The 114,413-nt window shown below is 68.5% G+C and carries 102 protein-coding genes, 3 tRNA genes and 1 pseudogene (2 of these 106 running past the window's edge); 58 read left to right on the forward strand and 48 right to left on the reverse strand.

Annotation, left to right across the window (positions count from 1 at the left end; genetic code table 11):
• From AC4PMY_RS09740 to AC4PMY_RS09750, 3 genes are all read right to left on the reverse strand, one after another.
• Window positions 1-107 carry the 5' end (the start) of a hypothetical protein gene (locus AC4PMY_RS09740; RefSeq protein WP_157583290.1) on the reverse strand. It extends 316 nt beyond the left edge of the window, so 107 of the gene's 423 nt are visible here — the first part of the coding sequence; its start codon is at window positions 105-107; the stop codon falls past the left edge of the window.
• A complete protein-coding gene (locus AC4PMY_RS09745; protein ID WP_491622585.1) occupies window positions 104-1,180 on the reverse strand; it encodes an ABC transporter permease in 1,077 nt (358 codons plus the stop codon). Before AC4PMY_RS09745 ends, AC4PMY_RS09740 begins: the two co-directional genes overlap by 4 nt.
• 206 nt (window positions 1,181-1,386) lie before the next feature.
• A tRNA-Leu gene (locus tag AC4PMY_RS09750) sits at window positions 1,387-1,473 on the reverse strand.
• A 238-nt stretch (window positions 1,474-1,711) separates the two neighbouring features.
• Here AC4PMY_RS09750 and AC4PMY_RS09755 point away from each other — a divergent pair.
• The 7 genes from AC4PMY_RS09755 (at window position 1,712) to pknB (ending at window position 10,641) form a co-directional block, all read left to right on the forward strand.
• Window positions 1,712-2,458 carry an FHA domain-containing protein gene (locus AC4PMY_RS09755; protein WP_064294018.1) on the forward strand — a complete coding sequence of 249 codons (747 nt, stop codon included), beginning with the start codon at window positions 1,712-1,714 and terminating at the stop codon, window positions 2,456-2,458.
• Complete coding sequence (locus AC4PMY_RS09760; RefSeq protein WP_064294019.1) at window positions 2,455-2,991, forward strand: FHA domain-containing protein FhaB/FipA; 537 nt, start codon at window positions 2,455-2,457, stop codon at window positions 2,989-2,991. Before AC4PMY_RS09755 ends, AC4PMY_RS09760 begins: the two co-directional genes overlap by 4 nt.
• 4 nt (window positions 2,992-2,995) lie before the next feature.
• Window positions 2,996-4,240 carry a Stp1/IreP family PP2C-type Ser/Thr phosphatase gene (locus tag AC4PMY_RS09765; protein WP_064294020.1) on the forward strand — a complete coding sequence of 415 codons (1,245 nt, stop codon included), beginning with the start codon at window positions 2,996-2,998 and terminating at the stop codon, window positions 4,238-4,240.
• The gene (locus AC4PMY_RS09770; protein ID WP_064294021.1) at window positions 4,230-5,627 is read left to right on the forward strand and encodes an FtsW/RodA/SpoVE family cell cycle protein; all 1,398 of its coding nucleotides are present in this window, start codon (window positions 4,230-4,232) and stop codon (window positions 5,625-5,627) included. The genes AC4PMY_RS09765 and AC4PMY_RS09770 overlap by 11 nt, the downstream gene beginning before the upstream one ends.
• Window positions 5,624-7,099, forward strand: coding sequence for a peptidoglycan D,D-transpeptidase FtsI family protein (locus AC4PMY_RS09775; RefSeq protein WP_491622586.1), 1,476 nt, complete (start codon window positions 5,624-5,626; stop codon window positions 7,097-7,099). The genes AC4PMY_RS09770 and AC4PMY_RS09775 overlap by 4 nt, the downstream gene beginning before the upstream one ends.
• A complete protein-coding gene (locus AC4PMY_RS09780; protein ID WP_491622587.1) occupies window positions 7,096-8,847 on the forward strand; it encodes a protein kinase domain-containing protein in 1,752 nt (583 codons plus the stop codon). The genes AC4PMY_RS09775 and AC4PMY_RS09780 overlap by 4 nt, the downstream gene beginning before the upstream one ends.
• A gap of 102 nt (window positions 8,848-8,949) precedes the next feature.
• A complete protein-coding gene (gene pknB, locus AC4PMY_RS09785; protein ID WP_064294024.1) occupies window positions 8,950-10,641 on the forward strand; it encodes a Stk1 family PASTA domain-containing Ser/Thr kinase in 1,692 nt (563 codons plus the stop codon).
• Window positions 10,642-10,689: 48 nt separating this feature from the next.
• Here the strand turns inward: pknB and AC4PMY_RS09790 are convergent, their stop codons facing one another.
• The 3 genes from AC4PMY_RS09790 to AC4PMY_RS09800 are packed head-to-tail and all read right to left on the reverse strand — an operon-like array spanning window position 10,690 to window position 12,292.
• Window positions 10,690-11,325 carry an anthranilate synthase component II gene (locus tag AC4PMY_RS09790; RefSeq protein ID WP_491622588.1) on the reverse strand — a complete coding sequence of 212 codons (636 nt, stop codon included), beginning with the start codon at window positions 11,323-11,325 and terminating at the stop codon, window positions 10,690-10,692.
• Window positions 11,322-11,483 (reverse strand): hypothetical protein, encoded by a 162-nt coding sequence (locus tag AC4PMY_RS09795; protein WP_162852296.1) that lies wholly within the window; start codon window positions 11,481-11,483, stop codon window positions 11,322-11,324. The genes AC4PMY_RS09790 and AC4PMY_RS09795 overlap by 4 nt, the downstream gene beginning before the upstream one ends.
• 2 nt (window positions 11,484-11,485) lie before the next feature.
• Window positions 11,486-12,292 (reverse strand): class E sortase, encoded by an 807-nt coding sequence (locus AC4PMY_RS09800; protein WP_139382341.1) that lies wholly within the window; start codon window positions 12,290-12,292, stop codon window positions 11,486-11,488.
• A gap of 77 nt (window positions 12,293-12,369) precedes the next feature.
• Between AC4PMY_RS09800 and AC4PMY_RS09805 the strand changes: the two genes are divergently transcribed.
• A complete protein-coding gene (locus AC4PMY_RS09805; RefSeq protein ID WP_064294026.1) occupies window positions 12,370-12,615 on the forward strand; it encodes a cell division protein CrgA in 246 nt (81 codons plus the stop codon).
• Window positions 12,616-12,995: 380 nt separating this feature from the next.
• On the opposite strand, the gene AC4PMY_RS09810 is transcribed toward AC4PMY_RS09805, so the two are convergent.
• Window positions 12,996-13,688 (reverse strand): rhomboid family intramembrane serine protease, encoded by a 693-nt coding sequence (locus tag AC4PMY_RS09810; protein WP_254773628.1) that lies wholly within the window; start codon window positions 13,686-13,688, stop codon window positions 12,996-12,998.
• 165 nt (window positions 13,689-13,853) lie between these two features.
• Entirely contained in the window at window positions 13,854-14,411 is a 558-nt protein-coding gene (locus AC4PMY_RS09815) for a peptidylprolyl isomerase (RefSeq protein ID WP_064294028.1), read from the reverse strand.
• Window positions 14,412-14,515: 104 nt separating this feature from the next.
• On the opposite strand from AC4PMY_RS09815, the gene AC4PMY_RS09820 reads away from it, so the two are divergent.
• Window positions 14,516-15,040, forward strand: a complete 525-nt coding sequence (locus tag AC4PMY_RS09820; RefSeq protein ID WP_064294029.1) for a hypothetical protein — start codon at window positions 14,516-14,518, stop codon at window positions 15,038-15,040.
• Window positions 15,041-15,110: 70 nt separating this feature from the next.
• Here AC4PMY_RS09820 and AC4PMY_RS09825 read toward each other — a convergent pair whose 3' ends face one another.
• The 11 genes from AC4PMY_RS09825 to dnaA form a co-directional block, all read right to left on the reverse strand.
• Window positions 15,111-15,533: an NUDIX hydrolase gene (locus tag AC4PMY_RS09825; RefSeq protein WP_071261998.1), complete on the reverse strand. Its 423-nt coding sequence runs from the start codon at window positions 15,531-15,533 to the stop codon at window positions 15,111-15,113.
• Window positions 15,534-15,607: 74 nt separating this feature from the next.
• Window positions 15,608-15,680: transfer RNA gene (locus tag AC4PMY_RS09830), tRNA-Ala, on the reverse strand.
• Between the two features lie 55 nt (window positions 15,681-15,735).
• Window positions 15,736-15,809 (reverse strand) — tRNA-Ile (locus tag AC4PMY_RS09835).
• Window positions 15,810-15,896: 87 nt separating this feature from the next.
• Window positions 15,897-16,304, reverse strand: a complete 408-nt coding sequence (locus AC4PMY_RS09840) for a DUF3566 domain-containing protein (RefSeq protein WP_056010202.1) — start codon at window positions 16,302-16,304, stop codon at window positions 15,897-15,899.
• On the reverse strand, window positions 16,294-18,918 hold the full coding sequence (gene gyrA, locus AC4PMY_RS09845; protein ID WP_064294033.1) for a DNA gyrase subunit A: 2,625 nt from the start codon (window positions 18,916-18,918) through the stop codon (window positions 16,294-16,296). The genes AC4PMY_RS09840 and gyrA overlap by 11 nt, the downstream gene beginning before the upstream one ends.
• Window positions 18,919-19,025: 107 nt before the next feature.
• Entirely contained in the window at window positions 19,026-21,035 is a 2,010-nt protein-coding gene (gyrB, locus tag AC4PMY_RS09850; RefSeq protein ID WP_064294034.1) for a DNA topoisomerase (ATP-hydrolyzing) subunit B, read from the reverse strand.
• 123 nt (window positions 21,036-21,158) lie between these two features.
• Window positions 21,159-21,683 carry a DciA family protein gene (locus AC4PMY_RS09855; protein ID WP_064294035.1) on the reverse strand — a complete coding sequence of 175 codons (525 nt, stop codon included), beginning with the start codon at window positions 21,681-21,683 and terminating at the stop codon, window positions 21,159-21,161.
• Window positions 21,676-22,905: a DNA replication/repair protein RecF gene (gene recF, locus AC4PMY_RS09860; RefSeq protein ID WP_491622589.1), complete on the reverse strand. Its 1,230-nt coding sequence runs from the start codon at window positions 22,903-22,905 to the stop codon at window positions 21,676-21,678. Before recF ends, AC4PMY_RS09855 begins: the two co-directional genes overlap by 8 nt.
• 160 nt (window positions 22,906-23,065) lie before the next feature.
• A complete protein-coding gene (gnd, locus tag AC4PMY_RS09865; RefSeq protein ID WP_064294036.1) occupies window positions 23,066-23,956 on the reverse strand; it encodes a phosphogluconate dehydrogenase (NAD(+)-dependent, decarboxylating) in 891 nt (296 codons plus the stop codon).
• Between the two features lie 17 nt (window positions 23,957-23,973).
• Entirely contained in the window at window positions 23,974-25,125 is a 1,152-nt protein-coding gene (dnaN, locus tag AC4PMY_RS09870; RefSeq protein WP_064294037.1) for a DNA polymerase III subunit beta, read from the reverse strand.
• Window positions 25,126-25,593: 468 nt separating this feature from the next.
• Window positions 25,594-27,015: a chromosomal replication initiator protein DnaA gene (gene dnaA / locus AC4PMY_RS09875; protein WP_064294038.1), complete on the reverse strand. Its 1,422-nt coding sequence runs from the start codon at window positions 27,013-27,015 to the stop codon at window positions 25,594-25,596.
• Window positions 27,016-27,342: 327 nt separating this feature from the next.
• On the opposite strand from dnaA, the gene rpmH reads away from it, so the two are divergent.
• The 8 genes from rpmH (at window position 27,343) to AC4PMY_RS09915 (ending at window position 34,511) form a co-directional block, all read left to right on the forward strand.
• On the forward strand, window positions 27,343-27,480 hold the full coding sequence (gene rpmH / locus AC4PMY_RS09880) for a 50S ribosomal protein L34 (protein WP_056010217.1): 138 nt from the start codon (window positions 27,343-27,345) through the stop codon (window positions 27,478-27,480).
• 7 nt (window positions 27,481-27,487) lie between these two features.
• Entirely contained in the window at window positions 27,488-27,850 is a 363-nt protein-coding gene (gene rnpA / locus AC4PMY_RS09885; protein WP_491622590.1) for a ribonuclease P protein component, read from the forward strand.
• Entirely contained in the window at window positions 27,847-28,158 is a 312-nt protein-coding gene (gene yidD / locus AC4PMY_RS09890; protein ID WP_079003764.1) for a membrane protein insertion efficiency factor YidD, read from the forward strand. The genes rnpA and yidD overlap by 4 nt, the downstream gene beginning before the upstream one ends.
• Window positions 28,159-28,167: 9 nt before the next feature.
• Window positions 28,168-29,151 (forward strand): membrane protein insertase YidC, encoded by a 984-nt coding sequence (yidC, locus tag AC4PMY_RS09895; RefSeq protein ID WP_491622591.1) that lies wholly within the window; start codon window positions 28,168-28,170, stop codon window positions 29,149-29,151.
• A gap of 8 nt (window positions 29,152-29,159) precedes the next feature.
• Window positions 29,160-29,663: a Jag family protein gene (locus AC4PMY_RS09900; RefSeq protein ID WP_064294041.1), complete on the forward strand. Its 504-nt coding sequence runs from the start codon at window positions 29,160-29,162 to the stop codon at window positions 29,661-29,663.
• 30 nt (window positions 29,664-29,693) lie between these two features.
• Window positions 29,694-30,335 (forward strand): 16S rRNA (guanine(527)-N(7))-methyltransferase RsmG, encoded by a 642-nt coding sequence (gene rsmG / locus AC4PMY_RS09905; RefSeq protein WP_491622592.1) that lies wholly within the window; start codon window positions 29,694-29,696, stop codon window positions 30,333-30,335.
• 2,215 nt (window positions 30,336-32,550) lie between these two features.
• Window positions 32,551-33,453, forward strand: a complete 903-nt coding sequence (locus tag AC4PMY_RS09910) for a ParA family protein (RefSeq protein ID WP_276207400.1) — start codon at window positions 32,551-32,553, stop codon at window positions 33,451-33,453.
• Window positions 33,453-34,511, forward strand: a complete 1,059-nt coding sequence (locus AC4PMY_RS09915) for a ParB/RepB/Spo0J family partition protein (protein ID WP_079003761.1) — start codon at window positions 33,453-33,455, stop codon at window positions 34,509-34,511. The genes AC4PMY_RS09910 and AC4PMY_RS09915 overlap by 1 nt, the downstream gene beginning before the upstream one ends.
• 269 nt (window positions 34,512-34,780) lie before the next feature.
• On the opposite strand, the gene trxA is transcribed toward AC4PMY_RS09915, so the two are convergent.
• The 7 genes from trxA to AC4PMY_RS09950 form a co-directional block, all read right to left on the reverse strand.
• Window positions 34,781-35,101 (reverse strand): thioredoxin, encoded by a 321-nt coding sequence (gene trxA, locus AC4PMY_RS09920; protein WP_064294045.1) that lies wholly within the window; start codon window positions 35,099-35,101, stop codon window positions 34,781-34,783.
• A gap of 45 nt (window positions 35,102-35,146) precedes the next feature.
• A complete protein-coding gene (gene trxB, locus AC4PMY_RS09925) occupies window positions 35,147-36,157 on the reverse strand; it encodes a thioredoxin-disulfide reductase (RefSeq protein WP_064294046.1) in 1,011 nt (336 codons plus the stop codon).
• A gap of 150 nt (window positions 36,158-36,307) precedes the next feature.
• Window positions 36,308-37,924, reverse strand: a complete 1,617-nt coding sequence (murJ, locus tag AC4PMY_RS09930; RefSeq protein WP_071262003.1) for a murein biosynthesis integral membrane protein MurJ — start codon at window positions 37,922-37,924, stop codon at window positions 36,308-36,310.
• Window positions 37,917-40,256 carry a DUF6049 family protein gene (locus AC4PMY_RS09935; protein WP_491622593.1) on the reverse strand — a complete coding sequence of 780 codons (2,340 nt, stop codon included), beginning with the start codon at window positions 40,254-40,256 and terminating at the stop codon, window positions 37,917-37,919. The genes murJ and AC4PMY_RS09935 overlap by 8 nt, the downstream gene beginning before the upstream one ends.
• A gap of 134 nt (window positions 40,257-40,390) precedes the next feature.
• Entirely contained in the window at window positions 40,391-42,070 is a 1,680-nt protein-coding gene (locus tag AC4PMY_RS09940; RefSeq protein WP_071262005.1) for a DHA2 family efflux MFS transporter permease subunit, read from the reverse strand.
• Between the two features lie 76 nt (window positions 42,071-42,146).
• Window positions 42,147-42,872, reverse strand: a complete 726-nt coding sequence (locus tag AC4PMY_RS09945) for an IclR family transcriptional regulator (RefSeq protein WP_491622594.1) — start codon at window positions 42,870-42,872, stop codon at window positions 42,147-42,149.
• On the reverse strand, window positions 42,869-44,359 hold the full coding sequence (locus AC4PMY_RS09950; protein ID WP_491622595.1) for an APC family permease: 1,491 nt from the start codon (window positions 44,357-44,359) through the stop codon (window positions 42,869-42,871). Before AC4PMY_RS09950 ends, AC4PMY_RS09945 begins: the two co-directional genes overlap by 4 nt.
• A gap of 212 nt (window positions 44,360-44,571) precedes the next feature.
• On the opposite strand from AC4PMY_RS09950, the gene AC4PMY_RS09955 reads away from it, so the two are divergent.
• The 3 genes from AC4PMY_RS09955 to AC4PMY_RS09965 all read left to right on the forward strand — a co-directional run bounded on the left by AC4PMY_RS09955 (window position 44,572) and on the right by AC4PMY_RS09965 (window position 48,736).
• Window positions 44,572-46,050, forward strand: coding sequence for an APC family permease (locus AC4PMY_RS09955; protein WP_202937906.1), 1,479 nt, complete (start codon window positions 44,572-44,574; stop codon window positions 46,048-46,050).
• A gap of 61 nt (window positions 46,051-46,111) precedes the next feature.
• Complete coding sequence (locus AC4PMY_RS09960) at window positions 46,112-48,154, forward strand: primary-amine oxidase (protein WP_491622596.1); 2,043 nt, start codon at window positions 46,112-46,114, stop codon at window positions 48,152-48,154.
• A gap of 9 nt (window positions 48,155-48,163) precedes the next feature.
• Window positions 48,164-48,736 (forward strand): hypothetical protein, encoded by a 573-nt coding sequence (locus AC4PMY_RS09965; RefSeq protein ID WP_491622597.1) that lies wholly within the window; start codon window positions 48,164-48,166, stop codon window positions 48,734-48,736.
• 19 nt (window positions 48,737-48,755) lie between these two features.
• Here AC4PMY_RS09965 and AC4PMY_RS09970 read toward each other — a convergent pair whose 3' ends face one another.
• Window positions 48,756-49,136: a hypothetical protein gene (locus AC4PMY_RS09970; protein WP_064294055.1), complete on the reverse strand. Its 381-nt coding sequence runs from the start codon at window positions 49,134-49,136 to the stop codon at window positions 48,756-48,758.
• A gap of 256 nt (window positions 49,137-49,392) precedes the next feature.
• Between AC4PMY_RS09970 and AC4PMY_RS09975 the strand changes: the two genes are divergently transcribed.
• Window positions 49,393-52,989, forward strand: coding sequence for an efflux RND transporter permease subunit (locus AC4PMY_RS09975; protein ID WP_491622598.1), 3,597 nt, complete (start codon window positions 49,393-49,395; stop codon window positions 52,987-52,989).
• Between the two features lie 13 nt (window positions 52,990-53,002).
• Window positions 53,003-54,577, forward strand: coding sequence for a DUF7059 domain-containing protein (locus AC4PMY_RS09980; RefSeq protein WP_491622689.1), 1,575 nt, complete (start codon window positions 53,003-53,005; stop codon window positions 54,575-54,577).
• A 20-nt stretch (window positions 54,578-54,597) separates the two neighbouring features.
• Here AC4PMY_RS09980 and AC4PMY_RS09985 read toward each other — a convergent pair.
• Window positions 54,598-54,756 (reverse strand): annotated as a pseudogene (locus tag AC4PMY_RS09985) (Txe/YoeB family addiction module toxin); the annotation flags it as partial.
• 72 nt (window positions 54,757-54,828) lie between these two features.
• Here AC4PMY_RS09985 and AC4PMY_RS09990 point away from each other — a divergent pair.
• The 3 genes from AC4PMY_RS09990 to AC4PMY_RS10000 all read left to right on the forward strand — a co-directional run bounded on the left by AC4PMY_RS09990 (window position 54,829) and on the right by AC4PMY_RS10000 (window position 57,464).
• Window positions 54,829-55,773, forward strand: coding sequence for a J domain-containing protein (locus tag AC4PMY_RS09990; RefSeq protein ID WP_491622599.1), 945 nt, complete (start codon window positions 54,829-54,831; stop codon window positions 55,771-55,773).
• Between the two features lie 88 nt (window positions 55,774-55,861).
• Window positions 55,862-56,803 (forward strand): G5 domain-containing protein, encoded by a 942-nt coding sequence (locus tag AC4PMY_RS09995; protein ID WP_491622600.1) that lies wholly within the window; start codon window positions 55,862-55,864, stop codon window positions 56,801-56,803.
• A 109-nt stretch (window positions 56,804-56,912) separates the two neighbouring features.
• Window positions 56,913-57,464, forward strand: coding sequence for a type 1 glutamine amidotransferase domain-containing protein (locus AC4PMY_RS10000; RefSeq protein ID WP_064294060.1), 552 nt, complete (start codon window positions 56,913-56,915; stop codon window positions 57,462-57,464).
• A 295-nt stretch (window positions 57,465-57,759) separates the two neighbouring features.
• On the opposite strand, the gene AC4PMY_RS10005 is transcribed toward AC4PMY_RS10000, so the two are convergent.
• Window positions 57,760-58,023: a GlsB/YeaQ/YmgE family stress response membrane protein gene (locus tag AC4PMY_RS10005; protein ID WP_064294061.1), complete on the reverse strand. Its 264-nt coding sequence runs from the start codon at window positions 58,021-58,023 to the stop codon at window positions 57,760-57,762.
• A gap of 96 nt (window positions 58,024-58,119) precedes the next feature.
• Entirely contained in the window at window positions 58,120-58,293 is a 174-nt protein-coding gene (locus AC4PMY_RS10010) for a CsbD family protein (protein ID WP_064294062.1), read from the reverse strand.
• Between the two features lie 194 nt (window positions 58,294-58,487).
• Between AC4PMY_RS10010 and AC4PMY_RS10015 the strand changes: the two genes are divergently transcribed.
• A complete protein-coding gene (locus AC4PMY_RS10015) occupies window positions 58,488-59,570 on the forward strand; it encodes an alpha/beta hydrolase (protein WP_491622601.1) in 1,083 nt (360 codons plus the stop codon).
• A 10-nt stretch (window positions 59,571-59,580) separates the two neighbouring features.
• On the opposite strand, the gene AC4PMY_RS10020 is transcribed toward AC4PMY_RS10015, so the two are convergent.
• Together AC4PMY_RS10020 and AC4PMY_RS10025 are read right to left on the reverse strand one after the other, a co-directional pair.
• Window positions 59,581-60,501: a hypothetical protein gene (locus AC4PMY_RS10020; protein ID WP_491622602.1), complete on the reverse strand. Its 921-nt coding sequence runs from the start codon at window positions 60,499-60,501 to the stop codon at window positions 59,581-59,583.
• A gap of 111 nt (window positions 60,502-60,612) precedes the next feature.
• Window positions 60,613-61,386, reverse strand: a complete 774-nt coding sequence (locus AC4PMY_RS10025; RefSeq protein WP_071262017.1) for a lysophospholipid acyltransferase family protein — start codon at window positions 61,384-61,386, stop codon at window positions 60,613-60,615.
• 94 nt (window positions 61,387-61,480) lie between these two features.
• Between AC4PMY_RS10025 and AC4PMY_RS10030 the strand changes: the two genes are divergently transcribed.
• The 3 genes from AC4PMY_RS10030 (at window position 61,481) to AC4PMY_RS10040 (ending at window position 64,269) form a co-directional block, all read left to right on the forward strand.
• Entirely contained in the window at window positions 61,481-62,092 is a 612-nt protein-coding gene (locus tag AC4PMY_RS10030; RefSeq protein WP_491622603.1) for a TetR/AcrR family transcriptional regulator, read from the forward strand.
• A 157-nt stretch (window positions 62,093-62,249) separates the two neighbouring features.
• Entirely contained in the window at window positions 62,250-62,696 is a 447-nt protein-coding gene (locus AC4PMY_RS10035; RefSeq protein WP_491622604.1) for a Fur family transcriptional regulator, read from the forward strand.
• A gap of 115 nt (window positions 62,697-62,811) precedes the next feature.
• Window positions 62,812-64,269, forward strand: a complete 1,458-nt coding sequence (locus tag AC4PMY_RS10040) for a catalase (protein ID WP_491622605.1) — start codon at window positions 62,812-62,814, stop codon at window positions 64,267-64,269.
• Between the two features lie 72 nt (window positions 64,270-64,341).
• Here AC4PMY_RS10040 and AC4PMY_RS10045 read toward each other — a convergent pair whose 3' ends face one another.
• Both AC4PMY_RS10045 and AC4PMY_RS10050 read right to left on the reverse strand, forming a co-directional pair.
• Window positions 64,342-64,554: a hypothetical protein gene (locus AC4PMY_RS10045; protein ID WP_079003740.1), complete on the reverse strand. Its 213-nt coding sequence runs from the start codon at window positions 64,552-64,554 to the stop codon at window positions 64,342-64,344.
• Between the two features lie 98 nt (window positions 64,555-64,652).
• The gene (locus AC4PMY_RS10050) at window positions 64,653-65,288 is read right to left on the reverse strand and encodes a uracil-DNA glycosylase (RefSeq protein ID WP_158596626.1); all 636 of its coding nucleotides are present in this window, start codon (window positions 65,286-65,288) and stop codon (window positions 64,653-64,655) included.
• A 136-nt stretch (window positions 65,289-65,424) separates the two neighbouring features.
• On the opposite strand from AC4PMY_RS10050, the gene AC4PMY_RS10055 reads away from it, so the two are divergent.
• From AC4PMY_RS10055 to AC4PMY_RS10065, 3 genes are all read left to right on the forward strand, one after another.
• Complete coding sequence (locus AC4PMY_RS10055) at window positions 65,425-66,903, forward strand: MFS transporter (protein WP_064294069.1); 1,479 nt, start codon at window positions 65,425-65,427, stop codon at window positions 66,901-66,903.
• A gap of 63 nt (window positions 66,904-66,966) precedes the next feature.
• On the forward strand, window positions 66,967-67,800 hold the full coding sequence (locus AC4PMY_RS10060; RefSeq protein WP_491622606.1) for a siderophore-interacting protein: 834 nt from the start codon (window positions 66,967-66,969) through the stop codon (window positions 67,798-67,800).
• A gap of 109 nt (window positions 67,801-67,909) precedes the next feature.
• Window positions 67,910-68,785, forward strand: coding sequence for a hypothetical protein (locus tag AC4PMY_RS10065; RefSeq protein ID WP_064294071.1), 876 nt, complete (start codon window positions 67,910-67,912; stop codon window positions 68,783-68,785).
• Window positions 68,786-68,803: 18 nt separating this feature from the next.
• On the opposite strand, the gene AC4PMY_RS10070 is transcribed toward AC4PMY_RS10065, so the two are convergent.
• On the reverse strand, window positions 68,804-69,196 hold the full coding sequence (locus AC4PMY_RS10070) for a (deoxy)nucleoside triphosphate pyrophosphohydrolase (protein WP_071262170.1): 393 nt from the start codon (window positions 69,194-69,196) through the stop codon (window positions 68,804-68,806).
• Between the two features lie 214 nt (window positions 69,197-69,410).
• Here AC4PMY_RS10070 and AC4PMY_RS10075 point away from each other — a divergent pair, with 214 nt between their 5' ends.
• Complete coding sequence (locus tag AC4PMY_RS10075; protein WP_491622607.1) at window positions 69,411-72,944, forward strand: TM0106 family RecB-like putative nuclease; 3,534 nt, start codon at window positions 69,411-69,413, stop codon at window positions 72,942-72,944.
• Here AC4PMY_RS10075 and AC4PMY_RS10080 read toward each other — a convergent pair.
• Complete coding sequence (locus tag AC4PMY_RS10080; RefSeq protein WP_491622608.1) at window positions 72,919-73,542, reverse strand: NAD(P)H-dependent oxidoreductase; 624 nt, start codon at window positions 73,540-73,542, stop codon at window positions 72,919-72,921. The genes AC4PMY_RS10075 and AC4PMY_RS10080 overlap by 26 nt on opposite strands.
• 93 nt (window positions 73,543-73,635) lie before the next feature.
• Between AC4PMY_RS10080 and AC4PMY_RS10085 the strand changes: the two genes are divergently transcribed.
• From AC4PMY_RS10085 to AC4PMY_RS10095, 3 genes are all read left to right on the forward strand, one after another.
• Window positions 73,636-74,217, forward strand: a complete 582-nt coding sequence (locus AC4PMY_RS10085) for a TetR/AcrR family transcriptional regulator (RefSeq protein WP_079003734.1) — start codon at window positions 73,636-73,638, stop codon at window positions 74,215-74,217.
• 143 nt (window positions 74,218-74,360) lie between these two features.
• Entirely contained in the window at window positions 74,361-75,911 is a 1,551-nt protein-coding gene (locus AC4PMY_RS10090) for a S1C family serine protease (RefSeq protein WP_491622609.1), read from the forward strand.
• Window positions 75,912-76,036: 125 nt separating this feature from the next.
• Entirely contained in the window at window positions 76,037-77,254 is a 1,218-nt protein-coding gene (locus AC4PMY_RS10095; RefSeq protein WP_491622610.1) for a DUF429 domain-containing protein, read from the forward strand.
• Window positions 77,255-77,262: 8 nt separating this feature from the next.
• On the opposite strand, the gene AC4PMY_RS10100 is transcribed toward AC4PMY_RS10095, so the two are convergent.
• Window positions 77,263-77,760, reverse strand: coding sequence for a ribosomal maturation YjgA family protein (locus tag AC4PMY_RS10100; protein ID WP_064294077.1), 498 nt, complete (start codon window positions 77,758-77,760; stop codon window positions 77,263-77,265).
• Window positions 77,757-79,121 (reverse strand): LssY C-terminal domain-containing protein, encoded by a 1,365-nt coding sequence (locus AC4PMY_RS10105; protein ID WP_491622611.1) that lies wholly within the window; start codon window positions 79,119-79,121, stop codon window positions 77,757-77,759. Before AC4PMY_RS10105 ends, AC4PMY_RS10100 begins: the two co-directional genes overlap by 4 nt.
• Window positions 79,122-79,184: 63 nt before the next feature.
• Here AC4PMY_RS10105 and AC4PMY_RS10110 point away from each other — a divergent pair, with 63 nt between their 5' ends.
• Window positions 79,185-80,468, forward strand: coding sequence for a M18 family aminopeptidase (locus tag AC4PMY_RS10110; RefSeq protein WP_491622612.1), 1,284 nt, complete (start codon window positions 79,185-79,187; stop codon window positions 80,466-80,468).
• Between the two features lie 91 nt (window positions 80,469-80,559).
• Here AC4PMY_RS10110 and AC4PMY_RS10115 read toward each other — a convergent pair whose 3' ends face one another.
• The 3 genes from AC4PMY_RS10115 to AC4PMY_RS10125 form a co-directional block, all read right to left on the reverse strand.
• The gene (locus AC4PMY_RS10115) at window positions 80,560-81,642 is read right to left on the reverse strand and encodes an NYN domain-containing protein (RefSeq protein ID WP_064294079.1); all 1,083 of its coding nucleotides are present in this window, start codon (window positions 81,640-81,642) and stop codon (window positions 80,560-80,562) included.
• A gap of 371 nt (window positions 81,643-82,013) precedes the next feature.
• The gene (locus AC4PMY_RS10120) at window positions 82,014-83,492 is read right to left on the reverse strand and encodes a SulP family inorganic anion transporter (RefSeq protein WP_071262040.1); all 1,479 of its coding nucleotides are present in this window, start codon (window positions 83,490-83,492) and stop codon (window positions 82,014-82,016) included.
• A gap of 131 nt (window positions 83,493-83,623) precedes the next feature.
• Window positions 83,624-85,042: an aminopeptidase P family protein gene (locus AC4PMY_RS10125; protein WP_079003726.1), complete on the reverse strand. Its 1,419-nt coding sequence runs from the start codon at window positions 85,040-85,042 to the stop codon at window positions 83,624-83,626.
• 175 nt (window positions 85,043-85,217) lie between these two features.
• Here AC4PMY_RS10125 and AC4PMY_RS10130 point away from each other — a divergent pair, with 175 nt between their 5' ends.
• Window positions 85,218-85,601, forward strand: a complete 384-nt coding sequence (locus tag AC4PMY_RS10130; RefSeq protein ID WP_082915870.1) for an avidin-fold protein — start codon at window positions 85,218-85,220, stop codon at window positions 85,599-85,601.
• A gap of 34 nt (window positions 85,602-85,635) precedes the next feature.
• On the opposite strand, the gene AC4PMY_RS10135 is transcribed toward AC4PMY_RS10130, so the two are convergent.
• Window positions 85,636-86,196, reverse strand: coding sequence for an Lrp/AsnC family transcriptional regulator (locus AC4PMY_RS10135; RefSeq protein ID WP_079003723.1), 561 nt, complete (start codon window positions 86,194-86,196; stop codon window positions 85,636-85,638).
• Window positions 86,197-86,370: 174 nt separating this feature from the next.
• Between AC4PMY_RS10135 and AC4PMY_RS10140 the strand changes: the two genes are divergently transcribed.
• The 5 genes from AC4PMY_RS10140 to AC4PMY_RS10160 are packed head-to-tail and all read left to right on the forward strand — an operon-like array spanning window position 86,371 to window position 91,522.
• The gene (locus tag AC4PMY_RS10140; protein WP_199687206.1) at window positions 86,371-87,954 is read left to right on the forward strand and encodes an ABC transporter substrate-binding protein; all 1,584 of its coding nucleotides are present in this window, start codon (window positions 86,371-86,373) and stop codon (window positions 87,952-87,954) included.
• Window positions 87,938-89,011 carry an ABC transporter permease gene (locus tag AC4PMY_RS10145; protein ID WP_491622613.1) on the forward strand — a complete coding sequence of 358 codons (1,074 nt, stop codon included), beginning with the start codon at window positions 87,938-87,940 and terminating at the stop codon, window positions 89,009-89,011. Before AC4PMY_RS10140 ends, AC4PMY_RS10145 begins: the two co-directional genes overlap by 17 nt.
• Window positions 89,008-89,889 (forward strand): ABC transporter permease, encoded by an 882-nt coding sequence (locus AC4PMY_RS10150; protein WP_064294085.1) that lies wholly within the window; start codon window positions 89,008-89,010, stop codon window positions 89,887-89,889. Before AC4PMY_RS10145 ends, AC4PMY_RS10150 begins: the two co-directional genes overlap by 4 nt.
• A gap of 38 nt (window positions 89,890-89,927) precedes the next feature.
• Window positions 89,928-90,746, forward strand: a complete 819-nt coding sequence (locus AC4PMY_RS10155; RefSeq protein WP_064294086.1) for an ABC transporter ATP-binding protein — start codon at window positions 89,928-89,930, stop codon at window positions 90,744-90,746.
• A complete protein-coding gene (locus tag AC4PMY_RS10160; RefSeq protein ID WP_079003721.1) occupies window positions 90,743-91,522 on the forward strand; it encodes an ABC transporter ATP-binding protein in 780 nt (259 codons plus the stop codon). The genes AC4PMY_RS10155 and AC4PMY_RS10160 overlap by 4 nt, the downstream gene beginning before the upstream one ends.
• A 94-nt stretch (window positions 91,523-91,616) precedes the next feature.
• Here AC4PMY_RS10160 and AC4PMY_RS10165 read toward each other — a convergent pair whose 3' ends face one another.
• On the reverse strand, window positions 91,617-92,384 hold the full coding sequence (locus AC4PMY_RS10165) for a DUF1353 domain-containing protein (RefSeq protein WP_491622614.1): 768 nt from the start codon (window positions 92,382-92,384) through the stop codon (window positions 91,617-91,619).
• 179 nt (window positions 92,385-92,563) lie between these two features.
• On the opposite strand from AC4PMY_RS10165, the gene AC4PMY_RS10170 reads away from it, so the two are divergent.
• Window positions 92,564-93,502 carry a phosphodiesterase gene (locus tag AC4PMY_RS10170; RefSeq protein ID WP_234994036.1) on the forward strand — a complete coding sequence of 313 codons (939 nt, stop codon included), beginning with the start codon at window positions 92,564-92,566 and terminating at the stop codon, window positions 93,500-93,502.
• A 149-nt stretch (window positions 93,503-93,651) separates the two neighbouring features.
• The gene (locus AC4PMY_RS10175; RefSeq protein ID WP_491622615.1) at window positions 93,652-94,731 is read left to right on the forward strand and encodes an SDR family oxidoreductase; all 1,080 of its coding nucleotides are present in this window, start codon (window positions 93,652-93,654) and stop codon (window positions 94,729-94,731) included.
• An 83-nt stretch (window positions 94,732-94,814) separates the two neighbouring features.
• On the opposite strand, the gene AC4PMY_RS10180 is transcribed toward AC4PMY_RS10175, so the two are convergent.
• Window positions 94,815-96,455 (reverse strand): stealth family protein, encoded by a 1,641-nt coding sequence (locus tag AC4PMY_RS10180; protein WP_369808441.1) that lies wholly within the window; start codon window positions 96,453-96,455, stop codon window positions 94,815-94,817.
• Between the two features lie 188 nt (window positions 96,456-96,643).
• On the opposite strand from AC4PMY_RS10180, the gene AC4PMY_RS10185 reads away from it, so the two are divergent.
• Window positions 96,644-98,095: a CCA tRNA nucleotidyltransferase gene (locus AC4PMY_RS10185; protein WP_491622616.1), complete on the forward strand. Its 1,452-nt coding sequence runs from the start codon at window positions 96,644-96,646 to the stop codon at window positions 98,093-98,095.
• 129 nt (window positions 98,096-98,224) lie between these two features.
• On the forward strand, window positions 98,225-99,541 hold the full coding sequence (locus AC4PMY_RS10190) for an ABC transporter substrate-binding protein (protein WP_491622617.1): 1,317 nt from the start codon (window positions 98,225-98,227) through the stop codon (window positions 99,539-99,541).
• 65 nt (window positions 99,542-99,606) lie between these two features.
• Here the strand turns inward: AC4PMY_RS10190 and AC4PMY_RS10195 are convergent, their stop codons facing one another.
• A complete protein-coding gene (locus AC4PMY_RS10195; RefSeq protein WP_064294092.1) occupies window positions 99,607-100,305 on the reverse strand; it encodes a GntR family transcriptional regulator in 699 nt (232 codons plus the stop codon).
• 143 nt (window positions 100,306-100,448) lie between these two features.
• On the opposite strand from AC4PMY_RS10195, the gene AC4PMY_RS10200 reads away from it, so the two are divergent.
• The 11 genes from AC4PMY_RS10200 to AC4PMY_RS10250 all read left to right on the forward strand — a co-directional run bounded on the left by AC4PMY_RS10200 (window position 100,449) and on the right by AC4PMY_RS10250 (window position 113,208).
• Entirely contained in the window at window positions 100,449-102,074 is a 1,626-nt protein-coding gene (locus AC4PMY_RS10200; RefSeq protein ID WP_064294093.1) for an ABC transporter substrate-binding protein, read from the forward strand.
• A 120-nt stretch (window positions 102,075-102,194) separates the two neighbouring features.
• A complete protein-coding gene (locus AC4PMY_RS10205) occupies window positions 102,195-103,208 on the forward strand; it encodes an ABC transporter ATP-binding protein (protein WP_064294094.1) in 1,014 nt (337 codons plus the stop codon).
• The gene (locus AC4PMY_RS10210) at window positions 103,205-104,272 is read left to right on the forward strand and encodes an ABC transporter ATP-binding protein (RefSeq protein ID WP_064294095.1); all 1,068 of its coding nucleotides are present in this window, start codon (window positions 103,205-103,207) and stop codon (window positions 104,270-104,272) included. Before AC4PMY_RS10205 ends, AC4PMY_RS10210 begins: the two co-directional genes overlap by 4 nt.
• Window positions 104,269-105,201, forward strand: coding sequence for an ABC transporter permease (locus AC4PMY_RS10215; protein ID WP_197478999.1), 933 nt, complete (start codon window positions 104,269-104,271; stop codon window positions 105,199-105,201). Before AC4PMY_RS10210 ends, AC4PMY_RS10215 begins: the two co-directional genes overlap by 4 nt.
• A gap of 3 nt (window positions 105,202-105,204) precedes the next feature.
• Window positions 105,205-106,140, forward strand: a complete 936-nt coding sequence (locus AC4PMY_RS10220; protein ID WP_071262055.1) for an ABC transporter permease — start codon at window positions 105,205-105,207, stop codon at window positions 106,138-106,140.
• Window positions 106,141-106,212: 72 nt separating this feature from the next.
• Window positions 106,213-107,379 carry a Gfo/Idh/MocA family protein gene (locus AC4PMY_RS10225; RefSeq protein WP_064294097.1) on the forward strand — a complete coding sequence of 389 codons (1,167 nt, stop codon included), beginning with the start codon at window positions 106,213-106,215 and terminating at the stop codon, window positions 107,377-107,379.
• Entirely contained in the window at window positions 107,376-108,902 is a 1,527-nt protein-coding gene (locus AC4PMY_RS10230; protein ID WP_491622618.1) for a TldD/PmbA family protein, read from the forward strand. Before AC4PMY_RS10225 ends, AC4PMY_RS10230 begins: the two co-directional genes overlap by 4 nt.
• Window positions 108,899-110,338, forward strand: coding sequence for a metallopeptidase TldD-related protein (locus tag AC4PMY_RS10235; RefSeq protein ID WP_491622619.1), 1,440 nt, complete (start codon window positions 108,899-108,901; stop codon window positions 110,336-110,338). Before AC4PMY_RS10230 ends, AC4PMY_RS10235 begins: the two co-directional genes overlap by 4 nt.
• Complete coding sequence (locus AC4PMY_RS10240; RefSeq protein WP_491622620.1) at window positions 110,335-111,249, forward strand: DUF4438 family protein; 915 nt, start codon at window positions 110,335-110,337, stop codon at window positions 111,247-111,249. Before AC4PMY_RS10235 ends, AC4PMY_RS10240 begins: the two co-directional genes overlap by 4 nt.
• Entirely contained in the window at window positions 111,246-112,130 is an 885-nt protein-coding gene (locus AC4PMY_RS10245) for a DUF4438 family protein (protein WP_491622621.1), read from the forward strand. The genes AC4PMY_RS10240 and AC4PMY_RS10245 overlap by 4 nt, the downstream gene beginning before the upstream one ends.
• A gap of 58 nt (window positions 112,131-112,188) precedes the next feature.
• Window positions 112,189-113,208, forward strand: coding sequence for a D-2-hydroxyacid dehydrogenase (locus AC4PMY_RS10250; RefSeq protein ID WP_491622622.1), 1,020 nt, complete (start codon window positions 112,189-112,191; stop codon window positions 113,206-113,208).
• Window positions 113,209-113,223: 15 nt separating this feature from the next.
• Here AC4PMY_RS10250 and AC4PMY_RS10255 read toward each other — a convergent pair whose 3' ends face one another.
• The 3 genes in view from AC4PMY_RS10255 to AC4PMY_RS10265 are tightly spaced (at most 40 nt apart) and all read right to left on the reverse strand, a layout consistent with a single transcriptional unit that may run on beyond the window.
• Window positions 113,224-113,529, reverse strand: coding sequence for a hypothetical protein (locus AC4PMY_RS10255; protein ID WP_139205474.1), 306 nt, complete (start codon window positions 113,527-113,529; stop codon window positions 113,224-113,226).
• A gap of 40 nt (window positions 113,530-113,569) precedes the next feature.
• Window positions 113,570-114,022 carry a RidA family protein gene (locus tag AC4PMY_RS10260; protein WP_491622623.1) on the reverse strand — a complete coding sequence of 151 codons (453 nt, stop codon included), beginning with the start codon at window positions 114,020-114,022 and terminating at the stop codon, window positions 113,570-113,572.
• A protein-coding gene (locus tag AC4PMY_RS10265) for a pyridoxal phosphate-dependent aminotransferase (protein ID WP_491622624.1) crosses the window boundary here: on the reverse strand, window positions 114,019-114,413 show its 3' portion. 895 nt of this gene lie beyond the right edge of the window; 395 of the gene's 1,290 nt are visible here — the last part of the coding sequence; its start codon lies beyond the right edge, outside the window; its stop codon occupies window positions 114,019-114,021. Before AC4PMY_RS10265 ends, AC4PMY_RS10260 begins: the two co-directional genes overlap by 4 nt.

Genomic DNA, 114,413 nt, shown 5'->3' on the forward strand with positions numbered 1-114,413 from the left:
AGGAACGTCACGAGGAACCCGACGGTACCGGCCGCGATCTCCCACATGTATCTTCGGGACGCACGACGCTCCTGTGGCGTCGATCCCCGTGTCGTGTGCTCGTTCATGCAGCCACCTCTCGTTGTGTATCGGACGTCGTGGTCGTCCGCCCGTCGCGCTCGGACTGATCCCACTCGAACCACCGCACGGCGAGCACGCCTGCTGCGACGGTGACGAGCGACATGAGCCCCCAGAGCGCGGGGACGGGGAGGAACGGTTCGGCCCCGGTCAGTGAGGCACTCGCGGCGGCGGCGAACCAGGTGGTCGGCAGGCAGTCCATGGCGACCTGCACGGCGGCAGGGAGGATGGACTGCGGCAGGAGCCCACCCGACGCGAACACGAGCCCGATCGTCACCATCACCATCGTCTGTTGTGTCGCCTCGGCGTTCCGCGATCGGGCGGCGAACACCAACGCCAGAGCGAACAGCATCGCCGCCCCGAGGAGGAACGAGACCCCCAGGGCGAGGAGGTCCACACCGTCGACGTACCTGCGCCAGACCGCGATCCCGGTCGTCAGCACCAGGATCCCCACCGCCACCAGCGCACGCAAGGGGAGCTGCGCGAGGAGGAACGTCGACCGTCGGAGCGGCGTCACACCGAGCAGCCGGAGCAGCCCGCGCTCCCGCATCGCCACGAGCGGGACGGTCGTCCCGACGAACGCCAGGCTCGCGACCCCGACCAGGACCACGATCCCGAGGTTCTCCTGGAGGGGGTCGATCTTCACGTCGCCCTCGTCATCCGTCACCGTCACGTCGTGCGCAGGGACGCCTGCGTCGCGCAGGCCTCGCCAGATCGGGTCCCACGCGGCCTGGTCGGCAGCGGCGAGCACGACCAGGGCGCTCCCCTCGTGCACGGTCACCCGCGTGTTCCGATCGGGGGCGTCGTCGGTGACCAGTCGTACACCGGCGCGCTCCAGAGCCGACGGGACTGCCGGGTCGTCCGTGTCCAGCACGACGACCGGAGCGGGGCCCAGGACGACGAACGCGAGCCACATGGAGACGTAGATCACGAGGATGATGCCGGTCATGAACCACATCGAGATCCCGGTGAGCGGGTTCCTGAGCACGTCGCGAGCGCTCATCGACGCCAGCCGCCGGAACGCGGCGCCACCGCGCCCCGCGCACTCGGTGAGCGCCGCCATCAGCCGCACACCTCGGACCCGCGATCCGCGGTGACAAGGAAACCCGACATACGTCAAGCATGCTTGTCACACGATGACGTGTCAAGTGACCTTGTCAACGCGCGGCGGACGCCCCTGGCTCCACGAACACCGAGACCCGACTCGACGATCGACGCCGACAACGACGAAGGCCCCCGATTCCTCGGGGGCCTTCGTGTCACATCCACTGGTGCGCGAGGCGGGACTTGAACCCGCACGCCCTTTCGAGCACTGGCACCTGAAGCCAGCGCGTCTGCCAATTCCGCCACTCGCGCGAGACACCAGACGTCACCGCTCTCGCGGCAACTTATCGAGGATAGCACGCGGAGCCCGGGTGGCAGAACACCGGAGATCCGCGCCAGAGCAGGACGAAACGGCCCCGACGGTCCGGCGCCGATGCTGATCTCCTGCTGCCGAGCGGGTTAACACCTGGCGTCGGCGCCCGCGTCGATTGGCCTCGTGTGCAGGCAAACCGTCTAACATTGCCTGGACACCGACACGAATCGAGAGACCGTGGGCATTCTGGACAACTTCGAGAAGGGACTCGAGCGCGCCGTCAACGGCGCCTTCGCGAAGACCTTCAAGTCCGGACTCCAGCCGGTCGAGATCACGAGCGCGCTCCGACGCGAGCTCGACACCAAGGCTGCCGTCGTCTCCCGCGACCGCATCCTCGTGCCGAACAAGTTCACCGTCCGCATGTCGCCCACCGACTTCGAGCGCATGGACGCCATCGGCCCCTCCCTCATCGACGAGCTCGGTTCGCTCGTCCAGAAGCACGCCAAGAGCCAGGGGTACTCCTTTCCGGGTGCCGTGACCATCAAGCTCTCCGGCGACCGCTCCCTCCCCGACGGCCTCGTCCAGATCGACAGCGTCAACCTCAAGGGCTCCGTGACCTGGGCACCCGTGCTCGACATCGGCGGCAAGCGCTATCCGATCACGCAGGCCCGCACGGTCATCGGCCGTGGTGCCGAGGCCGACATCACGATCCCCGACACCGGCACTTCACGGAAGCACGTCGAGATCCTCTGGGACGGCAACGCCGGTCAGGCGCGCGACCTCGGCTCGACGAACGGTTCGAAGCTCAACGGCCAGCCCTTCCGCCAGGCGGCCCTCTCCCCCGACTCCGTCATCGAGATCGGCCGCACCAGGATCGTGTTCCGGGTGGTCGCCAAGGCCGGCGGATCCGATCGCCAGATGAGCGATGCGACCCGACGTCACGATGTGTCGTCCTTCGGCGACTCCTGGGGGGACGGCGCGTGAGCGAACTGACCCTGCTGGTCCTCCGCATCGGCTTCCTGCTCCTGCTCTGGACGTTCGTCTTCGGCATCGTCTACGCCCTCCGCACCGACCTCTTCGGACCACGTGTCCGGAAGCCGCAGCAGCAGTCGTCGAACGGAGCTCCGGCCACCCCGCCGCAGCCGATGCGCGCCGCGACCGCCCCGGCACCCAGTCGGCCCGCTGCCGGAGGATCGAGCGGCACGCCTCCGCGCGCCACGGTCGACAACACCTCGCGCCTCGTCATCGTGTCCGGCCCCAAGCAGGGCACCGAGCTCCCGCTCGGCCGCGAGCCGATCACCATCGGCCGTTCAGCGGACTCCGGCCTCATCATCCGCGACGACTACACGTCCACGCATCACGCGCGCCTCATGCTCTGGAACGACGAGTGGATGGTCCAGGACCTCGACTCCACCAACGGCACCTTCCTCGCGGGCAAGCGCGTGAGCGTCCCGACGCAGATCCCACTCGACACCCCCGTCAAGGTCGGCCAGACCAGTTTCGAGTTGCGGCGGTAACCCGGTGACGACCAGCGGCGCCGGCGCAGCGCTCTCCCACGTGGGTAAAGTGCGCTCAAACAACCAGGATTCCGGCTACTCCGGGCACCACCTGTTCGTCGTCGCCGACGGCATGGGCGGCCACGCCGGCGGTGACGTCGCCTCGGCGATGGCACTCAACCGGATCATCGAAGCCGACGAGCCGTACCCGTCGTCCGAAGCCGCGGAGGCGACGCTCCAGTCCGCGATCCTCGCGGCGAACTCCATCCTGGGCGACACGGTCTCGAAGCACCGCGAGCTGACGGGCATGGGCACCACGGTCTCCGCGCTCGCGGTCATCGGCAACGAGGTCGCCATCGCCCACATCGGCGACTCCCGGATCTACCTCTTCCGTGAGGGCGAGCTCAGCCAGATCACGGTCGACCACACGTTCGTCCAGCGCCTCGTGGACTCCGGCCGGATCACGGCCGAGGAAGCGATGGTGCATCCCCGCCGATCGGTGCTGATGCGCGTCCTCGGCGACGTCGACGCCTCCCCCGAGATCGACACGATGACGCTCGGGACGCAACCGGGTGACCGCTGGATCCTCTGCTCGGACGGTCTCTCGGGCGTGGTCGACGAGACGCACATCACCGCGACCCTCACCGAGAAGCTGTCCGCGCAGCGCACTGCAGAGAAGCTCGTCCGGCAGAGCCTGGACCGCGGTGCACCGGACAACGTCACCGTCGTGGTCGTCGACATCGTCGACGAGCCGGTGGGTGACGGCGAGCCCGTCGTCGTCGGTTCGGCCTCGAAGCCCGTTGCCTTCGCGCTCACCCCGTCGGTGAAGAAGCCATCGCTCATCCCCAACAGCTGGCTGCACCCCGGTCGGGTCACCTCGCTCGGCAACTCGCACTTCGAGCCCGCCTCCGAGGACTACCTCGACGAGCTCATCGAAGAGGACGAGCGTCGTGCGAGACGGCGGCGCATCACCTGGCTCGTCGGCCTCATCGTGGTCATCGTCGCGATCGTCGGCGGGGTCGTGCTCGGGTACGCCTGGACCCAGACCCGCTACTTCGTCGGCGGCGACGACGACACCGTCGTCATCTACCAGGGCATCCAGCAGGACATCGGCCCCATCCAGCTGTCGAGCGTCAAGGAGGACACCGGCATCCCGCTCGGCTCGCTCTCCGATTTCGATCGCCAGGCCGTGGACCAGACCATCAGCGCCTCCTCCTTCACCGAGGCCCTCGACATCGTGAAACGTCTGCGGGTGACCGATGACCAGTGACGTCGCTGCCCCCATCCAAGCCGACACCGGCGTCATCAAGACGATGCGCCGACTCCGGCTGCCGAAGAAGCTCCGCAACCTCGAGCTCGCGCTCCTCATCTTCGCGTTCGCCATCAACGCGGTCGCGGTCATGCTCGTGCAGCTGGGCGCGCTCGGACACCTCGATTTCGCTCTGATCACCTTCGGCTCGGGCCTGTCGCTCCTGGTCCTCGCCTTCCACATCGTGCTGCGCTACACCGCGGCGGAGGCCGACCCCTTCCTGCTGCCGATCGCCACCGTGCTCGGCGGCGTCGGCATCGCCGAGATCTACCGGATCGACATCGCCCTCGGCGACTCCGGTTGGGCGAGCGCCGCGGTCCGACAGATGGTGTGGAGTGCGATCGCGATCGCCGGAGCCATCGCCGTGGTCCTGATCATCCGCAACCACCGCGTCCTCTTCAAGTACACGTACATCGCCGGCCTCTTCGCCTTCGTCCTGCTCCTGCTGCCCCTGCTGCCGGGCATCGGTCGCGAGGTCAACGGCGCCCGCGTCTGGATCGGCATCGGCGACGCGGTCACCTTCCAGCCCGGTGAGATCGCGAAGATCGCTCTCGCGGTCTTCTTCGCCGGCTATCTCGTGCGCACGCGCGACAGCCTCTCGATGGTCGGCAAGAAGTTCCTCGGGATCCAGTTCCCCCGCCTGCGCGACCTCGGCCCGATCCTCGTGGTGTGGGCGATGGCGATGGGCGTGATCGTCTTCCAGCGCGACCTCGGAACCGGTCTGCTCTACTTCGGCATGTTCCTCGTGATGCTGTACGTCGCGACGAGCCGTGCCAGCTGGATCATCATCGGCCTGACGATGTTCTTCGCCGGTGCGTTCATCGCCGGTCAGACCCTCTCCTACGTCGCCGGCCGTTTCCACAACTGGTGGGACGCCTTCAACCCGGAGGTCTTCGACCGCGACGGCGGCAGCTACCAGCTCGTGCAGGGCATCTTCGGCCTCGCCCACGGCGGACTGCTCGGCACCGGGCTCGGCCAGGGCATGCCCGAGATCACCCCCGTCCCGCAGAGCGACTACATCATCGCCAGCCTCGGTGAGGAGCTCGGTCTCGCCGGTCTCTTCGCGATCTTCGCGCTCTACCTGCTGCTCGTCTCGCGGGGCTTCCGGGTCGGCTACGCCGGTACCGACGACTTCGGCAAGCTCCTCTCGGTCGGCCTGGCGTTCACCGTCGCGCTGCAGGTCTTCGTCGTCGTCGGCGGCGTGACCCGCATCATCCCGCTCACGGGGCTCACCACGCCCTTCTTGGCGGCCGGCGGGTCCTCGCTCGTCGCGAACTGGATCATCATCGCCGTCCTGCTCCGCATCTCCGACACGGTCCGAACCCAACCCAAGGCGGTGGTCTCATGAACCGCGAACTCAAGCGGGTGAGCATCGTCGTCCTGGCGATGTTCCTGGCGCTCTTCGGGTCGACCACGATCATCCAGATGTTCCAGGCCGACACCCTCAACGCGGACGGTCGCAACACCCGGACGCTCTACGACAGCTACCGGACGGAGCGGGGTCCCATCCTGCTCACGGACGGGACCGCCATCGCCTCGTCCGTCGCGAGTGACGACGAGTACAAGTACCAGCGCGTCTACGCGAACGGCCCGCTGTACGCGCCCGTCACCGGTTACTTCTCGCCCACCCAGGGCTCGTCCGGTCTCGAACTCGCGACGAACGACCTCCTCAGCGGTACCTCGAACTCGCAGTTCCTCGACTCCATCAACCGGCTCATCTCCGGACAGGCGCCGAAGGGCGCGGCGGTGGAGGTCACCCTCGACCCCGTCGTTCAGCAGGCCGCCTTCGACGCGCTCGGCGACCAGGAGGGCGCGATCGTCGCCATCGAGCCGAAGACGGGCAAGATCCTCGCCTCGGTGTCGAGCCCCGGCTACGATCCGAACGTCCTGGCCAGCCACGACAACGCGGCGGTGCTCGACGCCTACCGGGCCCTCGACGACGACGACCGCCAGCCGCTCCTCAACAAGGGCGTCGACGGCGACCTCGATCCGCCCGGTTCCACGTTCAAGCTCGTCACGGCGGCCGCGGCGTTCGCGTCGGGCGACTACACGCCGGAGTCGGAGTTCCCGAACCCGTCCACCTACACGCTCCCCGGGACGAGCACCGTCATCCGCAACTCCGAAGGTGGAAGCTGCGGCGGCGGGGCGACGGTGTCCATCGCGACGGCCGTCGAGCTCAGCTGCAACATCCCGCTCGCGGAACTCGGCGTCGAGCTCGGCTACGAGAAGATCCGTGACATGGCGCAGAGCTTCGGCTTCAACATGGACGTCAACATCACCGGGACGGGACTCAACCCCATGCCGATGCAGCCGAGCACCTTCCCGAACGCGCTGAGCGAAGACCAGACCGCGATGGCCGCCTTCGGGCAGTACACCGTGCGGGCATCAGCACTCCAGATGGCCATGGTCTCGGCCGGCATCGCGAACGGTGGCATCGTCTGCAACCCGCAGCTGGTGAACCGCGTCGTGAACCCCGATCTGAGCGTCCTCAAGGAGTTCGAACCGGCGCAGCTGTCGCAGCCGATCTCGAGTTCGGTGGCCAAGGAGATCACGGACATCATGGTCCAGGGCGTCCAGAGCGGTGCTGCGACTAATGCAACAATAGATGGGGTCGATGTGGCTGGAAAGACAGGCACTGCGCAGAACGGTTCCGACGATCCGTACACGCTGTGGTTCACCGGTTTCGCGCCTGCGGACGACCCGAAGGTCGCCGTGGCGGTCGTAGTTGAAGATGGCGGTGGACTCGGACAGGACGGTTACGGCAACCTCGTGGCCGCGCCGATCGCGAAGAAAGTACTAGAGGCGGTGCTGAACAAATGAGACCGACAGCCGGGCTGACCTTCGGAGGTCGCTACGAACTGCAATCTCGCATTGCGATCGGTGGCATGGGCGAGGTGTGGCAGGCCACTGACCTGGTCATCGGCCGGACCATCGCCATCAAGATCCTCAAGGACGAGTACATGGGGGACCCCGGGTTCCTCGAGCGGTTCCGTGCCGAAGCGCGGCACGCCGCACTCGTGAACCACGAGGGCATCGCCAACGTCTTCGACTACGGCGAGGAGGACGGCAGCGCGTTCCTCGTCATGGAACTCGTGCCCGGTGAGGCCCTGTCCACCGTGCTCGAGCGCGAGCGTGTCCTGCCCACCGACAAGGTGCTCGACATCGTCGCGCAGACCTCGTCGGCACTCCAGGCCGCACACGCCGCGGGCCTCGTCCACCGTGACATCAAGCCGGGCAACCTGCTCATCACGCCGGACGGCCGCGTCAAGATCACCGACTTCGGCATCGCCCGCATCGCCGACCAGGTGCCGCTCACGGCCACCGGTCAGGTCATGGGCACCGTGCAGTACCTCTCGCCCGAGCAGGCGAGCGGGCACCCCGCCTCACCGTCGACGGACATCTACTCACTCGGCATCGTCGCGTACGAATGCCTCGCCGGACGCCGTCCGTTCACGGGCGAGTCGCAGGTCGCCATCGCGATGGCGCAGATCAACGAGCAGCCGCCGGAGCTCCCCGTCACGATCGCGGAGCCGGTCCGCCGGTTCGTCATGTCGATGATCGCGAAGAACCCGATCGACCGACCGGCATCGTCCGCCCACGTGGCGCGCGCCGCCCAGGCGCTCCGTCGAGGCGACCTCAACGCCGCGGCAGCAGCCGTGCCGATGATCCTCGGTGGGGCCGGCGACGCCGCGACCACCGTCATGGACCAGACCCGTCGGATGCCCGCAGCCGACGACGCGACCACGCAGTTGCTGTCCGCCGCCGAGGCGGACCAGCTCGAGGACGACGTCGAGGGCGAAAGCGAGAAGAAGCAGCGCAGCAAGTGGACCTGGCCACTCATCGGTCTCGTCGCCCTGCTCGTCATCGTGCTGGTCGGTTCACTGATCGCCGTCTTCGCCAACCAGGGGAACGACGCAGGGGGCAAGACGCCGTCGGCGACATCGACCTCGGCCTCGCCGACCCCGTCGAAGACCCCGACCCCGACGCCCACGCCGGTGCCCACGGTGTTCCCGATCAACCTGAGCGATCTCCAGGGGCGGTCCTTCGAAGAGCTCAACGCCATCTTCAGTGCGGCGCCGTACAACTTCAGCGTGTCGAAGAACGTCGGCAACGCAGCGACGTCGCCGGAGCAGGTCGACACGGTCTACGACGTCAACCCGACGGGTAACGTGAAGACGGGTTCAGCCATCACCCTCACCGTGTACGGCGAGATCGCCGTCATCGACCCACCCACGGAAGCGCCGAAGGTCGATCAGTCCAAGTTGAACGACGCCGGTCAGCTCGAGATCCCGAAGGACGCGACGTCGACGACCATCGCCGTCGACTGGGCTACCGTGCAGAACGCCTGCCCGACCGGCACGGACTTCCTCGGCTACACCGTGACGGTCGGCGGCGGTTTCTTCCAGAACAACGCATCGGGTCAGTTCGACGCCAACACGACCAGCGGCACGATCACGGTCGACGCCGCCGGTCAGCTGACCGTGTCCTACGCGGTCCGGTGCAGCACCGGCACGTCGGCGGCATCACCGGCATCGACGCCGATCGACGTGGTCAAGGCTACCGAGTAGTCACATCTCGTCGTGTGCTCTCAGGGGCATCCCTGAGAGCACACGAAGGGTGCCCGGGTAAGCTGTTAGTGTTTGTCCTCCAAGCGAATTCAGGGGTGGTACGTGGCTGACGATCAACGCCTGCTCGCAGGTCGATACGTCGTCGGCGACCTCATCGGTCGCGGGGGCATGTCCAACGTCTTCCGTGGCGTGGACACCAAGCTCGGTCGCACCGTCGCCATCAAGGTCCTCAAGTCCACACTCGCCACCGACCCCGCGTTCCGCTCCCGCTTCCGTCAGGAGGCACAGGCCGCCTCGCGGATGGCGCACCCGACGATCGTCCGCGTGTACGACGCCGGCGAGGAGCGGGTCAAGGACGGCTCCGGTCACGACCTCATCGAGCCCTTCATCGTCATGGAGTACGTCGAAGGGCGCATGCTCAAGGACCTCATCGCCGAGGGTCCCGTCGAGTCCGACGAGGCGGTGCGCATCGCGCACAGCATCCTCACCGCGCTGGAGTACTCCCACCGAGCCGGCGTCGTGCACCGCGACATCAAGCCGGGAAACGTCATGATCACCACGGCCGGCGACGTCAAAGTCACCGACTTCGGTATCGCGCGCGCCGTCTCGGATTCGTCCACGACGGTCGCCCAGACGACCGCCATCCTCGGCACCGCCGCATACTTCTCTCCCGAGCAGGCCAAGGGCGAGACGGTCGACGCACGGACCGACCTCTACTCGACCGGCGTCGTCCTCTTCGAGATGCTGACGGGCAAGGCGCCCTTCCGCGGCGACACCGCCGTCGCCGTCGCGTACCAGCACGTGAGCGAGCGCCCGGTGAAGCCGAGCTCGATCAACCCGAAGGTGTCGCCGGCGCTCGATCAGGTCGTCCTCCGAGCCCTCGCGAAGGATCGCTTCGAGCGGTATCAGAGCGCCGTCGAGTTCCGTGAGGACCTCGACGAAGCCGGAGCCGGCCATGTGCCGGTCCGACGCGATGACCACGATTCACTGTTCGGCCCATCACCGACCGCGGCCTCCAGTACCGAGCAGGCGATCCGTCAGCTCACCTCGGACGACACCGTCACGCGTACCCAGCGCCGCCCGCCTGTCGTGTGGATCTGGGCTGCTATCGCCGGAATCGCCGTCATCCTCTTCTCCCTCGTGTTCTGGGTGGTCCAGCTCCCGCCCGCCACGAGTATCTCCACGGACTCCCGAGAAGTGCCGGATCTCGTCGATGCCACGTGGGAGAGCGCGAACAGCACGATCGAGCAGCTCGAACTCGTCCCGACCAAGTTCGACGAAGCGAGCAGCGACTACGATGCCGGGCACGTCATCCGAACGGATCCGCCAGGCGGAACCACGGTCACGAAGAACACACAGATCAAGGTCTACGTGTCGACCGGTCGAGCTCAGGTCGAGGTTCCCGACGTCATCAACCAGTCCTCCGAGGCCGCGTGGGCTGCGGTCGCCGCTGCCGGCCTCACACAAGGCTCCGTGACTCGCGAGAACTCACCCACTGTGCCGGCAGGTGTCGTGTTGCGGATGGATCCCGAGGCGGGTACCTCCGTCGACCAGGGGTCCACGGTGAACCTCGTCGTCTCCAGCGGGAACGTCACGCTGACGGACGTCGTCGGGCAGCCGCTCCTCGACGCGACGAACTACCTCCAGGACGCGACGAGGCAGTTCACCGTGCAGCCGCAGGCCGACGCGACGTGCAAGGCTGTCGCCGGCGACCCGGTCACGGCCATGTCGCCCGCACCAGGCGACATCCCGCAGAAGTCCGTCATCACACTCACCTACTGCACCGGTCCGTAGGCTGCACCGGTCCGCGGGCGGCGCTGGTCCCTGAGCCTGTCGAAGGGCCTACGGGGTCACGAGCGGACTGAGCCCCCGTGCCCGCTCATGCGCGCCGCTGAGCCCGGTCGTCTCAAGCCAGTTGGCCAGGAGCTGATAGCCGCCCTCGGAGAGCACCGACTCCGGATGGAACTGCACGCCGTGGATGGGGGCGTGACGGTGGCGGAGCCCCATGATGACGCCGCCGGTCGTCCGGCTCGTCACGACGAGCTCCTCGGGCACGGTGCCGTAGACGACGGCGAGCGAGTGATACCTCGTGGCGTTGAACAGCTGCGGGATGCCACGGTAGAGGGCACTGCCGTCGTGTTCCACGATCGAACTCTGCCCGTGCATCACCTCGTCGGCGGTGTGCACGGTCGCCCCGAACGCCTCCGCGATCGCCTGGTGGCCAAGGCACACCCCGAGGAGTGGTGTACCGGTGCGGTACGCCGCGTTCACGGTGGCCAGCGAGATCCCGGCGTCAGAGGGTCGACCTGGTCCGGGTGAGACGAGTACGCCGTCGAACCCACGGATCCGCTGCTCGAGGTCGTCGAGTGTTACGCCGTCGTTCTGGACGACGACGGTCTCCGCACCCAGTTGTTCGACGTACCCGTTCAGCGTGTAGACGAAGCTGTCGTAGTTGTCGATGACCAGGACGCGGGTCATTCGTCGCCGACGGTCACATTCTGATCGACGATGAACGAGTCCACGTAGGGGAACACCCAGGTGAAGAGCGCGGCCACGACCGCCACGAAGAGGACGACGAGGATGATGATCCTCAGCCAGACGGGTCCGGGCAGGACCCTCCAGAGTGCGCCGTACATCGTCAGCCTCCAGCGGCCGCGACGGACGCGGCGATCTCGGCGGGCGGCCCGGCGGACAGCGGCTGCCAGGACTCGTACACCGCGTAAGCGATACTGCGTTCCGCCGTCGAATAGAGCGGGTTGCAGGTGGTCAGGGTGAGGATGCGCTGTGTCGGTGCGACGCCGTCCACCTGCGGGACGGGGTTGAGGACGTCCACCTGCGTGGGCAGCACGTAGGTGATGTTCCGGAACACGTAGGTGTAGTAGCCGTCCGCCGTCTGGACGTAGACCTTGTCGCCGATCTGCAGGTCGCTGATCAGGGTCATCGCGCCGCCGTAGGCCTTGCGGTGACCGGCGACGACGAAGTTGCCGACCTCTCCGGGCATCTGGGTACTCGGGTAATGACCGACGCCGAGGTCGAAGCTGTTGAGGACGGTCGCGGTGTCGACACCCTCGGCGACGACGCGGCGGTAGTCGGCGCCGTACCGCGGCACGTAGAGCACTGCGAACGGGTCGCCCGGCGCGGGGCGGGCGGTCACGGGCGGCTCACCGTAGTTCGGCGCGCCGGTTGCATCCACGGTCGGTTCGGGCGCGGGAGCGGTCTCGGCGTTCTTGATCCACTCCTGCGACTGGCTCGATGCCGCGTTCGCCTGGCTGCCTGCCATGATCATGTCGTTCCACCAGAGCTGCCACGCGAGGAACAGCAGGACCACCATGCCCGCGGTGATGAGCAGCTCGCCGGCCACCCCGAAGACGCTGATGCGGTGCTTCGACGGCGCTCTGCGCTCAGCGGCGCGTGCGCTCGCTCGCGAGGGTAGGTCGTCGGTCACGCATGGATTCTACCGAGAAGAGCTCCGGATCGGCTGATCCCAAGGCACCGATTGGGGTGAACAGGTAGAATGTCGGCATGGCACGCACGAAGTCACGAAGCAAACCGTCCCGCGAACCCGAGCAGACGAGCGGCGAGCCCGCACCGAACGCGGTCTGGTTCAAGCCGGTCATGTTCGGCTTCATGCTCCTCGGCCTCGCCTGGATCGTCGTCTACTACCTGAGCGGCACGCTGCTCCCGATTCAGTCGCTCGGCCCGTGGAACATCCTCGTCGGCTTCGGCATCGCCTTCATCGGCTTCCTCATGACCACCAGGTGGCGCTAGCCTCCCTCACTTCACGCGTGCACAGCGGGTCGTCCTCTCGGACGGCCCGCTGTTTCGTTGTACTCGGGATCCAGTGACGCGAGTTCTCCACAGGAATGTGGAGAACTTTCTAGTTATCCACATACCGGTGTGGAGAACATCAGAGACTCCCGGAAACACGGGGAACCACACCGGTGTAATTATCCCCAGTGTTCATAACTCTGTGGATAACTCGCGCAACCTTCAATGTCTGCTGCACGGTTGTGGCTCGCCGCCGGGCGCCGACTGGTCGACGCTGGTCACCCGGCGGTACCCGGTCACTGAGCCGACCCCGGTCACCGGGGCCACACCCGGTCACTGAGCCGAACCCGGTCACTGAGCCTGTCGAAGTGCGGTCCCGTTCAGAGCAGGGCGGGCAGCAGGCTGGCTCCCACGAGGACGACGCTCAAGGCGCCGATCAGAACCGCCTGGAGCGGCTGCTGGGTGCGCTTACGGGTGTTGACGAGGATGAGGCCGACGAGGGCTCCGCCGACGAGCCCGCCCAGGTGGGCCTGCCAGGCGATGTTCACGCCGGGGATGAAACCGATGACGAGGTTGATGCCCAGGAGCACCAGCAGCCCGCGGGTGTCGGCACCCATGCGTCGTTGGATGACGAGGAACGCGCCGAGCAGACCGAAGATCGCGCCCGATGCGCCGACCACGGCCGTCGTCGGGTCGGCGAGGAACAGGACACCGACCGAACCGGCGAACCCGGCGACCAGGTAGAGGGCGAGGAACCGCCAGTGACCGAGCATGGTCTCGAGGATCCGGCCGAAGATCCAGAGCGTGTACATGTTCAGCAGGATGTGGAAGATGAAGCCCTGCGAGTGCACGAACACGGCGGTCAGCATCCGCCAGGGCTGGAAGGCACCGTACGACGGATCGGAGTACACGCCGGCATAGAGCAGCGCGTTCGTGACGCCGAGCCCGGGTATCCACTGCAGCAGGAACACGAATGCCGTCACGGCGATGATCGCGTACGTGACGATGGGGGAGGAGTTGCTGATCCTCGCGCCGAGGCGGTTGCGAGGGGCGCTCTGTCGTTGCGCCTTCATGTCCTCCGGACAGATGAAACCGACTGCCCCGGGCGTCTGGCACTCTCCACAGATCGTCCGGCCGCAACGCTGGCAGAGCACGAAGCTCTGTCGGTCGGGGTGGCGATAGCAGAAGTTGGCCGACGGATCCCGGGGCAGGGTCACGGTCTGTCCTCCGAGCGGGGTCTAGGCCTCGGAGATGGTGACGCTCTCGAGGACGACGGGCTCGATCGGCTTGTCGCCGGCACCGGTCGGGACGGCCTGGATCGCATCGACGACCGCGCGGGACTCGGCGTCGGCGACCTCACCGAAGATGGTGTGCTTGCCCTGGAGCCACTGCGTGGGAACAGTGGTGATGAAGAACTGCGAGCCGTTCGTGCCCTCGACGGCGCCCGTGATGGCGTTGCGGCGCTTGCCGGCGTTCGCCATGGCGAGGATGTAAGGCTCGTCGAAGTTGAGCTCCGGGTGGATCTCGTCGTCGAAGTTGTAGCCCGGGCCGCCGGTGCCGGTTCCGAGCGGGTCGCCGCCCTGGATCATGAACGCGGGGATGATGCGGTGGAAGATGAGGTCGCTGTACAGCGCGTCGTTCCGGGTCTGGCCCGTCTTCGAGTCCGTCCACTCGCGCCCGCCGGTCGCCAGGTCGGTGAAGTTCTTGACCGTCTTGGGAGCGTGGTCCCCGAAGAGGTTGACCTTGATCTCACCGTGGTTGGTGTGCAACGTGGCGACTGCGGTGTGCTTTGACATACTCCCAATTCTTGCACAAGGGTTCGGGACTCTCGGATGGTATCCAGGGGTCTAAGTGGCAAGATGGAGGTTACGTTGTTGCCGCGATCATTGGAGATGACCACATGAGCCTGTCACGCAAGCGCCGGAAAGAGCTCAAGAAGCTCAAGGGTTCCGCTGCCGACCTCTGGGACTCCCAGCAGGATGTCCTGAACCACGCCAACGAAGTCGCTCGTGAGGTGAGCCGTCAGCTCGGGAACTTCTCGAAGGAGCAGGTGGTCCCCGTCGTGCGCGACACCTATGAGCACCGCGTCGTCCCGACGGTCGACCGGGGGATCAAGGTCTCCCGCAACGCCGTCGACGGCGTGAAGAAGGGCATCTCGGATGGCGTCGTCCCCGCAGTCGGTGGCGTCGTCGGCACGGTGCTGAGCATCGGCGACATCGCCAAGGACACCCGCGTGCAGGCAGCCCTCCGCCGCCTTCACGTCCCCGAGCAGGTGCTGCCCGCCAAGAAGGGCGCGAGCGCCGGTACCGTCATCGCGATCGGCCTCGGCGTCCTCGCCGCTGCCGGTGTCGCCTACGCCGTCTGGCAGACGTTCCGCGCAGACGACGAGCTGTGGGTCTCCGACGAGGAGCCTGCCGCTTCCTGATCCCGCATCGCACGACGCAGCCCCTCGCCGGTTCCGATCGGGGAGGGGCTTCGTGTTGTGACGGCTGTGCTCAGATGAGGCCGGCGAAGCGTCGTCCGACGTCGACCAGGCTGACACGGTCGAGTGAGCCGACCTCCTCGAGCGGGTACCACGCGGCGTAGTCGGTGCTGCCGTCGGCCTCGTAGGTCAGGGTGCCGCCGGTGAGGTGCGCCCGGTAGACGATGCGCAGCGTGTGGAGCGGTCCGGTGGCCGTCGTGCTGAGCCGGCGCTCCGCCGGCACGACCTGCGAGTCGACGCCGATCAGCTCGTCGAGCTCGGCGTGGTAGCCGGTCTCCTCGAACACCTCGCGGACCGCCGCGTCGGCCGGGTCCTCGCCGGGGTCGATCCCGCCGCCCGGGAGCGTCCATCCGCTGTGTCCGCTCTCGTTCCAGTGGGAGAGGAGCATGCCCCGTTCGTCGACGATGACGGCATATGCAGCGACGCGGATATCCATGCCGCCAGCCTAACCGCCGGGCCCCGCGACAACGGAGAACGCCCCCGGCGTCTGCCGAGGGCGTTTCTGGACTGTGGAGCCTGGGAGAATCGAACTCCCGACATCCTGCTTGCAAAGCAGGCGCTCTACCAACTGAGCTAAGGCCCCGGATGGAACAGATCCGGGGATCCGATCCAATCGGTGTGTTACTGGTCGTGCAGGGTGGGGCTACCAGGACTTGAACCTGGGACCTCTTCGTTATCAGCGAAGCGCTCTAACCGCCTGAGCTATAGCCCCGTTTTGAACCTTGTTGAGACTACCCGATTCCCGCCGCAACTCATAATCGAGCGGCGCCGCACGGCGCGGCGCCGACCCGACCGAGCGTCAGTTGTTGGTGAACCCGACGAGCAGGCCACCCGTGATCTTCACGCTGAGGTTGTAGAGCCCCGCGAGGAGGGCTCCCATCAGCGTGATGACGATGAGGTTGAGCAGCGCCACGATGCCCGCGAAGGCCATGACCTGCGGCAGGTTGACGTACTGCAGGATGTTGTTCCCCGGGCCGGCGATGTCGGTGAACAGGCCACCGACCTTCGTGAAGACACCGGTGGTGTTCAGCACGGTGTAGACGAGGAAGAAGAACACCACGATGACCACGGCGACCGCGATCGCCGCCAGGAACGACAGCTTCACCGCCGACCAGAAGTCGATGTACACCAGCTTCAGGCGCACCTGCTTGGTGCTGGTGCGTTTGGTCGACTTCTTGGCCAACTTCTCTGCGACGCTACTGCTCATCTACTTCTTCCTTCATCGCCGGAGTCTCTTCCGGCACGGATGCCTCGGGTTCTGCACCCTCCGGGGCGGCTGCGTCTGCAACCGTCTCCGGAACATCCTGGGTCTCAAGGTTTCGGTCACTGTTCTTGGCCAGCGCGATGATTCGGTCGCTCTCCGCGAAACGCGCGAAGACGACGCCCATCGTGTCGCGCCCCTTCGCTGGAACTTCGGCCACGGCAGACCTTACCACCTTGCCACTGGCAAGAACCACAAGGACCTCGTCGCTCTCGTCGACGATCAGGGCGCCCGCGAGGGTGCCTCGATCGTCGTTCAGCTTGGCCACCTTGATGCCCAGACCGCCGCGGTTCTGGCCGCGGTACTGGTCGATGTTGGTGCGCTTCGCGTAGCCGCCCTCGGTCACGACGAAGACGAACGCCTCGCGTTCCTCACCCTCGACGGACGGCAGCACCGACGCCGAGAGCAGCTTGTCGTCGTCGCGGAAGTGCATGCCGATGACGCCGCTTGTCGCGCGTCCCATCGGCCGCAGGGTCTCGTCGCTCGCCGTGAAGCGGATCGACATGCCCTTGCGCGACACCAGCAGGACGTCGCTGTCGTTCTCGACGAGCAACGCGGAGGTGAGCTCGTCGCCCTCTCGCAGGTTGATCGCGATGATGCCGCCCGAACGGTTGGTGTCGTACTCCGAGAGCGCCGTCTTCTTGACGAGGCCGTCGTGCGTCGCGAGGACCAGGTACGTCGCGGCCTCGTAGTCGCGGATGTCGAGGATCTCGGCGATCTCCTCATCGGGCTGCATGGCGAGCAGGTTGGCCACGTGCTGGCCCTTGGCGTCGCGGCCGGCCTCCTGCAGTTCGTAAGCCTTCGCGCGGTACACGCGGCCCTTCGTGGTGAAGAAGAGGAGCCAGTGGTGCGTCGTCGTCACGAAGAAGTGGTCGACCACGTCGTCCGCGCGCAGCTGGGCACCCTTGACGCCCTTGCCACCGCGGTGCTGCTGACGGTAGTTGTCGCTGCGCGTGCGCTTGATGTACCCGCCGCGGGTGACGGTGATGACCATCTCCTCTTCGGGGATCAGGTCTTCCATGTTCATGTCGCCGTCGAAACCGAACATGATCTCGGTGCGACGGTCGTCGCCGTACTTGTCGACGATCGCGGTCAGTTCCTCACTGACGATCTCGCGCTGGCGGACCGGCTTCGCGAGGATGTCCTTGAGGTCGGCGATCTGCGCTTCGATCTCGGCGGCCTCGTCGATGATCTTCTGACGCTCGAGGGCGGCGAGACGACGCAGCTGCATGTCGAGGATCGCGCTGGCCTGGAGCTCGTCGATCTCGAGGAGGTCCATGAGGCCCGTGCGCGCCTCGTCGGCGGACGGCGAACGACGGATGAGCGCGATGACCTCGTCGAGGGCGTCGAGCGCCTTCAGGTAGCCGCGGAGGATGTGTGCGCGCTCCTCCTTCTTGCGGAGTCGGAACACGGTGCGGCGGACGATGACCTCGACCTGGTGCGTCACCCAGTTGGTGATGAACCCGTCGAGCGGCAGCGTCCGCGGGATGCCGTCGACGATCGCGAGCATGTTCGCGCCGAAGTTGTCCTGCAGCTGCGTGTGCTTGTAGAGGTTGTTGAGAACGACCTTCGCGACCGCATCGCGCTTCAGCACGATGACGAGCCGCTGGCCGGTGCGACCGGAGGTCTCGTCGCGGATGTCGGCGACGCCGCCGAGACGACCCTCCTTGACGAGGTCGGCGATCTTCAGCGCGAGGTTGTCGGGGTTCACCTGGTACGGGAGCTCGGTGACGACGAGGCAGGTCCGACCCTGGATCTCCTCGACGTTCACGACGGCCCGCATCGTGATGGAACCGCGACCCGTGCGGTAGGCGTCCTGGATGCCCTTGACACCGAGGATCTGCGCGCCGGTCGGGAAGTCCGGCCCCTTGATGCGCTGCATGAGCGCCTCGAGGAGCTCTTCCCGGCTGGCCTCGGGGTTCGCCAGGTGCCAGAGGGCACCGTCGGCGACCTCGCGGAGGTTGTGCGGCGGGATGTTCGTCGCCATGCCGACCGCGATGCCGACGGACCCGTTGACGAGGAGGTTCGGGAAGCGCGCCGGCAGGACGACCGGCTCCTGGGACTCGCCGTCGTAGTTGGGCTGGAAGTCGACGGTCTCCTCGTCGATGTCGCGCACCATCTCCATGGCGAGCGGGGCCATCTTCGTCTCGGTGTATCGAGGGGCTGCCGCGCCGTCGTTGCCCGGTGAGCCGAAGTTGCCCTGGCCGAGCGCCAACGGGTACCGCATGCTCCACGGCTGGACGAGGCGCACGAGCGCGTCGTAGATGGCGGTGTCACCGTGCGGGTGGAACTGACCCATGACGTCGCCGACGACGCGCGCGCACTTGGAGAACGAGCGGTCGGGGCGGTAGCCGCCGTCGTACATCGCGTAGATCACGCGGCGGTGGACGGGCTTCAGGCCGTCGCGGACGTCGGGCAGGGCACGGCCGACGATGACACTCATCGCGTAGTCGAGGTAGCTGCGCTGCATCTCGAGCTGCAGGTCGACCTGGTCGATCCGGCCGTGTACGCCGTGGTCCTCGTCCGGGACCGTGATCTCGTCGTTGGTTTCGTCTGCCATGTTCTCTTACTTCTCCTGGTCCCTGAGCTTGTCGAAGGGCCTGTTTGGTGCGAGGTGGATCACTTCGACAAGCTCAGTGACCGGTGGATGAGGGTGGTTCGTGCCGCTCAGATGTCGAGGAAGCGGACGTCTTTCGCGTTCTTCTGGATGAAGGTCCGGCGGGACTCCACGTCCTCGCCCATGAGCGTTGAGAAGATCTCATCGGCAGCCGCGGCGTCGTCGAGGGTGACCTGGAGGAGCGTCCGCGTCTGCGGGTCCATCGTGGTCTCCCACAGCTCCTTGTAGTTCATCTCGCCGAGACCCTTGTAGCGCTGGATCCCGTTCTCCTTCGGGATGCGCTTGCCCGAGGCGACACCGTCGGTGAGGAGGGCGTCGCGTTCGCGGTCGCTGTAGACGTACTGGTGGTCGGCGTTCGACCACTTCAGGCGGTAGAGCGGCGGCTGCGCCAGGTACACATATCCGAGGTCGACGAGCGGGCGCATGTAGCGGAACAGGAGGGTCAGCAGCAGCGTCGTGATGTGCTGGCCGTCGACGTCGGCGTCGGCCATGAGCACGATCTTGTGGTACCGCACCTTGTCGGGGTTGAAGTCCTCACCGATGCCGGCACCGAAGGCCGTGATCATGGCCTGGACCTCGTTGTTCGCGAGGGCGCGGTCGAGGCGTGCCTTCTCGACGTTGAGGATCTTGCCACGGAGCGGGAGGATCGCCTGGGTCTCCGGGTTGCGACCCTGCACGGCGGAGCCGCCTGCGGAGTCACCCTCGACGATGAAGATCTCGGAGAGCGACGGATCCTTCGACTGGCAGTCCTTGAGCTTGCCGGGCATGCCGCCACCCTCGAGGAGGCCCTTGCGGCGGGCCGTCTCGCGCGCCTTGCGGGCGGCGAGTCGAGCGGTCGCGGCCTGCAGCGCCTTCCGGATGATCTCCTTGGCCTGGTTGGGGTTGCGGTCGAACCAGTCGTTGAGCTGCTCGCTGACGACCTTCTGCACGAACGCCTTCGCCTCGGTGTTGCCGAGCTTGGTCTTCGTCTGGCCCTCGAACTGCGGCTCGGAGAGCTTGACGGAGATGACGGCCGTGAGGCCCTCGCGGACGTCGTCGCCGGAGAGGTTGTCGTCCTTCTCCTTGAGGATGCCCTTCTCACGTGCGTAACGGTTCACGAGCGTGGTGAGCGCGGCACGGAAACCTTCTTCGTGGGTGCCGCCCTCGTGCGTGTTGATCGTGTTCGCGTAGGTGTGGACGCTCTCGTTGTACGCCGTGGTCCACTGCATCGCGACCTCGAGCGCGATCTTGCGCTCGGTGTTCTCCGACTCGAAGGAGATGATCTCGTCGTGGACGAGCTCGGCGCGCTTGGCCTTGTTCAGGTACTCGACGTAGTCCTCGAGACCGCGCTCGTAGAAGAAGACGTCCTTGCGCTGCGAGTGGGCCGCCGAGTTGTCGTCGACGTCGTCGGCCTCGATGGCGTCGCGCAACGGGCGCTCGTCGGCGAGCTCGATACGGAGGCCCTTGTTGAGGAACGCCATCTGCTGGAAGCGGGTCCGCAGCGTCTCGTAGTCGAACTCCGTCGTCTCGAACGTCTCGGCGCTCGGCCAGAAGGTGATCGTGGTGCCCGTCTCGGAGGACGGCTCGTCCTCGTGGAGCGGGGCGTCGGGGACACCGTGCTGGAAGCTCTGGCGCCAGACCGAACCCTGACGACGGACCTCGACGGAGAGGCGCGTGGACAGTGCGTTGACGACGGACGAACCGACGCCGTGGAGCCCACCGGAGACCGCGTACCCGCCGCCGCCGAACTTGCCGCCGGCGTGCAGGATGGTCAGGACGACCTCGACGGTCGACTTCTTCTCCACCGGGTGGATGTCGACCGGGATGCCTCGACCGTTGTCGATGACGCGGACGCCGCCGTCCTCCAGGATGGTCACGAGGATCGTGTCGCAGTAGCCGGCGAGGGCCTCGTCCACGGAGTTGTCGACGATCTCGTAGACCAGGTGGTGCAGACCACGTGGACCGGTGGACCCGATGTACATACCGGGCCGCTTCCGGACGGCTTCGAGACCTTCGAGAACCTGGATGGCACTTGCGCCGTAATCAGAGTCTTGGGCGTGCGTGTTGGGTTCTGATGTCATAGGAAAAGAGGGCTCCAAACCGTCGAGATTCGACCGTTCCATCCTACCAAACAGACCCCGTGAAGCCGCGAGAAAACGCCCGTTTGAGGCACTTTTCCATGCCCGGAGGCCGTATTTGCCTCCCTAGCCGTAAGTATCGCGTGGACCACGCCCTGGGATCGACCTGGGGCCTCTTTTCCAGGAGGGTGCTCCGGGGCCCTGGAAACGGATCGTGTCGACGCCGGCGTCGGGATACCGTTCGGCGATGCGGACGAGGATCTCGTGGCGCATGTGTCGCAACTGCGTCGCCCAGGCCGTCGACTGGCATTGGACGAGCAGGACGCCGTCCGCGATCGACACCGGTTCGGAGTACCTGGCGGTGTCCTCGCCGCACAACTCCGCCCAGTTCCCGAGGACCTCGTGTTGGGCGAGTGGCGAGTTCCACCCGAGTCCGGCGGTCAGCGAATCGATGACCGTCCCGAGGCCCTTGGGGTCGCGTCCGACACCGTACGGCACCGAGTCCTGCGGCCCCTCGGCCGAGCGTTCCCGGCGCTTGCGATCACGGGAGACCCGTTCGCCGCCGAAGATCTCCTTGAACCGGAGGTACACCGTGGCGGACAGTTCCCCCGCAGGGTCGGCGTCCCGTCCGAGTCGCCGCGGCTCAGTCATGCGTCGACTCCGTGGTGAGGGCCTCGTTCACTGGGCTGGCCGCCTCATCCGGACCGCCCACGATCCGTCCGGCTTCGATGCGCACGACGTGCGCGGTGAACCGTTCGGGGACGTCGTCGAACACGGCCGCGGTGATGATGACCTGGTCGTACTCCGCGACCGCGGCCGCGAGGCGTTCCCGCCGACGCGAGTCGAGCTCGGCGAAGACGTCGTCGAGGATGAGCACCGGATCGCCGAGGGACGAGTCGGCCCGGAGGAGTTCGGCAGAGGCGAGTTTGGCGGCGAGCGCGAACGACCACGATTCACCGTGGCTCGCGTAGCCCTTGACCGGCAGCCCGTTGAGACCGAAGAACACGTCGTCGCGGTGTGGCCCGACGAGCGTCAGGCCGCGCTCGAGTTCGGCCGACCGGCGCTGCGCGAGCGCCGCACGGAACCGTTCCGCGATGCGCGCCAGATCGACGGGGGCGCCCGGCTCCACGCCCTCCGTGGGATCGACGGCTGCCGACTCGTCCTCGGCATCGGTTCCGGCGATACTGAGCACGGGCAGGAGGACCGGTCGGTGATCGTCGCCGGCCACGGCCTCGTACGCTCCGCGCAGTGGTCCACCGAGCATGGCCAGGAGCTGCAGACGTTCGGCGATGATCTCCGTGCCGTACTGCACGAGTCGGTCGTCCCAGAGGTCGAGCGTCGCCAGGGGCCCGGATTTCAGCCCACGCGCCCTCGCCGACTTGAGGAGCGAGTTCCGCTGCTTCAGGGAGCGGTCGTAGTCGGCCATCACGCCGGCCAGCCGGGGGATCCGCTGCACGAGGAGCTGGTCGATGAACCGCCGGCGCGCCGACGGGTCGCCGCGGACGATCAGGAGGTCCTCCGGGGCGAACAGCACGGTGGACACGTACCGCGGCAGTTCGCGCGGCTTGATCTGGGACCGGTTCACCTGGGCGCGGTTGGCCGAACCCCGGTTGAGCTGCACCTCGGCGAGCAGCTCACGACCGTCGTGCACGATGCGCGCCCTGATGATCGCCGCGTCGGCACCGTGTCGGATGAGAGCCTGTTCGGAGGAGACCCGATGGGACCCGAGGCTGCTGAGGTATCCGATCGCCTCGACGAGGTTGGTCTTGCCCTGGCCGTTGCGACCCACGAACAGATTGGGTCCGGGTTCGAGCGCCACGTCGACCACCGCGTAGTTGCGGTAGTCGGTGAGATTCAAGTGCCGCACGATCACCACGTCACCCTACCGCCTCGCCCTGACGCCGAACGGGTCGGGGCGCCGTCGGACGTCCGAGCGCGTCCGTCACGACGACGCAGGGTGAACGAAATCGACCCTCCGGCGAAGCGGAATGCTCCGGGAGGGTCGATTTCGTTCGTCAGGAGACGTCGTGTCGTCAGTCGTCGGCCTTCTTGACCGCGTGACCGCCGAACTGGTTGCGGAGTGCGGCGACCGCCTTCATGGCCGGCGAGTCCTCCTGGCGCGACACGAAGCGGGCGAAGATCGATGCCGAGATGGTCGGGACGGGCACCGCGTTCGCGATGGCCTCCTCGATCGTCCAGCGGCCCTCGCCCGAGTCCTCGACGTAGCCCTCGATCTGCTCGAAGTCCGGGTCCTCCTCGAGGGCGCGGACGAGGAGCTCGAGGAGCCAGGACCGCACGACGGTGCCGCGCTGCCAGGCCTTGAACGTGCCGGGGACGTCCTTGATGATGTCCTCGCGCTTGTCGAGGAGCTCGAAGCCCTCGGCGTACGCCTGCATGAGCGCGTACTCGATGCCGTTGTGCACCATCTTCGCGTAGTGGCCGGCGCCGACCTCTCCGACGTGGACGAAGCCCTCATCGCGCGGGCCCTCGGGGCGCAGGGCGTCGAAGACGGGCATGACCCGCTCCACCTGCTCCTTGGAACCGCCGACCATGAGGCCGTAGCCGTTGTCGACACCCCAGACACCGCCGGAGACGCCGGCATCGATGTAGTCGATGCCCTTCGCCGACAGCAGTTCAGCGTGCTTGAAGTCGTCCGTGAAGCGGCTGTTGCCGCCGTCGATGATCAGGTCGCCGGCCTCGAGCAGGCCGTTCAGCTCCTCGACGACGGAGTCGGTGATGGCCCCGGCGGGGACCATGACCCAGACCGTGCGAGGTGCCGGGAGCGCAGCGACGAGGTCGCTGATCGTCGCGACGTCGGTGACATCGGGGTTCCGGTCGAAACCGGTGACCTCGATGCCGTTCGCACGCAGACGCGTGCGCATGTTGTTGCCCATCTTGCCGAGACCGACGAGACCGATGTGCATGGAGGATCCTTTGCGTGTCAGCGCAGCAGCAGGTTCGGCTGCAGCAGGTACTTGTAACTGTCGGCACCCGGCTGATCCTTGGAGGATTGGCTCGTGATGAGCATGGGTCCCGGCTTGTTCGTGTTCTCCGTCTTCGTGAACGAGAACCGCACGTACTCGCTCCGGACCGCGGTCAGACCGTCGATCAGGAACTGCGGCTTGAGGGAGAGCACGATGTCGTCGCCGGTGAGGAGGGCGTCGATGCCCTCGGATGCCTGCGCCTGCTCGGATCCGACGGCCTCGAGCGTGAGGCCGTCGATGGTGAAGGTGAAGCGGAGGGCCGCTTCGCGCTCGAGGACGAGCGACATACGCCTGGTCGCCTCGATGAGTTCCGCCGTGTTGATGATCGCGTAGTTGTCGGTCGTCTCGGGGAAGAGCCGCTTGACCGGCGGGAAGTTGCCCTTGATCAGCAGCGAGGTGACCGTCTTGCGGTCTGCCCGGAACGCGATGAGCTCGCGGTCGTCGCGATTCGTGATCGCGACGTTGATGTTGCCGCTGTGGCCGAAGGTCTTGCCGACCTCCTGGAGGGTGCGGGCCGGCACCAGGGCCGTGATCGTCTCGCTGGAACCGTCGCCCTGGCCCGAGTCCCAGTCGATCTCGCGGACCGCGACGCGGTAGCGGTCGGTCGCGACGAGGCTGAGGCTCGTCTTGGAGACCTCGAGTTGCACGCCGGTGATGACGGGGGTCACATCGTCGCGGCTTGCGGCGACAGCGACCTGGCTCACTGCGGTGGCGAACTCGTCGGCAGGCACGAGGCCGAAGTCGGCGTCGACCTGCGGGATCGTCGGGTACTCCTCGACGGGCATCGATCCGAGCGTGAACCGGGCAGAGCCACAGGTGACCTCGATGCGGTTCTCGACCTTGCTGAACCGGACAGGCGCGTTCGGAAGGCGGCTGGCGATCTCCGAGAGCAGCCGGCCGTTGACGAGTGCCGTCCCGGCCTCCTCGACCTCGGCCGCGATGCCGGTCTGGCTGGAGACTTCGTAGTCGAAGGAAGACAGGATGAGACCGTCGTCACCGGCTTCGATGAGGATGCCGTTCAGGATCGGCAGCGTCGGGCGCTGCGGGAGCAGCTTCACTGCGAACGAGACGGCTTCGCTGAATACATCCCGGTTGACGCTGAATCGCACGACAAGTCCCCTGTCTCTGGCTCTCGATGACGTCACCAATGCTAGTGGGTCTGCTTCCGGGGTCGAGTGGGACGAGGTGCTGTGGAGAAGCGAGCCTGGGGAAAGGTTGTTTGACGGAGAGATCATTGAAATAACGGTTAACAGTCTTAACCGGTGTGGAAACTGTGGATAAGTCCGCCGAACCCGCTCGAACACAGGGAACTACATGTGTGTAACTTGGTGGTGGCCTGTGGAGAGAACGACACGAGGGTGTGGGACGCGAAGGTCGGTGAATGATGTTCACTCACAAGCCCGCCCGGAGCTTCCACATCTCTCCACAGGTTATCCACAGGGCTGCGAAGGCGGAATGTGGAGAGATCGGTCGCGCATCATGTCGTCGAATGAGCGCTCGTCGTCGCCTGATGAACGAAATCGGCCCCTCGAGCGCACCGAGTGCGTCGAGGGGCCGGAAACGTTCACCAGGACGCGTCAGGCGCCGTAGCGGAGGTTCTGCTTGATGCGGCTCGTGAGCTCGGTCACCTGGTTGTAGATCGAGCGCTTCTCCTGCATGAGGTCGGTGATCTTCCGGTTGGCGTACATGACCGTCGTGTGGTCCCGGTTGCCGAACAGCTGACCGATCTTCGGGAGTGAGAGGTTGGTGAGCTCGCGACAGAGGTACATCGCGATCTGACGCGCCGTCGCCACCGCCTGCGACCGGCTCGAGCCGTACAGGTCGTCGACAGAGAGCTTGAAGTAGTCGGCCGTCGTGTTGATGATGTCGATCGGCGAGATGACGTTGTCGTCGTCGAGGCTGATGACGTCCTTGAGCACCGTCTGGGCCAAGGTCATGTCGACAGCGGTCCGGTTCAGGCTCGCGAACGCGACCACCCGGATGAGCGTGCCCTCCAGCTCACGGATGTTGCTCGACACCTTGGTGGCGATGAACTCGAGGACCTCGTCCGGGATGTGCAGCTTCTCGTTCTGCGCCTTCTTGCGCAGGATCGCGATGCGCGTCTCGAGGTCGGGAGCCTGGACGTCGGTGATGAGTCCCCACTCGAAGCGGGAACGCATCCGCTCTTCGAAGCCGGTGAGGGCCTTCGGCGGCAGGTCGCTGGTGATGACCACCTGCTTGTTGTGATCGTGCAGGGTGTTGAAGGTGTGGAAGAACGCCTCCTGCGTCTCCGCCTTGCCCTGGAGGAACTGGATGTCGTCGATCAGCAGGATGTCGATGTCGCGGTACCGCGACTGGAAGAACGAGCCGCGGTTGTTGGCGATCGAGTTGATGAAGTCGTTCGTGAACTCCTCGCTCGACACGTACCGGACGCGGATCCCCGCGTAGAGGTTCATCGCGTAGTGGCCGATGGCGTGGAGGAGGTGGGTCTTGCCGAGCCCGGAGTCGCCGTACACGAACAGCGGGTTGTAGGCCTTGGCGGGCGCTTCGGCAACCGCGACCGCGGCCGCGTGCGCGAACCGGTTGGACTGGCCGATGACGAAGTTGTCGAAGCTGTACTTCGGGTTGAGGCGGGTGTCGTTCTCACGCGCCGGCAACGTGGGCGTCGGGGTCAGCTGCGGCTGCGGTGATTCGAGCGGTGCCGGGTCGATGTGCTGGAAGCCGGTCTGCTCATACCGTTCCTCGACGATGTCGGGGTTCACGACGATCGCGTAGTTGCCGACGGGACCGCCGTCGACGATGGATGCGAGTGCGGCGAGGATCGGTGCCCGCATGCGCTGGTTGAGCATGCCCATCGTGAACTCGTTGGGCACCTCGAGGTAGAACGTGCCGCCCATGATGCCCTTGGGGACGATGAGGTTGAGGAACCCGCGGAGCGGCGGGGTGATGCGGTCGTCGACGGAGAGGATCTCGAGCACCGATTGCCAGGTCTCAGCGATCGCATCGTCGGCGTCCGACATAGTTCTCCCCACACATACTCACAGGTTCATCCACAGGCTCTCCCCTGAGTATTCGGGGCTGAGCGCGGTGCTATCCACACGCTGTGCATAACCCGAGGGCTTACGCTAACAAGACGTCGCCCCAGTCCCAAATCACTGTACGGCCGCCCTGCGTGTCACTGCTACAATTTCTGAGAATCCTGTGGATAATCATTCGTTTGGGCGCCGCTGGTTTGACCTTCGCGCGAGTAGACCGTAGGTTTAATCAGTTGACTTCTGCCCACGGGCACCCTTCCGTACCCTGCTGCCACCTGTGCAGTGGTGGGTCATGATCCGGAGATCGTAATTATGAGCAAGAGAACCTTCCAGCCGAACAACCGTCGTCGCGCCAAGAAGCACGGCTTCCGTCTGCGCATGCGCACGCGTGCCGGCCGCGGCATCCTGTCGGCTCGTCGCGCCAAGGGCCGCACCGAACTCTCCGCGTAGAGCCGTCGTGCTCGAGCGTGCGAGCCGGATCACGTCCGGCGACGACTACCGAGGGGTAGTTCGTCGCGGGTCCCGGTTCGTCGGCGAGCACACGGTCACGTACGTACGCATGAACCCGAAGGGCGGACAGCCGCGCTTCGGGTTCATCGTTGCGAAAACGGTCGGAAACGCAGTGACCCGCAATCTCGTCAGACGTCGCTTGAAGGCCATCTGCCACGACAGCGTCGTTCACGCTGCCCGCGGCGCTGACGTGGTCATCCGTGCGCTGCCGTCTGCAGCGACGGCGCCGTTCGCCTCGCTCCATGCTGAGGTCGATCGGGCCTTCGCCAAACGCGGTGTGACCGCCGAGACTGCGGACACGCACCGATGAACGGCGTCCTCGCTGCCACCTGCCTCGCGCCCCGCAATGCTGCGGTGCTGGCGCTTCGCGGGTATCGCGCCGCGATCTCCCCGTTGTACGGCGACGTCTGCCGGTATTACCCCAGCTGTTCCGCGTACGCTCTGGGAGCGGTGCAGCAACACGGTGTCGTCGTCGGTTCGGCGATGGCAGCGGCCCGCATCGCGAGATGCCACCCCTGGGCAGCACCTCGTTTCGACGAGGTACCACCCAAGAAGAACTTCCGGTACAGCGTCACTTCTCACGGATTTGTCGTGCAACCGAGCCACGGAAAGGGCTGACCCGCACCTATGGACATCATCGGCACAATTCTCTGGCCGCTCAAGTGGGCGGTCGAGCTGCTCCTCGTGGGCTGGCACCTGCTGTGGACGGCCATCGGACTCGACCCCGCGGCCGGTCTCACCTGGGTCCTCTCGATCGTCGGGCTCGTCCTCGTCGTCCGTGCCGCCCTCATCCCGCTGTTCATCAAGCAGATCAAGAGCCAGCGCAAGATGCTCGAGATCGCGCCGCAGATGAAGAAGGTGCAGGAGAAGTACAAGGGCAAGCGCGACCAGGCCAGCCGTGAGGCGATGTCCCGCGAGACGATGGAGCTGTACAAGAAGCACGGCACCTCCCCCGTCAGCGGATGTCTGCCGCTGCTCGTCCAGATGCCGATCTTCTTCGCCCTGTTCTCCGTGCTCAACGACGCCCAGAAGAGCAAGGCCGGCGTCGGTCCCCTGAACGAGACCCTCGCCGTGCAGTTCGGCGATGCGAACCTGTTCGGGATCGCTCCGCTGCACACGAGCATGCAGGCGGCACTCGCCGGCAACCCGGTCAACTGGGCGGTCGTCATCATCGCCGCCGTCATGGTCATCCTCATGTGCGCCTCGCAGTTCATCACGCAGCTGCAGATCGTGTCGAAGAACATGTCGGCCGAGACGAAGGCCAGCCCGCAGTTCAAGCAGCAGCGCATCCTCCTGTACATCCTGCCCTTCGTGTTCCTCTTCTCCGGCTTCGCCTTCCCGCTCGGCGTGATGTTCTACTGGCTGACGTCCAACGCATGGACCATGGTGCAGCAGTTCCTCGTCATCCGGAACATGCCCACCCCTGGTTCGGACGCTGCGAAGGCTCGTGAGGAGCGTCTCGCACGGAAGGGCAAGCTCATGACGCCGAACGGCGACGTCATCTCGATCTCCGAGGCGCCGGTACCCGAGAAGAAGATCCCGACGCAGCGTCAGCAGCCCATGGGCAAGGCGCGTGCGAAGAAGCAGCAGACCGACGGACGAGACAAGTAGGAGTATCGGTGACTGACCAGGAACTGGCCCCGGCCCAGGACGAAGCACCCACCATCACGCAGCTCGAAGAAGAGGGCGACGTCGCAGCGGACTACATCGAGGAGTTTCTCGACATCTGCGACATCGATGGCGACATCGACATCGATGCCCGCAATGGTCGTGCGTACGTGTCGATCGACTCCCCCACGGAGAGCAACCTGCGTCTCCTGTCGCGTCCCGACACGGTCAACGCGCTGCAGGAGCTGACGCGCCTGGCTGTTCAGAACCGTACCGGTGGCTTCTCCCGGCTCATCCTCGACATCGGCGGATCCCGTGAAGCGCGTCAGCAGGAGCTCGGCGCCCTCGTGGAGCGGGCGGTCGAGCGCATCGAGGCCGGTTCCACCGAGGCGGCACTCCCCCCGATGTCGAGCTACGAGCGCAAGCTCGTCCACGACATCGTGTCTGCTCGCGGCTTCGTGTCCGAGTCGCACGGCGAAGGCCGCGACCGTCACACCGTCATCACGCGCGGCTGACGCGGCCTGATCGTTTCACGTGAAACTGCGATGACTGACGTGCCTGCAGGACTCGAACCGGAACCGGCGGAAGCAGTCGAGTTGTTCGGCGACCGGATCGATGTCGGTCGTGCCTTCGCCGCGAACCTGGCGGAGTTCGGTGAGCCTCTCGGGCTGATCGGGCCCCTGGAACTTCCGCGTCTGTGGACGCGCCACATCCTCAACAGCGTGATCGTAGCTCCGCTCCTTCGTCCCGGCAGAGTCGGGGATGTCGGCACTGGCGCGGGGCTGCCTGGACTGGTCCTCGCGATCGCCCGGCCGGACGTCGAGTTCGTCCTCATCGAACCGATGGAACGTCGGGTCGCCTGGCTCAACGATCAGGTCGGCGTCCTCGGGCTCGAGAACGTCACCGTCGTGAGAGCGCGCGCTGAGGAGGTCCGCCTCGATGAGCCCCTCGACCAGGTGACCGCGCGAGCGGTCAGTGCGCTCCGCAAGTTGCTCCCCCTCACCGCTCCCCTGCTTCGGGACGGCGGAGAGCTCGTCCTCATGAAGGGTGCCGGCGCGCAGGCGGAGGTCGATGCCTCGACCAAGGAGCTTCGCAAGTACCGGGTCTCCGGCGTCGAGGTTCGAACGCTTGGCGAGGGCGTTCTCGCGGAGCCGACCCGAGTCATCGTGGGAACCGTCCGCGGCTGAAGTCAGTCGGAGCGCTCGTGCCTCCGTGAGGGGCACCGCACACGGTCATCGGCGGTTCGCGGGCTCTCGGGAGAATGGCTCCTGACGAACCGGCCCCGAAAATGCGGCCAGTTCAGCGGTCCTGAGTTCGTCAGGAACGATTCTCCCGTCCATTCGTACACGGATCCGGCCCGCTGGGCGGGCCGAATTCGAGTGTTTTCCGGCCCTAGCTAGCGATATTGTTGCTGGTATCTCATATATTCTTTGTCACGGCCCGTAGCCTCAGCCTCATGTGGCGGCACCGGCACCTCCAGCGGCGGGCAGCGATGTTGCGCGCTCCGGAGATCGGCGTATCAAGACGTCGATGCTCGACGCGTTGTCCGACCATCTAGCTGCCCCTTCGGAGATGGAGGACGAGTTCGGGTGGCAACGGTGGACCGTCCAGGTTTGTGAGCCGGTGGGGCTTGTCAGGGATCTGTGGACCTCGTTCGAATCCCGGGTTGGGTCCGAGGCGGTCCTTCGTTGCAGGGAAGGTGCGTCGCCCCGTCGCCGTCCCAAACATTCATCTGACTCGGGTGGTGCATCTCGTGGCGGACCTGTCGTCGGCGACCTGTTGCGGGATGCGCATTCCGCCAGTTTCTCAGGTGCCTGCGGGCCCGACTGGCGCCCGACCGTCGCAGGCTATGTCCACCGGCGGGGTCGGTGTTGGTTGAGGTGCTGGGTGAGCTGCCGACGGGAGAAGGAGAGGATGGTCGGCTTGCCGCTATCGCGCGCGTTGAAGTCGTCCCGATCTTGAAGGTTCGGCGCCGCCGTGCGGTGCGGTCGCATCGGAGCTCCCTGCTGCTGCTCCGAGCGTTCCTCCCCTCGAGGTGGTGACGTACGGTACTTCGCGACCACTCGGCGCAACGATGTGTCGAGATGCGCCGGAACTGTGGTGGTCGTGTACGTGACCTCTGTCAGCTTGAAAGGAGCACGCGTACTCCGATTGTCGATGCATGACTCTGCGCCCAGATAGCCTCGGTGGCGAGTGCTTGCCTCCGGAGTAGTGAGATCGCGCGACGTTTCACGTGGAACGTGAGAGCGATGCCACTCGCTTGAGTTCTTCGTTCTCAGAAGTGGTTCCTGTCGACCTGGAATCGTGTCACTCAGTTCACTCATCGGGTGCGCGTCCAAGGGGGGCATCGTGGCCGGACCATCCTGGCCGGACCGGCACGGTTTTCAATGTTTCACGTGGAACATGGGTGGCCGTCTGCTCCTGCGTGGCTGCAACGCGGTGGCGGAGACGGGTCGAGCTCGACGAGCACAGTGCGCGGGCGCAGGCTGGCTTGCGCTCGAGATCACACTCATCGGGTGCGTTGGTCCCGCCGAGAGTGTTTCACGTGAAACAGCGACCGGGTATGACGGACCGAGTGTGGGTTTGGACCGGTTGTGTGATGCTTCGTCGCTACCGCTTCCCGAGTGTCGGATCACACCGGTGAGGCGGATGGCGAGCTGTGGCCAGAGGTTGGAAAGGCCCCTAACGATGTGAGCCGTTCGACGGCTCGGCGTGCACGGAGTCTCGGTTTCACGTGAAACACTGGCGCGAACTTGCGCCAGTCGTACAGCTCTCCATAATACGAGCGCGCGGAGATTGCGCCTGTGGATAACTCTGTGGACAGTTCTCGCGCCTAACCGGAGGAAGTGGTGATCCTCCGCGAAGAAGCGGGCCCCAACCGGCGTACCACCGCACTGTGGTCAACCCGCACTGGGGCAAGAGCGCGGACCTACCGAACCCGGAGAGAGGCCTTCGGGTGCGAACTTCCGCGGAAAGACGCGGATCTCTGCCTGATCACAGAGGACTCTCCCTCGTGGTTGTCAACACACGTCCGCCGGGCTCGTCGCGGGCTGATCTGACCAGCTTCGACCTGCACGCCCGAAGCGCACGCGGCTCCGCGGGATCGGGCATCCCGGAGCCCTGTGGATAACCCTGTGGAAGAAGGAGCGGGAGGTGGCCCTTCTGGGCGCCGTTCGGGGCGTCCGACGATATGCGGGTGTCGCGAAACAGCGCTCGATGGCCTCCGTGCGTACGCACTCCCCCGATCACTGTCGGAGATCGCTCCCCTGGCGTCAGCCCACGCTGGTACGGTTGAAGTACACGTTTCGAGCAAGAAGGTTTCACGTGAAACAACCCGAACCAACGCATTCCGCGGCTCCCGAGCGCGACTCCGTTGGTAGCGCCTTCGACGCGTCCACGCCGTTGGCTCGCGAGCTCCATCATCTGACTGAGAGGCGTAAGGCCTTGGCTCACGCAACCCTGCCGACGCCCGACCACACTCGGGTCTTCACGGTCTCCAACCAGAAGGGTGGGGTCGGCAAGACGACGACCACTGTCAACATCGGCGCCGCCCTTGCCCGTTCGGGCGCTCGTGTCCTCGTGATCGATCTGGATCCCCAGGGGAACGCGTCCACCGCACTCGGCGTCGAGCACCACTCCGACGTCCCGAGTGTCTACGACGTCCTGATCGACGACTTCCCCCTGGCCGATGTCGTCCAGCAGAGCCCCGAGTTCCCCACGCTGTTCTGCGCTCCCTCGACGATCCATCTCGCCGGTGCGGAGATCGAACTCGTTTCACAGGTAGCCCGTGAGCATAGACTCCGGACGGCCCTCGAACAGTTCATCCAGGATGCCGATGAGCCGTTCCACTACGTCTTGATCGATTGCCCACCGTCTCTCGGACTCCTGACGATCAATGCCTTCGTTGCGGCCAAGGAGGTGCTCATCCCCATCCAGTGCGAGTACTACGCGCTCGAGGGATTGAGTCAGCTCCTCAGCAGCATCCAGCTGATCCAGCGGCACCTGAACCCGGGGCTCGCTGTCAGCACCATCCTCCTGACGATGTACGACGGGCGCACCAACCTTGCGCAGCAGGTGGCTCAGGACGTCCGAGACCATTTCACCGGGCAAGTCCTCGAGTCCGTCATCCCACGAGCGGTGCGTATCTCCGAGGCGCCCAGCTTCGGACAGAGCGTCATCAGCTACGACCCCACGTCGCTCGGCGCGGTGTCCTATCTCGAAGCAGCGGCGGAGATCGCCAACCGATGGGCCGCAGGCTCCTCCGATACACCCGATACGAACCACCCTGAGGGAGTCAGTCACTGATGGCAACGAAACGAACTGGACTCGGTCGCGGGATCGGTGCACTCATTCCGACGACGAGTTCAGACTCGCAGGCGAACCGTCCCGTCGATGTCTTCTTCCCCGACAACCAGGGCACTGCCCGCAAGGCGGCGAAGGATGCTGCGACTGCAGCCGCGGACGCCGCCGCAGCAGAGGCCGCGGCAGCCGACGCCCCCACTGGCCCGGACGCCGCTGCTACGACGGCAGATGGACCGCAGCTCGTGGCCGTTCCCGGTGCCCGTCTGGCGTACCTCTCCCCCGAACTCATCGTGCCGAACGCCAACCAGCCGCGCACGGTCTTCGATGAAGACCACCTCGCGGAACTCGTCACGAGCATCCGTGAGGTCGGCGTCCTGCAGCCGATCGTTGTCCGTCCGATCCCTGGCGACGACGAACGATACGAACTCATCATGGGTGAGCGGCGTCTTCGAGCCTCGAAGGAGGTGGGTCTCGACCGCATCCCCGCGATCATCAAGGACACCGCCGACGAGGACATGCTGCGCGACGCGCTGCTCGAGAACCTCCACCGCTCAGAACTGAATCCGCTCGAGGAGGCTTCTGCCTACCAGCAGCTCCTGGCCGACTTCGGAATCACCCAGGACGAGCTTGCCAACCGCATCGGGCGGTCCCGCCCCCAGATCAGCAACACCATCCGCCTGCTCAAGCTGCCGGCGGCCGTGCAGCAGCGCGTTGCTGCCGGTGTGCTGAGCGCCGGACACGCCCGAGCCATCCTGTCGCTGACCGATCCTGAGGCACAGCAGCGCCTGGCCGACAAGATCGTGAACGAGGACCTGTCCGTCCGCGCGGCCGAGGCTGCTGCGGCTCAGGGCGTTCAGGCGAAGAAGCCGCGTCCGATCGCCGGATCGCGACGCGGCCAACTCGATGAGATCGCAGACCGTCTCGGCGACCGTTTGAACACCCGCGTGAAGGTGACGCTCGGAGCGAAGAAGGGCCAGATGGTGGTGGAGTTCGCCACCATCGCCGATCTCAACCGCATCCTGAGCGAGCTTGGCGAGTCCGGCTTCGGTCAGTCATCCTGACACTGTTTCACGTGAAACACGGCCTGCTCGGCCCTGAGTTCCCCGCACCCTTCGACAAGCTCAGGGACCAAGAAGGTGGGTTCTCGAGGTTGACTGGCGGTCGCGCCATCGCGGTCACTGAGCTTGTCGAAGTGCCACAGACAGACTCCAGGTGATTCAAGAAGCCCTGGTCAGGGCCCAATTCACTGTGTTTCACGTGAAACACCCCGATAACGAAGAACCGCCCGACTCTGATGAGCCGGGCGGTTCAGTGGTTCAGAATGACCTGATCAGGCGAGGAAAGCTGCGAGATCCTTCTCGAGTGCGGCCTTCGGCTTGGCGCCGATGACGGTCTGCACGACTTCGCCGCCCTTGAAGACCTTCATCGCGGGGATGGAGGTGATCTGGTACTTCATGGCGAGGTTCGGGTTCTCGTCGACGTTCAGCTTGAGAACGGTGATCTTGTCGCTGTTCTCGGAGCCGATCGTGTCGAGGATCGGGCCGACCGCGCGACACGGACCGCACCAGGCGGCCCAGAAGTCGACGAGGACGGGCTTGTCGCTGTTGATGACCAGTTCGTCGAACGTGGCCTCGGTGACTGCATCTGACATGAGTGTTCTCCTTCGTGGTGGCCAGGCCGACAGCCTGACCGTCGATCAAACGGTGGTGGTGAGCACGGGGTCGGCCGGCTGCGGACGACCGGCCGTCTGTGCTTCGCCGATGGCCGACGCTTCCCCAGCAGCCTGCTCGAGGTCTGCGAGGTAGTGCTCCGCGTCGAGGGCGGCGATGGTGCCGCTGCCGGCGGCGGTGATGGCCTGTCGGTACGTGGGGTCGATGACGTCGCCCGCGGCGAAGACGCCGGGCAGGTTGGTCTTCGACGAGCGGCCCTTGACGGCGATCGTGCCCTCGGGGGCCAGCTCCAGCTGGCCGTGGATGAGGTGCGTACGCGGGTCGTTGCCGATCGCGATGAACAGGCCACCGAGCGGCAGGTGGGTCTCCGTGCCGTCGGTCGTCGAGCGCAGCGTCACGCCGTCGACCGCGTCGGCACCGGTGATGCCGACGACTTCGCTGTTCCAGATGAACTCGATCTTCTCGTTCGCGAAGGCTCGGTCCTGCATGATCTTCGACGCGCGGAGGGTGTCCTTGCGGTGGATCACGTAGACCTTCGACGCGAACCGCGTGAGGAAGGTGGCCTCCTCCATGGCGCTGTCGCCGCCACCGATGACCGCGATCGTCTTCTCCTTGAAGAAGAAGCCGTCGCAGGTGGCGCACCACGACACACCGTGGCCGGAGAGCCGCTCTTCGTCGTGCAGACCGAGCTTGCGGTAGGCGGAGCCGGTGGCGAAGATCACGGTGTGCGCCTCGTGCACCTGTCCGTTGCCGAGGGTGACCGTCTTGACGTCGCCGTCGAGCTTCAGCTCGGTGACGTCGTCGTAGAGCACCTCGGTGCCGAACCGCTCGGCCTGCTCCTGGAGCTTCATCATGAGCTCGGGGCCCTGGATGCCCTCGGGGAAGCCGGGGAAGTTCTCGATCTCGGTGGTGTTCATGAGCTCGCCGCCGGCCTCGACCGATGATGCGACGAGCAGCGGCTGCAGCGAGGCGCGGGCAGCGTAGATCGCCGCCGTGTAGCCGGCGGGTCCTGATCCGATGATGATGACCTGACGCACGATGCTCCTCAGTGGTTCGTGGGCTCCCGGACCAGGTGGGTTCCGGGGTTCCGAGTGGTGTAACACATCCTAACCGGCCGCTATTCCGCTCCACCGGGGCCTCGGGCAGCTCCCAGCCGGTGTGTGTCAGGTGGTGTCGACGCGTGCGCGTCAGCGCCCGAACCGGGCGAGGACGGGCGCCAAGGCCGCCTTGAGTTCCGGCGTGCGGAGAAGGGCGAGCACCGCCAGGTACACGGCGGCCATCGCCGCCCCGACGACGGCCATGGTGACGATGGCGCCGGGGATCGTGGCGGTCGGGAACCCCTCTTCGCTGACACCGCCGAGCAGCAGCAGCACGACGACGCCGACCACGGCCGCAGGCACGGCGGCGGCGATGTATCGCAGGAGACTCGGAATGATCGTGCCGAGGTCGAGCGACCGCAACCGTCTTCTGAGGAGCCAAGCGGCGACGCAAGCCTGCGCAATTCCGGCGATGGTGATGGAGAGCGCCACGCCGGCACCGAGGTACTCCTTGGGCATCGTCATGACGACGATGAGCGCGAGGAGGGTGAACAACAGTGTCTGGAACAGGGTGTAGAAGAACGGAGTCTTCGTGTCTCCGAGGGCGTAGAACGCGCGCTGCAGGATGAACAGGATACAGAACGGCACGAGCCCTATGACGAACGCGATGATCACGATTCCGAGATCGATGCTCTCGCCCGTCGACTTCGCGAAGACGCTGGCGAAGGGTACGGCGACCACCATGATCACGGCGGATGCCAAGACGATCAGCAGACTCACGACGCGGATCGCAGCAGAGACGTCCGAGCGCAGACTCGTGAAGTCCGGTCCTCCCGCGCGCGTTCCTTGGCCGTGCTCGCTCATTCTCGTGAAGTACGCCGTGGCGACCGAAACCGTGATGATCGAGTGCGGCAGCATGAAGATGAGCCATGCGTTCTGCAGGGCGATGATCGACGGCCCCTGTCCGGATGCGGAGGCCACGGCCTGTGTCTCGATCAGACCGGCCGCGGTCGTCAGAATGAGCATTCCGAAGGTCCAACTGGCGATTTTGCCGGTGGCGCGGAGCCCAACGCCACGCCAGTGGAAGTCCGGCCGGAAGCGAAGGCCGGCCCGACGCCAGAAGAACATCAGGAAGAACGCCTGGACGATGACGCCGAGCGTGGCAGATCCACCGATTATCGCAGTCATGGTCGGTGTCCACTCGCTGAACTTCGGCGTATCAGCACCGAACAGCACGACGAAGAGGACCAGCCCGGCTATCGCCACGACATTGTTGAGGACGGGTGCCCAGGTGAAGGGTCCGAACATCTTTCGCGCGTTGAGCACCTCGCCGAGGACGGTGTAGAGCGCGTAGAACAGGATCTGGGGAAGGCACCAGTACGCGAACGCGGTTGCAAGAGCGAATTGATCGGCCGGAAGTGTCGCTGCTGCCGCGAACACGAACACCGGGGCTATCGCGGTGGCCAGCACAGTGGCCCCTCCGATGAAGACGAGAGTGATCGTCACGAGCTTGTTGATGTAGGCGTTTCCGCCATCGACATGGATGCTCGCCCTGACGATCTGCGGGACGAGGACTGCGCTCAAAACACCGCCCCCGATGATCACATAGATCGTGTTAGGCAGCTGGTTCGCGACGCCGAATGCGTTGCCGACGATACCCAGACCGATGATGTTCGCGACGAGGGCGGCTTTGACGAAGCCGAGCAGCCGGGAGACGAGGGTTCCCGAGGCGAGGAGCGCGCTCGCCCTGCCGATGCCGTCAGCCATTCGTCTCCTGTCGTCCGGGTGACGACTCTACCGGGGGCTCATCGCCCGGGGGCTGACCGCTGTCCGGAGCAGCTGCGGGGGCGGCGGAGGAGGCACCCGAGCCGCGTCGCTTGGCTCGTCGGCTCAGCACCATGCGGACCACGCCGCTGACGAACAGCAGGGCGACGAGCAGGGCGAGGACGACGGCACCGATGCCCTCCCAGTCGGCGCGGACGTTCACGCCCACGAAGGACTGGTCACCGATCGCCTGCCCGCTGGTGCTGAAGAGTTGCAGCCGGAGGGTGACGTCACCGTTGCCGATCTGCGACTGCACGGGGACGAGCACGGTGGCTCGCGAGTCCGCGGCGATCTCCTGCGTCACGGAACCGGAGATGCTCAACCGACCGTTGCTCGGTGAGGCCTCCATGACCACGGTGACGGGATAGGGCAGGTCGTTGCGAACGGCGAACGGCAGGGACACCTCGCCGCCGACCATGTTGATGCGACTGCTGTCGGTGACGCGTACCGATGCGAGGACCGTGTCCGTCCGTTCCTGCTGCGCGGTGACCGCCGATCCCCAGGCGTCCTCCGCACGCAGCCAGCCGGCCGCGAGGCTGGAGAGCAGGGTGGTGCGCTCCCGTCCGGTCAGCAGCTCGGGTTCGTCGAGCACCGAGGAGAAGGCGGTGACGTCCTGTTCCTCGTCGAGGAGGACCTGCACGTCGGACACGCGTTCGCTGTCGGGTGCCATCGCCCCGAGCGTCGCCGCGGCCTGGGGCTCGGCGAGCGTCGCCGCCAGGGAGGTCTGCGTCGTGGCCGGCAGGGAGCGGAGCGCGTTCACGGTCTCACCGAGGGCTGGGAGGGTCGCGTCCACTCCCCGAGGCAGCACGGCGACGACCGTTCCGCCGGACGACCCCTCCGTGCCGATGGCGGCCGCCCGGGCGTTCACGTCGGCGATGGCGCTCTCGAATGCGGCGTCCGTCGTGGCGGCGGCGGCGTCGCCCAGCGACTCGGCGAGGCCGTGGTCGGCGAGCATCGTCTGCGACGCGCCGATCGTCGCCGAGGCGCGCACGGTCTGTCCGGTGTCGGTCGTGTTCGCGGAGTCGAGCATCGTGACCGTTCCGCCCGATGCGGCGAAGACGGCGAGATCCGCATCGGTCACCGCGCCTCCCGCCCACACGATGCTGGGGAGCGAGTAACTCCACCTGAGGAGTTCGTCCATCGTCGGAACGGTCGGCACCGCCTGGCCGGGCGTCTCGGAGGGGCTCGGTGTGGGTGTCGGTTCCTCCGAGGGAGTGGCTGCCGCCGATGGGTCGGAGGACGTGGCCGTCGAGGAGCCGGCCTGCGGCGTCGGCTGGACGTCGTCGGGCCCGGTGGTCGGCGACCCGGTCGGGGTGGGCGTCTCGGTCGGCTGCACGACGGGGAAGTCGGCGACGTTCAAGGCGAAGGAGAACGAGCTCGGGGTCAGCAGTCGATCGAGGCCGGCCTCGGCCTGCACGGCGGGTTCGGCGTCGCCGTACTGGAGCGCGAAGGTCTCGTTGGGTGCGGCCTCGAGGCGGGCGAGCCAGGCGACGGCGCTCTCCGGAGCGCGCGTGCCGAGCGCGCGGACGGACGCGATGATGCGAGGGTCGATCCCGAGCGCGATCTGCTCGCCGAAGAGTGCGTCGAGCTGCGTCGTGAGCGCACCGTCGTCGGCCGTGAGCTCGGTGAGTTCGTCCGCATCGAGGAGTCCGCCGTAGCTGAGCGGCACGGTGAGCGGGGCCACGAGCGCGACGGTGGCGGACGTGGGCTGGCCCTGCGCCCGCCAGACGAGCGCCGTCCGACCTCCGGCCGCCGTGTCGCCCGCGACGTAGCCGGCTGAGACGCCGTAGGAGCCCCACGCGTCGGTGTCGTCGAAGCCCAGCGCCGGAGGAGTGAAGTCGAGCCCGCTGACGACGTACTGCTGTCCGGCGATGAGCTCGGGGATGTCGATCGTCCGCACCACGGTGGTGCCGGCGGGGGTCGCGGCCGCGTCCGCCCCGGTCGTGTCGAGCCACGCATCGAGCGCCGCCGTGCCGGTGATCCTCGCCGTGGTGACCGCCACGGACACGGAGCCGGCGGGGAGATCGGCGTCGGTGCCGTTCGTGAGCGTGATGCCGAACGAGGTGAGGGACGAGGGTTCGACCGCTCCCCCGTCGCTCGGGCTCACCTCGACGGACACGAGGCCGTCGGGAGTCGATGCCGTGTTCGCGCTCAGCTCGGGCGAGGCGATCGCACTGGAACCCGTGGACCAACCGCCGGCGGACACCACGGCGAACGACAGCGCGGCTGCTGCGAGGGCGCTGAGGAGGCGTGGGCGGTGGCGGTGGCGTGTCATGGGCGGTGGGGACGGTCCGCTCGGGCGGAGCCGTCCGGTGACGATTGTACGGGGGCCTCCCAGTCGAACCTGGGTGCTGGTGTCCTGGGAGACGCCGTTGCGCCGCCGGCGGAGGTGTGAGGTGGCCTCGCGCCCTACGCCCGCGGGGCCGGGTCGGACGTCTCGGACGAGTCCGTCCCGCCTGCTCGTGCTTCGGCGTCGCCCGGTCGATCCTCTCGGCGCCCGGACCCGAGCGACAGGGTGGCGAGGAAGCCGACCGCCAGGAATCCTGCGGCGGCGAACGCCGCGGAGCGGGTGCCGTCCGACAGGGCGATCCTGGCGTCCTCGGCCACCGTCGCGGTCGCCGGGTTCGCGTCGAGACCGGCGATGGCGGCGCCCGAGCTGTCGACGACGCTCGTCACGAGGGCGTCGCGCTGTTCGGTCGGTACACCGGCGTCCTCGAGTCGTCCGTCGAGGACCGACGCCGTACTCACGAAGAGGATGGTCCCGAGGACGGCGATACCGAGGGCCGAGCCGATCTGCCTCGCCGTGCTCTGCGTCCCGGAGCCCTGGCCGCTCTGCTCGACGGGTACGTCCTTCAGGACGACGCCCGTCAGCTGTGCGGTGGCGAGACCGACGCCGAAGCCGTAGACGAACAGGAACGGCACGATCGCGAACCATTCGGTCGCCGGCCCGACGACCAGCCCGATGCCCGCGACACCGATGATCTCCGCGACGATGCCGACGCGGACGATGAGGACGGGTGCGACCCGGTTGCCGAACGCGCCGGCGAACCCGCTCGCGACGAAGGAGCCGATCGCGAGGGCCAGGAGGATCAGACCGGTCTGCAGTGCGCTGTAGCCGAGGACGAACTGAAGCCAGATCGGCAGTGAGAGGATGATGCCGAACTCCCCCAGCGAGACGATGAGGGCGGCGACGTTGCCGTTCCGGAACGACGGCAGCGAGAACAGGGAGAACGCGATGATCGTGCTGCGCCCCTGCCGCATCCGGTGGCGTCCCCAGAGGACGAACGCGACGCCTGCGACGACCGTGACCATGAGGGCCACGGGTACCGGGGAGAGCCTGAACGGCCAGGTCCAGTCGCCGATGACGAGCGGGTTCTCCGTGAGCCACCACCCGAGACTCCGGCCCTCGATGAGTCCGTAGACGAGGGACGCGCTCGTCAGGATGGACAGGACGGCACCGACCACGTCGATGCGGTCGGTCGCGGGTTCTCGCGACTCCCCCACGAACAGCAGGAGTCCGACGATGATCAGGACGCCGAGCGGCACGTTGATCCCGAACGCCCAGCGCCAGGAGAAGTCGGTGGTGAGCCAGCCGCCGAGGAGGGGCCCGACCGCCACCATGCCGCCGATCGTGGAGCCCCAGACAGCGAAGGCGATCGCACGGTCGCGGCCTCGGAAGGTCGCGTTGATGATCGAGAGGGTCGTCGGCAGGATCATCGCGCCGCCGACGCCCTGGATGACCCGGGACAGGATCAGGAGGTCGCCCGTCGGCGCGACGGCGGCGAAGACGGAGGCGCCGCCGAAGACGACGACGCCGACGAGCAGCATGCGACGACGGCCGAACCGGTCGGCGAGCGTGCCGAAGACGATGAGCAGCGCGGCGAAGACGAGCGTGTAGGACTCCTGGACCCACTGCACCTGGGTCGAGGAGATCCCGAGGTCGTCGACGATCGACGGGATCGCCACGTTGACGATCGTCGAGTCGACGATGATGAGGGCCACGGCGATGCTGATGACGACGAGGCCGAACCATTTGCGACGGTCCGACGGCGAGCGCTCAGGCTTCGCGGAGGGCGTGGACTCCGTCATGCGCGGAAACGATCAGCTGGCTGCATATTCTGATTATGCGCCTTCTCGAGGCTGATGTCACACGGACGTCCGGCGGTCAGACCAGGAGCGGCTGCAGCTGGCGCGAGCCGTCGATCAAGAGGTCGAGGAGTGCGGCGGGGCGCTCGATCCGCTCACTCGGTGCCGAGAGCGACAGCCCCGCGACGAGACCGCCGCGGTCGTCCCGGATCGGGACCACGAGGCAACCGTGACCTGGCGTCACCTCACCCACCTGTCGTGCGTACCCGAGTCGTTCGACGTCGTGGATCAAGGGCTCGGCGTCCCGGAACGGCCGCTGGACGAGTCCTGACCAGTCGTGTCCACCGTGAGCGAGCTCGTGCAGGAGCAGACGCCCGATCGCGGAGGTGTCGAGGCGCCTGACGATCCGCTGCTCGTCACTCAACGGGAAGTCGGGATCCGCATCCGCGATCCTGATGCGTTCGCCCTCGTACCGCACGAGGTGCACCCCGCCTCGCACGCTCGACCGCAATCGTCCGATCACCTCGCGCGCAGCGAGCGGGGGTGGTGCCGGAGCGACGAGGTGGGCGAGCTCGACGACCTTCCGCCCGAGCGCGAATCCACGCAGGTCGGGCATGCGGACGAGGTATTCGTCCTGGACGAGGAGGTTGAGGAGCCGGTAGGTGGTCGCCCTCGGCATGTCGAGTCCGGCCGAGACCTCCTGCGCCGTCACACCGGCACCGCATCGCGCGACCTCTTCGAGTACCGTGAGCGCGCTGTGCACGGCCTTCGGTTGTCGGGCGCGGAGCTCGCCCGCACCGCTCACCGGTGCTCCGCGGACGGTCCGCCGAGCACGTCGGCGCTCACCGTCTCGTCGTAGACCCCCACGGTCGAACTCAGCCACGGTCGGCGTCGATGCCGGATCGCCCAGATCGCGATGCCGAGCGCCATCGTGATGAGGAACACCCAGACGCCGACAGCCCGCTCGCCGGCGCTCTCGACGACCAGATAGACGACGAGCGCGACGGACAGCAGCACCCCGGCCACCACCGCTCGCAGGAGCGGCCAGAGCGTCAGTTCCCCGATCCGCCAGAGGAAGACCGGGGCTGCGATGCAGACGAGGACGTAGGCGGTGATGTACCCGGCCGCGGCCACGACGATGAGGACCTGCATCGCCGCCCAGGCTCCTCCGGTCAGCACGAGCGCGAGCACCGAGACGGGCGTGACGATCGCCAGAGCCGTGATGATCGCCACATGGGGCGTACGGAACCGGCCGTGCGTGGTCCCGAGGCGCGACGGGAGGACCCCCTCTCGACCCATCGAGAACACGACCCGCGAGAATGCCGTGATGGAGGCGATCGCACAGGCGAGGAACGACGCCGCGACAGACAGGTCGAGCAGCAGCCCCATCCATTCGACGCCGAAGGCCAGCGCCAGGTCGTTGATGGGCGTCCGTGTCGCGGTGATGTCCTTCCCCAACGCCGCGAAGCCCGCCAGCTGACTGTACGAGGTGACGAGGAAGAGGAGACCCGCGCCGACGACGGTCCAGACCAGGGACCGGGGGATGCTCGCGAACGGCCGACGGGCTTCGACGCCGAGTGTCGAGGAGCTCTCGAATCCGACGAAGGCGGTCACGGCGAGGACCGATCCGACCGCGAGGTGCTCCGGGGAGGCGTCCAGCCCGAGCACGGCCCAGTCGGGCGTCGGTCCGAGCTGCGAGAGGAGCACGCCCACGAGGATGAGGATGGTCACGACCGAGGCGCTCTCCACGATCAGGGTCACCCGGGTGGACAGGTGGATCCCGCGGACGAGCACGACGAGGCAGACGACGGCCATGCACACGAGGAATGCGGAAACGACACCCGTCGAACTCGGCATACCGGGCCAGAACCGGTGCAGCAGGATCGACAGGTAGTACCCGGCACCGGCCAGGGCGAACATGGCGATGAAGCCGTACCCGATGAGCAGCGCGACGCCCGTGACGAAGGCCGCACCCGTTCCGAGCCCCTTCGACACGAAGGTGTACAGCGAGCCGGTTGCGGCGATGCGCTTCGCGAACACGTTCACGGTGGTGGCGACGAGCAACGACAGCAGCATCGCGATGGCGAGCGACCACATGGTCGCCCCGCCCGCGGTGACGGTGACAATCAACGGGATCGTCGTCGCAGCAGCGGACGGCGCCACCGCCGAGACGGACTGGGCGAACACGTCGATGAACCCGACACTGCGCCGCTGGAGGCCGTCGACCGGTGACCGGGACTCGAGACCGCGGACGCTCGGAGGATTGCTGATCGCGCGTTCCAGAGCCGTCACGTCCTTCACCTCCTCCTCGTCGTTCAGGCTAGGCGCGTCCCGTTGCACCGGCGTGGCGGGCGTGTTTCGGCTTCATGACTGTCAAATGAGACAGCGGTGCCGACCGGTCTCATTCGGTGCCGAGCAGGTGTTACGGCGACGAGACGAGGCGGCAACAGGAGACCGGGATGCTGGCCTCGTCCCGATACCGCCGCATTGCTCGAGGAGTGTCCATGACCGTCACGAAAGGTCCGGCCACCGATGCCGGACAGCCCACCCGGTCCCTGAAGGGATCGCTCGGCGTCACCGCCATCGTCTTCATGGTCGTCGCCGCGGCGTCGCCGTTGACGGTCGTCGGTGGAGCCGCACCGCTCGGCATCCTGCTCGGCAACGGGGTCGGCTTCCCGAGCATGTACGTCGTGTCCGCGGTGATCCTCCTGCTGTTCGCCGTCGGACTCTCGGCCATGACGCGGCACGTGCCCAAGCCGGGTGCCTTCTTCACCTTCGTCGGATACGGGCTCGGCAAACCGGCCGGTCTCGCGTCGGCGTTCCTCGCCCTCCTGACCTACACGACCATCCAGGTGTCGGTGTACGGCTACATCGGTTACCTGCTGAGCGTGACCTTCGCCGGCCTCGGTGCTCCGGAGATCCCCTGGTACCTCTACTCGCTCGCGTCGATCGCCGTCGTCGGTCTGCTCGGCTACCGCCACATCGACCTCAGCTCGAAGGTCCTCGGCGTCCTGCTCGTGGCGGAGGTCGGGATCGTCCTCGTCCTCGCCGGGGCGGTCATCGTGACCGGAGGTGCCGACGGGCTGTCGGCCGAGCCGTTCGTGCCCGAGCAGGTGTTCTCCGGGTCGCCCGGTGTCGGACTGATGTTCGCGATCGCGGCGTTCATCGGCTTCGAGGCGACCGCGATCTTCCGAGACGAGGCGAAGGACCCGTCTCGCACGATCCCGCGGGCGACCTACATCGCGGTGATCGGGATCGGCCTGTTCTACACCCTCGCCTCCTGGGCGCTGGTCATGGCCTGGGGCCCGGACGACGTCCTCGCCGTGGCCGGTGAGGATCCCGGCGCGATGATCCTCCGCACCACCCTGCTCTACCTCGGCCCGGTGGGAGAGCTCGTCATCAACGTCCTCCTCATCACGAGCATGTTCGCCTGCGTCCTCTCCTTCCACAACGTCATCACCCGGTACCAGCACACGATGTCGAACGCCGGCGTCCTGCCGGGCCGGCTCGGCGGCGTCCACCCCAAGCACCTCTCGCCGCACACCTCGTCGCTCGTCCAGAGCGCCACCGCGGCGATCCTGATCGTCGTCTTCGCCGTGCTCGGTCTCGACCCCGTCCTGCAGGTGTTCACCTGGTTCGCCGGCGTCGCGACCCTCGCGATCGCGATCCTCATGGCGGTCACGAGCCTCGCGGTGATCGTGTACTTCGCTCGCACGAAGCAGGATCGGCGGGTGTGGAACACGGTCGTCGCGCCCGGCCTCGGGTTCATCGGACTCGTCGGTTCCGCCGTCGTGATCGTCGTCTACTTCCCGATGCTCGTCGGAGACGTGGATGCGGGCGGCAACCCCGCGTTCGGAACCGTGAGCGCCGTCCTCCTCGCCCTCATCGTGGTCTGCCCCGTCGTCGGCCTCGTGCAGGCCGCGTACCTGCGTCGTCGTCGCCCGGCGGCTTATGCCGACGTCATGGACGCCATCGGCGGTTGACCATCCGACCCTTCCCCTCGCCTTCCGACACCAGCCGCATCACCGAACCAGGAGCATCACGATGACCATCACCGACCCCACCACCCTGCGCAGCACCGACGGCGACACGCCCGTCCAGCACCCGCTCGCCAGCCTGTCCGCGCCGGAGTTCGACCGCATCCGCGACATCGTCACCGGCTTCGACGACTTCACCGAGACGACCCGGTTCGCCTACGTCGGCCTCGAGGAGCCCCACAAGCGGGCGGTGCTCGCCTGGCAGGCCGGCGACGGTCCCCTGCCGGAACGCGTCGCCCGCGTGATGCTGCTCGACATGGCCACGGGTCGATCGACGGACAACGTCGTGTCCATCGACAGCGGGTCCCGGTTCAGCACGGTCGTCCTGGACGGTTCCCGCGGCCAACTGCCGATCCTCATCGAGGAGTTCGACGCCATCGCGGAGATCGTGGCGGAGGACGAGGGGTGGGTCGCCGCCCTCGCCGCCCGTGGTTGCACGGTCGACGAGGTGAAGGTCGTCCCGCTGTCCGCCGGCTTCTACGACTATCCCGAGGAGGTCGGGCGCCGGATCGTCCGGGTCCTCGCGTTCCGCCAGGACTACCCGGCCGACCACCCGTGGGCCCACCCCGTCGACGGACTGAGCGCCTACGTCGACACTGCCGCGCGACGGATCACCCGCCTGATCGACGCGACAGCCCTCGCGATCCCGGCGGAGCCCGGGAACTTCGACGACCCGGCGGTCCAGGGTGCTCCGCTCTCCTCGCTCAAGCCGATCGTCATCACCCAGCCGGAGGGTCCGAGCTTCCAGGTCGACGGCGAGTTCGTCGAGTGGGGCAACTGGCGGTTCCAGGTCGGGTTCGACGTCCGTGAGGGCCTCGTCCTCCGGCAGCTCTCGTTCGACGATGCCGGCGAGGAACGACCGATCATCTACCGGGCGTCGATCAACGAGATGCTGGTCCCCTACGGCGACCCCTCCCCCGTGCGCTTCTGGCAGAACTACTTCGACACCGGCGAGTACCTGTTCGGCCGGTTCACGAACTCCTTGGCGCTCGGGTGCGACTGCGTGGGCGAGATCAAATACTTCGACGCGGTGCTCGCCGATGAACTCGGCAACCCGTTCACGATCGAGAACGGGATCTGCATGCACGAGGAGGACTTCGGCACCCTCTGGAAGCACTCCGACCTGTACACCGGCTCGAACGAGGTCCGGCGGTCGCGTCGGCTGGTCATCTCCTTCTTCACGACCGTCGGCAACTACGACTACGGGTTCTACTGGTACCTCTACCTCGACGGCACCATCGAGTGCGAGTCGAAGCTGACGGGCATCCTCTTCACCTCCGCGTACCCCGGGCTCGACGCGGACGGCGCCGACTACCCGTACGCCTCGGAGGTCGCGCCCGGGCTCGGTGGGCCGTACCACCAGCACCTCTTCTCGGCCCGCCTGGACATGATGGTGGACGGTCTGTCGAACGCGGTCGACGAGGTGGACGCGGTCCGGGTGCCGATCGGCCCGGGGAACGAGCACGGCAACGCCTTCACGAAGCGGGTCACGCGGCTCAGCACGGAAGCGGGGTCCGGGCGCGTGGCGGACGGTTCGGCCGCTCGAGCCTGGCACATCGTCAACACGGAGAAGACGAACCGGATGGGACGCCCGACGGGGTACGTGCTGTACCCGCAGGAGTCGCCGACGCTCATGGCCGACGCGTCGTCGTCGATCGCCAAGCGGGCGGAGTTCGCGACGAAGCACCTCTTCGTCACGAAGTACGACCCGGCTGAACGATACGCGGCGGGCGACTTCGTCCACCAGAACCCGGGTGGCGACGGGATCACGCGGTTCATCGAGGGCGACGAGTCGATCGACGGCGAGGACATCGTGCTCTGGCACACCTTCGGGCCGACGCACTTCCCCCGTCCAGAGGACTGGCCGGTGATGCCGGTGGACTACGCGCGGTTCACGCTCAAGCCCTACGGTTTCTTCGGCAAGAACCCGACCCTAAACGTCCCGCCGAACGAAGCGGTCGGGCACTGCTCGCACGACACCGGCGCCGCGCACGCGGGACACGGCGGTCACGACCAGGGCGCCGAAGAGCACTGTGGCCACGGGCACTAGGTCGCGGCGATGAGCGAGGTCCTCCATCTCGGGGCGCTCGTCCCGGCCGCCGTCGGCGCCTGTTGCACCGTCGGCGGCCGACGCGGACCCCTCGACCTCGTGGCCGCGATCGTCATGCTCGCGGCGATGCTCGACCTGGCGACCGGCGTCGGGATGCTGCATCCGTTGCTCTGGGCCGTCGTCCTGATCGTCCTCGCCGTCGCCTCGGCGGTCCGGCTTCGGTCCGTCGCCGGGCTGCCGGCTCCGGTCGACGACGCGGTGGCGCTCGCCGTCAAGCGCCACCGTGCGGCGATGACCGTGCACACCTCAGGCGGTCTCGTCATCATGGCGGCGCTCGTGTGCACCATGGCGGGTCATGCCGCCGGGAGTATATATGCCGGATCGGGTATACACCCGGCAGGACATCAGTTCGGAACCAGCGCCCTCCCCGCCGTGCTCCTGGCGGGCGGCATGGCCGGGTTCGTCGCCCTGTCCACGCGGATCGCGGTCGAGGCGGCTCGCCGGCGCGAGCGGGTCGTGGTCATCGAGGTGGTGAGCATGACGGTCTCCGTCGTCGCCATGGCGCTCGCCGCGGCGCTGTGACCTGGGCGGCGGCGTCGATCTACTCGGCGTCGTCGCCCTCCCACGGCGGCCGGGCGACCTTGCCGGACATCCGCCATACCGCTCGGGTCAACTCGGGGTGCACGCGGGCGATCTCACGGAGTACCTCGTACTCCAAGTGGTCCGCGTTGTCGCGATGGTCCTGGGCGTCGTCGAGCGACGAGTACCCGGCGAGCCGCGCCATCGCGTGCTGGGCGGCCAGACCCCGGGCGTGCAGCGCGTCGTCCCGGAGGACGGCGACGACGAGCTCGTCGACTGTCGGCATCGAGGGCAGGAAGTCCCAGGGGTCCTCACCGTCGCGAGCGCGGTGCTCGATGATCACCTCGCGCTCGAGCTGCGCGTCGCGGCGCAACCTGGGGAGGTCGACGGCCTGCAGATCCACGTACCCTCCTCGCTCCGGCGCACCCCGCGGCGCGCACTCGGGTATCAAGGGTACGCCCGGTATCGGAGGACGGTGCCGTCAAGGCGCAGCTTCCTCGCGGTCGAGGCTGGTACCGCGGGACCACCGATGTCGTCCGATCGGCGGATGCCGGTGCCGTTTCAGGTCCATCCTCGTGCGGATGTGATCAGGGGCGCCGCTCCATAGCGTGGAGTGGGGCGGATGGCGCCCACTCCGCGACCGAGAGGCCCGTCCTTCCATGTCATTCCTCACGAGGCTCAGCCTCGCCAATCGACTGATCGTCGGCCTCATCACCGCGGCGATCGTGGCCTTCGGACTCTTCGCGGTCGGTTCCCTGAAGCAGGAACTGTTGCCGTCCGTGCAGCAGCCGGGTGCCGTCGTGGCCGCGACGTACCCCGGCGCCTCGCCGTCGTCGGTGGAGCGCGAGGTCACAAAGCCCGTCGAGCAGGCGGTGCAGGGGGTCAAGGGCGTCACCGGCGTCACCTCGACGTCGGTCAGCGGTTCCACGTCCGTGCAGGTGAGCTGGGACTTCGGGCAGGACGACGAGAAGATCGTCGGTGACATCCGCAGCGCCCTCGCCGGCTTGAAGAGCACGCTTCCGAGCGACACGACCACCGAGGTCTACGCGGGCGGCAGCGACGACATCCCCGTGCTGCAGCTCGCGGTCGCGTCCGGGGACGAGTCCGGTGAGTTCGCAGGCAGGGTCGAGACCACCGTGCTCCCCGCGCTCCGCGGCATCGCCGGCGTGCGCCAGGTCGATCTCGCGGGCGAGAACGCCACGCAGCTCGTCATCACGATGCGTCCGGCCGACCTCGCGGCCAAGAAGGTGACCGCGGAGGAGGTCATGGCGGCCGTCCAGGCGAGCGGCGTCATCACGGCTGCCGGGACGAGTGTCGACGCCGGCAAGGAGCTCTCGATCGAGGTCGGCTCGGCCGTCGGCTCGCTGGCCGAAGTGCAGGCGCTCCCCATCCAGCACGAGGACGGGCCCTTCGCGCTCTCCGCCGTCGCGGACGTGGAGCTCGTGCCTGCAGCCGAGACCTCCATCGCCCGGGCGGACGGTCTCCCGTCGCTGTCGCTCACGATCCTCAAGGACCCGTCGGCCAACGCCGTCCAACTCGCCCACACCATCCGTGACGCGCTCCCCGGGCTGGAGCAGGAGCTCGGCTCGGGTGCGGCCTTCACCGTCGTCTTCGACCAGTCGCCGATGGTCGAGCAGTCCATCCACGACCTCTCCGTCGAGGGCGGGCTCGGGCTGTTGTTCGCGATCATCGTGATCCTGGTGTTCCTGCTGTCGATCCGGTCCACGATCATCACGGCCGTGTCGATCCCGCTCTCGCTCCTCATCGCGATGATCGGTCTGTGGATCGGCGACTACTCGCTCAACATCTTCACGCTCGCGGCGCTGACCGTCGCCGTGGGGCGGGTGGTCGACGACTCCATCGTGGTGATCGAGAACATCAAGCGTCGGCACACCGGGCGGGCGATGACGACCACGAGCGTCGTCGAGGCGGTCCGCGAGGTCGCCGGGGCCGTGACCGCGTCGACGATCACGACCGTGGCCGTGTTCCTCCCGGTCGCCTTCGTCGGCGGGACGGTCGGCGAGCTGTTCCGACCGTTCGCCGTCACCGTGTCGGTCGCGCTCATCGCATCCCTCGTGGTCTCGCTCACGATCGTGCCGGTGCTCGCCTACTGGTTCATGCGAGGCTCCTCCGCCCCGGCTGTCGGCAAGGCCACCGACGATGCGGCCACCGAAGCGGCGTCCGTCGTCGAGGACGAGTCCGAGGCGTACTCGAAGCTCCAGCGCGCCTACCTGCCGGTCCTGCGCACCGCCCTGAAGCGTCCGTTCGTGACCCTGCTCGTGGCGGCGGTCGTGTTCGCGGGGACGATCGTCTCGGCGGGGTTCCTGAAGACCGACTACCTCGGCGACATCGGGGGCGAGAACACCGTCACGGTCACGCAGGAACTCCCGGAGGGGACAAGCCTCGACGTCACCAGCGACGCGGCCGCGGCCGTCGAAGCGGTCCTCGCGAAGACCGCCGGCGTGTCCGGATACCTGACCACCGTCGGTGGGAACGGTTCGAGCAACACGGCACAGATCAGCGTGACCGTCGGTGAGGAGAGCTCGCGCGAGGGCGTCGCCGACACCATCCGGGACGCCGTGGCGAAGCTCGACGACGTCGGCGAGGTCACCGTCGGCGACGCCGGGGGCGGATTCACCGGTGGCGGAGGCGGCATGGAGGTCACACTGCAGGGTGAGGACCCAGCGGCGCTCGCCACGGCGGCGGCCGCGGTACAGGACATGCTCGGCGGTACGGACGGCCTCCGCGATGCGACGAGCGACCTCGCCGACGAGCAGGGCCTGCTCAAAGTGAACGTCGACCGCGCCGCCGCCGCCCGGTACGGCTTCACGCAGGAACAGGTCGGCCAGGCCATCGCCAGTGCGCTCCGCGGCACCCCGATGGGTTCGGTCATCCTCGAGGGAGCGTCTCGCGACATCATCGTCCGCTCGCAGCGGGTCGGCACGACGCCGGCCGAGATCGCCGCACTCCCCCTCCCCGTCAGTGCCTTGCAGCAGGCCGCGGCTCAGAAGGCCGCGACCGACGCCCTCACGGCCGAGCAGGACGAGGCCACCCAGCGCGCGAAGGACGAGGCGGCATCCCAGGCCGCGACCCAGCGCTCGGAACTCCAGGACGCCCGCTCGACCGCGGCCTCGCAGCTCGACGCCCTGCGGGCTCAGCTGAGTGCGTTGCAAGCGGCTCCCGTCGAGGTGCCGCCGGTCACGCCCACGACACCGGAGGAGGAGGCGGCGCGACAGGCCTACGAGGCACGCGCCGCCCAACTCGCCGGATTGAGCGACGCCATCTCCCAGCTCCAAGGCTCGATCACGACCATCGACGAGCAGCTGGAAGCGATGCGGGACGCCGAGAGCGAGGCCGCCGAACAGCAGGCGGAGGCGGACCGCCTCACCCAGGCGCAGAAGGACCTCGCCAACGTCAGCGCCGTCCCGATCCCGGTCAGCGCCGTCGCGCAGGTGGGCGAGGAACGTGCCGCAGCGGCGATCACGCGTATCGACGGCGTCCGGACCGTGACCGTGTCGGCGACGCCGACGGGTGACGACCTCAGCGCGACGACGCTCGCCGTCCGGGAGGGCCTCGACGGCCTGGACCTGCCGAGCGGGGTCACCGCCTCGGTCGGTGGTGTCGCCCAGGAGCAGGAGGAGTCGTTCGCGCAGCTCGGCCTCGCGATGCTCATCGCGATCGTGCTCGTCTTCATCGTCATGGTGGCGACGTTCCGGAGCCTCCTGCAGCCGCTCATCCTGCTGGTCTCCGTGCCCTTCGCGGCGACCGGCGCGATCGCGGCCCTGCTCATCACGGGGACCCCGCTCGGCATCCCGTCGATGATCGGCCTCCTCATGCTCATCGGCATCGTCGTCACGAACGCGATCGTCCTCATCGACCTGGTCAACTCGTACCGGGCTCGGGGCGACGGCATCGACGACGCGGTCCTGCACGGAGCCCGACTCCGTCTGCGGCCGATCATCATGACCGCCTGCGCGACCATCTTCGCGCTCGTGCCCATGTCGCTCGGGCTCACCGGCGGTGGGGTGTTCATCTCGCAGTCGCTCGCGATCGTCGTGATCGGTGGCCTGGTGTCGTCGACGCTCCTGACGCTCATCCTCGTGCCCGTGCTGTACCTGCTCTTGGAGCGCCGGACCGAGCGCCGTCTGGAGAAGCGTGAGCTGAAGCGCACGGCGAAGGCCGCGCAGCGCGAGGTCGAGGAGCACGACGAGCAGACCGATGAGGACCTCGACGCGATCCTCACCACGGATCGCTGACGGCGGCTGCGGGGTGGGCGATCCGGCCCACCCCGCAGCTGGCACACTGGTGGGCGTGGACCAGCGACTGATCGACCTCCTCCGTTCCGACCTCGACGCGGCCGGCTACACGGTGGAACGGGTGCGCGGTCTCTGGGGCGAGACGGCCGAGGCGGCCCTGCACCGCTCCAACCGGGCCGTGGCGATCCGTTCGCTCGACGAACGCCGCCGGACGGCCGGCACTGAACCGATCGCGACGCTGTCGACGCTGTTCGTGCTCGGCGTCGCCGTGGGGGCCGATGACGCGGCGCGTGCTCTGCCGTCGCTCGGCCTCGATGGCGCGGTGGCGCTCGGTCTCGTCGGCCTGAGTCACGACGGATCGGTCGCCCCGGCCATCGATCTGCGTCCGTACGCCTGGGTCGACGCCAACGGGAGCGGTGCGTGGTGGATCGCCTCCGACCTCGGCGAGCTCGCGCTGGGTCACGAGCTCGGCGAAGAGCACGTCCTCGGGGTCGGCGGCGCGTCGATGACCCTGAGCGGCATCATCCTCCCCGAGCGGATCGGAACGGCACTCGACCTCGGGACCGGGTGCGGCATCCAGGCGCTCCACCTGTCGCGGATCGCGGATCACGTGGTCGCGACGGACATCTCCGAGCGAGCACTCGAGCTCGCCGCACTCAACGCGCGCCTGAACGGCATCGACTCGATCGAATTCCGCCACGGCAGCATGTTCGAACCCGTCGCCGGCGAACGGTTCGACCGCATCGTCTCCAACCCGCCGTTCGTCATCACCCCGCGCGCCGAGGGCGTGCCGAGCTACGAATACCGCGACGGCGGTCTGGTCGGCGATGCGCTCGTGGAGTCGGTGTTCCTCGAGGCCGCCCGGCATCTGACGCCCGGCGGGGTCGCGCAGTTCCTCGGGAACTGGGAGTACCGAGACGGTGCCGACGGGCTCGACCGCGTGGCCGGATGGGTGGAGCGCAGTCCGGAACCGGTCGACGCCTGGGTCATCGAGCGCGAGGTGCAGGATCCGGCCGAATACGCGGAGACGTGGATCCGGGACGGTGGCACCCGCCTCGGGACGCCGGAGTTCGAGCGCCTCGCGGGAGCCTGGCTCGACGACTTCGCGGCTCGGGCCGTGACCGGGGTCGGCTTCGGGTACGTGCTGCTCCGTCGATCGGACCCGTCCACGCCGCTGCGCCGTTTCGAGCGGCTGCACGGGCAGGCGGGTTCGAACGCCGCCGGGCTCGGTGCGCACCTCGCCGTGTGTCTCCTCGCACACGACTGGCAGGTCGCGCTCGACGACGAGCAGCTGCTCGGCGAACGCGTCATCCTCGCGGGCGACGTCACCGAGGAGCGCCACTACTGGCCCGGTGACGAGGATCCGACGGCGATGACCCTGCGGCAGGGTGGCGGCCTGGCCCGCTCGGTGGGAATCGACACGGGCCTGGCGGGGCTCGTCGGCGCCTGCGACGGCGAGTTGACCCTGGGAGCCATCATCGACGCGATCGCCCAGCTCGTCGAGGTCGATGCGGCGGAACTCCGCGCCGAACTCCTCCCCCGGGTCCGCGCACTGCTGGACGACGGCATCCTCCTACCGAGCTCCTGAGCCGTTCCGGGTCCCCGGCCCTACTCGTAGTGGAAGCGAGCCTGGGCGATGAGGACGCCGTCGTCCGTGAGGCGGTAGACCAGCCGATGCTCGTCGGTGATCCGTCGTGACCAGAATCCCTGGAAGCCGTGCTTGAGCGCCTCGGGTTTGCCGATGCCCGACCGGGCGCCGGTTCGGGCGGTCTTCCAGGTGATGGCGATAGTCTGCCGTGTCGGACCGACCGACGCCGCCGACGAAAGCGACCACCCTCCATGCCGGAGAGCCCACTCTCAGCCAGCCCCTACGAGGTGCTCGGTGTGAGCACGACGGCGACGCAGGACGAGCTCCGGAGGGCCTACCGACGGCTCATGCGCGAGACCCACCCCGACCTCGGCGGGAGCGCGCGCCAGTTCAACGCCGTCCAGCTCGCCTGGGAGCGCGTCGGAACCGAACAGGACCGGGCCGCCTACGACCGCGGGCGCAACACGCCGTCCTCCGACGCGGGCGACGACGACGCTCCGACCTGGTCGGCGTCGAGCACGGGTCGGTCGGGCACGCAGCGCGCCGACTCGCGACCCCGCGCTCGCGCCTACGGGCACCCCGGCGGAGACTCGCGCGAGGCCTACCTCGGGCTCATCCGGGAGTGGGTCGGCCGTGGTGTCCCGCTCGACGACCCCTACGACCCGAAGCTCGTCCGTTCGGCTCCGCGCGAGATCCGGCACCAGTTGGCCAACGCGCTCGCCGAGGAGCAGACGGCGCGCACCGTGGCGACGCTCGGCATCGGATACACGGTCTGGCACGACGTCCTGGCGCCGGGCGAAGCGAAGCTCGACCATGTCGTCCTCGGCCCGACCGGCCTGTTCGCGGTCAAGTCGGAGGACTGGGGTGGGCCGGTCCGGGTGCACCGCGGCGAGGTCGTCGGGGAGACGCTCGATCCTCGCGAGGAGCCCGTCCGGTCGATCGTGCGCTCGGCCCGGACCGTCGCGAAGGCGGCCCGGGTGAAGTTCACGGCTTCCGTCATCGTCGTGCCGGACGGCGCCACCCCGGAGTCGGTGGAGTTCATCGGTCGCAAGCATCCGGTGACGGTGCTCGTCGAGCGCTCCCGCCTGGCCGACCTCCTCCGCACCGGTCTCCCGGGCGTCGACCGCATGGGTGGCAACCAGCTGTTCGACATCCGCACGCGCCTGCAGCAGACCATCCGCTTCGTCGGCCTCTGACACGCGCCGTGACACGGCGCGGGAGGAATCCCCTCTCGCCCCACTCGGGGACCTTGTGCCGTCCTGCTCCAGGCCCCAGCATCAGGGCATGACTTCTCCCGCAGGCTGGTATCCCGATCCCGAGCAGCCCGGCCAGCAACGATGGTGGACCGGAGTCGGCTGGGGTGGGCAACGCGTGCCGGCGGCCGTGCCCGCTCCCCCGGCCACCGTCCCTCCTGCTGCTGGGGCGACCCGGACGCGCCACCTCGGTCCGCTCCACATCGTCCTGCTCAGCCTGGTCGGAGCACTGTTGCTCGTCAGCGCCGTCGGTGGCGCGTTCTGGGCGATGCTCGCACTCGTCGCCCTGGTGGCCGTGGTGATCGGTGCGGTCGCGCTCGTCCGTGGTCGCGTCTCCTCCCTCGGGATCCGCAACCGCGGGATGGCGGCCGCGGTGATCGGTGCCGCCCTGTGCCTGGTCGTCGTGGGTGGTGGCGCCAACGCGGCCATCCACCCGGTCGCGCCCCGGCCGGCGGCGCTGTTGTCGGCTCCGGAGGGGACGTCCGCCGCCGAACCGAGTACCACGCCGACCCCCACCCCGACCGACGTCGTCACCGAGGTGACCGAGGTGGTGGAGATCCCGTTCGCGGTGACCGAGGTCCAGGACCCGGACATCGACGTCGGTCAGGTCGTCGTGACGACGGCGGGCGTCCCCGGGCAGCAGACGAACACCTACCGCGTCACCACGCGAGCCGGGGTCGAGATCGCTCGAGAGCTCGTCGCGCAGCTCGTGTCGGTCCAACCGATCGCGCAGGTGACGTCCGTCGGGACGCGGCAACCCGCTCCGCCGCCGCCTCCTGCGCCCGTCGCCGAGCCCGCCGGTGGAGGATGCGACCCGAACTACGAGGGGCAGTGCGTTCCGATCGCCAGCGACGTCGACTGCGCCGGCGGGAGCGGCAACGGCCCGGCGTACACGCCCGGCCCCGTGTACGTCGTCGGAAGCGATGTCTACGACCTCGATCGGGACGGTGACGGCATCGCCTGCGACGCCTGAGCAACCCCGTTCGCGTTCGGCGGAAGCCCGGGTCCGAGCGGTGGAGCCGAGCGTATCGTCGCTGGCGAGGCGCCGGACGGTGTCTCGACGCTGACGGATTGGAGCGACGATGAGCGCAGAACTCAACGGCAAGCAGGTGGCCTTCCTGCTCACGGACGGCTACGAGGACAGTGAACTGACGAGTCCCTGGGAGGCGGTCACCGGAGCCGGAGCGACCGCCCGACTGGTGTCGCCCGCCACCCAGGACGTGACCGGGAAGAACGGACACGTCCAGCCCGTCGACGTCGCGGTCGCCGAGGCCTCCTCCGACGACTACCACGCACTGGTGCTGCCCGGCGGTGTCGTCAATGCGGACGACCTCCGCGTGGACGAGACCTCGGTCGCCTTCGCGAAGGCCTTCTTCGAGCAGGGCAAGCCGGTCGGGGTGATCTGCCACGGCGCCTGGATCCTCATCGAGGCGGACGTCGTCCGCGGTCGCGAACTCACGAGCTACCCGAGCCTCAAGACGGATCTGCGCAACGCGGGTGCATCCTGGGTGGACGAGGAGGTCGTGGTCGACCAGGGACTCGTGTCGAGCCGCACGCCCGATGACCTCCCGGCCTTCAACGCGAAGCTCGTCGAGGAGATCGGCGAGGGCGAGCACGAGGGCCAGCACGCCTGACTCCGGTCGCAGCGTGACGCACGAACGCCCGGTCCTGGTGGACCGGGCGTTCGTGCGTGCGGGTCAGAGCCAGCCGCAGATCGCGCGCAGCAGCTCGAGCAGCTTCCGGTAGAAGTCCATGAGACCCCCTCCTCTCATATCAGATGCTGATATCGGACATCAGACATTCTGACAGGACCCGGGGCGCTACACAGTCCCCGAAACGGCGGACACCGTGCTGTCGGCGACGACCTCGACACGCACGAACGCCCGGCCCCTTGGAGGGGCCGGGCGTCCGAGTGCTGTGTGGAGGCGCTTACGCCTTCTTGTTGCGGGTCAGTGCGCCGTAGATGAGCAGCACGACGATGGATCCGCCTATGGCGAGGAGCCACGTCTGCAGGGAGAAGAACTCCTGCAGGTTCGCGCCGAACAGGATGCCACCGAGCCAGCCGCCGAGCAGTGCTCCCACGACGCCGAGCAGCAGCGTGATCAACCAGCCGCCGCCCTGACGGCCCGGAAGGATTGCCTTTGCGAGGGCGCCGGCGATGAGGCCGAGCAGCAGGAAGCCGAGAAAACTCATGATGTCTCCAAATGTGATCGCTGGATCGAACGGGGTGCCGGTCGACCGTGTTACCGCCCCCGCCGGTGGGCGGGGGCAGCCACTGTATCGCGAGGACTAGTGCTTGAACGCGTCCTTGACATTCTCGCCGGCCTTCTTGGCGTCGGCCTTCGTCTGGTCGGCCTTGCCCTCTGCGACCTTGCTGTCGTCGCCGGTGACCTTGCCCAGGGCCTCCTTCGCCTTGCCCGCGAGGTCCTCAGCGGCGTTCTGGATCTTGTCCGATGCACTCATGGCGTTCTCCTTCGTCTGCGTTGGAAACCGGTGATGATGTCCGGTCATCGGGTAAGACGCAGCTCAGTGGGCATTCGTCACGAAATCCGTCGAAAAACTTCCGGGACGCAGTGGGTGTCCGATCGAATGCGAGACTGGACGTTCGTGTTCCGCCAGGCAGCGCCGCCGTCCAGACCCGCCAGGAGGTGAATCGCTTGAGGACAGCACCCCCTCGCTCGGGCTTCGCGCGCTTCCTCCGTGTCGTCCGCAACACGATGTTCTGGATCATCGGCGTGATCCTCGCCATCGCGCTGGTGATCTTCGTCTGGTTGCAGCTGACCCCGTGGCCCGGCTCGATGGTCATCCGCATGGCCTTCGACGAGCGGGCGAAGGTCGTGCAATCGGATCTCGTGAAGTACGTCCCCGACGGTGTCGACGTCCGACAGGACATCCCGTACCGCTCCGGCGACGCGGACGCGCTGCTCGACGTCTACACGCCCGATGGCGTCCGCGGGAGTGGCGCGGCCCTCCCGACGATCGTGTGGGTGCACGGCGGAGCCTGGATCTCCGGCAGCAAGGAACTCATCTCCAACTACATGCGCGTGCTGGCCGGAGAGGGGTACACGGCGGTCGCGGTCGAGTACACGATCGCGCCGGAGGGCCAGTACCCGTTGCCCATCGAGCAGGTCGCCGACTCGCTCGGCTACCTCGACGCCAACGCACGCGCGCTCAACGTGGATTCGTCCAAGCTCATCCTCGCCGGCGACTCCGCCGGTGCCCAGATCGCCGCCCAGGTCGCGAACGTGGTCACGAGCTCCGAGTACGCCAGCTCCATCAAGGTCGAATCGCCGATCGAGCCGGAGCAGCTCGCAGGGGTGGTCCTCGCGTGCGGGGCGTACGACCTCAGCCTGGTCAACGCCGAGGGCAGCTTCGGGTGGTTCCTCGACACGGTGCTCTGGTCGTATTTCGGTGCGCGCGACTACAAGACCCGACCTGAGGTGGCGTCCGCGTCCGTCGTCGACTACCTGACCGCGAAGTATCCGCCGACGTACATCACGGTCGGCAACTGGGATCCGCTCTACCCGCAGTCGGTCGAGTTCAAGGCGAGGCTCCAGGGCCTCGGTGTGGATGTGCAATCGATGATCTTCAACCCGGACTTCCGGCCAGGGCTCGAGCACGAGTACCAGTTCCTGCTCAACGACCAGGGTCGGTTCAACCTCCAGCGCATGGACGCCTTCATCGACGGCGTCACCGACACGAGCCTGCCGTTCGGCCAGCAGGGTCCGCCCGTCCACTGAACGACCTGTGTCAGGGGAGGCGGATGCGTTCGCCGTCCTCGATGAGACGACCGTGGAGCACCGCCTGGGCGAGTGTCAGGTCGAGCCAGCGTCGAGCGGTCTCACCGAGGCGACCGTAGCCGAGCACGGACGCCGCCTGCATCGGCAGCTGCTCGCGGTCGACCTCGTGATCGGGGCTCGCGGTGATCACGAGCTCCATGGCGTTGCAGATCTCCGCGGGACTGATGTCGGTGACCGCGCGGTGGTCGCGATGCACGACCCGGCGGACGCCTCGCCACGTGACGACGTCGAGTCCGGTGGGCCAGGCGAAGCCGTTCTGGACGACGAACGCGTCCGTCACCAGCGCCGACAGCTCGGTGCGGGACTCCTCGGACGGTCGGTCGACGCCGAAGCGCCGAGCCACGATGGTCACGAGGCGAGGGACGGCGATCGGGCCCTCGGTCGTGAGGATCGCCGATGCGACCCGGGTCACGGCGGCCTTCGTGAGTTCGAGGTTGTCGAGGACGGATGCCGGGCCGATGACGGAGTCGTCGGCGAGCTCGAAATCGGTGATGGCGACGCTCAGCGGGACGATCGGGGCTGACGCGGTGACGGGGAGGGCGACCGGGTCCACCAGGCCGGTCGTGGACCGCGCGTCTGCTGAGGCCGCCTCGTCGACGTCCGGGCCGGCGACGGGCCTCCGGGGTGCGTGCGCGTCACCGCCGTCCAGTGGCGCCGAGTCGTCGGGCTGCTGAGCCTCGGGCGTCGGCGTCGCCCGAGGCGTGGGATCGGGCGTGCGCCGTGGCGAGTGGTCCGCTGCGGACTCGGCGTCGTTCGTGTCCGGTGCGATCGGCGCCGCGGGGGTCTCCGACAGCGCGCGCTCAGCGCGTTCGCGCCAGGACTTCGGGAGCCACGTCGACTTCGCGACGAAGCCGTTCCACCCACGACTCACGGTGCCACGCTCCGCTCGGGGCGCGGGCTGGCAGAGCGACGACGCCCTGCGGGGTGGGTCGACGAGGTCAGAGGTGGCACCTCCACAGGATAGACCGCGGCGGACGTCCGCTCAGCTCGTCGTCTGCCGACGCGCCTCGCGTCGACGCTCGCGTTCGAGGTCGGCGGCTGCAGCCTCGGCAGGCGTCGGAGCCGTCCCGCCCAGAGCGCGAGGTTGCCACCACGCCCCGGTGCCGTCGACGGGATAGTCGCGTTGCAGCTCGTCGATCATGCCCTGGAGGCGGTCGCGGAGCTGCTCGGTGCTCGCGCCCACGTCGGCGCCGGGCGCGACGCTGATCGGCTCGCCGAACGAGAAGTGGACTGGTACCCCGAACCGCTCGCGGAAGCCGACCCGGTGGTTCTTCGTCAGGAGGCGATGACCACCCCAGACCGCGACGGGGATGATCGGCACGCCGGCCTCCTGTGCGAGGCGGACCGCGCCCGACTTGAGCTCGCGGACGGTGAACGAGGCGCTGACGCCGGCCTCGGGGAAGACCCCGACCAGCTCGCCGCTGCGGAGTGCTGCGACGGCGTCGGCATAGGCGGCCGCGCCGGCGCGCATGTCGACGGCGATGTGCCGCATGCTCCGGAGGAGACGGCCCACCAGGGGCTGGTCGAAGGCGCCCTGCTTGGCCATGAATCGGATGCGGCGCCGGTTGTGGAGCACGGTCGCCCACTCGACGAGTGCGAACTCGAGGTACCCGAAGTGGGTCATCGCGATCACCGCGCCACCCTCGTCGGGCAGGTGCTCGATGCCACTGGTGTGACGGCGCAGGCGCCAGAAGCCGAAGAGGGAGCGACCGACACCGACGGCGGTGTCGTACACGGGCTCGATGCGGCGTCTCATGGCGACACCGTACGACAGGGACCTGGGGAAGTACCGGGCTGGGGGTGCCTCGGGACCCTTCGCCGGCGGACCGCACGCCCGATACGATCGCAGGATGACGGTGACGCAGACGGGCCGCTCCCGCGGCAGCTACGCCAAGACGGCGGCACGACGCCGGGAGATCCTCGAGGCGGGGATGGACGTCTTCGCCGAGCAAGGCTTCCGCAGCGGATCGCTCCGCGAGGTCGCGGAGCGCGTGGGCATGAGCCAGGCCGGCCTCCTCCACCACTTCCCGACCAAGAACGACCTGCTCGCCGCGATCCTCGACTTCCGCGACGACCGGGATCGCGAGGAGTCGGGCATCGAGATCGGGAGCGGCATCGAAGGCATCCGCGGGCTCCTCCGCCTCGTCGAGCACAACATGCGCGTCCCCGGTCTCGTCGAGCTCCACTGCGTCCTGTCCGCCGAGGCGACCTCACCGGACCACCCGGCGCACGAACACTTCGTCCGGCGGTACAGCTGGTTGATCGACGGGATGACCGTCTCCTTCGAGGTGATGGCGCGCGAGGGTCAGCTGGTGGACGGCGTCGAACCCGCGAGTGCAGCGCGCATGCTCATCGCGATGATGGACGGTCTCCAGCTGCAGTGGCTGCTCGATCGTGACTCCGTGGACATGGCCGAGGAGACCCGACGTTCGCTTCGACCTCTGCTGACGATCGAGCTGTAGCCCGGCGCTCGCCCGTCGTGACCGGGAGTTCTCCACATCCGGCGTCACCCATCGGTCCATCACTCATATCTGATATTAGAGTTGGGCTGGCTGCGGGACAACGCGGAGGGGAAGTCCTTATTTTGACTAATTCAAAACAACTCGGTACGGTGGCTGCATGAACGGATCGAAGGTGGAGTCGGCGACGAACGACTTCCACACGAGGATCCGGGCCGCCGGGCTGCGGGTGACCACGGGACGTCTCGCCGTCCTCGAGATCCTCGCCCGGACACCGCACGCCGACGTGGAGCAGGTGGTCGCTTCCCTGAAGCCGCGAGCACCGCAGACCTCCCCACAGGCCGTGTACAGCGTGCTCAACGCCTTCGTCGCAGCCGGCCTCGTGCGCAGGATCGAACCGGACGGCCATCCCGGCCGGTACGAGCTGCGTGTCGATGACAACCACCATCATCTGGTGTGCAGCTCGTGCGGCGCCGTGGTCGACGTCGACTGCACGCAGGGCGCGGCGCCGTGCATGCACCCGGACGACGCGGCGGGGTACCTGATCGACACGGCCGAGATCACGTTCTGGGGAGTGTGCCCCGCGTGCCAGGCGGATGCCGCCTGACACCGTTCCACAGACCACTCGACGGCACCTCCATGCCGATCGTCAGCTGTCACCGCCAGGGTGGCAGTGCTGAATCCATCCGACCGTCCGACCAGCCCCACCCTCGAGGAGAGACATGTCCGAGACCAGCTACACCACCACCAACAGCGGAGCACCCGTCGCGAGCGACGAGCACTCCCAGAGCGTCGGCGCAGACGGAGCGATCGCGCTCCACGACCACTACCTGGTCGAGAAGCTCGCGCAGTTCAACCGCGAACGGGTACCGGAGCGTGTCGTCCACGCCAAGGGCGGTGGTGCGTTCGGACGGTTCGTCACGACCGGCGACGTCTCCCAGTTCACGCGTGCCGCACTGTTCCAGCCGGGCGTCGAGACCGAGATGCTCGCACGCTTCTCCACCGTCGCCGGTGAGCAGGGCAGCCCCGACACCTGGCGCGACCCCCGCGGCTTCGCGCTGAAGTTCTACACGAGCGAGGGCAACTACGACCTCGTCGGCAACAACACGCCGGTGTTCTTCATCCGCGACGGCATCAAGTTCCCCGACTTCATCCGCTCGCAGAAGCGACTCCCGGGCTCGCACCTGCGCGACCACGACATGCAGTGGGACTTCTGGACGCTCTCCCCCGAGAGCGCACACCAGGTCACCTGGCTCATGGGCGACCGCGGTCTTCCGGGCTCCTGGCGGCACATGGACGGGTTCGGGTCGCACACCTACCAGTGGGTCAACGCCGCAGGCGAGCGCTTCTGGGTGAAGTACCACTTCAAGACCGACCAGGGCATCGAGATCCTCACGCAGGACCAGGCCGACCAGATCGCCGGCGAGGACGCCGACTTCCACATCCGCGACCTCTCCGAGGCGATCACCCGCGGCGAGCACCCGAGCTGGACGCTCTCCGTCCAGGTCATGCCGTACGCCGACGCCGCGGGCTACCGCTTCAACCCGTTCGACCTCACCAAGGTCTGGCCGCACAGCGACTACCCGCTCATCGAGGTCGGCAAGATGACCCTCGACCGCAACCCGGAGAACTACTTCGCGCAGATCGAGCAGGCGACCTTCGCGCCGTCGAACTTCGTCCCCGGGATCGCTGCGAGCCCCGACAAGATGCTCCTCGCCCGCATCTTCAGCTACGCGGACGCACACCGCTACCGCGTGGGCACCAACCACGCACAGCTGCCGGTGAACGCCCCGCACGCGCCGGTGCACACGTACTCGAAGGAAGGCGCCATGCGCTACACCTTCAACGACGCGGACGCGCCGGTCTACGCACCGAACTCGGTCGGTGGCGCCCACGCCGACCCTGCGCGTGCCGCTGAGTCCAACGGCTGGCAGTCCGACGGCGAGCTCGTGCGGGCAGCCGCGACGCTGCACGCCCAGGACGACGACTTCGGTCAGGCCGGGACCCTCGTGCGCGAGGTGCTCGACGACGCCGCCCGCGACCGTCTCGTCGGCAACATCATCGGGCACGTCTCGAAGGTGACGCGAGCGGATCTCCGCGAGCGGGTCATCGCCTACTGGACCGCCGTCGACGGCACGCTGGGCGCTCGCGTCGCAGCAGGCCTCCCGCCGCTCGTCTAGAGCCCGGCGCCCAACATGCGGAAACGGTCGCCATCCCTCGCGGGTGGCGACCGTTCCTGTGCGTTCGCGGGGTCAGAACCCCATCGGGCCACCGCCACGACGGGGCACGCCGCCGGTGCCCTCCGCGAGGCCTCTCGCGCGTTCGCGCTCGACCTCCGCGTCGTTGTCGTGCGAGCGGTGTTCGTCGGCCGAGCGCGCGGCGCGGTCTCGCCGTGACACGTACCAGACGGCCGCGACCGCCAGGAGGACGAGCGCGGCGAGGATGACGATGGTGCCGATGTCCATGTGATGCTCCTCTCCTCGTCCATCGACCCTAACGAGGCCTCAGATGCACGCAACCCCCTGACCCGACGGGCGAGGGGGTTGCGAACGGGGGTGTGTGATCAGCCGGCGACCTGTTTGGCGCGGGCAAAGACCTTCTCGATCTCCTCGCGACGACCCGGCTGCTTCAGCGACAACGGCGAGGGGTGCGGAGCGTTGAAGGCGCTGTACGTGTTGCCGAGCAGTGGCTCGACGTGCTTCCACCAACCGTCCTGAGCGTGGGGTCCGCAGAGGACGACGACGCGCAGGTTCTTGAGGAGCGGCAGGAGGGCGCGCAGTTCCATCGCGCCTTGGGCGACCTCGGGCGCGTTCGGCTTCTTCCGCCCGGCGCTCAGGTACCACGGGACGATGTTCCACACCATGACGTCGTCGAAGCCGATGTCGTTCCGCAGATTCCAGAGGCTCTCGGCGATCGGGTCGTCGTTGTCGACCGAGGCGAACCCGGACCCCGGAGCGTCGAGGCTGTCGGGGGCCAGGGTCCCCGGGGCGTCGAGGAGGATCAGTGTCTTCGCGTTGACGGCCGCATCGGCCGGGTCGACGAGCGGGAGGACGAGGTCCGCCTGCCGCCGTCCTCGGCGGGTCATCATCGCGTCCGACCAGTCGCGCAGCGGCGCGAGTGCCGGCGACTCGGCCAGCATGCGGTGTCGTTCGGCCAGTTCGTCGGGGTCCTGCAGCCCGCGAGGGGCATCCATATGCATCTTCCGAGCGTAGCCCGTGACGGCTGCCCCGTCATCGTCTGCGCCGGTTCTGAGCCCGAAGATGCTGCACAGGACGGTGGATCCGCGCCCGTCAAGCCGGGGCGGACCGGGTTGACGCGGGCCTAGGCTGGCCAGGATGACTGACGAGCGAACCGCCCCCGACGACCGGACGAAATGGCGCGCGTTCGCCATCTGCGTGTCGGTCGCCGCCCTCACGATCCTCGACCTCTCGAAGGTCAACGTCGGACTGCCGTCGATCGAGCAGGCGCTCGACGCCGGCCCGACCGCCCTGCAGCTGATCGTCGCCGGGTACGCCCTGGCGTTCGGTCTGATCCTCGTGCCCGCCGGGCGCTACGGCGACCTGCACTCCCGGCGTCGCATGTTCATGATCGGCCTGAGTGTGTTCGGAGCGGCCAGTCTCGCCTGCGCCGTCGCACCGAACGTCGGGATCCTCATCGGCGGTCGGATCCTCCAGGGCATCGCCGCGGGCCTGCTGATGCCGCAGGTCATCGGGCTCATCCAGCAGCTGTTCGTCGGCAAGGAGCGTGGCCGCGCCTTCGGTCTCTTCGGAGCCATCATCGGCCTCTCGACGGCGTTCGGCCCGACGCTCGGCGGCCTGCTCATCGCCATCGGCGGCCCGGAGGACGGCTGGCGCCTGCTCTTCTGGATGAACGTCCCGCTCGCGATCATCCTGTTGCCGATCGCCGCGCGACTGCTGCCCAAGCAGCAGCCGCATGAGGCGGGCGCCGGATCGCTCGACCCGGTGGGCATCGTGTTCCTCGGTCTCGCCGTGCTGTCGCTCATGCTGCCGTTCGTCCTGACGACCGGTTCCCCGGGCGACGACCCGGCGCGCTGGTGGCTGCTGGTCGCGTTCGCCATCTTCGCCGGCCTCTTCGCGTGGTGGGAGGGTCGCTATCAACGCGCCGGGAAGACACCCGTCGTCGACTTCTCCCTGTTCAAGCTCGGCAGCTACCGCAACGGCGTCCTGATCTCCACGACGTACTTCGCGGCGATGCCGGCCACCTTCCTCACGCTCACGCTGTTCGTGCAGCAGGGGCTCGGGCTCGAGCCGGTCTTCGCGGGCATGATCACGATCCCCTTCGCCCTCGCCTCGGCCGTCAGCTCGTGGTTGAGCGGTCGGGTCGTCGACCGACTCGGACGCCCCCTGGTCGTCGGTGGGCTCGTGCTGGTCGTGGTGGGGTTCAGTCTCAATTCACTCCTCGCCTTCATCACGCCCCCGGAGATCACGCCGTACGCGATGGGTGCCGCGATGCTCCTCGCCGGCATCGGCGGTGGCGCGGTCATCTCCCCCAACCAGACACTGATGCTCGCGGACATCCCCGTGGCCTCCGGTGGTGTCGCCGGATCGATCGGCCAGCTCGGCCAGCGCATCGGGACCGCGGTGGGGCTCGCCGCCGCGACGGCGACGTTCTACGCGACGGTGTACTCCGAGAACGACGGCGGCGCCTCCGGTGCGTCGCTCGACGTCTATCACGACGCGTATCGCAACAGCACCCTCGTCACGATCGGCTTCGTGGTCGTGGCGCTCGTCTTCGCGTCGCTCGACGCCCGTTCCCGGAAGGTCGCCGCTGCCGAACCCGACGCCTCCAAGTAAGGGTGACCTGAGTTAGGGTAGCCTCAGTCGCGGCTGTCGGAGCCGCCTGAGGAAGGGGCTCGAGTGGCTCGCACGAATGCCGAGACGGCGCGCATCAAACCCGAGGCGGCGACCCTCCTCACGCTGCGGGTCGTCCGCCGCTCGCGCGTCTCACCGAACATCGCCAGGGTCACCCTCGGTGGCGGTGACATCGCCGACTTCACCTTCCTCGGGTACGACCAGTGGTTCCGGTTCTTCATACCGGTCTCCGAGGGCGGTCTCGAGCGGTTGCCGACCAAGCTCGACATGCTGGCCTACGCCAAGTACCTCGCGATCTCCAAGTCCGTGCGACCGGTGCTCAGGAACTACACGGTGCGGGATTTCCGTCGCGACGGCCCCGACGGGCCGGAGTTGGACATCGACTTCGTCATCCACGGGTCGGCCGCCGAGGGGACCGCGGGGCCCGCGGCGAGCTGGGCCCAGTCGTGCGAGGTGGGCGATGCGGTGGGGCTGCTGGACGAGGGGCGCATGTTCAACCTCCCGGCCGACGTGGATCGAGTGCTGTTGGTCTCCGACGAGACCGGGCTCCCCGCCGTCGCAGGCATCCTGACCTCGCTTCCGGCGTCGACCGTCGGGACGGCGATCGTCGAGATCCCCTCCGCGGAGGACGCGCAGGACGTGCGTGTCCCGGACGGGGTCGAGCTGCGATGGGTGGTCCGAGAGGATCCGCACGACGTCCCCGGACGAGCGGCGCTGGCCGCCGCGACGGCCCTCGGGGTGCCGACCGCCCCGTGCTACGGGTGGGTCGTCGGAGAGCAGTCCCTGGCGGCGAACGTGCGTCGGCTCTGGGTCCGTGGTGGCATGCCCAAGGACCGTGTCATGTTCTGCGGCTACTGGAAGGTCGGCAAGGCGCACTGATCGGCTGACGGTGTCGGCGTTCGGGTCGGCCATGCGGTGAATTGGGTCGATCACCCGAATTCGGGGTGTCACCGACGTGCTGCGCTGACGGCTCCACTAACCTCACGACATGCCCTCTTCCGCCGGTGCGTCCGGAAACACGATCGGTGCGCTGCCGACCGGCGTCGCGACGGGTCTGATCCGGACGGTGACCGGCGGATCGGCCGACCGGGCGTTCGAGGTCGATGTCCCCGAAACGGCCTCGAGCGGTGTGGACACGTCGTCGGACTCGCACGACGCCCTCCGCAGCTGGGACGTCGTCCGCTCCACCTTCGGACCAGGTGAGGCGCTCACCTTCGACGAGCGCTACCGGTACGCCCAGCTCCCCCTGATCGACGCCGACCACCCGCTCGCGCTCGCCGCGAGTCCTGACGGCGTCTACCGTGACGGGCGGTACGACGAGGCGCGCCTGGCGGTCGTCGTCCCCGTCCCGGTCGAACGGCTGTTCGTCGATCCGATCTTCCTGAGCTACGAGGCCGACCTCGCCTCGGCACCCTTCGCACCCAAGCTCGCCCGAGGCATCGAGCTCCGACGCGCACACCGGTTGCACGCGACGCTCTCCTCCATCGACGCGGAATCCGGGTTCCTCGACGGGCTGCGGACGAGCGTCGGCGCGTTCACGCCCTTCCGGGTCAGGCTGGCGGGCCCCGTCATCGGTGGCTTCAACCGCGGACGCTGTTACCTCCCCGCCATCGCGGACGCCTTCGCCCCCATCCAGCGGGCGGTCGGCGGGCGTCCAGCACCGCTCGTCGGGGTGGGCCTGCACCACTTCCGCGATGAGCTCGACGCCGCCGAGACCGCGGCGCTCGCCGCCTTCCTCGAGCGTTGGCGCGACGTCACCCTGTTCGAGTGGACGGTCACCGAGCTGGCGGTCACCTCGACCAACGACGACCTCGTGCTGAGCGGACGCACGCTCGCCCGCATCCCGCTCCACGCGGTCGAGTGACGCCCTGGGGCTCCGGGGTCAGCTCGCGGTGAGTCGCCCGACCATCGGGAGGTCGGGCGTCGCCCAGTCCAGCCCGAGGAGCCGTTCGCGGGTGACCCAGCGCAGTTCGTCGTGGTCCGTGCTGTGGACCGGGGGCGCGCCGAGGAAGGTGATTTCGTAGCAGGCGAGGTCGATCACGAGCTCGCCCACGGTGACGGTGGACCGGTCCAGCAGTGCCCCCACAGCGACGGCGGCGTCGAGCTCCTCGCGCAGCTCACGAGCCAGCGCGTCTTGCGGCCGCTCGCCGGTCTCGACCTTGCCTCCGGGGAACTCCCACAGGCCACCGGACGCCCGCCCGGGTGCCCGCCGGCACGCGAGCACGGTGTCGTCCTGCGTGGCGACACCCGCGACGACCTGGATCGTGGTGGTCATGATGCACTCCCGTCCCATGGCGTCGTGGTCCGTCTCCAGGCTAGGGGACGCGGGATCGAGCGCGCCCGACGCCGCTCCACAGACGGCTGCCGCTCGGCTGGCCTCACCCTGCGTCCCGCGGCGGCGCTGTGGTCGGTGGTGCGTGCCAGACTGACAGCGATCGGAGGCGGACCTGCCCCCGCAGCAGTCGTCTCGAAAGGCACCCACCGCACCGATGTTCCTCCTCGACGGTTCCGCCATCACGAGCGCCAGCGACCTCTCCAACGCCTCCCACTGCGAGTTCGCGTTCCTGCGCACGGTCGACGCGAAGCTCGGTCGGATCGAACCGATCGTCGAGCCGGAGGACGAGATGCTCATGCGGACCTCCAAGCTCGGCGACCAGCACGAGCTGCGGGTCCTCGAGTCGTACCGCGCCGAGTTCGGCACCGGCGTCGTCGAGCTCGACCGCCCCGACGTCCGAGACACGGTGGCGCTCGCCGCAGCCGTCGAGTCGACGATCACGGCGTTCCGCGACGGAGCCCCGGTCGTCTTCCAGGCCGCGTTCTTCGACGGATCGTTCATCGGCTTCGCCGACTTCATCGTGCGCCGGCCCGACGGCCGGTATCGCGTGCAGGACACCAAACTCGCGCGCTCGCCGAAGGTCACCGCCCTGCTCCAGCTCGCCGCCTACGTGGAGCAGCTGGAGACGGCCGGGATCCCGGTCGACGACGACGTCGACCTCATCCTGGGAGACGGCACCGTCAGCACCCACGCGGTGGCCGACATCCTGCCGGTGTACCGTCGCCGTCGTGCGCGCCTGCTGCGGATCGTCGCCGAACGGCTCGAAGCCGACGCTCCGGTGGCCTGGGGCGACCAGCGCTACAGCGTCTGCGGACGATGCGCGTGGTGCGACGCCGAGATCACGGCCTCACGCGACGTCCTGCTGGTGGCCGGGCTCCGGTTGACGCAGCGCGACCGCCTGCTGGCGGCCGGCATCGCCACGATCGACGATCTGGCGTCGCTCACGCTCACCGGGTCGACCGAGCGACCAGGGCCGCACGGGCTGTCGGGTGGCGCCGGCGGGACGGTCGACGGCATCGCCGAGAGCACGCTCGCTGCGCTGCGCGAGCAGGCGCATCTGCAGCTCGAGCCGTCACCAGCCGCCGGCGTGCCGGCGTTCCGTGTGCACGACGCCACGGCACTCGGGCTCCTGCCGCAACCCGATCCCGGCGACGTCTTCTTCGACTTCGAGGGCGACCCGCTGTACACCGAGGGCGAGCCGGGTGACGCCCGCCGGGGCGACCGCACGAGGTGGGGCATCGACTACCTGTTCGGCCTGGTCGACACCGACGGCCGGTTCCGATCCTGGTGGGCGCACGACTTCCATGAGGAGCGGACGGCGCTGATCGACTTCCTCGCCTACCTCACCGCCCGCCGTGCCGAGTTCCCGGGCATGCACGTGTATCACTACGCCGCGTACGAGCGGACGCACCTGCTCTCGCTGGCCGCCCGGCACGGGGTCGGGGAGGACACGATCGACGACCTCCTCCGCGAGGCCGTGCTCTTCGACCTGTACCCGTTCGTCCGCAAGACGGTGCGTGTCGGATCGCGGTCGTACTCGATCAAGAAGCTCGAGCCGCTCTACATGGGTGAGGAGCACCGCGACAGCGACGTCACCGACGCCGCGGCATCCATCACCGCCTACGCGGAGGCTCGCGAGCTCAGTCGGAGCGACGACCCGGAGCTCGTCGCCGAAGGCGAACGGAAGCTCTCGGAGATCGCCGAGTACAACGCGTACGACTGCGAGTCGACCCGTCGGCTGCGGAACTGGTTGCTCGACCTCGGTGCGGAACGGGGCGTGCTGCCGGGCACCTTCGTCACCGACGCACCCGAGCCCCTGGTGGACGAACCGACGCCGCTCCACGACGCGCTGACGGCGTTGGCCGGAGACCCCCTCGACCCCGAACGCTCCGACGACGCCACCGCGTATGCGCTCGCGGCGGCCGCCATCGACTACCACCGGCGCGAGCACAAGTCGTTCTGGCAGGAGCACTTCTCCCGACTCATCGCCGCGCGCGACGAATGGGAGGACACCCGGAACGTCTTCACCGTCACCTCGGGGGTCGTCGAGCGCGACTGGTTCCGCGAGGGACGGCAGCGCAGCGACCGCCGTCACGTCCGACTCCGTGGCCGATGGGCCCCCGGCAGCAGTGTGAAGGTCGGCGCCGACCCGTTCGCGGTCTACGACCACCCGGGACCGTACACGCTCCCCCGCGCCGAGCCCGGCTCCCGACCGGCCGGGCAGATCACGGTCCTCGAGGTCGACGACGACTCCCTGCTCATCCAGGAGACGCTCAAGACGGATCGTGAGCCCTACACGGAGCTGCCGGTCGCGCTCACGCCGTCTCCTCCCCCGCGACCCGGAACACAGGTCGATGCGATCGCCGAGTGGGGGCAGGCGGTCCTCGACGCCGCTCCAGGGTGGCCGGACGACGGCGTCGTCGACATCCTGCGGCGACGGCCGCCCCGCACGAGCTCGGGTGAGCCGCTCCCCCACCGCGGAGACGGGCGGACGATCGAGGACGTGACCGCCGCGTTGCTCGACCTCGACGACTCGGTGCTCGCCGTCCAGGGGCCGCCCGGAACCGGCAAGACCTACGTCGCCTCGCACGTCATCACGGCCCTCGTGCAGCAGCACGGCTGGCGGATCGGGGTCGTGGCGCAGTCGCACGACGTCGTCGAGAACCTCCTCGAGCGTGTGGTGAAGGCGGGGCTCTCCCCCGCGCTCGTGGCGAAGACCCTGCGATCCGGTGCCGACCCGGATGCTGAGCGCGGCTACACCGTCCTCCCGGCCAATGGTCATGGCGCGTTCATGGCCGAGCAGACCGGCGGCTTCGTCATCGGCGGGACGGCCTGGGACTTCAGCAACCACAACCGGTTCGACCGGAGGTCGCTCGACCTGCTCGTCGTCGACGAGGCCGGTCAGTTCTCGCTCGCCTACACGATCGCGGCGAGCGTCGCCGCGCGGAACCTCCTGCTCCTGGGCGACCCGCAGCAGCTGCCGCAGGTGAGCCAGGGGACGCATCCCGAACCGATCGACACCTCGGCCCTCGGATTCGTGGCCGACGGTCGCGACGTCCTCCCTCCGGAACTCGGCTACTTCCTCCACGAGACCTGGCGGATGGACGCCGCGGTCACCGAGCCGGTCTCGCGCTTGTCATACGGTGGCGAGCTGCGCTCAGCGGCGGCCACGACGAAGCGTCGTCTGGAGGGTCGTGCGCCGGGGCTGCACGTCGTCCCGGTCCATCACGTCGGAAACGCGACGAGTTCGCAGGAGGAGGCCGACCGCGTCGCGGAGCTCGTCCGGTCGACCATCGGGCTCCGCTGGACCGATCCGGATGCCGGCCGCATCGACGACCCGGTGAGCGAGGCCGACATCATCGTCGTCTGTCCCTACAACGCCCACGTCGCCGTCGTCCGAGCGACGCTCGACGCGGCCGGGTTCGACGCGGTGCGCGTCGGGACCGTCGACAAGTTCCAGGGTCAGGAGGCCGTCATCGCGATCGTCTCGCTGGCCGCGTCCTCCCCCGCCGACGTCCCGCGGGGCATGTCGTTCCTGTTGATGAAGAACCGACTGAACGTCGGTATCTCCCGCGCCCAGTGGGCGGCGTACCTCGTGCACTCCCCCGCACTCACCGAGTACCTGCCGGTCACGCCGGAGGGCGTCGCCGAGCTCAGTGCCTTCATCCGGTTGGTCGACGGCCACTGACCAGCTCTGCGGCCGCAGCGGAGGAACGAGAACTCCGTCGCGCCGCGTCGGCACGACCGTTCTGTGCCGCCTTCGCGAGCCACCGCTGACGCTGCTCCACGGTCGAATCCTTCACCCGACCGAACCGGTTCACGGCGACGGGCTTGACCCCGCAGAACCGGAGGGTGGTGGTGCGGAGTTGCTTCACCGTCGTGTCGCCGACGAGCGGGAGGTACCACCACGGTGAGTCGGTCGTGACCATCACCCGCCCCGAGCGGCCGGCGAGCAGTCCCTCGGGGAGACCGTTGTCCTTGGTCCGGTAGGCGCGACGGGGAAGCAGCAGGCGATCGAAGAACCCCTTGAGCAGCGCCGGCACCGATCCCCACCAGACCGGCGCCACGATCACGAGGTGGTCCGCGGCGTGGATCTGCTCCCACGCTCGTTCGAGGTCGGGCTCCAGGTCTTGACGGCGGGTGTACCCGAGGCGGAGGTTCGGGTCGAACGCGAGGTCGCGTACGGCGAGGACGGTCGCGTCGCCGTGCGCCTCCGCGTAGCTCGCGGCGAGGGCGGCGCACAGAGACCCGGGGTTCGGGTGTCCGTCGATGACGAGGGTGGGCATCAGTTCTCCATCAGTTGTAGGTCTGGACAGCGCCAAGAATCTGGACACTGTCCACTTCTGGTCGGAACCGACGGTACGGGTACGATGTTGCTTGTGTCAAGATCGACGACGGCGTACCACCACGGCAACCTCGGGCCGGCGCTCGAGGACGCTGCGCTCGAACTCATGCGGACGCACGGCCATGCCACGCTGAGCCTGCGAGAGGTCGCACGTCGCGCCGGAGTCAGTCACAACGCGCCGTACCACCACTTCGGCGACCGGACCGCGCTCCTGAAACGGTTGAGCGAACGCGGCATGGCCGAGCTCTTGGACGCCATGCGCGAGGAGCGGCAGGCGACGGCGGGTCGAGACCCACAGGAGACGGCCGTCCGGATCGGTTCGACGTATGTGCACTACGCGGCGCAGCATCCGGAGCGGTTCCGCCTGATCTACGACCCCGAAGTCTGTGTCCCCGGCTCACCCAGCGAGGCTATGGCGCCACTCATCGGTGGCGTCGAGGCGCTGCTCGCCGAGACGACGGCGTCGCTGGCCCCCGGTGCCGAGCCGCAGGTCATCGCCGCTCTGACCACGGCGGTCTGGGCCGCGGTCCACGGGCTCGCGGAACTCGTCGTCGCCGGACACATCTCCGAGGCTGAGGCCCGACCCGCGCTGGAGGCGTTGCTCACGCGACCCTGAGGTGGTGTCGGGCATGGAGCCTGTACACGATCGTCATCCGGGAAACGGTCGGGAAGCTCAAAGGTCGTTCATGGTCGAACCAGACGATTCACTCGGATTGCGGGAGTCAGATGATCTCAGCACCCCCGCCGAGAGGAATCCCCGTGAACACCACCCCAGACCCCGAACGCCCTGAGCCGCGTCCAACGGACGGCACCCGACCGGCGGAGACGCCGCAGTCGTCCCCCGCTCCCGATCCGTACCAGCCGCCCACCGGCTCGTACCAGCCCCAGCCGGGTGTGGACGTCACTCCCCCGGCCGGCTACCCCGGCAACACGGCCGCGGGTGGCCCACGACGCGAGCCGACGACGCCCTTCGGTTACGCGACGGCTCCCCACGCGACGAGCGGTCACGTGTGGCCCGGTCATCACCAGGGCCCGCAGGGTCAGTACGGACCGTACGCCGCCGGCCAGGGCCAGTACGCCCCCTCCGGCACCTGGCAGCCCCGACCGTACGGACAGCAGACGATGCCCCAGCCGCCGTCGACCACCGGCACCCCGGCGAAGAAGCAGCCCATCGGGTGGATCATCGCCGCCGCGACGGCCGCCACGGTCGTGTCCCTCGTGACCGGTAGCCTCGGCCTCGCTTCGCTGGCGGCCGGCGCGTTCCAGAGTGTCGCCGCCTCCTCACAAGTGACGGAGACGGTGCCGGACGAGGGCGGTCAGAGCTTCCGCGCTCCCGGTGGGCAGCCTGGGCCACAGCAGGCGACGCCGGATGCCGCGACGGCGAACACCCGGAGCGCCACCGCCGCGGAGTCCGTGGGTGTCGTCGACATCGACACCGAGCTGGCCTATCAGGGGGCCGCCGCCGCAGGAACCGGGATGATCCTCACCGCGGACGGCCAGATCCTGACCAACAACCACGTCGTCGCGGGAGCGACGAGCATCGTCGTCACCGTCGTGGCGACCGGAGAGCAGTACGACGCGCGCGTCGTCGGGACGGATGCCACGAACGACGTTGCGCTCCTGCAGCTCGACGGCGCCTCGGGGCTGGACACCGTCACGATCGACGACGACGGCGGCGCAGCCGTCGGTGACGCAGTCACCGGGGTCGGGAACGCCGGCGGCACGGGTGGGACCCCCAGCGCTGCGGACGGGTCCGTGACCGCCCTCGAGCAGGACATCACCGTCCAGGATGAGACGACCGGGGCGGGCAAGCAGCTGACCGGATTGATCCAGACGGACGCGGACATCCAGTCCGGCGACTCCGGCGGGCCGCTCTACGACTCGGAGGGCGAGGTCGTCGGCGTCGACACCGCTGCCTCTTCCGGTGGGACCGACATCGACGGATTCGCCATCCCGATCGACGACGCGTTGTCCATCGTCGACCAGATCCGTACCGGCGTCGAGACCGACACCGTCTCGATCGGCTACCCGGCCTTCATCGGGATCGGTCTGGCCGCGTCCGGCGCAGCCCAGACCGTGCCGGGTGCCGTGGTCGGTTCGGTGATCGAGAACACGCCCGCGGCGTCGATCGGCCTCGCAGCCGGCGACGTCATCACCGGCGTCAACGGTGCCGCCATCGACTCCGCTCAGACCCTGACGGCCACCATGGCCACGCTCGAGCCAGGCCAGACGGTCTCCGTCACCTGGACCACGGCGAGTGGGACCTCCCAGACCGCTGACGTGACGCTGATCGAGGGCCCGGTCGGCTGATCGAGCGCCCGGGACGCTCGACGGCTCCTCACCTCCGGCCCGCCGCCGGATCCGAGGAGTCGTCGACGTCTGCCCAGTAGGCTCGGGAGGCGGTGCCTCGCCGCATGCACCGGAAGGAACCGCTCGTGACCCGCTTCCTCGGAGTCGACCTCGCCTGGGGCAAGGGGACCGGCTCCCGCGCGGCGAACGAGTCGGGACTGGTGTGCATCGACGAGACCGGGACGGTCATCGAGGCCGGGTGGGCCGTGGGGATCGACGCCGTCGTCGCCTGGATCGTCGCCACCGCCTCACCGGGCTCCGTGATCGCGGTCGACGCCCCTCTGCTCGTCCAGAACGAGACCGGCATGCGTCTCTGTGAACGTGAGGTCGGGCAGCGGTACGGGCGCTGGCAGGTCTCGGCCTACCCGTCGAACCTCGGCCTGCCCGCGCTCGGTGGTGTCGCGCTCTTCACGGCGCTGGAGGCGGCGGGGTTCCAGTACTTCGACGGACTGAGCACGCCGGCGGCGGATGCCGTCGTGTTCTTCGAGGCCTATCCCCACACCACCTTGGTGGGTGCCGAGGAGTTCGGGTACCCGGATGCGCGGCCCCGGTACAAACGCCTCGACCCCGGTCTCCCCGCCGCCGAGCGACGGCGACGCCGCGCGGAGGTCTGTGACGACCTCGTCTCGCGCCTGCAGGCGCTGACCTCGGCGACGCCGCCACTCGACCTCGACACCCACCCGGTGACGGCGCTACTCGCCGCGGAACCGTCGCCGCTGAAGGAATCGGCGCACAAGCACCGCGAGGACCTCATCGACGCGGCCATCTGCGCGTGGACGGCGTCCGCCTGGTCCCGTTGGGGGCTGGAACGGTTCCAGGTCCTCGGTGCCTCGGATGCTCCGGACGACCGTGGGCGTGTCCCCACGCTCCTCGCCATGGCGCGACCCGAACAGCGCCCCAAGCAGGACATTCCCATATCGGCATATATTAGATCGGCTCCGCCGCTGGCATCTTCGCCGCTATCGGAGGCCATCGCCCGGCAAGCCACAACAGTTCACGACCCCGACGAAGGACATATGAAGAAGAAGGCATACGCTCAAGACGACACTCCGGCGGAATCGAACACGATCGAGTTCGTCCCCGGCGGAGCGGCGAACGCCGAAGTCCCACCCGCGGCTTCGACGCGCGCGCCCTCCCCCGCTCCGACCACCGTCGAACTCCTGCGCAGTGCCACCTGGCACCTCGAGCATGCCCGGGTGGTGGGCCACCCCGACGACGTCGAGTTCGAAGCGGCGAGGTCGGCATTGGCCGAGGCCGTCTTCGACCTGGAACACGTCCAGTACGGGGAGACGACTCGCGGCTAGGGCACTGGTCAGGCGGGTCCTGAGTCCGATCGGCGCCGTGTCTCCCGGTCCGCGCGTGCGCGTCGTTCGAGGATGTCGTTGCGAACCCATCGGATCACCAGCGACATGGCGAGCGACAGGAACAGGAACGCCGCCGCGCCCAGGGCGTAGGAGATGAAGTCCGTCGGGATGAACGTCGTGCCGAGCACGAGCGCCGAGGGCGGCCACTGGTCCGCGAGTGCGGCCGGCACGCCCGTGGCCTGGAAGCACTCGATCGCCGCCGAGAAGCCGAACGCGCCGAGGGCGATCTGCCACAGTGGACGCCGTGGGGCGGCGAAGGCCAGCAGGAGCGCGACGAGGACCGTGTAGAGCGCGTTGGTCACGGGGTTCGCCCAGGCCGCTGCCACCGACCAGTGCACCGTCAGCCCGGCGACGATCGTGATGATGGCTGCGCCGAGGAGCAGCGCGCGCTTGAGCGAGGTGGCGGGGCGTGGCCCCTCGTCCGTCTGGTCGGGTGCGTCGGTCATGCTTTCGTCCTCCGGGTGCGTCGTTGTCGCCCACGGGCCCAGTCGCGGGCCTCGGTTCCGGAGAGGGCGAGGATGATGGAACAGTCGACCGCGAAGCCGATCAGGTTGGTCTGCAGCGTCAATCCGCCGGCGCCGGCGACATAGCTCGCGGCGAGGGTGGCGATGGACGTCGAGCTGAAGGTCATGGCGAGCAGGCGCGCGAGGTTGCCTCCCCGATGGACCCGCCAGGCGAGGACGAGGTAGCAGAGCGTCACCACGGCCGACAGGGCCAGCACGGCCCCGACGACCCACGGGATGAGGACGACGTCGTCAGCCGTCGCGGCCGTTGCACGGGCCTCCGAGATGACCTGCTTCCAATCGGAGACGAGGAGGACGCCGGAGAGCACGGTGGACAGTGCCGCGACGACCATCAGGACCACGCCGACGGTGGTGTCCAGCGGCCGCGGGTCGCCGGCCCGGATGAGGGAGCGCGTCGGGGGAGCGTCAGCGGCCGGCAGGGTCGCCGCCGGCGGGACGACCACCGCGCTGAGATCGATGATCGGCAGGTCGCCGTCGGTGACGATCGCGTCGCCTCCGCCGTTCCGTGAGTGGTAGCCGGTGGAGAAGTTCTCGATCACGGACGTCGTCGCTCCGACGTCCGCTGCCGCGATCGACGCGACGATGTGATCGCGCTCGTCGTCGACGTCGTCGGCGATCCGGTGGGTCACCTGCAGTGTGAAGATGCTGATCCCGACCGATCGGTCGTACGTCCCGGCGGCCAACCAATCCGCCTGGTATCCGCCCGGGAGCAGCCAGCCCGCTGGTGTCGGCCAGAACCGGACGTGGTGCCGCTTCCCCGGACTGCCGTCGACCTCCTGCTGGTAGCAGAACGCCTGGCGGCGACCGAACAGGTAGAGCGACGAGACGGGCGCCTCCGAGTAGCTGCGCCTGGTCAGCGTCGAGGTCACGATCCGCAGGTTCGCACGCAGGCCGAGGTCGTCGGCGAGCGTCCAGCCCGCCGAGAGCATCGCCATGTGGATCTGCTCCTCCCGACCCCGGAGGCCGAGGTTCACGGGATCACCGAGGATGCCCTCGCGCGTGCGAGTGCGTCCGATGAAGTAGTCGGGCAGGTAGACGCGCGACAGCACGGTGTGCAGGCGGGGGAGGATCAGGTAGGCGATGACGAGGTAGATGACGAGGATGAACCAGGCTTGGGCCCAACCGCGGGCGAACGCCTCGGTGAGCAGCACGTACGCCAGGAAGACGGCCGCAGCCGTGCCGAAGGCGAAGAACCAACCGTCGACGATGCGTGCGATCCGTCCGCGACGATCCTCGGACAGGCCGCTTGCGGGCCCGATGAGGTCGATGCGGGTCTTCGTCACCCGTCCAGGGTAGGGCCTGGTGCATCCACGTGCCGGGTGCGTGGGTGGTGGGAGGATGGTGGGATGGACTCCGTCGCCCACATCACCGACCTCGCCGACTTCATCGTCGCCTCGCCCACCTCGTATCACGCGGTCGCGGAGAGCGCTCGGCGCCTCACGGCGGCCGGCTTCACCCGGCGGCTCGAGACCGAGTCCTGGGATGGTGGCGCCGGCCGGTTCTTCGTCGAACGCGAGGGTGCGGTGATCGCCTGGGTGCAGCCCGAGCAGGCGCACGCCACGACGCCGTTCCGCATCCTCGGCTCGCACACGGACTCGCCGAGCTTCAAGCTCAAGCCGAAGCCGACGACCGGCGCCCACGGGTGGCTGCAGGCCGGGGTGGAGGTCTACGGCGGACCGCTCCTCAACTCCTGGCTCGACCGCGAACTCGAACTCGCCGGACGCCTGGTGACGCTCGACGGGACCGTGCACCTCGTCCGGACCGGCCCGTTCCTGCGCATCCCGCAGCTCGCCGTGCACCTCGACCGAAGCGCCAACGACGGCCTCGTCCTCGATCGCCAGCGCCACCTGCAGCCCGTGTACGGGGTCGGTGACCTCGCCCACGCCGACGTGCTCGCGCACCTGGCGGTGATCGCAGGCATCGATCCCACCGCGATCGCCGGATACGACGTGCTCGTGGCCGACACCCAGGAGCCCCGGCGATTCGGTCTCGACGGGCAGCTGTTCGCCGCCGGACGCATGGACAACCTGACCTCGGTCCACGCCGGACTCGCGGCGCTGCTGGCCGCGAGTGACGGGGGAGCGACGGACGACGCCGCACACATCACGGTCTTCGCCGCCTTCGACCACGAGGAGCTCGGTTCGGCCTCGACCTCCGGCGCCAGCGGTCCGTTCCTCGACGACGTCCTCACCCGCATCGGTGCGTCGCTGGGGGCGACGGTGTCCGAACGGCTCCAGGCCTATGCGGCCTCCTGGTGCCTGTCGGCGGACGCCGGCCACGCGATCCACCCGAACTACCCGGAACGCCACGACCCGGCCAACCGGCCGATCGCCGGTGGCGGTCCGCTCCTCAAGATCAATGCGAATCAGCGCTACGCGACCGACGCCCTCGGGGCCGCGCTGTGGGCCCGGAGCTGCGCCGCCGCAGGTGTGCTCTCGCAGGACTTCGTGTCGAACAACACGGTGCCGTGCGGCTCGACCATCGGCCCGCTCACCGCGACGCGACTCGGCATCCGGACGGTCGACGTCGGGACGCCGCTGCTGTCGATGCACTCCGCCCGCGAGCTGTGCCACATCGACGATCCGACCGCTCTGAGCGCGGCGGTCCAGGCGTTCTTCCGGGGCGCCTGAGCACCGCCGCAGCAGGAGATCCGCGCGGGAGCAGGACGCCCGAAGGCGGACGGTCCTGCTGCGAGGCTGATCTCCTGCGGCGGGCCCGGGCTCAACCCAGTTCGCGCAGCCGCAGACGTCGTCCGTCGGGACTCGCGTCCGGGTTCACCTCGACGAGGTCCGAGCGCGAGTTGATGAAGTCGCTGAACGAGCGGTAGCCGAGCGGCTTCTCCTTGAACGCCGGATCCATGCGGATCATCTGGTTCTTCACCTCGGCGTTCAGCAGCCAGTCCTCGTCGTCGTTCTTGGCGTGCACGAGGCGGAGTGCGCGCACCAGGAGCTCCGTCGCCGCGCGCTGTGCGTCGGGACCGGAGGGGTCCGCGGTCTCGTCGTCGGTGTCGTCCAGGTCGTCGGCGTCGCGGTGGCTGAACACCGGCTCGGTGAAGAGGCCGCCGATCCGCGGAGGTGTCTGGGCGGCCGGTGCTTCGGCCGTCGGCGCAGACCCGGACGAGGCGCGACGACGCCCTCCGGACTTGGGTGCGGACTTCGGTGCCTCAGAAGACACCTCCGCCGTGCTCTCGACGGCGGCAGGGGTGCGGGGCGTGCGCGTGACGACCGGGCGGACGATCCCGGGGATGTCGTCGTAGTCGGAGAACTCGTCGCATGCCGCCATGAGCGCACGACTCGTCGCACCGGCGACACCGATCCCGATCACGTGGCGTCCGAGGCGTCGGCAGCGCTGCGCGAGGGAGATGTAGTCCGAGTCGCCGGCCACGATCACGATGTGCGTGAGGTCGGGGAGGCGGAAGAGGTCCTCGACGACATCGACGGCGAGGCGGATGTCGGCACCGTTCTTCATCGCCTTCGTCGTGGGGAACATCTGCGTCAGGTCGACCGCGCGGTCCACGAGGTCCTTCTGGTAGGCGGAGTTGACCGGCTCGGACCAGTCGGCGTAGGAACGGCTGATGACGATGTTCCCGAACGACGAGGTGTAGTCGAGGATGGCGCCGACGTCGACGCGAGCGGCCTGCAGGCGCTCGGAGATCTCGTCGCCTTCGGGTGCGGCGGAGGGCACGTGGGACCGCGCGCGATCCCGGCTGAACGCCGCCTTCCCGTAGAGCTGGTTGTAGCGCGAGATGACGATGTTGTCGAAGTCGATGTAGACCGCGACTCTGGGCGTTCCGGTTTCTGCCATGACTCCATCATCCTCTGGTGGCCTGCGAATCGGCGACTTCAGTCCTCCACAGCTCGGCTTGCGAAGCTCCTCTCCACCGCTGCTGCGCGGGCCAGGCCGTGACCGACCTGGGCTGCGTAGCGTGCGCCCATGCCCGGTCACGCCGTCGACATCTCCAGCCCTCGCTCGCCGAGCTCCCGGGCAACGTGTTCCTCCCTGCGACGGCTTCCGGCCTGCCGAGGGACTCGGTCGTGAACACCACACAGCTGCTCACCCTCGATGAGGACGACCTCGGTCCGGCCGCCGGAAGGGTGCCCGTCGCGCTGTCACTGGATCTGGACGCGGGGCTCCGGCGAGTGCTGCACCTCTGAGGTGGTGCCGGCGCGATCGGCTCAGAGGTGGCCGGTGAGCTTCCCGTGGAAGGCCGAGCTGCGTTCGTCGAGTCCGGTGAACACGACCTGCTTGCCGTGCGCGGCGTATTTCTCCTGCACGGCGTCGAGGACGGCGACGCTCGAGGCGTCCCAGATCTGCGAGGCGGTGAAGTCGACGACGACGTCCGCAGGGTCGGCCGCGTAGTCGAACTGCTCGACCAGGTCGTTGCTACTGCCGAAGAACAGGGGGCCGATGACGCTGTACCGGACGGAGGTGGCGTCGTCCGCGAGGACCCGGCGGACGCGGATGACGTGGGCCACGCGTCGCGCGAAGAGCACCATGGCCAGGACCGCTCCTGCAGCCACGCCGATCGCGAGGTTGTGGGTGACGACGACCACCGCGACGGTCACCACCATCACGACCGTCTCGGGGATCGGCATGCGTCGCAGGGTCGCCGGGCGCACGCTGTGCCAGTCGACGGTCTTGATGGCGACGATCATCATCACGGCGGCCAGCGCGACCATCGGGATCTGCGCCATCACCGGGCTGAGCGCGGTCACGAGCAGCAGGAGGAAGACGCCGGCGACGAAGGTGGAGATCCTCGTCCGAGCGCGGCCCAGTTTGACGTTGACGACCGTCTGACCGATCATCGCGCAGCCCGCGATCCCGCCGTACCAACCGGCCAGGATATTGGCGACGCCGAGGGCCCACGATTCGCGCCCCTTCGACGACGTCGTGTCGGTGATGTCGTCGACGAGTTTCGCCGTGAGGAGGGTCTCCATGAGCCCCACGAACGCGACGCTCAGCGCGGTCGGCCAGATGATGCCGAGCGTCTCGAGGTTCAGCGGCACGAGCAGCGCGGTCAACCCGGGGAGGCCGCCGGAGACGTCGCCCTGGTCGCCGACGGTCGGCACGGCGGCGTGCGCGATCATCGTGATCGCGGTGACGACGACGATGGCGACGAGCGGCGCCGGCACCGCGGTGGTGAGCTTGGGGAGCAGCAGGACGATCAGGACCGTGATGACGAACAGCGGGTAGACGAGCCACGGGACGCCGAGCAGGTGGGGGACCTGGGCGACGAAGATGAGGATGCCGAGCGCGTTGACGAAGCCGATCATCACCGAGCGGGGGATGAACCGCATGAGTCGGGAGAGACCGGTGACGCCGAACACGATCTGGATGAGGCCCGCGAGGATCACCGCGGGGAGCAGGTACTCCACGCCGTGTTCCTTGACGAGCGGCGCGACGACCAGGGCGACGGCGCCCGCGGCGGCCGTGATCATCGCCGGACGCCCGCCGAGGATCGACATCGAGATCGCGAGGACCACGGAGGCGATGAGGCTGACCTTCGGGTCGACGCCGGCGATGATCGAGAAGGAGATGACCTCGGGGATGAGCGCCAGCGTCGTGACGATCCCGGCGAGGATCTCGACGCTGAAGGCCCTGGGGTTCCGCAGGGTCGCGAGGACGCCGGGGCTCGGGCGGACGGCGGTGCGCATGGGGGCGTCGGGCTGACTCACCGTGCAAGCCTAGGCTCGTTCGCGACGCAGGACGCACCGGGCGAGTCGCTGGTAGCACCGAACGGAAGGGCCGCGACACGCGGCGACCGTCCTGAGTCGCGAACCGTCGGTCAGCTCCGCAACCAGGCCTCGAGACCGTCCGCGCTGATCGGGAGTGCCGCGGAGAGGACCTCGTGTCCGGTGGCGGTCACCAGCAGGTCGTCCTCGATGCGGACGCCGATGCCGCGCAGCTCCGGCGGCACGGTGAGGTCGTTCGCGTGGAAGTAGAGACCTGGTTCGACCGTCAGGACGGCGCCCGGCTGCAGCGGCTCGTCGAGGTACCGCTCGTCCCCGATGCGGGCGCAGTCGTGCACGTCGAGTCCGAGGTGGTGGCCGGTGCCGCTCGGCAGGTAGCGGCGGTGCTGCTGGCCGTTCGGCGACATCGCCTCGTCGACCGACACCTGCAGGATGCCGAGGTCGCGAAGGCTCGTGGCGATCTGCTCGTACGCCGTGTTCCGCATGTCGATGAACGACCGGCCGGGGCCGACCTGCGACATCGCGGCACGGTGGGCCCGCTCGACGTGGTCGTGGACCTCGCGCTGGGCCGCGGAATACGACCCGCTCGCCGGGAAGGTCCTCGTGACGTCGGCGGTGTACAGCGAGCGGGCTTCGACGCCGGCGTCCATGAGGATGAGGTGCTCGGGGAGGACCGGACCGTCGCAGCGCGTCCAGTGCAGCGTGGGAGCGTGTGGCCCGCTGCCGATGATGGTCGAGTACCCGACACCGTTGCCGAACGTGCGGGCGTGGCGCTCGAAGGTCGACTGCAACCAGCGTTCTCCGCCGAACTCGATGGCGGCGGGCAGTTCGCGCACGACCGAGCGGAACCCGCCGACCGTCGCGTCCACGGCGGCGCGGAGCTGCGCGATCTCCCAGTCGTCCTTGACGAGCTTCGCGGCGGACAGGGCGATGAGGAGCGCTCGCGACGCCGCGAAGCGACCGTCGACCCGGGGCTCCGGGGCGCCTGCGCGGAGTGCGTCGGCGGGCAGGAGCGCGAGGGACTCGTCCAGCACCTCGAGGGAGCGGACCTCGATGCCGAGCGCCTCCGCCCACTGGGGGAGTCCGGCGGACGGGCCGATCCAGAGCTCGCCGCGCATGGCGTCGGCGTAGAACGCCTCCTCACCGGGACCGACGGGCTCGGCGAGGTACAGCGTCGCGTCGTGCCCACCGGCGGTCGGCCGCATCACCAGGACCGCGCCCTCCGCCTGACAGGAGGTGAGCCACACGAAGTCGCTGTCCGGACGGAACGGGAACTCGGTGTCGTTCGCACGCGTCACGGCGCGTCCCGCGGTGACCACGAGCCAGTGGCCGGGGAACTGCGCGCTGATGGCGTCGCGGTGACGTCCGGCGGCTGCGCCGGCACCCTCGGCGAGGTCCACTGAGCGGTCCACCGCACCCCAGCCCGTCGCGAGGTACTCGCGGAACGCGTCGTCCCGGGGGAGTGGCTGGGTGCGGGGGTCGCGGAACTGCAGGCTGTCTGGACACATGGACATCAGTAAGCCACCCTCGGTGGACGCCGTCAAGCTGCGACCTCCGGAGCCAGCGGAACATCCCGCCCATGGGGTCCGATCCGTCGTTTCGTCCTGTGGGACCGGCTCACAAGATGGGTGGGATGGACGGATCGTCGGCAGGTTGACACCTGTTCGGACGCCTCCGCAGAATGACGACATGACAGGAACCGCCGACACCGGCACCAGCGCCACGCTCGACTTCAACCTCGACGCGAAGGTGTTCGACATGGTTTCGTCGTCCGCGAGCGTCGTCGACGCCGACGCGCCCACGCGATTCGTCTACCACGAGACGCACGGCGTGCTGTGGGGCGAATACGTCGGTGACACCGTCTCCGTCGGACGGTTCTGCGGGGTGCGCACCGGCGAACGCATCGACATCTCGTTCGTGCACCGCAACCGTGCCGGCGACCTGACGACGCGCGGCGAAGCGAGCTCGATCATCTCCCGCGCCGAGGACGGCTCGTTCATCCTCACCGAGGACTTCATCGGTCCGGACGGACAGGCTCATGTCAGTATCTGTCGGGAGATCGTCGCCGCCTGAACCGGTCGGGGGTCGGCACGCCACCGCCGACGGGTCAGCGTCCGCGTCGCTCCGGCACCCGCTGGGCGCGCTCGTCGCTCGTCCGGACGAATCGGGTCATGCCGAAGCGCTCGCCGGAGTCCTCGACGCTCGTGCGCTCGGACCTCGTCATGCGGAGCGACACGTTCGACCGCTCCTCGTCCATGAGGAAGACGGTCGTCGTCGCCTTGATGGACGGCCACTGTGCGAGCCGGGTGGCGACCAGTTCGTGGATCGCCGCCACGTCGGGGGCCCGGATCAGCATCATCGCGTCGTGCTCGCCGGTCGTCACGGCGAAGTACTCCAGCTCCGGGACCGAGGAGAGCCGTGCGCGGAAGTCGGCCCACTGGCTCTGGCGCAGCGTGATGAAGACCATCGCCGCGACGCCGAGTCCGACCGTCGCCGGCTCGATCTCCGCGTGGACCCCCTTCAGGACGCCGGCGCGGAGCATGGCCTCATACCGCGAGTAGGCGTTCGAACGGGAGATCCCGAGCTCTTCGGCGAGTGCGGCGACCGAAGCCCGCCCGTCCTCCCGGAGCAGCTCCAACATGCGGATGTGGGTGTCGTCGAGTTGCATCGATTGCTCCAAACGTCCAGATTCGGCGGTGGTCCTGGCGGTCGATTGAGAGGATATGGCAGATTCGCCGCGAAATCGAGACAATTCTTCTTTGGTAACGGCTTGTGGATTGACGAATGATCGCGTATCGCACTACTTTCAGCTCATCCCTCCAACCAGATAAGGAGCTCCACCTTGTCACGATCCTTCAGCCGCACCAGCCGGCGCGGCATGGCGGCCCTCGGCCTCGCCCTCGCCGCCGGCCTCGCGCTCAGCGCCTGTTCCCCCTCAGGCGGCTCCGATGACAGCGCGGGCAAGTCGCTCGTCGTCGACGCGTCCTTCGACCTCAAGACCGCCGACCCGAACCGCGAGTACGAGACCACCGGCTCGATCGTCGCGAAGGCGCTCTACGAGACCCTCCTCACCTTCAAGGACGACGACGTCACCGCGCCCGTCGACGGCCTCGCGAGCTACGAGATGAACGCCGACAACACGGTGATGACCCTCACGATGAAGGACGGCAAGAAGTTCTCCGACGGCTCCGACGTGACCGTCGACGACGCGGTGTTCTCGCTGCAGCGCGTCCAGGGCGTGAAGGGCAACCCGTCCTTCCTGCTCGACGGCGTCACGATCGAGAAGACCTCGGACACGACGCTCACGCTCACCTCGGCGACGCCGAACCCCGCCCTCCCGTTCATCCTTCCGAACCCGGCCCTCGGTGTCGTGAACAAGAAGGTCGTCGAGGAGAACGGTGGCAGCGCGACCGCCGACGATGCGGCCGAGTCGTTCCTCAACACGACGTCCGCGGGCTCCGGCCCGTACAAGCTCGAGTCCTTCGACGCCGCCTCGCAGGTCGTCTTCACGGCGAACCCCGAGTACACGGGGACCAAGCCCGCGTACGAGCGCGTCGTCCTCCGCAACGTGCAGGGCCCGACGCAGAAGCTCAACGTCGAGGCCGGTGACTCGCAGGTCGCCCTCGATCTGAACCCCGACCAGGTCTCCGAGCTCGACGACTCGAAGGTGAAGATCATCGCGAACCCCTCGCGCTACATGATCTTCCTCATGCTCAACCAGGACCCCGCGATCAGCGACATCACGAGCAACCCGAAGTTCCTCGAGGCCGTCAAGCTCGGCATCGACTACGACAAGATCGTCGACCTCGCGGGCGACGGTTCCGTCCGTCCCGGTGGCTTCATCCCCTCGATCTTCAACGGGGCGCTCGACGCCGCCGACGGCAATCAGTTCGACGCCGATGCGGCGAAGGCTGCGCTCAAGGAGTCCGGGTACGCCGGCGAAGCCGTCACCCTGAACTTCCCGAACGACATCACGGTGCAGGGGCTGTCGCTCCAGAGCATCGCCGAGTCGGTCCAGGCGCAGCTGAAGTCGGTCGGCATCACCATCACGCTGGCCCCGGCTCCGGTCGCCACCGAGCTGGACGCCTACCGCGACGGCAAGGAGACCGTGGGTCTCTGGTACTGGGGCCCGGACTTCCCGGACCCGTCGAACTACCTCGCGTTCACGCCGGGTGAGCTCGTCGGCCTCCGCGCGGGCTGGCCGGCAGGCGCCGACCCGACGGTGACCGACCTCGCGAACGCGGCGCTCGCCGCGACCGACACGGACGCCCGTGCCGCCGCGTACCAGGACCTCCAGAAGGCGCAGAACGCGAGCGGACCGTTCATCCCGCTCCTGCAGCCGGCGCAGAACGTGGTCACCGCGACCACGATCACCGAGGTTCCGCTGAACCCGACGTGGACCGTCGACCTTGCCGGAATCAAGTAGCGTCGCACCGACGACGTCCAGCGCGCGAGCGGGTCTCCACCCGCTCGCGCGCTACCTCGGCATCCGGCTCGGACTCACGGTCCTCCTGATGTTCGGGGTGACGCTCGTCACCTTCACGCTGACCAACCTCGTCCCCGCGGACCCCGTGCAGGCGGCGCTCGGTGAGCAGGCCGCGGCGGATCCGACGATCGTCGCGCAGTTCCGCGAGAACGCCGGCCTCGACAAGCCATTGCCCGTCCAGTACGTCACCTACGTCGCGAACCTGTTCCAGGGCGATCTCGGGACCTCCCAGCAGACCCGGGGCGCCGTCGCGGACGAACTCGGTCGCGCCTTCCCGGCCACGGCCGAACTGGCCCTCACCGCCATCGTCATCTCGATCGTCATCGGCATCGGCCTCGGCATGTGGGCCGCGCTGCGCCGGAAGACGATCACCGACCAGGTCATCCGGGTCGTGAGCCTCATCGGCATCTCGGTGCCGTCGTTCTGGCTCGCACTCGTCGTCTACTTCGTGTTCTTCTCCCAGCTGCACTGGTTCCCGGGCTCCGGGCGACTCTCACCCGCGGCGATCCCGCCGCCGAAGGTCACCGGGATGTACACGATCGACGCGTTGCTCGCCGGCCAGTGGTCCACCTTCGGCGACGCCATGGCCCACCTCATCCTGCCCGCCTCCGTCCTGGCGCTCTACACGATCGGCCTGCTCACCCGGTTCGCGCGGTCGGCGATCCTGGAGGTGCTCGACCTCGACTACGTGCGGGCAGCGCGGGCGAAAGGCCTTCCCGGCCACGTCGTCGTGACCCGGTACGTGCTCCGCGGTGCGCTCGTCCCCATCATCACCGTGCTCGGCGTCGCCTTCGGATCGCTGCTGTCCGGAACGGTCCTCGTCGAGAAGGTGTACTCGTGGCACGGCCTCGGCGAGTACGCGTACTCCGCGGCGACCAAGCTCGACCTGCCCGCGATCATGGGCGTCGGGCTCATCGTCGGCTTCGTGTACATCGGCCTGAACTTCCTGGTCGACGTGCTGTACGGCTTCATCGACCCGAGAGTGAGGGTGGCATGACCGACGTCCTCGCCGTCCAGACCAAGCGCAGGGGCCGCCTCCGCATCTCGAAGCAGTTGCGCACTCCGCTCGCCGTCGCGGGTGGTGTCATCGTGCTCTTCTGGCTGCTCGTCGCGCTGCTCGCGCCGTGGATCCGGCCGTTCGACCCGCTCGCCCAGGACTTCGACCGGCTGCAGGCCCCGAGTGCCGCGCACTGGTTCGGCACCGACCAGGTGGGCCGCGACGTCCTGTCCCGGGTCGTCAGCGGCGCGCAGGTCTCGATCCCGCTCGCCCTCATGCTCGTGATCTTCGCGATGCTCATCGGTTCGCTGCTCGGCGCGATCGCCGGCTACTTCGGCAAGGCACTCGACGAGACCATCATGCGGATCGCCGACCTCGTGTTCGCGTTCCCGACGATCATCCTCGCGATGGTCATCGCCGCAGCGCTCGGCCCGAGCCTCACGAACGCCGTCATCGCGATGCTCATCGTGTCGTGGCCGGCGTACGCCCGCGTGACGCGTTCACTCGTCATCGGAGCCAGGGGAGCCGAGTACGTCATCGCCGGTCGTCTGCTCGGCAACGGGCCGTTCACCTCACTCGGCAAGGACATCCTGCCGAACGTCGTGTCGCCGGTCGTCGTGCTCGCCACGCTCGACGTCGGCACGGCCATCCTGCTGCTGTCGGGTCTCTCGTTCCTCGGTCTCGGTGCCGTCCCGCCGACGCCGGACTGGGGTGCGATGGTGTCCGACGGGGTGCAGAACTTCTCGTCGTGGTGGATCGCGGTCTTCCCGGGACTCGCCATCCTCACGGTGGTGCTCGCCTTCAACTTCCTCGGCGACGCCCTTCGCGACGCCCTCGACCCCCGGTCGCAGGAAGCCGTGCAGGGGCGCGCACTGTGAGCGGCGCACGCGGTGCGAGCGACCCGAAAGGACGCGACATGACGCAGGCAGCAGGCGGTGGCGGCGGGATCGTCATCGAGGGGCTCACGCTCGGCTTCGGTCGCGGCGCCGCCACCAAACAGATCCTCCGCGGCATCGACCTCGAGGTCCCCGCCGGTCGCATCACCGGACTGGCCGGTGAGTCGGGGTCAGGCAAGACTATGACCGGGCTCGCGATCTGCGGGCTCCTGCCGGCCGGAGCGGACCTCGGCGGCAGCATCCGCTTCGACGGTACCGAGCTGGTGGGCCTCAAGCAGCGCACCATGAACCGGTACCGCGGCACGGAGATCGCGATGATCTTCCAGGACCCGACCGCGAGCCTGCACCCCATGCTCACGGTCGAGGCCCAACTCGTCGACCACTACCGGCACCACACGGGAGCCTCGAAGGCGGCCGCCCACGCGCGGGCGCTCGAGATGCTCGGTCTCGTCGCCGTCCCGAACCCGGAGGCGGCGTTGCGCAAGTACCCGCACCAGTTCTCGGGCGGACAGCTGCAGCGCATCGCGATCGCCTCGGCGCTCATGTGCGAGCCGTCCGTGCTCATCGCCGACGAACCGACCACGGCCCTCGACGTCACGGTCCAGGCCGGCATCCTCCGCCTGCTGCGGAAGCTGTGCGACGAGCTCGGGATCGCGATCATCCTCGTCACCCACGACCTCGGGGTAATGTCGGCGCTCGCCGACACGATCGCGGTCATGCGGCTCGGCGAGATCGTCGAGCACGGCAGCCGGTACCAGGTCATCACCGCTCCGCAGCACGAGTACACCAAGGCGCTCATCGACGCGCTGCCCGACACGGGAACGGAGGCTGCGTCATGACGCTGCTGCACCTCGACGACGTCCATGTGACGTACAAGCTGCCCGGTCGCGGCACGCTGAACGCGGTCGACGGCGTGAGCTTCGACCTCGAGCCGCGACAGGTGCTCGGCCTGGTGGGGGAGTCGGGCTGCGGCAAGTCGACCCTCGCACGAGCGGTCTGCGGGCTGGAACCGACCTCGGGTGGCGCGATCACGTTCAACGGGACGCCCATCGGCAAGCTGGGCCTCCGGAAGCGCGCGCCCGAACTGCTGCGGATCCAGATGGTCTTCCAGAATCCGTACGCGTCGCTGAACCCGCGCCGCACGGTCGGGAGTCAGATCGAGGACGGCCTCCGGGTCAACCCGGTGCGCGACGCGTGGGACGTCGGTCAGCTGCTCGAGCACGTCGAGCTCGACGCAGCCAGCCGCACCCGCTATCCGCACCAGTTCTCGGGCGGCCAGCGGCAGCGCATCGCGATCGCCCGGGCCATCGCGGCGGGCCCCGAGCTGCTCATCGGCGACGAGCCGATCGCGTCGCTCGACGCCTCCCTGCAGGCACGCGTGGCGAAGCTCATGCGGAAGCTGGCGGTCGAGACGGGCGCGGCGCTCCTCTTCATCAGCCACGACCTGTCCGTCGTGCGGGTCATCGCGGACGACGTGGCGGTCATGAGCGCCGGTCGCATCGTCGAACACGGTCCGGTCGACCGCGTCTGGTCCGACCCGCAGGACGCCTACACGCAGCGGCTGCTCGCGGCGATCCCGGTCGTCGACGGACTCGGCACCCTCCCCGGCGCCTGACCGGACCCCTGCTCCGTCCCTGTCTCAGGAGCGTCTCGGCGTGTCGGGTCCCCCGCGCTCGACACGCCGAGGCGTTCCTGAGACAGGGAACCGGTCAGCGGAGGGTCGGCGGGCCGACGGGGCCGGGGGAGTCGTCGATGAACGGACGGTCGATCGTCTCCCGGACGAGCAGTTCGAGGAGGCGGAACGCGCCGACCGCCGCGAGCTGGACGAGGAGGAGCGGCCCGAGGAGCGCACCGGCGTAGGGCAACCAGACGAGGAGTCTCCGTTCCTCCCGCCAGCACACGGCGAGGACCGCGGGTGCCATCGCGAGGCCGAGCCACCCGGGCGTCGGAGCGCCGAGCACGGGCGTGACGAGTCCGATCGTCGCGACCCAGACGGCCAGGACCCCGAGGACCGACTGCCCGATCAGCACGGCGGCGACGCCTGGAGCGTGCCTGACGTACCGCTCGACCGACACGACGGCCCACATGAGCCAGGCCCGGAGGAGCGGCACCCGCTGCTGGCGGAGTCCGACGCGGAACTGTCGGTCGTCCTCGAACCGCTGCTCGAGTGCCTGGTCCGCCGGGAGCCCCAGTGCGAGGAGCGCGCGGTGGTCGTGCACGACGGCCGGCGCGGACTGTCGGCCGTAGCTGCCGATGAAGCTCCACAGGACGCCCGGGACGGACGCGAGGTCGGTCCAGCCCTCCGCCCGGTCGCCGTCGTGCCCGTCGTCGGACGCCGGTGCCCACACGACGGGACCGTCAGGGGCGTGCTCCTGGAACCCGATCCGCCGCTCGAGTCGGAACCGGCGTCCGGCCGGGGGGATCTGCGCCAGATCGATCCGCTGCAGCGGCTGCTCATCGTCGTCGAGGTAGGGCATGCGGACATCCTCTCGCAGCCCACCGTCAGGTGTGAGTCCCCTGGATGTCGGCTTCTGACCTTGCTCACGAGTTTCCCGCGTCGTAGCGTGGCGTTCCGTCGCCGTTCAACCGAGTCTGGTCAGATGGTCAAACAGCTGCGATGCGGTTCGGAGAGCATCGCTCGAACGAGAGTTGTCACGTGAGTCTTCGCACGGCCGAGTACCCGAGGCCCGATCACTTCCTGCTCCATGTGAGCGACACGCACCTCCTCGCCGGCGGGGGGAGCCTCTACGACAGTGTCGACAGCGAGACGCACCTGCGTCGACTGTTCGCCGAGTTCGAGGCATCCGGCGGTCGGCCTGAAGCGATCGTCTTCACGGGCGACCTCGCCGACAAGGGCGAACCCGACGCGTACGACCGCATCCGCTCCATCGTCGAGCCGGTCGCCGAGCGCCTCGGATCGCAGATCATCTGGGTGATGGGCAACCACGACGACCGCCAGGCGTTCCGGGCCGGGCTGTTCGGTGAGGTGCCGACCACCCGACCGGTCGACCGCGTCTACGACGTCAACGGCCTCCGCGTCATCACCCTCGACTCGAGCGTCCCCGGGCACCACCACGGTGAGGTGTCGGACGAGCAGCTCGACTGGCTCGCCGAGGAACTCTCGACCAAGGCGCCCCACGGCACGATCCTCGCGATGCACCACCCGCCCGTCCCGAGCGTGCTCGACCTCGCCGTGAGCGTCGAGCTGCGCGACCAGGCGAAGCTCGCCGAGGTGCTCGAGGGGTCCGACGTCCGGAGCATCATCGCCGGGCACCTGCACTACTCGTCGACCGCGACCTTCGCGGGTATCCCGGTGTCGGTCGCGTCGGCCACGTGCTACACGCAGGACCTCAACGTGCCCGTCGGCGGCACGCGTGGTCGCGACGGCGCGCGGGCGTTCAACCTCGTCCACGTCTACGGCAAGACGGTCCTGCACTCGGTGGTGCCCCTGGGGGAGACCCCGCCGCTGCACTACATCGACGCCGAGGAGAGTGCGCGCCTGCTCGCTCGCGACGGCATCGAGCTGCCCGTGTCGGACACGGTGCCGGTGCAGCCGGAGCCGCCGCTGACGATGCCGATCGGCGTCCTCGTCTGACGACGACCGATCCCTGAGCTTGCTTCGGGTCCCTCAGCTTGCTTCGGGTCCCTGAGCTTGTCGAAGGGCCGCGCCCGGGCAGGGTACCGCACCCCGGCGGGTCCGCCGTCCCGGGAGCCTCCCCGGTCGGACGCGCCTATCGTGGACGGATGACCTCCCCAGAAGCACCTCGCACCGCACTCGTCGTCGGCGCCAGCGGCATCACCGGTTCCGCGATCGTGTCGCAGCTCCTCGAGGACGGCGGCTGGCGGATCCTCGCCCTCTCTCGCCGCGCGCCCGCGGCCCACCCGCAGGTCGAACACGTCGCGGCCGACCTCCGGGACGCGGACGACCTCGCGCACGCCCTCGGCGGCACCGGTGTCACCCACGTCTTCTTCACCGCCTGGTCGCGTCAGGACACCGAGGCCGAGAACATCCGGGTCAACGGCGGCATGGTCCGCGACCTGCTCGCCGCCCTCGCCGCCGAGCCCGTTCAGCACGTCGCCCTGGTCACCGGCCTCAAGCACTACCTCGGCCCGTTCGAGGCCTACGCGGCGGGGGAGATGCCCGACACCCCGTTCCACGAGGACGAGGACCGACTCGACACGCCCAACTTCTACTACGAGCAGGAGGACGAGCTCTTCGCCGCGGCTGCGCGAGCGGGCTTCACCTGGTCGGTGCACCGTTCCCACACCGTGATCGGACATGCGGTGGGCAACGCGATGAACATGGCGTCCACGCTCGCGGTGCAGGCGGCGCTCTGCAAGCGACTCGACCGACCGTTCGTGTTCCCCGGTTCCGAGACCCAGTGGAACGGCCTCACCGACATGACCGACGCCGGACTCCTCGCCGAGCAGATGCTGTGGGCGGCGACTTCACCGGCCGGTGCGGACGAGGCGTTCAACATCGTCAACGGCGACGTCTTCCGCTGGCGCTGGATGTGGCCGCGACTGGCGGCGTACCTCGGCGTCGAGCCGGAGGGTTTCGACACCGCGCCGCGTCCGCTCGAGCAGCAGATGGCGGGCGTCGAGGGCACCTGGGCCGAGGTGGTGGCCGAACACGGTCTCGTCGAGGCCGACCTCTCCCGCGTGGCGTCGTGGTGGCACACCGACGGCGACCTCGGCCGGGACATCGAGGTCGTCACCGACATGAGCAAGAGTCGACTCGCCGGCTTCACCGGCTACCGGCGGACGCTGGACGCCTTCACCGCGATCTTCGACCGACTCCGCGCAGAGCGCATCGTCCCGTAGCGGTCCCTGAGTTCAACTCCGGTCCCTGAGCACCCCTCCGGTCCCTGCGCTCCACTTCGGTCCCTGAGCCTGTCGAAGGGCGGTCAGCTGAGCTTGGCGGGCTCGATCTCGAGCGCGTTCGGCACGGCGGCTTCGCGCTCCCACGGCGCCGGGAACGGGAAGTACCGCTCGAGGAAGTCGATCACGGCGGTGGTGCGCTGCTCCACCGAGATCTCCGGCCGGCTGCCGTCGTTCAGGCAGAACATGTCCTGGTCGCGTCGCTTGAGGAGTCGCTCCATCTGCCCGAGCGACTGTTTGAGCGTCGTCTCGATGTAGCGGACCTTCGCCTGGGTCTGCTGGACCGCGCGACCCGTCATGAGGCCGTAGTAGTGGTAGAAGGAGTTGGTCACCGAGATGTTGTCGGCCGCGCGGAAGGCGCTGTGGGCGGTCGCGCGGAACTCCTCGGCGAACTCCCGCTCCATCTCCGCCATGATGCTCCGGCGGAGGGGGGCGGCGCAGTGCTCGAGATGGCGGGTGGTGACGCGTCCGAAGCGCTCGTGCAGGAGCCGACGGTTCACGCGGGCCGCGTTCTCGAAGCCGCTGCGCGAGGGGTCGTTCGCCCCGAGGCCGATACGGGTGGTCGCCTCCACGAACTTGCTGATGCCGCCCGGTGAGAAGAACAGTTCGGGACTGATCGGTCGGCCGAGGAACATGTCGTCGTTGGAGTAGAGGAAGTGCTCCGACAGCCCCTCGATGCGGTGGAGCTGGCTCTCGACGGCCATGGAGTTGTGCGTCGGCAGAGCGTCGAGATCGCCGAAGAACTCCTCGCTGCGCACGATGGTGACCTTCGGATGTTCCGCCAGCCATTCGGGCGCGGGGGAGTCGGTCGCGATGAAGATGCGTCGGATCCACGGGGCGAAGGTGTGCACGCTGCGGAGGGCGTACTTGAGCTCGTTGATCTGGCGGAAGCGGGCGTCGGAGTCGTCGCCGTCGCCGACGACGTAGCTCTGCATCCGCTTGGCGCGGGCGCGCTGGAACTCCTCGGAGGAGCCGTCCACCCACGAGAAGACGAGGTCGATGTCGAAGGTGACGTCGCTTGCGAGCGCGCCGAACATGTGCTCGAGCGTCCGCCAGCTGCGGCCGTAGCGTTCGACGGTCGTCTCGACGGCCTCCGTCCGCGGCATGTACGTCCGCATGAGGACGTTCTCCACGGGCGCGGTGATCTCCTCGTCGCCGAAGCGCCAGAGTTCGAGCTGCAGGGCGGTCTCCATGCCGTAGCGGAGGCGGCCGAGCGGTTCGATGCGCGGCCGGTACAGCCGGAACACCTCGGCCTTGCGGGCACCGGTGAGCAGGCCATCGGAGAGGAGGTGCGGATCGCCGGCCGGCTTCACCGTCGACATGCGTGCTTTGAGCGGCACGCTGTAGAAGGGCTCGTCGGCGAACGCCTCCGCGAGTGCGGTCTGCAGGCGCTTGCGCAGGGAGCGGTCGACGACGATGACCGGGCGGTCGTGCTCGCCCCGGATGAGGAGGTACTCGATCTCGGCCGCATCGAGCACGTCGGCGACGGCGAGCAGGTCCTCCACCATCGACTGCTGTGGGGTCAGGTGACCGTTGATCAGGGTGTAGACGCCCTTGCGCTGCACGACGTCCGGTCGGTCGAAGCGCTGGGACCGTGAACTTCCGGTCACGAGGACGAGTTCAGGGGCGGTGGTGAACGGGAGTTCCGGCGGAATCGGGTCCTTCACGGTACTGGTGAAGGCCGTCGGTGCCTGAGTGCCGACGGTTGGCCGCTGGTCGTCGAGTTCGTTCGTGATCGTGTCCGCCTCTGGTCTGCTGGGGAGTGGGTTCCTCGTTATTGTACGGCCGTCGCCCAGGAGCGCTCGCGGCTTGACGGCGACGGGGTCGCGGGCGGCGTCCGGGTACGATTGACCCCATGGTGAGCGTGGCGGAATCCTTGGTGCGCCTGCAGGACCTGGCCTCGTCGCCCGTGGTCGCTCGGGTGGCGTCGGCGTTCGCCGAAGCCGGGTACGAACTGGCCCTCGTCGGCGGACCGGTCCGCGATGCGATGCTCGGTCGCACGGTGAGTGACCTCGACTTCACGTCGAACGCCTCGCCCGACCAGATCCTCGCGGTCCTCAAGCCGATGGCGAGCGCCTGGTGGGACGTCGGCCGCGACTTCGGCACGATCGGTGCGAAGGTCACCGTCACCGACGACGACGGCGTCGAGCACGCCGACACGGTCGAGATCACCACCTATCGGGCCGATGCCTACGACGGCGTGACCCGCAAGCCGGTCGTCGCGTTCGGTGACACCCTCGAAGACGACCTGCGTCGGCGCGACTTCACCGTCAACTCGATGGCGCTCCGCATCCCCGAGATCACCCTCGTCGACCCCTCCGGCGGCGTCGAGGACCTCGTCGCCCACCTGCTGCGGACGCCGAGCTCGCCCGAGGTGTCCTTCGGCGACGACCCGTTGCGCATGCTCCGGGCCGCGCGGTTCGCTTCGCAACTCGGCTTCCGGCCTGCCGACGACGTGATCGAGGCGATACAGGAGCGTCGCGAGACCATCTCGATCGTGAGCCCCGAGCGCGTCCAGGCCGAGCTCGGCAAACTGCTCGCGACCGACCACCCGCGCGCGGGCCTCGAGCTGCTCGTCGACACCGGCATCGCCGACCTCGTGCTGCCCGAGCTGCCGGCACTCCGGCTGGAGCCCGACGAGCACCATCACCACAAGGACGTCTACCAGCACTCGCTCACCGTGCTCGAGCAGGCGATCGGCTACGAGCACTCGAGGCACCCCGGTGAGGCGCCCGACCTCGTCCTGCGTTGGGCCGCGCTGCTCCACGACATCGGCAAGCCCGCGACGAAGAAGACCGGCCCAGGCGCAGCCGTCACCTTCTACCACCACGACCTCGTGGGTGCGAAGCTGGCCAAGAAGCGCCTCACCGCGCTCCGGTACGACGGCGACACGATCAAGAGCGTCGCGCGGCTCGTCGAACTGCACATGCGGTTCTTCGGCTACTCGGAGGGCGTGTGGGCCGACTCCGCGGTGCGGCGCTACGTCCGCGACGCCGGTCCGCTGCTCGAGCGACTGCACATGCTCGTCCGTGCCGATGTCACGACCCGCAACCGGCGCAAGGCCGACCGCCTCGGCTTCGCCTACGACGACCTCGAGCAGCGCATCGTCGAGCTCCAGGAGCAGGAGGAGCTCGAGTCCGTCCGGCCCGACCTCGACGGCAACCGCATCCAGGAGGTGCTGGGCATCGCACCCGGTCGCGAGGTCGGCGAGGCGTACCGCTGGCTGCTGGAACTGCGTCTCGACGAGGGCCCGCTCGGCGAAGAGGAGGCGACGCGTCGCCTCCTCGACTGGTGGTCCTCCCGGTGACGCCCCCACCTGCCCGCGAACTGTCACGAACGCACAGTCCGACGGCGTCACACTGACCGTTTCTGACAGCTCGCGGGCGTTCAGACTGAACTGCTAGCCTCCCTGAGGTTCACGGAATGAAGGATTCTCATGCTCAAGAGACACGCCGCCCTCGCGATCGCGGCCGCCTCCGCCCTGATGCTGAGCGGTTGCGCCGCCGGATCCACGGAGCGCACGACGGTCACCGTGCGTGTCTGGGATGCCGCCGTCGCCGACGCCTATGAGACCTCGTTCGCCGCCTTCGAGCGCGAGAACCCCGACATCCGCGTCCGCGTCGACGTCGTCGAGTGGGCGGACTACTGGACGAAGCTCCGCACCGACGTCGCGGCGGACAGCGCTCCAGACGTCTTCTGGTTGAACAACTCCTACCTCGCCGGGTACGCGGACAGCGGGAGCGTGCTCGACGTCGGGCAGACGCTCGGCAAGGACGCCTCGAAGGACTGGGCACCGAGCGTGGTCAGCCAGTTCACCCGGAACGACAAGCTCTGGGCCGTCCCGCAGCTGTCCGACGCCGGTATCGCGGTCTACTACAACGCCGACCTCCTCGACGCGGCCGGCTTGAAGCCCGCCGAGCTCGGGGAGGCGACCTGGTCGCCCGATGCGACGAAGGACACGTTCCTGCCCTTGGCGAAGAAGCTGACGAAGGACGCGGCCGGGGTCTCGGCCGACCAGCCCGGCTTCAACCCCGCGGCGCCCGCGACCTACGGCACCGGCCTCGGGTACGACCTGCAGGCCGTGCTGCTGCCGTTCATCGGCTCGAACGGCGGGAAGTACCAGGACGGCGACGACTTCGCGTTCAACGACCCGAAGACGAGCGAGTCCGTGAGCTACCTCGTGAACGCGATCAACGGCGCCAAGGTCGCCCCGCCGGCCGCCTCCACGAACGCCGACGGTGACTTCGCCCGCGACGCCTTCATCCAGGGCAAGGTCGCGATGTTCCAGTCGGGGCTCTACAGCCTGAAGGCCGTGCACGACGGCGCCGACTTCCGCTGGGGTGTCGCCGAGCTCCCGGCCGGCCCCGCGGGCAAGGTCAGCGTCACGAACGGGATCGCCGCAGCGGGCAACGCGGCCACCAAGCACCCCGACCAGGTGAAGAAGGTGCTCGCCTGGCTGGGCAGTTCCGAGGGCAACGCGCCCGTCGGTGCATCCGGCTCGGCGGTCCCGGCCGTCACCGCCGCTCAGCAGCAGTACTTCGACTACTGGAAGGGCCAGGACGTCGACGTTCAGCCCTTCTTCGACGTGATCGCCGACGACGCGAAGACCATCGCACCGCCGACGGGTGCCGGGTATGCGAAGGGACTCGCCGCCTACGACCCGATCTTCAAGGAGATCTTCGCCGGCACGACGCCCGTCGCCGACGGCCTCAAGAAGGCGCAGGAGGCGGCCAACGCCGCCATCAACGACTGAGTGGGCACCCGGCCGGGTGCACGTCGAGCGCTGCCGAGTCCTGACGGGTCACCGCGCCCGAGGGCTCACACCGGTTCGACGACCGCTCCGTCGCTCGCAGCAGCGCGGGCGTCTCCGGCCAGTCGTTCGCTGACCCGCCCGTACCCGGAACCGATGTGCCGCTCGATGGTCTCGTCGATCGCACCCGAACGCCGTTCGACGAGCAGGTCGAGGAGTTCGGTGTGCTCCTGCACGATGATGCTGTGGTAGTCGTCCACCTTCACGCGCCGGGTGAGCAGGAAGAGCGCGACCTGCCACTTGATGGCCTGCCAGGCGGTGTAGAGCCGTGAGTGGTCGGCCAGGAGGAACACCTGGTCGTGGAAGTCGATGTCGAGTCGGACGAGCTTCGCCTTCTGGTCCGTCTCCACGGCGACACGCATCTCCTCGATGATCGCGCGCATGGCCGCGACCTCGTCGTCGCCGGTGCGTTCGATCGCACGCGACCAGGCGAGCCGTTCGAGGGCGGTGCGGAGCGTGGACAACTCGAGGAAGTCCTGTGGTGACAGCGTGACGACAGACGCTCCCTTGTACGGCAGCGACACGACGAGCCCCTCCTGCTCGAGGTGGAGGAGGGCTTCTCGCACCGGGGCGCGGCTGACGCCGAGGGTGGTCGACAGATTGACCTCGCTGAGACGTTCACCTTGGACGAGGCGACCCTCGAGGATCGCCTCCCGCAGCTCGTTGACCGCGGCTCCTGTCAAGCCGGTTCGTTCGAGAGTTTCCATGCCCGAATCCTAGCTCAAACGAATCGTTGTTGTCGATTGTCGACAGTGTGCAGTCTGTGATATCGTCCACCAACAGCACACGAACGTTCCGTCGGCGGCTCGCTTCCTCAGGAGGTCCGGCACAACCCTGACAGGAGAACTCAGTGAAGAAATCACTGCGAGGCGCGCTGCTCGGAGCAGCGCTCGCGGTCGCTCTGACGGCGTGCAGCGCTGGCGGTGCCGGCGGCGGCAGCACCTCCGCCACTGGTGGCGACCCCAAGTACGGCGGCACGATCACCACCGCCGCGGCGTCCGACCCCGAGACCTTCGACCCGGCCGTCTGCACGGGAGCGACGTGCTGGAACATGATGCGGATGATGTTCGACCGCATGTACGACTACGACCGCGACACCAGCGAGCTGAAGCTCCAGGCGGCCGAGTCGTTCCCGGAGGTCAGCGACGACGGACTCACCTACACGATGAAGCTCAAGGAGGGACTCACCTTCAGCAACGGCGACCCGCTCACGGCCAAGGACGTCGCCTACTCCTACGCCCGGGTCCTCGACCCCGCGACGAAGGCGGGTCTCGCCGAGTTCTGGCGCGGTATCGCCGGCGCCGAGGAGTACGCGGCGAACCCGACCGGACTCCCGACCGGCATCGAGGTCGTAGACGATCAGACCCTGAAGATCACGCTGACGACGCCCAACTCCTCGTTCAAGTACATCCTCGCCATGCCCGCGGGCTCGATCATCCCCGAGGGCAGCGGCGGCACCGTCGCGACCGAGCCCGTCGGCTCCGGGCCGTTCACGTTGAACACCTTCAGTGCGGGCAAGGAGATCACGCTCGACCGCAACCCCGACTATTGGGATTCCCCGCGTCCGTACGCCGACCACATCCGCATGATCCTCGGCGTCGACCCCGACAACCAGGTGCTCATGCTGCAGAAGGGCGACATCGACCTGATGGGCAGCCCGATCCCGCCAGCCAAGTTCATCCAGGTGACCTCGGACCCGAAGCTCAAGGATCAGCTCGTCGAGATCGAGAAGCCGAGCACCTACTACCTCACGATGAACGTCAACACCGCCCCCTTCGACAACCCGAAGGTGCGTGAGGCCGTCTCCCTCGCCTTCGACCGAAAGGCGCTGCTCAAGCTCGTCAACGGCCAGGGCTCTGCGGCGACCGAGTTCATCCCACCGAAGGTCCTCGGCTACACGGGCGACGAGATGACCCACGAACAGGACGTCGAGAAGGCCAAGCAGCTGCTGGCGGAGGCCGGGTTCGCGGACGGCATCACGACCGACATGTACGCCTGGAACGTCCCGCCCTTCTCGGCCCTGGCGCCGCAGATGCAGCAGGACCTCAAGGCCATCGGCATCGACGTCAACCTCCAGACGCTGGCCCCGAACACCTTCAGCGAGTTGGCGGGAGCCGGCAAGGCGCCGCTCGCCCTCACCTTCTGGGTGGCCGACTACCCCGAGGGCTCGGACTTCCTGCAGGCGCTCATGTCGTGCGCCTCGGCGGTCCCGCAGGGCCACAACTACGCGTACTACTGCAACCCGGAGATGGACGACCTCGTCGCCCAGGCGCTCGCCGAGACCGACCCGGATGCGGCGACCGCGAAGTACGAGGAGGCGTCGAAGCTCATGCTCGCCGACAACCCGATCGTGCCGCTGTACTTCGGTACCAAGACCGAGCTCCACAGCACCGGCATCGAGGGGTACTTCCCGCAGCCGATCTGGGGCTGGGACATGGCCGAGTACTGGAAGTCAGACGGCACCGCCAAGCGGTAGCCACCGGATACGCATCACCCGGCGCACCGGCGCGCCACCCGCATCACCGCACCACGGAACCCGAACCGCGGGTGGTCCCTCGACGGACCACCCGCGGCGCCCCCACCGAAAGGACGCGACATGAGTGCGCTGCTCGACGTCTCCAACCTCGTGGTCGACTTCCCGACCTCCTCGGGGGACCCCTTCCACGCCGTCGACGGCGTCTCATTCCAGGTGTCCGCGGGTGAGCGCGTCGGCATCGTCGGGGAGTCGGGTTCCGGCAAGTCCCTGACGTCGCAGGCCGTGATGCGGCTCGTGTCGGACCCCGGTGTGATCGCCGGCGGATCGGTGCGGTTCGGCGGGGAGGACGTCCTCGCCTACTCCGACCGGGCGCTGCAGCAGTGGCGCGGTTCGCAGGTCGCGATGGTCTTCCAGGACCCGATGTCGAGCCTCAACCCGCTCATGCGGGTCGGCCGGCAGATCACGGAGTCGCTCGAGACGCACCTGGGCATGGGCCGCGTCGCCGCTCGCGCCCGCGCCGTCGACCTGCTGCGCCGGGTCGGGATCCCCGACGCGGAGGCGCGCATGAACGACTTCCCCGGGGCGTTCTCCGGCGGGATGCGGCAGCGCGTCTGCATCGCCATCGCGACCGCCTGCTCACCGAAGCTGCTGATCGCGGACGAGCCGACCACGGCGCTCGACGTGACTGTGCAGGCCCAGGTGCTCGACCTGCTCGACGACATGGTCTCCGAGCAGGATACGGGCGTCATCCTCATCAGCCACGACCTCGGTGTCATCTCCAGCTTCTGCGACCGCATCCTCGTCATGTACGCGGGGCGCATCGTGGAGGAGGGCACGGCCGAGCAGATCGTCGGCGACCCGCAGCACCCGTACACGCACGCGCTGCTCGGCTCCATCCTCAAGTTGTCCGAGCCGATCCCGCCGCGGCTCCGCACCATCTCCGGGGCGCCACCGACGGCCGGCCGTCGGCCGAGCGGGTGCGCGTTCGCGCCGCGTTGCCCAGCGGCCGTCGACGCGTGTCTGACGAACGACCCGGCGCTCGTCCAGGCGCCGCTCGGCGGTGTCGGGCAGCGGGTCGCGTGCGGCGTCGTCGCACCGGAGGCCTTCGTGGTCGAGCAGGAGTCGGCCGCATGAGCCGGCTCGACGGTTCGGACCTCGTCAACGGTCCCAGCAGCCGCTCGCGGGCCGGCGAGGCGCTGCTCGAGGTGCGGGACCTCGAGGTCACGTTCCGCCGCTCCGGTGGTATCGGTCGACGGGCGTCCCGCGTCCCCGCCGTGCAGGGCGTCAGTTTCCAGCTCCGTGCCGGCGAGACCCTCGGCATCGCCGGCGAGTCGGGCTCCGGGAAGAGCACCATCGCCAGGACGCTCATGGGCATCAACCAGGCCTCCGCCGGCAGCATGCGGCTGAACGGTGAGAACGTGGGAGCGCTGCGAGGACGTCGGCTCGCGGAGTACCGCCGCACGATGCAGATGATCTTCCAAGACCCCTACGACTCGCTCGACCCGCGGATGAAGGTGGGGGAGACCCTGCTCGAGGCGATCTCGCTCCGGACCACCAAGCCGACCGACCCGAAGCGGGCGGTCGAGGGCATCCTCGACCAGGTGGGCCTATCGCGGAGCTTCATCGATCGGCGTCCGCGCGAGCTGTCCGGCGGACAGCGGCAACGCGTGTCGATCGCTCGCGCGCTCTGCGTCGATCCGCGCCTCATCCTCTGCGACGAGGCCGTCTCCGCGCTCGACGTCTCGGTCCGGGCGCAAGTGCTCAATCTGCTCAAGGACCTGCAGGAGGAGCTCGGTCTCGCGTACCTCTTCATCTCGCACGATCTGTCCACCCTCCGATTCATGGCGGACCACGTCGGCATCATGTACCTCGGACGTCTGGTCGAGATCGGGACGCGCGACGAGATCTTCGAGAACCCGCAGCATCCGTACACGAGAGCCCTGCTGTCGGCGGTGCCGGAGCCGATCGTCCGCGATCGCTCGACCCGCCTGCCGCGCGTCCGTCTCACGGGCGAACCGCCGAGCGCCGCGAACCCGCCGAGCGGGTGCAGCTTCCACCCGCGGTGTCCGATGGCCCAGGAGGTCTGCCGGACCGTCGCCCCGCCGCTGCGGACCACGACATCGGGGCAGGACGCGGCGTGCCACTTCGCGGATCCCGTCCTGGTCCCGGAACCCGCTCGGATCGGAGCCGACGCATGAGTGAAGCGCTGCCTCCCGTCATCGGCCAGGGTGTCGACCTGGCGGCGACCGACGATGACCGACCGATGCGCGCCCGCGAGGTGCTGCGCAGTCTCCGACGCGACCCCGCGGCGTTCGTGTCGCTCATCGTGCTGCTCCTCATCGCGCTCATCGCGGTGCTGGCTCCGCTCATCACGCCCCACGACCCGTTGCAGACCTACAACGACATCGGACTCGGGCCGCAGGGGCAGCCGCTCCCGCCCGGGACGCCCGGGTTCCTCCTGGGGACCGATGCGCTCGGTCGCGACGTGCTCTCGCGGCTCATCTCGGGCACGCAGGTGTCCCTCGTGATCGGGATCGTGGCCAACGGACTCGCGACCATCGTCGGGGTGACGGTCGGGGTGATCGCCGGCTACTTCGGCGGCATCGTCGAGGCGGTGCTCATGCGCATCACCGACGTCGTCATCTCCTTCCCGATCCTGCTGCTCTGCACCGCCCTCATCGCGGTCACGACCCGGAGCACCACGAACGTCATCATCGTCATCGCCCTCATCTACTGGACGACGCTCGCCCGCATCATCCGCGGCATGGTGATCTCCCTGAAGCACCGCGAGTTCGTCGTTGCGACCAGGACGCTCGGTGTCGGGCACCTCCGCATCATGTGGAAGCACATCATCCCGCACCTGCTGCCGGCGATCATCGTGTACGCCACGCTCGGCGTCGCCTCCTCGATCCTCATCGAGAGCGCCCTGTCGTTCCTCGGCATCGGCGTCCCGATCCCACAGGCCTCGTGGGGGCAGATGATCTCCGACGGGAGCACCTACTTCCAGATCGCCCCCTGGATGCTCTTCATCCCCGGCATCTGCCTGATCGTGACGGTGATGGCGTTCAACCTCGTCGGCGACTGGTTGTCCGAGATGCTCGACTCAGCTGCACCGATGGCGAGGTAGACCGTGTTCTGGTGGCTTGCACGACGACTCGGCCAGATGGCCCTCGTCCTCTTCGGGGTGGTCAGCCTCGCGTTCCTCCTCGTCTACGCCGTCCCCGCGGACCCGGCGGCGACCCTCGCCGGGCCGAACGCGAGTGCCGAGACGATCGCATCCATCCGCGCACAGCTCGGCCTCGACGCCCCGCTGTGGGAGCAGTACCTCGGGTTCATCGGCCGGCTCCTGAGCGGCGATCTCGGCACCTCGTACGTCCTGCGGGAGACGAGTGTGTTCGAGCGGATCGTCTCCGCTCTGCCGACGACGGTCCTCGTGGCGATCGGCGGGCTCGTCTGGCAGATCATCCTCGGTGTCCCGGCCGGCATCTACGCCGCCTACCGTCGCGGTGGTTGGGTCGACCGCACGGTGACCTTCGTCTCGCTGATCGGACTGTCGGCGCCGTCGTTCTGGCTCGGCCTGCTCCTCATCTACTACTTCGCGTTCAGTTGGGGACTGTTCCCGCTCAATGGGCTCGGTGACCCGATCATCTGGTACCTCGTGCTCCCGACCTTCACGCTCGGGTCGGGCGGCGGTGCCTGGTACGCCCGCATGACGCGGACGAACATGATCGAGACGCTCGACTCGCCGTTCGTCCGGATGGCCAGGGCGAAGGGCATGCCCGAGCGGACCATCCTCTGGCGCCACTGCTTCCGGCACGTCGCGATCCCGCTCGTCACGATGATCGGACTCGACTTCGGATACTTCCTCGGAGGCGTCGTGATCGTCGAGACCGTGTTCGGACTGAACGGCATCGGCCGGCTCGCCTTCGACGCGATCTCCAACCTCGACACCCCGATGATCGTCGGCACCGTGCTCTTCTCGGCCCTCTTCATCGTGGTCGTCAACTTCATCGTCGACCTCCTCTACTCCGTCATCGACCCACGCGTCCGCCTGCAGCGCGCGTGACCTGAACCTCCGACCGATCCCACCACCGTCCGCGCATCGCACGATGCCGGCACCCGCAGAAGGAGAACCACCATGTCCGAGTCCGATCGCAAGCTCCGAGTCGCCGTCGTCGGTGCCGGCCGCTGGGCCGTCCGCTCCCACATCCCCGGCTGGCAGCGCGACCCGCGTGTCGAGGTCGTCGCGCTCGCCGAGATCGACGAGGAGGCGCTCGCGTCGGCGGCCGCGGAGTTCGGCGTCGAGCGTGCCGTGACCGACTACCGCGAACTGATCGACGACCCCGACATCGACGTCATCGACGTCGCGACCGGCAACGCCATGCACTTCGAGATCTCCATGGCGGCCATCGCGGCGGGCAAGCACGTCCTCTGCGAGAAGCCCGTGAACAGCGACTACACCGAGACCCGGCGCGCCGCGGCGCTCGCCGCCGAGCGTGGTGTCAAGACGAAGCTGGGCTTCACCTTCCGCTTCGCCCCCGCCATCCAGTACGCGAAGCACCTCATCGACCAGGGGTTCATCGGCGAGCCCTACATCTTCAACGGCTACGAGCAGAACAGTCAGTGGATCGATCCGAAGACGCCGCTGCGTCAGGTGGACCCGGACGCGGACCCCGAGGTCATCGCCGTCTCCTCCATCGAGGGCTACGGCGCGCCGATCATCGACATCATGCACTGGTGGCTCGACGCCCCCATGACGAGCGTCGTCGGGACGATGCGCAACTTCGTCCCGGAGCGGATGGTCCGCGACACGGGCGCGATGCAGCGGATGAACATCGACGACGGCGACATGTGGATCGCCGAGTTCGAGCAGGGCCGTCTGGCGTCGATCCAGTCGTCCTACGTCACCGTCGGCAACTTCCCCGGCATCGAGGCCCGCATCTACGGTTCGGAGGGCGCGATCATCGTCCGCCTCGTCGAGGAGGCGGGTATCTGCCAGACGATCAAGGTCGCGAAGAAGGACCAGGTCGAATTCGAGGAGCTCGAGATCCCCCAGGAGTTCTTCCCCGAGGGTGGGGCATCCACCGAGCCCTGGCCGTTCCTCTTCTACTCGAACCTCTGCAAGGACTTCGCCACCGAGATCCTCTCCGGTGAGGACTTCAACCAGGGCAACTTCGACCAGGGCGCGCTCGTCCAGGAGACGATCAACGCGTTCGAGCTGTCCTTCCGCACCCGCGCCTGGTGCGACTTCCCTCTCGCGCTCGCCCCGTCGGACGCGAACGACGCCGAGGCGGCCCGCGCGTGACGAGCGCCGACACGGTCGCGCCGCTCGCCGCGGTGGACGCCGCGGCCCACGCCTGGGGTGAACTCGCGGACGACCGGACCGCGGCGACCATGCTCACCAGGGTGCTCGCCGCCCTGGACGTCCCGGGGGTCGGCTACGCCGATGCGCGACTCGTCGAGGCCGAGGAGGTGCGTCTCTACTCCACCCTCGAGTCCGGTCTGGACGAGCGGATCGAGCACAACCTCGGCGTCGGTGTCCGGGTGCTGTTCAACGGCAGTTGGGGGTTCGCCTCCGTGCCGATCGACGACGCAGACGACCTCACGCTCGCCGCGCACCGGGCTCTCGCCAACGCGCGGAACGCCGACCGCGTGTCCGACGCGTACCGCACCGAGCTGCCACCGATGCCGGCGGTGAGCGGTCGGTACGCGACCGACGTCGTACTCGACCCCTTCGCGGTGTCGGCGTCGACGCGGCAGGCGCTGCTCGGCGACATCCTGAGCGCGGCCAGCGCGCCCGTCGAAGTCGTCATGGCGCAGGCCGGTCTGAATGCGAAACGGCAGCATCGGCACTTCGCCAACACCGAGGGGTCGATGCAGCACCAGCACCTCATCGAGAGCGGGGCCATGGCGCTCGTGAACGCGGTCGGCAACGGCACGATGCAGCGTCGATCCTTCCCGAACTCGTTCCACGGCAACACCGCGCAGGCGGGATGGGAGTACGTGGAGGGGCTCCGGATGGTCGAGGAGGCCGACCGGATCGGACGCGAGGCCGTCGAACTGCTGACCGCGCCGCTCGCGCCGCAGGGCACGGCCGACGTCATCATCGGGCCCGCCCAGATGGCGCTGCAGATCCACGAGTCGACGGGTCACGCCCTGGAACTCGACCGGATCCTCGGTGACGAGGCGAACTACGCCGGCACCTCCTTCATCGGACCCGATGCGGTCGGAACGCTCCGTTACGGCTCGGAGGCCGTCAACATCACCTCCGACCCGACGGTGCCCGGTACCCGCGGCTCCTTCGCCTTCGACGACGAGGGTGTCCCGGCCTCCCGGCAGCCGCTCATCTCCGAGGGGATCATCCGCAACTTCCTCTCCACTCGGGACTCCGCGGCCAGGATCGGCGTCCCGTCGATCGGCGCCGCCCGCTCGGACGGCTGGGGCTACACGCCCGTGTGCTTCGCGACGAACGTGTTCCTTGAGCCTGGCAGCGGGTCGACCGAGGAACTCCAGGAGCGGCTCGGGAACGGCTACTACATCGACGACAACCGCAGCTGGTCGATCGACGAGCGTCGACACAACTTCCAGTTCGGCACCGAGGTCGCCTACGAGGTGAAGGACGGCGTCCGAGGCCGTCTGCTCCGCGGCTTCTCCTACGGCGGCACGACGCCCGAGTTCTGGCAGTCCGTCGAGGCGGTCGCCGGGCCGGAGGAGTTCAAGGCCTTCGGCATGCCCTGCGGCAAGGGCGAACCCAAGCAATGGGGCTTCCTCGGGCACGGCGCCTCGCCGACGCTCGTGCGGAACCTTCGGATCGGAGTGGACCGATGAGCGACACCGACAGCACGACCACGACCGCCTTCGAGCCCGTCGTCGGCGGCGAGCGAGCCGCCGAGGCGCTCGAGGCAGCCCTCCGCGACGCCCCGGCCGACCGGATCGAGGCGTTCCTCACCGGGCGGCGCGGCGACTTCACCCGCTTCGCCGGTCGCCGGGTGCATCAGAGTCAGGCCATCGACGAGGTGCAGATCATGGTCCGCGCCGAGGTCGACGGGCGGGCGTCGCTCGCCGCGGCCAGCTCGATCTCCGGGCTCGGCCGGGCGGTCGCGAACGCCAGCGCCGCCGCGCGCGAACAGGCCAGACAGGGGCTCCCCGCCGCGCCACCGCGAGCCGAACCGGGCCCTGTCGACGAGCCGGTCGTGTCCGGTCGCACCGCGTCCGGCGCCCTGCTCTGGGGCGAGGACACGGCGGCCTGGGACGTCGGCGAGCACGTCGCCCTCGCCGACCGGGCGATGGCGGAGGCCGATCGCGCCGGTGGTGTGGCCGCAGGCATGTTCGGCCGGGCGGTCACGGAGGTCGCCTTCCACGACCGCGAGCGCGGGACCTCCCGGTACGCCGCGGCGACCGAGGCGCAGGGTTCCCTCACCGTCCGCATCGACGACGGTTCCTCCCACTGGAAGGACCTCTCCCGGTCGTCGGACCGCCTGCTGGCGGCGGAGTCCGTCGAGCGGACGCTCTCGGAGGCGTCCGCCACCCGGGGTCGCGCCCCGCTCGCCCCCGGCGAGTACGACGTCGTGCTCGGGGCGCTCGCCGCCGGAGAGTTCCTCGACTTCTTCGGCGCCTTCGGGTTCACGGGCGGAGCCCTCGCCTCGGGATTCGGCACGGCCGCGACCCGCGCCGGGGAGCAGGCGGCCTCGTCGCTCGTCTCGGTGCACGACGACGCGACGGCCGACCTCGGACTGCCGTTCCCGTTCGATTTCCAGGGCACCACGAAGCGCGACGTCCCGTTCCTCGACCGCGGACGGGTCGCGGAGGTCGTCACCGACCGGGAGACCGCCTTCGCGCTCGGGACCGCGTCGAGCGGCAACTTCCACATCGCTCGCGAGGAGGCTCCGCACGCCATCCCGATGAACGTCATCCTCCGCGCGGCCGACACGACCGAGCTCGACCTCATCGCGGGCGTCGAGCGCGGGGTGTACCTGCAGCGCTTCTGGTACACGCGCACCGTCGATCCGGTCCGCTCCACGATCACGGGGGTCACGCGCGACGCGTGCTTCCTCATCGAGAACGGTCGCATCACGCGGCCGGTCGAGTCGCAGCGCTTCACGGTGAGCGTGCTCGACAGTCTCGCGCGGGTCGACGGCGTCGGATCGGTCTCACTGAGCCAGCCGCTCATGAACGTGTTCAACGGTGCCGCGACCGCGCCACCACTCCGCATCCGCGGCTTCGCCCTCGGCACAGCCCCGGCCCCGAAGGGAGCGACGGCATGAGCCTCAGGACCAACGAGGACCGCCTGGTCACGCAGATTCTCACCGGAGAGGTCTGGCCACCCCAGGCCGACCGGCACGGCTACCGGGTCGACCCCGACGGCCACCCCTTCATCCTGCCCGGCATGGGCGGGGTCACGATGGGTGCGCACGTCGGAGAGGCCGCCACGGGGCACGCGAGCGACCATCTCGAACCCGGCCTGTCGATCCGGCACGCGGGCGCCGAGGCGAACGCCGCGCTGCAGTTCCTCAGCTGCGTGGGCAACATCGTGACGGTGCGCTCCGGTCCTGCCACCGGCGCCGAGGGGGTCGTCATCGGGCAGCACGCCTACGTCCTCGCGGACTTCGCGGACGGCGCACTCCGCCAGGTGACGACCGGCGACGCCGTGAGCGTGGAGGCCCGCGGGCAGGGCCTGCGCCTCCTCGACCACCCGGAGATCCGGGTGAAGAACCTCGACCCACGACTGCTGCCGCACCTGCCGTTCTCAACGGCGGCCGACGGCACGCTCGAGGTCGGCGTGGCCATGCGCGCCCCGGCCGAGGCGGCCGGCGCCGGTGGCGGCATGCTCTCCGAGTTCGCCAACACCGACCTCATGGGCGCTTACCCGGGCCTCAGCGAGGACCTGTCGCTCGGCCTCGAGTCCCTCCGCATCGGCGACATCGTCGTCCTCGAGGACCAGGACCACTCCTACGGACGCGGCTACCGGCCCGGCTGGATCACGATCGGGGTCATCTCCACCGGCGAGTGCCGCCTCTTCGGGCACGGACCAGGGCCCTCAACCCTGCTGTCGGGACCCGCGTCGGCGTTCACCGTCCTCGACGATCCTGCGGCGAACCTCGCCACTGCGCTCACCGCGATGGGCCGGGCGACGAGCACCTCCACCCCCACGACCGCGACGGAGACGACCGTATGAGCTCGATCATCGCCAACAACCTGCTCGGCTTCGTCGAGCACGCCGGCCTCACCCCGATGGTGTCGTACCGGATCGACCGCGACGGGCACCCCTACGTGCCGGTCGGCGACGGCGGTGTCGTGCTCGGCGTGCACCTGGGGGACTCGGTGTTCGCGACCGACACGGACCACGCGGCACCCGGCGTCACCCTCGTGCACCCGGACCCGGGATCGCGCTTCGGCCTGACGTCGTTCGCGTGCGTCGGCAACCGCGCCACGGTGCGATCCGGCGTGGCGACCGGCGCGACGGGTTCCGTCGTCGGCAAGCGCGGCGAGGCCGGCAGGGTCATCGTGTCGTTCGACGACGAGACCATGGCGGCGCTCCTGCCCGGAGACCGCATCGCCGTGCACGCGATGGGGCAGGGGTACGAACGCGCCGACCTACCGGAGGAGATCGTCCTGCTGAACATCGACCCCGCACTGCTCGACGCCCTCCCCGTGACGGTCGACGCGGGTGTCGCGACCGTGGACGTGGTCGGGGTCCTCCCCGGCAAGGTGGCCGGGAACGGGATCGGCCGGCCGGCGCACCAGTGGGACGTCGATCTCGCCGTCACCCCGGACTCGCCGGAACTCGACGGCATCGACATGCGCCTCGGCGACCTGTTCGCCGTCGAGCACCTCGACGTCCGCCACAACATGGGGTTCCGCCGCGATTGGATCACCGTCGGGATCGTCGTCCACGGAGGCTCGCCCATGCCAGGGCATGGACCGGGATTCCTGCCGATCGCCTGCGGACCCCGTCGGGTCCTGCAGCCCCGCACGGTATCGGCGGAGGCGTCTGGCGACCGCCCCGCGCTGACGGCCGAGCGGCTCGCCGCGGTCGACCCCTGGCCGACCGCCTGACACCGCGCGCACCCGACCGCCCGCACACGCCGCCGCGTCCGCGGCAGGATGGACCATCATGCAGATCCTCATCACGAGCTACCTCGAACCCGAACACGTCGAGGCGATCCGCGCCTCCCACCCGGACGTCGAGGTGCTCTACGACCCGACGCTCATCGGCGTGCCGCAGTACGTCGCCGACCACCACGGGCCGACGCCGCAGCTGAGCGCCGCGGACCAGCGGCGCTGGGAGGAACTGCTCGCGCGGGCCGAGGTCGCGTTCGACTTCGACTGGCAGGACCCGGCGGCGCTCCCGCAGCGCGCACCGAACCTGAAATGGATCCAGGCCACGAGTGCGGGCATCGGCGCGTTCATGCGTCGCACGGGTCTCGACCGGAGCGGCATCGTCGCGACGACGGCCGGTGGCGTGCACGCCGTGCCGCTCGCCGAGTTCGCCCTGACCGGCGCGCTCTTCGTCGTGAAGGGCCTGCCGTACCTGCAGCGTCAGCAGCGCGAGCACCGGTTTGAGCGGTACACCACGAGGCAGCTCGCCGGCATGCGCGTCGCGGTCGTCGGCGTCGGCGGGATGGGCTCGAACGTGGTCCGGACCTTCGACGCGATCGGTGCCCGCGTGACCGCGGTGGGTCGCGTGGGCGGGAGCTACGAGCTGCCGGAGGGCGTCGAGCTGAGCGATGTCGACCGGCTCGATGAGGTGCTGCCGGCCACGGACGTGCTGGTGCTCTGCACGGCGCTCACCCCCGAGACCGAGAACCTCATCAGTGCGGACCGGATCGCGCTCCTCCCCGAGGGGGCCGCCGTCGTCAACATCTCGCGCGGTCAGGTGATCGACGAGGACGCCCTCATCGAGGCCCTCCGCTCGGGTCGACTCGGCGGTGCCGCCCTCGACGTGTTCCGTGAGGAGCCCCTGCCCGCCGACTCGCCCCTCTGGGACCTCGACAACGTGCTCATCTCACCGCACTCCGCGTCCACGGTGGAGAGCGAGAACGCGACGCTCACCGCGCTCTTCATCGAGAACCTCGCCCGGTACCGCGCGGGGGAGCCGCTGCTCAACCGCTTCGACGCCGACCGGGGCTACTGACCCGTCGACCCACGGTCACCGCTCGCGGATCGCCCGCCAGTCGTGCCGCGCGGCGAAGCGGCCGTCGATGAACACGTCGATGTAGCGTGCGCCACCGTCGATCGGTTCCTGGATGATCACCCGAATCGACACCATGTGTCGTTCCTGCACCCCGACCTCGACGTCGAAGACGTTCGGCATGATGCGCCCCAGATTGCCCCCGCTGTCGGCCGCCAGCCACCCGTCGACCTCGATCGTCACCCGGTTCCGGATCCCGGCGACCCGCACGGTGACGTGATGGGGCTCGTCGACCCCGACGGTGAAGCTGAATGAGACGGCCATGACCACCATCAGACCACACGCGTCGACCGCTGGGCGCTGATCAGGTGATCGGCCCGCCGGTGCATCGCGCGACGAGCTGGATCTCGACGGGTGCATCGCCGGGAAGCGCGGCGACCCCGAGGGCAGCACGGACGGGGAGCTCGGCGTCCGGGAACCGTTCGACGACCACGGCGCTCGCCGCGTCGGCGATCTCACTCAGCCGGACGAAGCCGTCGGCCACGGCGAGGTAGACGGTCAGGGAGACCACTTCGGTGAGGAAGGCACCCTCGGGGACCGCGTTCGCAGCGGCAGCGAGCGCCCGCTCGGTCGCGATCCAGGTGGCGGACAGCGCCTGGGCGTCGTCGAGTTCGCGACCGATCCGGCCGGTCGCCACGAGCGCGCCGTCGACCCGCGGGGTCATGCCGGCGGTGTGGACGAGCTCGCCGACGAGGCGTGCGACGGAGTATGCGCCGGCCGGCTGGAGCCTCGCGTCGCGAGGCACGCCGTCGGTCACGCGTCGATACCGGCTGCGGTCGCGAGGCCGGTCAGGCACACGACCATCCGCTCGAGCGCCGCAGCCCACTCCGTCTCGTCGCGGGCGTAGCAGATCCGGAAGTGCCCGCTGCCGGAGGGGCCGAACTGGTACCCGGGCGAGACGACGACCTGCGCCTCGCGCTGGAGGGCTCCGGCGACCTCGACGTCCGACACCCCGAACGCCGAGACGTCGAGGAACAGGTATGCGGTCCCGTCCTGCGGCGTCATGCGTAGGCCGGGGACCCGCGACAGGCTCTCCACGGTGGTGCGCTTGATCGCCTCCAGGTCGGCGATGCGTTCGTGGAGGAAGTCGTCGTCGTCGACGAGCCACCGGGCGAGCATGCGCTGCGCGTAGGCGGGGGCGCGGAGCG

It is taken from the genome of Plantibacter sp. MDV22-iso1 (assembly GCF_058408345.1).

Excerpts from the sequence above, each read along its gene's own strand:
- AC4PMY_RS09745 (WP_491622585.1), bottom strand. The coding sequence starts at position 1,180 with ATGGCGGCGCTCACCGAGTGCGCGGGGCGCGGTGGCGCCGCGTTCCGG.
- AC4PMY_RS09770 (WP_064294021.1), top strand. The coding sequence starts at position 4,230 with ATGACCAGTGACGTCGCTGCCCCCATCCAAGCCGACACCGGCGTCATC.
- AC4PMY_RS09775 (WP_491622586.1), top strand. The coding sequence starts at position 5,624 with ATGAACCGCGAACTCAAGCGGGTGAGCATCGTCGTCCTGGCGATGTTC.
- AC4PMY_RS09780 (WP_491622587.1), top strand. The coding sequence starts at position 7,096 with ATGAGACCGACAGCCGGGCTGACCTTCGGAGGTCGCTACGAACTGCAA.
- AC4PMY_RS09790 (WP_491622588.1), bottom strand. The coding sequence starts at position 11,325 with ATGACCCGCGTCCTGGTCATCGACAACTACGACAGCTTCGTCTACACG.
- AC4PMY_RS09795 (WP_162852296.1), bottom strand. The coding sequence starts at position 11,483 with ATGTACGGCGCACTCTGGAGGGTCCTGCCCGGACCCGTCTGGCTGAGG.
- AC4PMY_RS09805 (WP_064294026.1), top strand. The coding sequence starts at position 12,370 with ATGGCACGCACGAAGTCACGAAGCAAACCGTCCCGCGAACCCGAGCAG.
- AC4PMY_RS09810 (WP_254773628.1), bottom strand. The coding sequence starts at position 13,688 with ATGAAGGCGCAACGACAGAGCGCCCCTCGCAACCGCCTCGGCGCGAGG.
- AC4PMY_RS09815 (WP_064294028.1), bottom strand. The coding sequence starts at position 14,411 with ATGTCAAAGCACACCGCAGTCGCCACGTTGCACACCAACCACGGTGAG.
- AC4PMY_RS09820 (WP_064294029.1), top strand. The coding sequence starts at position 14,516 with ATGAGCCTGTCACGCAAGCGCCGGAAAGAGCTCAAGAAGCTCAAGGGT.
- AC4PMY_RS09825 (WP_071261998.1), bottom strand. The coding sequence starts at position 15,533 with ATGGATATCCGCGTCGCTGCATATGCCGTCATCGTCGACGAACGGGGC.
- AC4PMY_RS09840 (WP_056010202.1), bottom strand. The coding sequence starts at position 16,304 with ATGAGCAGTAGCGTCGCAGAGAAGTTGGCCAAGAAGTCGACCAAACGC.
- gyrA (WP_064294033.1), bottom strand. The coding sequence starts at position 18,918 with ATGGCAGACGAAACCAACGACGAGATCACGGTCCCGGACGAGGACCAC.
- gyrB (WP_064294034.1), bottom strand. The coding sequence starts at position 21,035 with ATGACATCAGAACCCAACACGCACGCCCAAGACTCTGATTACGGCGCA.
- AC4PMY_RS09855 (WP_064294035.1), bottom strand. The coding sequence starts at position 21,683 with ATGACTGAGCCGCGGCGACTCGGACGGGACGCCGACCCTGCGGGGGAA.
- gnd (WP_064294036.1), bottom strand. The coding sequence starts at position 23,956 with ATGCACATCGGTCTCGTCGGTCTCGGCAAGATGGGCAACAACATGCGC.
- dnaA (WP_064294038.1), bottom strand. The coding sequence starts at position 27,015 with ATGTCGGACGCCGACGATGCGATCGCTGAGACCTGGCAATCGGTGCTC.
- rpmH (WP_056010217.1), top strand. The coding sequence starts at position 27,343 with ATGAGCAAGAGAACCTTCCAGCCGAACAACCGTCGTCGCGCCAAGAAG.
- yidD (WP_079003764.1), top strand. The coding sequence starts at position 27,847 with ATGAACGGCGTCCTCGCTGCCACCTGCCTCGCGCCCCGCAATGCTGCG.
- yidC (WP_491622591.1), top strand. The coding sequence starts at position 28,168 with ATGGACATCATCGGCACAATTCTCTGGCCGCTCAAGTGGGCGGTCGAG.
- rsmG (WP_491622592.1), top strand. The coding sequence starts at position 29,694 with ATGACTGACGTGCCTGCAGGACTCGAACCGGAACCGGCGGAAGCAGTC.
- AC4PMY_RS09915 (WP_079003761.1), top strand. The coding sequence starts at position 33,453 with ATGGCAACGAAACGAACTGGACTCGGTCGCGGGATCGGTGCACTCATT.
- trxA (WP_064294045.1), bottom strand. The coding sequence starts at position 35,101 with ATGTCAGATGCAGTCACCGAGGCCACGTTCGACGAACTGGTCATCAAC.
- murJ (WP_071262003.1), bottom strand. The coding sequence starts at position 37,924 with ATGGCTGACGGCATCGGCAGGGCGAGCGCGCTCCTCGCCTCGGGAACC.
- AC4PMY_RS09935 (WP_491622593.1), bottom strand. The coding sequence starts at position 40,256 with ATGACACGCCACCGCCACCGCCCACGCCTCCTCAGCGCCCTCGCAGCA.
- AC4PMY_RS09940 (WP_071262005.1), bottom strand. The coding sequence starts at position 42,070 with ATGACGGAGTCCACGCCCTCCGCGAAGCCTGAGCGCTCGCCGTCGGAC.
- AC4PMY_RS09955 (WP_202937906.1), top strand. The coding sequence starts at position 44,572 with ATGACCGTCACGAAAGGTCCGGCCACCGATGCCGGACAGCCCACCCGG.
- AC4PMY_RS09960 (WP_491622596.1), top strand. The coding sequence starts at position 46,112 with ATGACCATCACCGACCCCACCACCCTGCGCAGCACCGACGGCGACACG.
- AC4PMY_RS09965 (WP_491622597.1), top strand. The coding sequence starts at position 48,164 with ATGAGCGAGGTCCTCCATCTCGGGGCGCTCGTCCCGGCCGCCGTCGGC.
- AC4PMY_RS09975 (WP_491622598.1), top strand. The coding sequence starts at position 49,393 with ATGTCATTCCTCACGAGGCTCAGCCTCGCCAATCGACTGATCGTCGGC.
- AC4PMY_RS09990 (WP_491622599.1), top strand. The coding sequence starts at position 54,829 with ATGCCGGAGAGCCCACTCTCAGCCAGCCCCTACGAGGTGCTCGGTGTG.
- AC4PMY_RS09995 (WP_491622600.1), top strand. The coding sequence starts at position 55,862 with ATGACTTCTCCCGCAGGCTGGTATCCCGATCCCGAGCAGCCCGGCCAG.
- AC4PMY_RS10000 (WP_064294060.1), top strand. The coding sequence starts at position 56,913 with ATGAGCGCAGAACTCAACGGCAAGCAGGTGGCCTTCCTGCTCACGGAC.
- AC4PMY_RS10005 (WP_064294061.1), bottom strand. The coding sequence starts at position 58,023 with ATGAGTTTTCTCGGCTTCCTGCTGCTCGGCCTCATCGCCGGCGCCCTC.
- AC4PMY_RS10010 (WP_064294062.1), bottom strand. The coding sequence starts at position 58,293 with ATGAGTGCATCGGACAAGATCCAGAACGCCGCTGAGGACCTCGCGGGC.
- AC4PMY_RS10025 (WP_071262017.1), bottom strand. The coding sequence starts at position 61,386 with ATGAGACGCCGCATCGAGCCCGTGTACGACACCGCCGTCGGTGTCGGT.
- AC4PMY_RS10030 (WP_491622603.1), top strand. The coding sequence starts at position 61,481 with ATGACGGTGACGCAGACGGGCCGCTCCCGCGGCAGCTACGCCAAGACG.
- AC4PMY_RS10035 (WP_491622604.1), top strand. The coding sequence starts at position 62,250 with ATGAACGGATCGAAGGTGGAGTCGGCGACGAACGACTTCCACACGAGG.
- AC4PMY_RS10040 (WP_491622605.1), top strand. The coding sequence starts at position 62,812 with ATGTCCGAGACCAGCTACACCACCACCAACAGCGGAGCACCCGTCGCG.
- AC4PMY_RS10045 (WP_079003740.1), bottom strand. The coding sequence starts at position 64,554 with ATGGACATCGGCACCATCGTCATCCTCGCCGCGCTCGTCCTCCTGGCG.
- AC4PMY_RS10050 (WP_158596626.1), bottom strand. The coding sequence starts at position 65,288 with ATGCATATGGATGCCCCTCGCGGGCTGCAGGACCCCGACGAACTGGCC.
- AC4PMY_RS10055 (WP_064294069.1), top strand. The coding sequence starts at position 65,425 with ATGACTGACGAGCGAACCGCCCCCGACGACCGGACGAAATGGCGCGCG.
- AC4PMY_RS10065 (WP_064294071.1), top strand. The coding sequence starts at position 67,910 with ATGCCCTCTTCCGCCGGTGCGTCCGGAAACACGATCGGTGCGCTGCCG.
- AC4PMY_RS10070 (WP_071262170.1), bottom strand. The coding sequence starts at position 69,196 with ATGACCACCACGATCCAGGTCGTCGCGGGTGTCGCCACGCAGGACGAC.
- AC4PMY_RS10075 (WP_491622607.1), top strand. The coding sequence starts at position 69,411 with ATGTTCCTCCTCGACGGTTCCGCCATCACGAGCGCCAGCGACCTCTCC.
- AC4PMY_RS10080 (WP_491622608.1), bottom strand. The coding sequence starts at position 73,542 with ATGCCCACCCTCGTCATCGACGGACACCCGAACCCCGGGTCTCTGTGC.
- AC4PMY_RS10100 (WP_064294077.1), bottom strand. The coding sequence starts at position 77,760 with ATGACCGACGCACCCGACCAGACGGACGAGGGGCCACGCCCCGCCACC.
- AC4PMY_RS10110 (WP_491622612.1), top strand. The coding sequence starts at position 79,185 with ATGGACTCCGTCGCCCACATCACCGACCTCGCCGACTTCATCGTCGCC.
- AC4PMY_RS10115 (WP_064294079.1), bottom strand. The coding sequence starts at position 81,642 with ATGGCAGAAACCGGAACGCCCAGAGTCGCGGTCTACATCGACTTCGAC.
- AC4PMY_RS10120 (WP_071262040.1), bottom strand. The coding sequence starts at position 83,492 with ATGCGCACCGCCGTCCGCCCGAGCCCCGGCGTCCTCGCGACCCTGCGG.
- AC4PMY_RS10125 (WP_079003726.1), bottom strand. The coding sequence starts at position 85,042 with ATGTCCATGTGTCCAGACAGCCTGCAGTTCCGCGACCCCCGCACCCAG.
- AC4PMY_RS10130 (WP_082915870.1), top strand. The coding sequence starts at position 85,218 with ATGACAGGAACCGCCGACACCGGCACCAGCGCCACGCTCGACTTCAAC.
- AC4PMY_RS10135 (WP_079003723.1), bottom strand. The coding sequence starts at position 86,196 with ATGCAACTCGACGACACCCACATCCGCATGTTGGAGCTGCTCCGGGAG.
- AC4PMY_RS10150 (WP_064294085.1), top strand. The coding sequence starts at position 89,008 with ATGACCGACGTCCTCGCCGTCCAGACCAAGCGCAGGGGCCGCCTCCGC.
- AC4PMY_RS10155 (WP_064294086.1), top strand. The coding sequence starts at position 89,928 with ATGACGCAGGCAGCAGGCGGTGGCGGCGGGATCGTCATCGAGGGGCTC.
- AC4PMY_RS10160 (WP_079003721.1), top strand. The coding sequence starts at position 90,743 with ATGACGCTGCTGCACCTCGACGACGTCCATGTGACGTACAAGCTGCCC.
- AC4PMY_RS10165 (WP_491622614.1), bottom strand. The coding sequence starts at position 92,384 with ATGCCCTACCTCGACGACGATGAGCAGCCGCTGCAGCGGATCGATCTG.
- AC4PMY_RS10175 (WP_491622615.1), top strand. The coding sequence starts at position 93,652 with ATGACCTCCCCAGAAGCACCTCGCACCGCACTCGTCGTCGGCGCCAGC.
- AC4PMY_RS10185 (WP_491622616.1), top strand. The coding sequence starts at position 96,644 with ATGGTGAGCGTGGCGGAATCCTTGGTGCGCCTGCAGGACCTGGCCTCG.
- AC4PMY_RS10190 (WP_491622617.1), top strand. The coding sequence starts at position 98,225 with ATGCTCAAGAGACACGCCGCCCTCGCGATCGCGGCCGCCTCCGCCCTG.
- AC4PMY_RS10195 (WP_064294092.1), bottom strand. The coding sequence starts at position 100,305 with ATGGAAACTCTCGAACGAACCGGCTTGACAGGAGCCGCGGTCAACGAG.
- AC4PMY_RS10205 (WP_064294094.1), top strand. The coding sequence starts at position 102,195 with ATGAGTGCGCTGCTCGACGTCTCCAACCTCGTGGTCGACTTCCCGACC.
- AC4PMY_RS10210 (WP_064294095.1), top strand. The coding sequence starts at position 103,205 with ATGAGCCGGCTCGACGGTTCGGACCTCGTCAACGGTCCCAGCAGCCGC.
- AC4PMY_RS10215 (WP_197478999.1), top strand. The coding sequence starts at position 104,269 with ATGAGTGAAGCGCTGCCTCCCGTCATCGGCCAGGGTGTCGACCTGGCG.
- AC4PMY_RS10225 (WP_064294097.1), top strand. The coding sequence starts at position 106,213 with ATGTCCGAGTCCGATCGCAAGCTCCGAGTCGCCGTCGTCGGTGCCGGC.
- AC4PMY_RS10235 (WP_491622619.1), top strand. The coding sequence starts at position 108,899 with ATGAGCGACACCGACAGCACGACCACGACCGCCTTCGAGCCCGTCGTC.
- AC4PMY_RS10240 (WP_491622620.1), top strand. The coding sequence starts at position 110,335 with ATGAGCCTCAGGACCAACGAGGACCGCCTGGTCACGCAGATTCTCACC.
- AC4PMY_RS10245 (WP_491622621.1), top strand. The coding sequence starts at position 111,246 with ATGAGCTCGATCATCGCCAACAACCTGCTCGGCTTCGTCGAGCACGCC.
- AC4PMY_RS10250 (WP_491622622.1), top strand. The coding sequence starts at position 112,189 with ATGCAGATCCTCATCACGAGCTACCTCGAACCCGAACACGTCGAGGCG.
- AC4PMY_RS10255 (WP_139205474.1), bottom strand. The coding sequence starts at position 113,529 with ATGGCCGTCTCATTCAGCTTCACCGTCGGGGTCGACGAGCCCCATCAC.